Raw genomic sequence first — 82,284 nt, 5'->3', positions numbered from 1 at the left:
CAGGTCGAGGCGGGAACAGGTCTTGCCCAGCGTCATCTCGGGCACCAGGGCCGGCTCGTCCCAGTCGGGCGAATCGATCCGCAGCACGTCGGCGCCGAACCCGGCCAGGAACCGGGTCGCAACCGGCCCGGCGAGCACCCGGGTCAGGTCGAGCACCCGCAGCCCTGCCAGCGGCCGCTCCGTCCGGGGCCGCCAGCGCGACGCGCACCGGTCGGATCCCGGCGCGAACGCCACCAGGGGCTCGGCCGAGACCGCCCGGCCCTGGGGATGAGAAGCCCATTCTTCCAGCCCACGCATCTCGGCCGCGCAGCCGCCCTCCGCCAGGATCGCCGCCTCCAGCTCCGTCTTGGCCCAGCCGGCGACGGCCCGCGCCATGCCGGCCCGGTCTGCCTGGGCGCCGAGCAGCCGCTCGGCCGCCGCCCGGTGATGCGGGGCATTGGTGTGGAGCCGGATCCAGCCATCGCGGGTCCGGTAGTCGCCGGCCACCGGATCCCAGGGCGCCGGCACAAGCCAGCCATCCGGCCGCAAGGAGGTCGCGAACCAGGCGGAAGCGAGCCGGCGGTCGACCGCGACCTCTCCGTCGAGGGCCGCAACCTCCGCGAGCGCCACGCCGGCGGTTGCGATCGAGGCCGCGGCAAGCTCGGTGACCCGGAACGCGGAGGGGAGGGCGCCGGTCCCGGTGATGCGCGGGATGGGCGAACGCTGCGAAGAGCCTGCGCCGGGAAGGCGGGTCTGCGCGGCCAATTCGTCGAAGAGATCCGGCATGGCGAGTCCCCGGGCTGCTGGCGACGCGCATGATCGCGCATCCGCGGCCGGGTAGGCTAGGGTGCCGGCCGCGCTATAAGGGTGCCATGTCCGAGGCCGAAACCCCGCCGCTCCTGTCCGTCGAGGGCCTGTCCGTCGCCTTCCGCTCCCGCGAAGGCGAGACGGCGGCGGTCGATTCGATCGGCTTCACCATCCGCCGGGGCGAGACCGTCGCGCTGGTCGGCGAATCGGGCTCCGGCAAATCGGTGACCGCCCTGGCGATCCTGCGGCTGCTCGATGGCGCGGCGCGCCAGAGCGGGACAATCCTGTTCAAGGGCCAGGACTTGTCCAGCCTGCCGGAGCGCCAGATGCGCGACGTGCGCGGCGCCGACATCACCATGGTGTTCCAGGAGCCGATGACCTCACTCAACCCGCTCCACACGATCGAGCGGCAGATCGGCGAGGTGCTGGGGCTCCATCGCGGCCTCACCGGCAAGGCCGCGCGGGCGCGGATTCTCGAGCTTCTGGAACTGGTTGGCCTGCGCGACGCCGAGCGCCGCATGGGCGCCTACCCGCACGAGCTCTCCGGCGGCCAGCGCCAGCGGGTGATGATCGCCATGGCGCTCGCCTGCGAACCGGACCTGCTGGTGGCCGACGAGCCGACCACCGCCCTCGATGTGACGGTGCAGGCGCAGATCCTGGCGCTGCTCGCCGACCTGCAGAAGCGCCTCGGCATGGCGCTGCTGTTCATCACCCACGATCTCGGCATCGTCGAGCGCATCGCCGACCGGGTCTGCGTGATGCTCAAGGGCAAGATCGTCGAGACCGGCGAGACCAGGTCGGTCTTCGCCAACCCCCAGCACGAGTACACCCGCCGCCTCATCGCCTCGGAGCCGAAGGGCCGGGCCAACCCGGTCCCGGCCGACGCGCCGCCCCTGGTCGAGGCCGGCCCGCTCAAGGTCTGGTTCCCGCTGAAGTCGGGGGCGTTCCGGCGCGTCACCGGCCACGTCAAGGCGGTGGACGGGGTATCGCTCACGGTTCGGGCCGGAGAGACCGTTGGCGTCGTTGGCGAGTCCGGGTCGGGCAAGACCACGCTCGGCCTCGCCCTGCTGCGGCTCACCGGCTCGGAGGGACCGATCGTGTTCCTCGGCCAAGCCATCGACGGCTTCACCGTCAGGCAGATGCGCCCCTTGCGCCGGGATATGCAGGTGGTCTTCCAGGACCCCTACGGCTCGCTCTCGCCGCGCATGTCGGTGGCCGACATCGTGGCCGAGGGCCTGATCGTGCAGGGCGCGGCGCGCTCCCGGGCCGAGCGCCGGGCGGTGGTCGCCAAGGCGCTCACCGATGTCGGGCTCGACCCGGCCGCCATGGACCGCTACCCGCATGAATTCTCGGGCGGCCAGCGCCAGCGCATCGCCATCGCCAGGGCCATGGTGCTCAATCCCCGCTTCGTCGTGCTCGACGAGCCGACCTCGGCGCTGGACCGCTCGGTGCAGGCGCAGATCGTAACGCTGCTGCGCGACCTGCAGCGCGAGCGCGGCCTGGCCTACCTGTTCATCAGCCACGACCTGAAGGTGGTCCGGGCGCTCGCGAACTACGTGGTGGTGATGCAGAACGGTCAGGTGGTCGAGGAAGGCCCCGCCGAGACGATCTTCGCCGATCCGCAGACGCCCTATACGCGAGCGCTGTTCAAGGCGGCCTTCGCCCTCGACAGCGATGTCGCCACCGAGCTGGAGCCCGCCTGACGTGGCCCGCGCCCTCCTCATCGTCCTCGATTCCGTCGGCATCGGCGGCGCTCCGGATGCCGCCACCTACGGCGATGCCGGCTCCGATACGCTCGGGCACATTGCCGAGGCCTGCGCGGCCGGACGCGGCGACCGGGCGGGCCTGCGCGCCGGCCCGCTGCGCCTGCCTCATCTCGCCGCGCTCGGCCTCGGCCTCGCCGCCGCCGGGGCCTCCGGCCGCATCCCGCCGAACCTCGCGCCTCAGGGGGATCCGCGCGGCGCCTACGGGCATGCCGTCGAGACGGCCGCCGGCAAGGATACGCCCTCCGGCCATTGGGAGATCACCGGCCTGCCGCTGCCCGAGCCCTGGGGCCATTTCCCGGACACGCGGCCGGCCTTCCCGCCCGCGCTGGTCGAGGCGCTGATCGCCGAGGGCGGCCTGCCCGGCATCCTGGGGGACCGGCACGCGCCGGGCGTCGCCATCATCGACGCGCTCGGGGCGGAGCACGTCCGGACCGGCAAACCGATCTGCTACACCTCGGCCGACAGCGTCTTCCAGATCGCCGCCCACGAGGAGACGTTCGGGCTGGAGCGGCTCTACGCGCTGTGCCGCGTGGCGCGCCGCCTGTGCGATCCCTACCGCATCTGCCGGGTCATCGCCCGGCCGTTCGTGGGCTCGGCGGAGGCGGGCTTCCGCCGCACCGGCAACCGCAAGGATTTTGCCGTGGCGCCCCCCGGCCGCACGCTCCTCGACCGGGCCGAAGCCGAGGGCCGGGCTGTGGTCAGCGTCGGCAAGATCGGCGACATCTTTGCCCACCGCGCCACCGGCCGCGAGATCAAGCCCGGCGCCAACGCGGCCTGCCTGCAGGCCGGGCTCGACGCCCTGACCGACCTGCCCGAGGGCGGCCTGATCTTCGTCAACCTGGTGGATTTCGACACGGAGCACGGCCATCGCCGGGATGTGCCGGGCTACGCCGCGGAGCTGGAGGCGTTCGACGCCCGTGTGCCCGAGATCCTGGCGGCGCTCCAGCCCGGCGACCTCGCAGTGATCACCGCCGATCACGGCAACGATCCGACCTGGACGGGGACCGATCATACCCGCGAGCAGGTGCCGGTCCTGGCCTTCGGCCCCGGAATCGCCCCTCGTTCGATCGGCCGGCGCGACACGTTCGCCGATATCGGCGCCACCCTGGCGGCCCATCTCGGGCTGTCCTGGGACGGCGCCGGCCGCGTCTTCCTGTAGGGAGCTGCACCATGCGCAACGACGACGACAGGCCCCGCAAGGCCGTGGCCCACGAGATCGGGCAGCCGCTCGATACGCTCTCGCTCTCCGACCTCGACGCGCGCATTGCGCTGCTGCAGGCGGAGATCGCCCGGATCGAGGCGGCGCGGGCGGCCAAGCAAGCGGCGCAGGGCGCGGCCGACGCCGTCTTCAAGCGGGGCTGACGCTTTTGGGCCGAACCGAAACCCTCGCGGCCCTCCGGCGCGGCGACCTGGCGGGCACGCGGGAGCTGCGGCTGCCCGACGGGCTCTCGGAATTTCCCCGCGAGATCTTCGGCCTCGCCGACACCCTGGAGGTGCTGGATCTGGGCCGGGGCAGTCTGACCGACCTGCCGGACGATCTCGGACGGCTGAGCCGCCTGCGCGTGCTGTTCTGTTCCGGCAACCCATTCGAGCGCCTGCCGCCGGTGCTGGGCGCGTGCCCGACGCTGAGCCAGCTCGGCTTCCGGGGCTGCGGCATCCGGGAGGTTCCGGCGGAGGCATTGCCGCGCGATCTGCGCTGGCTCACCCTCACCGACAACCGGATCGAGACCCTGCCCGACGCCCTCGGGGCGCGCCCGCTTCTGCAGAAGCTGATGCTGTCAGGCAACCGGATCGCGCGCCTGCCCGAAGGCCTCGCGGGTGCGGACAACCTCGAACTGATCCGCCTGTCCTGCAACCGGCTCGACGCTCTCCCGCCCTGGCTGGCGCGCCTGCCGCGCCTGGCCTGGATCTCCTACGCGGGCAATCCCGCCGAGCCGGCGACGGAGCCCACCGTCTCGACATCCGTGCCGTGGTCGGCGCTGGAGGTCGGCGACCTGCTCGGGGAGGGGGCCTCGGGCCGGGTCCATCGGGCGGTCTGGCACGCAGCTTCGGGCATGCAGGCGGTGGCACTCAAGCTGTTCAAGGGCGCGATGACCAGCGACGGTCTGCCGGAGCGCGAGATGGAGGCCTGCCTCGCCGCCGGCACCCATCCCGCCCTCACCGGCTCTCTCGGCCGGCTCGTCGACCATCCCGACGGCGCCCAGGGGCTGCTGCTACGGCTGCTGCCGGCGCAGTGGCGCGTGCTGGCCGGTCCGCCGAGCCTGGCGAGCTGCAGCCGCGACGTCTACGATCCGACCCTGCGGCTCAGCCTGGACAAGGCTCTGCGGATCGCTCGCGCCGTCGCCGAAGCCGTGGCCCACTTGCACGGGCGCGGCCTGATCCACGGCGACGTCTATGCCCACAACACCTTGTGGGATGCCGAGACCGGTGCAGCCGTGCTCAGCGATTTCGGCGCCGCCTCGGCACTGCCCAGGGGTGCGGTCGGCGCGGCGCTGGCGCGGGTCGAGGTGCGGGCGGTTGGCATCCTGCTGGGCGAGGTGCTGGATTGCTGCGACGCGGCGCCGGACGGGCTGCGGGTTTTGGTCGAAGCTTGTCTACAGGCCGAGCCCGAGAGGCGACCGGACTTGGGGGAGGTGGTAGCTGGAATCGGACGGATGTGAGATCACGCGGCAGAGCGATTTTTAACCTGAACAACACAAAGCAAACTGCCAGCTCCAAGCTGAGCCTATTTTAAGTTGATTTTATGACTCCAGCATCATGCTGCAGATCCCGGCAATCTTTTGCCTTTTTGTTCGAATTTTGACGACGGTCAATATATCCCCGTAGAGCGATTCTAATGAGCTTCGTTGAGCATACACTATTGGGACAGCGACTTCAGCAGCTGGATGGCCTACGAGGCGTCGCGGCCATCAGCGTCGTCGCCTTCCATATCTTGTCGGCTTTCAACCCAGAGCTGGTTGCAGAACAGGAACAAAGCACCGCCTGGATCGCGTGCACGCCCATCTCCGTCTTCTGGAACGGAACGTTCGCAGTTTCGATTTTCTTCGTGTTGAGCGGGTTCGTGGTGACCCATGCCACGCTGCGGAAATCCGATCCTCTCTCGATCGATGCGGGCATTCGGTATTTGCGGCTTGCCATCCCGGCAACGGTCAGCGCGCTCATAGGCTGGTTGCTGCTCAGCTTGTACCCGACCTCGGCCACGGAAGCGTCATCCCTTGTGATGAGTTCATGGCTCCGATGGACATATCAAGGCGTCATTCCAGGGCCGATTTCCGCTGTCCACGACGGCTTGCTAAATATCTTTCTGTCCGGAGGTTCGTTCTTCAACAATGCCCTCTGGACCATGCGGCCGGAATTGCTTGGCTCGTTCGCATGCTTCGCGGTTTGCCTTTTCAAAAAAGTGCATGTCAGGTTATGTTTGACCTTTACTTTTGCCGCAGTGGTCATCATTGCTGGAAAATACGAATATGAATGCTTTGCCCTGGGCATCGTGCTACGCGAAGCTTGGGTTTCAGACCGCGTCCCGACTGCGCTTCCCATTTCCGCACTGATCGTGGGACTGATCCTCGGCTCGCAGAGTATCGAGTCGATGAGGATGCTCGGTCTCGATTGGCTGCCGACCGCCTTCACACCTCGATTCCGCGGCGGGCTACTCTACCCGATTGCGGCTTTGCTCGTTGTCTACGGCTGCATGCGCTCACGACCGATTGCCTCCGCCCTTTCCGGTCGGACCGGAAAATTTCTCGGCGCGATCTCATTCCCTCTCTATCTCATTCACGTACCACTTATATGCACCGTCATTGCCGATCTTTATCTCATCTTACATAGCAAGCCGATCTTGTTTTACTTTGTGATTTTAATATTCATCGCAATCATGATCATTTCGGCTCATGCTATCGAAAGGTGGGGGGAGCGTCCTTTCTTGATTCTCCTGAATAGGCTGAGATCAGTTCTTCGAGCGAGGAGCGGATCTGAGGCTGTGATCCGCACTTCCGCTTAAAGCGCTCGCGGACGAAGTGGATACCGCTTCGGCCGCGATCGCTTCAGCGATCCAACGGCATCATACGCGGGCGAACCGGTTGTGCCTTCACGATGACGGTGTTGGTTTCGGCTTTGTCGGCAATGCAGTCGAGTATCTCGTCGAGATCGCCGATCGTGCGAACGTGGAGCCGCGCGAAGAAGCACTTTTCGCCCGTCACCTTATCGCATTTCACAACTTCAAGCAGGTCCTTGATCAGCTGCTGAACGACGTGGAGCTTCCCGGGCAGCGGACGAATGCGCACCAGAGCCTGGAGCGGATAGCCGAGCGCGACCGGATCGATGTCCAGGGTGAAGCCAATGGCGCGGCATCGCCGCAATCCTGCTGGCCGCCGCGGGATCGACCATCGGTTGGCGGATCGGAGCCGGCAAGGCCGCGGAAGGCGTGGCCTGAGCAGGACCGGCCGCCGCCTACCGGCCCGCCGGCCCCAGATCGATCGCCGGTAATTCGTTCGCCGGCAGCCCTCCCCCGGCCTGGGCCTGGGCGCCGCCGACGCCGCGGGCGCGGTTGGCCAGCGTCACGGTCAGGCGCTCGGCCGCTTCCGGCTGCATCGCCGAGAGCACTTCGGACATCTTGCGCGGGTTCATGGCCAGGACGATCGGCACCAGGACGTCGTGCCCCAGGCGGTCGAACACCCGGGCGGCATCCTTGGGCTTCATCGTCTCGTACATCGTGACGATGTTCTTGAGCCCCTGCTTCTCGGCCTCCTCCCGGGCCTTGGCGGCCGCGTCGACCTTCTCCTCGGCCTGCTTCAGGTCGCCGAGCCCGGTCTCGAGCTTGCGCTCGGCTTCGTTGAGCATCTTCTCGCGCAACTCCAGCTCGTCGTTCCTCTGGCGCAGCGCGTCGCGGCGGGCGCCGAGCTTTTCCAGCAACGCGCGCTCGGTCGGGGAGCCCGAGCCCGCCTTCGCCGGCTCGGGGGCGGGCGGCTCCGGTGGCTTCTCGGCCGGCGCCGCGGGCGACTCGTCCTTGGCCCCGACCGAGCCGGTGGTCACGGGATCGATCGGCTCGTAGCCGGTGCGGGCGCGGGCCACCGCCCGGCTGTACTCGGGCAGGGTGCCGGCCCCCGGCAGGCCGACCTGCACCAGGGTGAGCAGCTTGAGCACCAGCAGGCCCCCGGCCGCGATCGCCACGGCATCGATCAGGCGCAACCGCATCGTCCGCGCCGGCTTCAGGCGCGAGCGGCGCAGGGCCGTGGCGGGCCGCTGCGCCGCCGTCGACGTGGGCTTGGGCGCCGGCGGGATCTTCGGCGCCGGCGGGATCTTCGGGGCCGGTACGCCGGTCATGCGGCGCGCGCCCGAACACGGGCGAGGGCGCGCTCGCTCATCGCGAGGGCGGCCGCGGCGGCGGCGCCGAGGCGTTCGCCGTTCGGGCTTGCGGGCTCCGGCCGTTGCGCCGCGGGCGCCTCGGGGACCGGCCGCGGGGCGGGCGGCGGCTCGGACCGGACCGGCGCCGCGCGCATCTGCGCCACGATCGCGCCGATGCGCATCACCACGGTCTCACCGGCCTCAACCTGGGCAGCCAGCTCGGCCGCGCGGGCGGTGGCGGCGTCGATGCGCGTGGTCAGGGTGCGGTCGCCGTCGTCGATCGCCGAGCGCAGGCCCGCGATGGCGCGCTCGGCCGTGCCGGTGGCCACCATCAGGTCGCCGATGGTCTGGCGAAGCGCCGCCTCGTCGCCCTTGAGCTGGCTGATCCGGCGGGACAGACGCAGGCACGTGACGATCGTGGCCGCCAGGAGGACGGCGACCAGGATGTCGGCGGCGAGCGTGACGAAGAGACTCATGATTCAGACCTATCGCACGCTAAACGTCAGTGTGGCTGTTCATCGAGGCCTCGTAGGCCTGGATGGTCGTGCGCGAGCGGCGCAGCGGCCGGGTGACCTGGACAGCGATGTTGCCGTCGACCTGGCCGATCCGCCCCTGGGTCAGGGCCCAGTCGCCGCAGCGCACGGCGATCAGGTCTGAGGGCTTGGCGTCGAACATCAGGGTATCGCCGACCTTGAGGCGCATCACCTGCTTGAGCGGCAGCATCATCTCGTGGAGCACCGCCGCCATGGTGACGTCGGCCTGCCAGATCTCGGTGGCGAGGTGCCCCTCCCAGACATGGTCGCGGCCGAGCTTCTCGCCCATGAAGCTCTGGGTCAGCAGCTCCCGGATCGGCTCGATGGTCGCGTAGGGGAACAGGATCTGCAGCATGCCACCGCGCCCGTCGACGTCGAGGCGCAGGCTGATCAGGATCGCGGCGTTGCCGGGTCGGGTGATGGTGGCGAAGCGCGGGTTGGTCTCGATCCGGTCGATGCCGAAGGTCACCGGCGAGAGCGGCTGGAACGACTGCTCCAGGTCGCCCAGGATGATCTCCACGAGGCGGCGCACCAGCGTCATCTCGATCGACGTGAACGGCCGCCCGTCGAGGCGGCTCGACAAGCCGCCGCGCTTGCCCCCGAGCAAGAGGTCGAAGGTCGCGTAGGCGAGATTGGAATCGACCGTGACGAGGCCGGAATTCTCCCATTGCTCGGCGCGGAACACGCCCAGCAGGGTCGGCAGCGGGATCGCGTTGAGATAATCGCCGAACCGCACCGAGGTGATGTTGTCCAGCGTCACCTCGACGTTGTCCTGGAACAGGTTGCGCAGGGAGGTCGACAGCAACCGGATCATCCGGTCGAAGACGATCTCCAGCATCGGCAGGCGTTCGTACTGGACGACACCCGAATCGACGATGGCCTGAACGCCCCCGGCCCCTGAGGCCGAGAGCTCGCGCATGGAGAAGCCGAGGACGCCGTCGATCTCGTCCTGGTTGAGCACCCGGTCGTTGCCGGCGAGCTCGGGGAGGTTGTCGCTCTCCCCGTCCTCGATCATCGTCGCCCATTCGGCGGCGACGTCTCCGGCGTTGCGGGTGGTGCCCTGCTCGGCGAGGGCCGCGCCCCATTCCTCGGCGAGCGACGAGTCGCCGCCTTCGGCGCCCTGCTCCAGAAGGGCGGCCGACCAATCGTCTTCGGGAAGTTCGTCCTCGGGTTCCATCAGGCGCGTCCGCTCAAGGCCTGGCTCTCGGTGCCCATGGGGGGCATCGGGTCGATCACTGGACGATCACGTCCTTGAACAGCACCGCCTCGACCTTGGCGGGGTAGACGGCGACGTTGACGCGCCGCAGCAGTTCCTCGCGCAGCCGGTAGAGGCCGGCTGAGCCGGTGAGGTCGCTCACGCGCAGCTCGCGCATGTAGACCTGGAGGGTATCCTCGATGCGCGGCATCAGGGGCTTCACCTCCTCTTCCACCCCGGCATCCTTCAGCTCCAGGGCGAGACGCAGCTTGGCGTATTTGGCCTTCTCCTGCGGCATGTCGGGGCTGAGGTTGAGCAGCATCTCGCGCATCTCGACGAACACGATCGGCTTCTTGCCGTCGGGACCGGCACCCTTGGCAGCCTGACCGTGACCGCCACCATGGCCACCACCTCCGGCGGACTCCTGGCCCTGGGCGCTTCCGCCTCGGCCCATCATCAGGAAGGCGCCGCCGCCAGCGCCGACCGCCAGGACCGCGGCGGCCACGATGATCATGAGCTTCTTCTTGCCCTTGGGGGCGGCGTCGGCGCCGGCCTCGCCGTCTTCGGCGGCCTTCTTGGGCTTCTTGGCCATGGGAAATAATGCTCTTTCGCGGATATCCGCGCGCCGGGTACGCTCGGATATCGAAGCATTACGGTTAACGTGTCGTTAAGCGGGCAAATCCTGCCGGGCCAGGATTGCCGCCACGCAGCTCCGGCCTGCCGGCAGCGTTACCGATCCACCGCCTAACACATTACATTTGAACGCATATTCGACGCCTGCCCCGTTGGCACAGCGGATGCTGAATGGATCGTTGCCGCCACCGCGGCACGCGAGTGTCAGAGTCCACGATGCAGAATGCCCTCTTCGTCGGCGTGTCGAGCCAAATGGCGCTCCAGCGCGAGCTGGACGTGATCTCCAACAACATGGCGAACGTGTCGACCACCGGCTTCAAGGGCCGGAGCACGCGCTTCCAGGAATACCTCATGCCGGTGGCGAGCGCGGATTCCTTCGCGCGCCCCGATCGGCGGCTCTCCTACGTCATCGACCAGGGCACCACCATCGATCTGGGGCAGGGCCCGATCGAGCAGACCGGCAACCCGCTCAACGTCGCCGTCAAGGGCGCGGCGTTCATCGCGGTCCAGTCGCCTCAGGGCGAGCGCTACACCCGCAACGGCGCCTTCGAGATCGACCCGACGGGCGCGCTCGTCACCAGCGACGGCTACAAGGTCGCCGGCGATGGCGGGCCGATCACCATCAACCCGCAGGAGACCGGGCTCACGATCGGGCTCGACGGCACCGTGTCGACCAATCTCGGCATCCGCGGCAAGATCAAGCTCGTCACCTTCGCCAACCCGCAGCGGCTGACCAACGAGGGCGGCAACCTCTACGCCTCGCCGGAGCCCGCGCGCCCGGCCGGGATCGAGGGGCGCCTGGAATCCGGCGCCCTCGAGCGCTCGAACGTCCGCCCGGTCATCGAGATGACCCGGCTGATGGACGTCAACCGCTCCTACGCGATGGTGTCGAGCATGATCACCCGCCTCGACGACCTGCGGGGCACGGCGATCCGCCGCCTCGCCGACGTCGCGTAAGGGGGCCTGACCGATGCGCGCCCTCTACTCAGCCGCCACCGGCATGGCGGCCCAGGAACTCAACGTCCAGGTCATCTCCAACAACATCGCGAACCTGCGCACCACCGGCTACAAGCGCCAGCAGGTCCATTTCCAGGATCTGCTCTACCAGAACCTGCGGCGGGCCGGCTCCTCGACCTCGGAGCAGAACACCCAACTCCCCGCCGGCCTCGCGCTCGGTTCGGGCGTGAAGACCACCTCGACCGCCCGTGTCATGTCGCAGGGCACGCTGAGCTCGACCGAAAAGGATTACGACGTCGCGGTCCGGGGCGAGGGCTTCTTCCGGGTGACGCTGCCGGACGGCCGCACCGCCTATTCCCGGGACGGGTCCTTCGACCTGTCGGCCACGGGCCAGCTCGTGACCCGCGACGGCTACCTGCTCGATCCGGCGATCACCGTCCCGCAGACGGCGACCGCCGTGACGATCAGCGCCACCGGCGCCGTCCAGGCGACGCTCCCTGGCCAGACCGCGCCGCAGGCGCTCGGCCAGTTCCAGCTCTCGCGCTTCGTCAACAAGGTCGGCCTCGAATCGATCGGCGACAACCTGTTCATCGAGACGGCGGCCTCGGGGCCGGCGATCAGCGGCCTGCCGGGGGCGGAAGGGTTCGGTAACCTTCAGCAGAGCTACCTGGAAGAGGCGAACGTGAACGCGGTCACCGAGATCTCGTCGCTGATCGCCGCGCAGCGCGCCTACGAGATGAACTCGAAGGTCGTGACCGCCGCCGACCAGATGCTCTCCACCACCTCGCAGATGTTCCGCAGCTGACCGCGCGTCCTGCCATCACTCCAGGTCTCCGCTCATGTATGCCGGTTTCCAGACCCACGGCGCCCGCGCCGACCTGCCCCTCGTCAGCACGGCTGCGGACGAGAGCAACCTCAGCCCCCTCGTCCGCCGGGGCCGCCCGCGGGTGGCGCCGCCCGGCGCCGCGGTGTTGCTGCGCGCGGCGCTGGCTTTCATGACCTTCGCGGCCATCGGCGCCCTGGCGATCCCCGCCATGGCCGAGCCCGGCCCGCAGCAGGGCGAGACTCAAAAGATGCAGCCCCGGCTGCGCGGCGACGTGACGGCGCGGGGCGACATCCTGGTCCTGGCAGACCTCGTCGAGGGCGCGCCGGACAGGCTGGCCGCGCGGCCGCTGTTCCGTGCGCCCGCTTTGGGCGCCACCGGCACGATCCAGACCCGGCGCATCGTCGAGGCCGCGGCCGCGCTCGGCATCGCCGGCCTGGAGACCGGGGGGAGGATGCAGATCGCCGTGCAGCGCGCGGCCCGGCGCCTGGGGCCGCCGGAGCTCGAAGCGGCGCTCAAGCGCGGCCTGGAATCGGGCTACGGCCTCGATCCGCGCAGCGTCGCGGTGCGCTTCGACGGCGACGGCCCGACCTTGCTGGCGCCGGTGGACCTCGCCGGCCAGGCTGCGGCCCTCGACTTGACCTACGATCCGCGCTCGCGCCGGGTCTCGGGCCTCGTCAGCCTCGGTGAGCGCCAGGCCTCGCTGCGGGTCTCCGGCGTCGTGATCGAGCTGCGCGAGGTGGCGGTGCTGACCCGGGCGCTCAACCGGGGCGATCCGGTGCGGGAGGGCGACCTCGTCGTGGAGCGCCGCCCCCGCGAGGCCGTCGCGAGCGATGCGCAGGCCGGGGCCGCCACGGTCCTGGGCGAAGTCGCCCAGCACGCGCTGCCGGCCGGAACGGTGCTGCGGGTCTCGGACACCGCCCTGCCCGAACTGGTGGCCCGGGGCGAGAGCGTGACCATCGTGTACGAGACCGCCAGCGTCAGCCTGTCGATGCGCGGCCTCGCCAACGAGGCCGGCCGGATGGGCGCCGTCGTCAACGTCGTGAACGTCGCCTCGAAGAAGGTGCTCCAGGCCACCGTGATCGGCCCCGGCCGCGTCTCGGTCGGCCCCGGCCCGGTCGCCCAGCAGGCCGCCGCGGCCCCGCAAGTCCAGGCGACGGCGTCCCTGCGCTGATCGCCCACCCGATGCGTGAACGAGTTTCCCCGATGGCCAGCCGCCTTGTCCTGAACCCACTCGCCGCCGCGTTGATCGCGGGTGCGCTCGGCGCCTGCAACACCGCCGACCGGCTGTCCCAGGTCGGCGCCACCCCGGCGCTGTCGGCGATCGAGGATCCCACCACCCAGCCCGGCTACAAGCCGGTGCGGATGCCGATGCCCGACGTGCAGCCGGTCTCCTACGCGCCGAACTCGCTCTGGCGCACCGGCTCGCGGGCGTTCTTCAAGGACCAGCGCGCCGCGCGCCTGGGCGACCTGCTGACCGTGAAGGTCAACGTCACCGACCAGGCCAACATCAGCAACGAGACCAAGCGTTCCCGGGCCAACACCGAGAGCTTCGGCCTGCCGAATGCCCTCGGGCTGGAGAACAACGCCGTCGGCAAGTCCTTCGGCGTCGGCAGCACCGCGCTCCTGTCGGCCACCTCGGCCACCGCCAACGACGGCGCCGGCTCGGTCCAGCGCGCCGAGACCGTGACCACCAACGTCGCCGCCGTGGTCACCCAGGTCCTGCCCAACGGCAACCTCGTGGTCGAGGGCAAGCAGGAGATCCGGGTGAACTTCGAGGTCCGCGAGATGGTGGTGGCCGGCGTGGTCCGGCCGGAGGACATCGAATCCGACAACACCATCGACTCGACCAAGATCGCCCAGGCCCGCATCGCCTATGGCGGCCGCGGCCAGATCACCGACGTGCAGCAGCCGCGCTACGGCCAGCAGATCGTCGATATCCTGCTGCCGTTCTGATGCGGCTCAGCTCGGCTCCTCCGGCTCCGGTCCGCGGGTCACGTCGAGGCCGGAGCCGGCACCGGCCGGTGGGCCGACCTTGACCGGAGCGCCGGTGCGGGCGGATTCGTAGATCGCCTCCATCAGGACCTGATCCTGCAGCCCCTCCTCGCCGGGGGTGCGGGGGCGCAGGTTCTCCTGGATGCAGCGGGAGAAGTGGTCGATCTCCAGCGCGAACTGGTTCTTCGGGCTCAGCACCTTCTCGTCGCGGGCGCCGGACTTGCCGTCGCGATGGGACACGAACAGGCGCTGCCCCTCGTACGCGAAGGCGTTCTGTAGATCGATCGCGGCGTTGCCGGTGTGCAGGGTCAGGCTGCGCGCCTCGTAGACGCCGTAGCTCGACGTGCATTGCGCGATCACGCCGGACGGGAAGCGCATGGTGAAGCTCACCGTCTCCTCGACCTCGCGGAACTTCGGATCGTCGGGCGGCGAGTAGATCTGAGCCTGGATCAGCTCCGGCTCCTCACCGAGCACCGCCCGGGTGGTGTTGAGGCAGTAGAGCCCGATATCCGGCAGCGACCCGCCGCCCGCCAGCGCCTTCTTGAGGCGCCACTGTTCCGGCAGCCCGGTGGTCTGGCCGTTGAACGCCTGGATCATCCGCGGGCGCCCGAACTCGCCCGAGCGGGCGAACTTGATCACCGCCCGGTTATGCGGCTCGTACTGGCAGCGATAGGCGATCATCAGCTTGACGTTGGCCTGGTTGCAGGCCGCGATCATGTCGCGGCATTCCTGCGACGCGACCGCCATCGGCTTCTCGCACAGCACCTGCTTGCCGGCCCCCGCCGCCGCCAGGACGTTGTCCCGGTGCACGCTGTTGGGCGTGACGATGTAGACCGCCTGGACCGCGGGATTGGCCTTGAGCCGATCCCACTCGTCGTAGCCGTAGACCGCGTCCTCGGGCAGTCCGTATTGCCGGGCCACGAGCTTGGCCTTGTCGGGGCTGCCCGACATCACCGCGGCCAGCCGCGAGCGCTTGGTCGCCCCGAAAGCTGGGAGGATCTCGTCGAGGCTCAGCCGGCCGAGGCCGACCACGCAATAGCCAATGCGCTGGCCCGGGGGCTGGGGCGCCGGGCTCGGGGCCGGCGGCCGATCGGCTTGACCGCGCCAGTTCGGGAACATCACGCGCCCGCCTTGGACCGCGCCGGTATCGGCCGGAATCGCCGGGCCGGGCTGGGCCGCCTGGGCGGCACCGCCGAGGCTCGCGCCCGCCAGCGCGCCTCCCGCGGCCAGGAGATTGCCTCGTGAGAGCCGGATATCGTCCGCCATGAGCCTCGCCGTGTCCCTGAATCCAGGCCGCGGCACCGAATCGCCGCGACGTCGGGCGAGCGTCCGCTATCGGCGCTGTCCCATCAGTGAACGCTAGCCGGCGCCGGGTCGTTTCCGCCGAGCAGCGCGGCGCGCAGACGCGCGACCTCGGCCTCGCTGTCGGCGCGGCGGCGGGCGAGGGCGTCCGGCTCGGACGCCGCCTGGGCCTGCGCGAAGCCGAGGCCGATCGTTGCGCCCGCGCGCCAGGCGACGAAGGCGCGCCGGGTCTCGTTCCGGCAGGGGATGAACAGCTCGAAACAATCCGGCAGCATGGCCGTGGGCGGGACGCCGATCCGGGCGCCGCCGAGCGAGACGTCCCGCACGATGTAGGCGATCTCCGGCAGGAAGGCTGCGACCCGGACGCGTCCGCCGAGGCAGACGCGGCGGCGGGCGGTTTGGCGACGCTCGATCACGATCGTGGTCCTCGGCTCCCGGTCGCTCCGACAACCGCCATCGCGCCCGGATCGTACCCGGAGGTCCGTCTTAACCTCCGGTTTACCTTAATCGCCCCGTCAGGCCGGGGGCGGCGGGTCCGGCGCCTCGACCTCGCCCCGCCGCTGGAGCTGGAGGGCGACGAACCAGCACAGCGACGCCCAGGCCGCGCCGATGCACCAGCCGGCCAGCACGTCGCTCGGCCAGTGGACGCCGAGATAGATCCGGCTGAGACCGACCAGCAGCGTCAGGCCGACCCCGAGCCCCAGGGCCAGGGCCTTCGCACCCCGATTGCGATCGACCCGGGCGACCAGGGTCGCGAGGGTCAGGTAGGCGATGGCCGACATGGTGGCATGGCCGCTCGGGAAGCTCGCCGTGAACACCTCCATGCCATGGGGCACGAGATCGGGCCGCGGCCGCTGGTAGAACAGCTTCAGCACCGTCGAGACCAGCTCGCCGCTGCCGACCGCGACGAGCATGAACAGCCCGATCCGCCGTCGTCCCGAGACCGCCAGATAGGCCGCCGCCGCGCAGGTCAGGAACAGCACCGTGAAGACGCTGCCGAGCCCCGTGATGTCGCGCATCGTCTCCTCGAGCCAGGGCGGCCCGATCGGATCGGAGAGGTCGGCCGGGTTGCGCAGGGCGAGCAGGATCTTGCGGTCCAGCGCCGCGGTCGAGCCCTCTCCGACCTCGTGGGCGAGGTAGAAGAAGCCGTAGCCGAGGATGCTGACGCCCAGCAGGGCGACCAGCGGGCCGACCTCGTTCAGCCGCAGGCGCAGCCAGACGGCCATCGCGCGCCCGGTGATGGGATTGTGCTGGAGTCGACCCGGCGCCCTCATGGCGCTCCCTCCCCGGTCAGCGTGACACCCATCAGGCATTCTCCCCGAAGACCAGCGTGGCGACGGCCTCCCAGGGGCCGCCCAGATAGCGCCACAGCCGCGTCGCGGGGGCGGTGAAGTGGAATGGCGCGAAACCCGCCGCCAGGTCGGCGTGGAGGGCGCGCGCCTTGTCCGGGGTGACCTTGTTCTGCACCGTGACGTGCGGGCGCCAGCCCTGGCGATCCTGCGCAGTGAGGTAAGGCTCGAACGTGCTGGCGAGGCGGGCCCGGAAGTTCGCCAGCGATGGGGATTCGAGGATGTAGGCGACGCCGCGGCCGGTAAAGCGCAGGCCCGTGACGGCGACGCCGGGAGCCGGCACCGTGCGCGCCAGGCTCGTCACCGCCTCGATCACGCCGCGCTCCCGATCCCCCGGCAGGTGGTGGAACAGCGTCGCGTGGGCCGGGATGAAGTTCAGGGCCTCGGGGAAGTTGCGTCGGCGCTCGCCGTCGAAGCGCGCGAAGGTCGGCTCGTCGAAGGCGAGCGTCAGGATCAGGGGGGCCGCGTCATGCATGCGAGGCGACATGGCGCCCAAACCCGCTCAGGTCCAGTACAGTACCCGCGCGGCGGGTAGATCGCGGGCCAGGCGATCGGTGAGATGCGCCCGCATCGCCTGCATCAGCGGCTTCGGGAAGACGTGCTTCACCGTGCCGAACTTGGTGCGCTTCTCGACCCGGTCGGCCTCGTCGAGCGGAAGGTCCGAGCCCGGATACCAGCCGCGCAGGACCGTCTTCGAGATGGGCGTGAACCGGTGGGTGATGAGTTCCACGGTCAAGTCCAGATCGGGGATCCCGGCGAGCGCGTCGGCAGCGTCGCGGATCAGGCCGGCATAGGCCGCCTCCCAACCCTCCACCGGGATGATCGGCGCGATGGTCAGGCCCACCGGATAACCGGCCCGCGCCATGGCGCCCATCGCGGCGAGCCGCGCGTCGAGGGGGTCGGTGCCGCCCTCGTAGCGCGAAGCGGGTCGGGCATTGACCGAGAAGCGGATGCGCGTGCGCCGGTTGTGCGGCAGGTCGAGCAGCGGCGCGACCGCGGCGAATTTCGTCGTGTAGCGCAGTTGCACCGGCGCGTCCCAGGCGCCGAAATGCCGGATCGCCGCCGAGAGCGAGCCGGTCAGGTGCTCGATGCCCAGCGGATCCGTGTAGCAGGACGCCTCGAAGGTCGTGCCCTCATGCGCGCGCTCGGCCGAGACCGAGGTGACGGCGCCCTGGCCGGCATAGGCGGCGAGATTGCCCAGGATCGCGTCGAGATTGGCGTAAGCCCGGGTCACCGGCGGCCCTTGGAGCGAGCCGGCCAGGTAGCAATACTGGCAATGGGCCGGGCAGCCTTCCGCGAGGTCGAAACGCCAATCGGCCGAGGGCGGGATCGGCTGGAGCCGGAGCTTGGTTGGCGGCGCCACCGTGATGGCGAGCGTCGCCTTGGCCGCGATATAGGCCTGGCGCGGATCGGCATCGCGCAGGCCGGTGAGGCGGTTGGCCGAGAGCCGTTCCACCGGCAACCCCATCGCCTCGGCCCGGGCCACCATGGCCCGGCCATGGGCGAAATCCAGCGCGGCCGGGGTCACCAGCACCCGGCGCGGGCGCCAGAGCCGGGCCGGACGGGGGCGGTGGTCCGGATCGGGCCGTTCGGCCGGCGGGGCGGGCATCAGGGCTGGGGACGACGACATGCTTGTCGAACGCGTGCCCTCCGCGCCGGGTCCGGCCCAGGCGCCCCAGCCCGGTGCGGCGGAAGCGCTCGCCGCCGTCTTGGAGGCAAGCGCGGTGGGGCTCAAGCCGGCGCGCGGGGCGCCGAGCCGTTCCCGATTGCAAGCCGGTCCGGAACGGCTCTAAAGCACGGCCATGGCTGCAGGCAGGGAGAGCGTACATGTCGGCCGCGACGGATGGCTGTTCCTCACCGGCGGCAGCAACCGCGTCATGGATCGCTACCGGGGCGGCCTGCGGCACTGGCTGCTGCTGCGCGGCTGGACGCGGCTGATCGCGGCCAGGGCCCGGCGGGCCGAAAGCCTCGGGATCCGCTGCCTGCACGTGATCGTGCCGGAGAAGCTCTCGGTCTACGACGACAAGGTCGAAGGGCTGCGCTACGACCCGGCCAAGGCCTCCACTCGGCGCCTGGCCCGGCGCCTCGCGCGGCACCCCGCCTATCTCGACCTGCTGGCCCCGCTCCGGGCGGGGCGCGACGGCCCGGTGCCGCTCTACCTGCGCACCGACACCCATTGGACTATCCAGGGCTGCCTGCTGGCTTATCGCGAGATCATGCGCGCCCTCGGGGCCATCCCGCCGGCCGATATCGGGGCGCGGCCGCAGGTCGTCTCGGAGGAGGTCATGGATCTCGGCGAGAAGCTCCGCGAGAAGCCCCGGGAACGGCTGGACCGCTTCATGCTGCAGCGCGACGCCAAGCGGGTCGAGGTCGGTCCGATGCTCGCCGCCTACGAAGCGCAGGGGCGGGACCGGGAGGCCCATGTCGGCGCCCATGTCGTCTACCGGAACGAGGCGGACGGCGCCGATCCGCGCCGGCTCGTCCTGTTCGGCGATTCCTGCGCGCATTTCGACCCGTTCCTGCTGACCGGGCTCCTCGCCGAAAGCTTCCGCGAGGTGCACTTCGTCTGGTCGGCGAACCTGGACTGGGCCTATATCGAGCGCGTGCGCCCGGACATCCTGCTGTTCGAGCTGGCCGAGCGCTTTCTCGCCCGGCTGCCGAAGGACGATTTCGACGTGGCGGTGGCGGGCCAGCGCGGGACCGGCGGGCGCCTCGCGCAGGTCAACGGCGAGAAGGTCGCCCCGGCTCAGTAGATCGCCGGATCCAGCCGGGCGAAATCCGTGACGCTCGCCGCCTGATATTTGGCGAACGTCTCCGGCGCGCAGGCGATGCCGATCATCAGCAGGAGCAGGGTCGCGAGGCAGGCCAGCGTCGCCGTGACCACGTCCGCGTGCCGCCGAAGGGTGTGGATGATCAGGCACCCCAGGGTGAACAGGGCCGCCTCGGCGACGGGCACCATCACGAACGACATCTCTCAGCTCCATCCAGTCTCCCGCCGGGCCGGGGTCGCTGCGGACGCGCAGCGGCGGGCGGGTGACCGGAAGATGGTCGATTATGTTGCACTGCAACAGAAGCGCGAGCGCAAGCCTGCATTGCGCACAACTCGTAAGCGGGCCGGAACCGAACCGAAGGACGTGGCGCACCCCTTCCCGCGCGCGGCCGGGCTCCCATCTCGCCACGATCCTCTTCTGGAACGGAACATCACCATGGGCCTCCTCGTCGACGGCGTCTGGCGCGACCAATGGTACGACACCGCCTCGACCGGCGGGCGATTCGAGCGGAAGGCCTCGTCCTTCCGCAATTGGGTGACCGCGGATGGCGCGCCGGGCCCGTCGGGGGAGGGCGGCTTCAAGGCGGAGCCGGGGCGCTACCACCTCTACGTCTCGCTGGCCTGCCCCTGGGCCCACCGGACCCTGATCGGGCGCGCCCTGAAGGGATTGGCGGAGGCGATCACCGTCTCGGTGGTCGATCCGCATATGGGCTCCGAGGGCTGGGTGTTCGGGGACACGCCCGGGGCGACGCCGGACCCGATCCACCACGCCAGCCGTCTCTACGAAGTCTACCGGGCAGCCGACCCGTCCTATACCGGCCGGGTCACCGTGCCGGTGCTGTGGGACCGGGAGCGCGCCACCATCGTGTCGAACGAATCCGCCGAGATCCTGCGGATGCTGAACGGCGCCTTCGGGGGCACCGGGCCGGACCTGTACCCCGAGGATTTGCGCGCCGAGATCGATGCGATCAACGAGCGCGTCTACGACCGGGTCAATAACGGCGTCTACAAGGCCGGCTTCGCCACCGCGCAGGATGCCTATGCCGCCGCCTTCGAGGCGCTGTTCGCCGAACTCGATGGGCTTGAGGAACGCCTCGACCGCGGCCGCTATCTCTGCGGCGACAGGCTGACCGAGGCCGATATCCGGCTGTTCACGACGCTGGTGCGGTTCGATGCCGTCTATGTCGGGCACTTCAAGTGCAACCGCCGCCGGATCGCCGACTATCCGAATTTGTCGAACTACCTGCGCGACCTCTACGCGCTGCCCGGTGTGGCCCCGACCGTGAACCTCACGCACATCAAGCGCCACTATTACGAGAGCCACCCGACCATCAATCCGACGCGGATCGTGCCGCTGGGGCCGGATCTCGACTTTTCCGCGCCCAACGACCGCGCCCTGCGATTCGGCTAGGGTGCCGTCCGGCCCGGGCCGATCGGCGCGCCTCCCTCGACAGGCGGACCCAGACGCCTAGTTCGACGGAAAACGGAGGAGACCCGGCCCGCCATGACCATACGCCTGCGCCTCGCGCTGCTCTGCGCCCTGTTCACCGTGCCGAGCGCGGCGCATGCCCAGGCGGCGCTCCGGCTGGAAGGGACCTGCGAGAAGCTGGTCGTCGACGGGCGCGATCTCACCGCCACCTGCAGCACCGTGCTGGTCAACGCGGTGAGCCGCAACCGGACGAGCTTCGACTTCAGCGCGGCGGATGGCCAGACGCTGAGCTTCAGCGGCAACGGCGCCCAGCAGGAGGCCACCGAGGAGACCGACCCGCTGCAGCCGATCAACCTCGTGATGGTCGGCAAGGACGGGGCCCCGACGCTGGCGATCGGCGCCTGCCGGTTCTCCACGCCGGAGCCCGGCCGCACCGCGATCACCTGCGAGGCCAGCACTGCGGATGGCCATGCCTATGCGGGGACCTTCGTCACCGCCGCCAAACCTGCGGAGAAGGCGCCCCCGGGGGCACCGGCGCGGTGAGTTTGGGCTGGTCAGACACGGTCCGAAGCCCCATCTAAGGCGCTCCACGTAAAAAGTTCCGAAGCCAGGCCAATGCTGAATGACACCCTCGCCGGCGGCGCCGCCCCGGGCGGCGACGCCGATGCCCTGATCAAGGACACGACCACCGCGGGCTTCCGTCAGGATGTCATCGCCGAGTCGATGCATCGGCCGGTCCTGGTCGATTTCTGGGCGCCGTGGTGCGGCCCCTGCAAGCAGCTCACCCCCGTTCTGGAAAAGGTGGTCAAGGCGTCGAAGGGCGCGGTCGCCCTGGTCAAGATGAACATCGACGACCATCCCTCGATCGCCGGCCAGCTCGGCATCCAGTCGATCCCCGCCGTGATCGTCTTCCAGAAGGGTCAGCCCGTCGACGGCTTCATGGGCGCGGTGCCCGAGAGCCAGATCAAGGAGCTGATCGATCGCGTCGCCGGCCCGGCCCAGGATCCGGTCGAGGCGGCGCTCGCCGACGCCGCCGCCCTGATCGAGGAGGGCGACCTTGCGGGCGCCTCCGAGATCTACGCGGCCGTGCTCGAGCAGCAGCCCGACAACGTGACGGCGCTCGCCGGACTGGCGAAGATGCAGCTCGATGCCGGCGAGATCGAGAACGCCAAGCGCGTGCTGGCCATGGTGCCGGAGGCGAAAGCCGCCGACCCGGCGCTCGCGGGCATCCGCGCGGCCCTCGAACTTGCCGAGCAGGCAGCGTCCCTCGGCGACCTGTCGGGCCTGCAGCGGGAGGTCGAGGCCAACCCGGACGCGCATCAGGCGCGGTTCGACCTTGCCCTCGGGCTCGCGGCCGCCGGCGAACGCAGCCAAGCGGTCGATCACCTGATCGAGCTGCGCAAGCGCGACAAGGATTGGAACGACGACGCGGCGCGCAAGCAGCTGCTGCAGTTCTTCGAGGCGTGGGGCGTGATGGATCCCGACACGATCCGGGGACGGCGCAAGCTCTCGGCGCTCCTGTTCTCGTGATGCCTCAGCTCGCCCTGGGGCGGAGCTTCCGGCCCAGCTTTAGGCCCATCCGGGAGGCGCCATGAGCACCCATGCGAGCTACAAGGGCCCGGCGGATTGCCCCGCCGTCATCCCGGTCTTTCCGCTGCCCGGCGCCTTGCTGCTGCCGCGCGGCCAGATGCCCCTCAACATCTTCGAGCCGCGTTACCTGTCGATGATCGACGACGCGATGCGCACGGACCGGATCATCGGGATGATCCAGCCCGATCCGGACGGGTCGGGCGCGGCGAATCCGAAGCTCTACCGGGTCGGCTGCGCCGGACGGATCACGCAATACGCCGAGACCGGCGACGGCCGTTATCTGATCTCCTTGACCGGGGTCAGCCGCTTCCGGGTCGAGAGCGAGCTCGCCTCGACCGGTGCCTACCGCCGCTGCCACGTCTCCTACGACGCGTTCGCGGTGGACTTCGAGCCGCGGGCGGGCGAGGAACAGGTGGACCGCGACGGCGTGCTCAAGGCGCTGCGCGACTTCGTGGAATCGAACGATCTGAAGGTGGATTGGGCCGGGATCGACGAGGCGCCCGACGAGGCGCTGGTCAACGCCCTCTGCATGATGAGCCCGTTCGGCGTCCGCGAGAAGCAGGCGATGCTGGAGGCGCCCGACCTCAAAACGAGAGCGGAGATCCTGATCGCGGTCACGCAGATGGAATTGGTTCGCGGCTCCGGGCCCGAGCCGACGATGCAATAGGTTCGCACGACCGATGACCAACGACCTGACACAGACCATCGAGGCGACGCGCGTGGATCCCAAGCTCCTGGAAATCTTGGTCTGCCCGCTGACCAAGGGCACTTTGGAATACGATTCCGCCCGGCAGGAGCTGATCAGCCGCTCCGCCAAGCTAGCCTACCCGATCCGCGACGGCATCCCGATCATGCTGCCGGAAGAGGCGCGCCCGCTGACGGATTGAGGGGCCGAGGGGGTCGCGAGAGGTTGAAAGGTGGGCTTTAAACGCCTGCCGTAGGGGCGCTTGGCTTCGCACGACAGTTTTCGCATCGTCCGTAGAGCGCCGACACAAAGCCCGCTCCAACGATGGCGCGCCTCTCCCTCGCCCTCTGCGGGAGGGGAGGCGCATGGGTCTGGCGGCCATGCTCATCCAGCGACGATCCGAAATACGATCTTCGAGCGAACGCCCGCCCCAACCGCCAAGCAATCGCAAAACGCAGCGTGGCTATTGCCGTCTCTGTCGCACGCGTATCCTGATCTCATCGCGAAAACCGCGCGGCCATACTCTTGCCGCTTCCTGCGTTCAGCATGGAGTCATCCTCCATCGACGAGTGTGACCCGGCGCGCCATCACGGGCGGCGCGTGCTTTGCTGAAAGAGATTCCTGCATGATCAAGCTGGTCGCCGCCGCGGCGCTCGCCGCCGGCCTGTCCTCCGCCGTGTCGCTGTCGGCGCATGCCGAGCCGGGCGCCAATAACGGGACGTGGTCGGTGGAGCTCGTGACGGAGAGCGGCCTGTGCAGCGCCCGCTACTCCTACGCGCTGGCGATCCGCCAGGGTCAGGTCCAGCTGATCTCGGGCGAGGCGGGCGCCCGGGTGAGCGGCCATGTCGGTGCCGACGGCAGCGTCGGGCTCGCCGTCAGCAACGGCACGGCGAGCGGTACCGGGACCGGGCGGCTCCAGGCCGGCACCGGCTCGGGCACCTGGAAGGTCGCCTCCCTGTGCTCCGGCCGCTGGACGGCGCGGCGCAGGAACGACCGCACCGCGCAGGCCGATTGAGCGGCGCCTTAGGCGGCGCCGGCGAGCCAGGTCCGCGCCTCGGCGAGGCGGGCGCGCTCGAACACCTTGATCTGGGTCGGCGAGACGAAGTTGAAGGTCTCGGCCAGCGCCTTCAGCCAGGGCGCATCGGTCACCAGGGCGACGTGGCTGACGCTCTTCATCATCGAGATGCCGAAGCGGGGATCCTTGAAGAAGGCCGCCGGCTCCATGCCCTCGAAGGCGCGGATATCCTCGAGCAGCTTGAGCTTGCCGCCCTTGTCGAGGTCCGCCTTCATGGCGGTCATGGCGGCGTTCATCTCCTCGTCGGAGATCTTGCCGTCGACCACGATCTCGGCGACGTTCGAATCCGGCGTCTTGGTATAGGTCAGCACTGATCGCTCCTCCGGGAACCGCACGCGTCCCGCCGCCGGTCTCCGGCCGCGGGTCCGCCGCCCGTGCCCCAGTGTCTTACAAAAAGCTCTGCGGGTCGACATCGATCGCGACCTTGACGTTGCCGCGCACCTTCGGGCCGCGGGCGATCCAGGCACGTAGATAGGCCTGCATGTCGACGTTGCGCTCGGTCTTCACCAGCAGCCGGAACCGGTAGCGGCCCCGGACCAGGGCAAGCGGCGCCTCGGCGGGTCCCAGCACCATCACGCCCTCCGGCGGGTCGGCGGCGCGGGCGAGCGCCTGGCCGTGGGCCTCGGCAACCTCGCGCTCGGCGGCTGAGACGATCAGCGCGGCGAGCCGTCCGAACGGCGGCAGCCCGGCCGCCTCGCGGGCCTGGATCTCCTCCTGGTAGAAGCGCTCGGCATCCCCGGACAGCAGGGAGGCGATCACCGGATGCTCGGGCTGGTAGGTCTGGACCAGCGCCCGACCGGGCTTGTCGCCGCGCCCGGCCCGGCCGGTGACCTGCTGGAGCAGCTGGAAGGTGCGCTCCGCCGCCCGGGGGTCGCCCGAGGTCAGGCCGATATCGGCGTCCAGCACCCCGACCAGGGTCAGGCTCGGGAAGTTGTGGCCCTTGGCCACCAGCTGCGTGCCGATCACGAGATCGCACTCGCCGGCTGCCACCGCCTCCAGCTCCTGGCGCAGCCGGTCGGCGCCGCCGGGAAAGTCGCTCGACAGGACGACGATGCGCCGGTCGGGAAACAGCCCGGCGGCCTCCTCGGCGATCCGCTCGACACCGGGGCCGCAGGCCGTGAGGTTGTCGAAAGTGCCGCACTCGGTGCAGGCGTCGGGCCGCCGCTCGGTATAGCCGCATTGGTGGCAGACGAGCGCCCGCCGGAACCGGTGCTCCACGAGCCAGGTCGAGCAGTTCTTGCACTGGTAGCGGTGGCCACAGGCCCGGCACAGGGTGAGCGGCGCGTAGCCCCGGCGGTTGAGGAACAGCAGAGCCTGCTCGCCGCGCTCCAGGGTGTGCTTCACGGCGTTGACCAGCGGCGGGCTGAGGAAGCGGCCGCGCTCGGGCTGGTCCTTGCGCATGTCGATGGCGGCGATGTCGGGCAAGCGGCGGCCGCCGAAGCGCTCCGGCAGCAGGACGTGGCGATAGCGGCCCCGCGCGGCGTTCACCCGCGTCTCGATCGAGGGCGTCGCCGATGCCAGGACCACCGGGCAGCCCTCCAGACGCCCGCGCACCACCGCCATGTCGCGGGCGTGGTAATGGACGCCGTCCTCCTGCTTGTAGGCGGCCTCGTGCTCCTCATCGACCACGATCAGGCCTAGGCGGGCAAAGGGCAGGAACAGGGCCGAGCGGGCGCCGACCACCACCAGGGCCTCGCCGGCCGCCACGGCCGCCCGCAGGCGCTCCCGCCGCTTGCCGCCGACGCCGGAATGCCAGGCCGCGGGACGGACCCCGAAGCGCTGGGCGAAGCGGTCGAGGAACTGGGCCGTCAGGGCGATCTCGGGCATCAGGATCAGCGCCTGCCGCCCGGTGCGGATGCAGGCCGCCACCGCCTCGAAATAGACCTCGGTCTTGCCCGATCCGGTGACGCCCTCGAGCAGGATCGGCCGGTTATCGGCGGCCTCGGCCTCGGGATGCAGCCAGGGGAACGGCTCGACCAGTTCGGCCACCGCCTCGGCCTGAGCGGGGGAGAGCGGTGTCCGCGGGAAATCGGGGTCGGGCGGCGGGGCGACCGGCTCGGGCTCGACCGCGACGGCCTCCAGGACGCCGTCGTCGATCAGGCCGTCCACCACCGAGAGCGAGACCCCGGCCTCCTTGGCGAGCGCGCTCTTGCCGCGCAGCGCGCGGTCGGCCGCCGCGGCCAGGACCTTGGCCCGCGCCGCGGTCGGCCGGGTCGGCTGCTTGTCGGTGAGGCGCACCGCCACCCGGGCGGTCTCGGCGGCGGCGGCCTCGTCGGGCAGGCGCAGGACCATGGCGAGCGCCGAGCCCTTCGGGGCCAGGGTGTAGCGGGCGATCCAGTCGACCAGGCTGCGCAGGGGCTCGGAGAGCGGCGCGTAGGGCAGGCGTCCGGTGACCGGGCGCAGGTTCGAGCCGCCGGCGGTCTCGGCCAGGCCCCAGACCACGCCGACGATCTCCCGGGGGCCGAGCGGGACCTGCACCACGTCGCCGACCGAAAGGTCGAGGGTGCCGGGCACGACGTAGCTGTAGGGCGCATCGAGCGCCAGCGGGATCAGGATCTCGGCGACAAAGGGCATGCGGGGCGTATCGGGCGGGTCCGTTCCGGGTCCGTACCACAGGGCCGGGAAAAGAACCCGCGGCTTCAGCGGTCACGCAGGCCCGGCACCAGGGGCAGGGCGGCGAGGCTGAGCGCCGCCATCGCCCAGAAGGCCGAAGCGCCGAACGCCCCGTAGAGCGCGCCGGAGGCCAGGGTGGCGAGCACGCCGGACAGGCCCAGTGCCACGGTGCCGTAGAGCGCCAGGGCGGTCGCCCGGAGCTCCGAGGGCGTGCTGGCCTCGATCAGGCCGAGGCAGGCGAGGTGCAGCAGCGCGAAGCTCAATCCGTGCAAGGCCTCAGCGGCCGCGAGAAGCGGGATCGCGGTGGTGGAGGCGAGCACCGCCCAGCGCAGGGCGCCGGCGCAGGCCGCGACCGCGATCCCGGCGGGCAGGCCGATCCGCGCCAGAAGCGGGGGACCGGCGAGGAGGAAGACCAGCACCTCGGCGGCCACCGATCCCGACCACAGCAATCCGGCGGTCCCGGCCCCGATCCCCGCGTCGCGCCACAGGATCATCGCGAAGGCGTCGTGCAGCGCATGGGCGCCGATCACCAGCGACGCCGCGACGAGGGTGCGACGAAAATGCGCCAGCCGCAGCAACGCGGCGAAGTTTTCGTCGAGCCGCGGGCCGGTCTTCGCCAAGCCGCCCCGGACCGGCAGGGCCAGGGCCGCCCCGGACGCCGCGATGAAGAGGAGGCCGCTCGCCACCAGGGCGGCGGCCAGGCCGTACGATCCGATCAGCCAGCCGGCGGCGCCGGTGGCGGCGATGAAGGCGGCCGAGCCGGCAGCCCGGACCCAGCCGTACTGGAACACCGCGCCACCCCGGGCGGCGGCGAGCGCCAGTGCGTCGGCAAGGGGCGGCGGGGCCGCGGTGCCGGCGGCGTACAGGAGGGCCGGCCCGAGGAGCTGCCAGAACCCCGCGCCGGGCAGGTGCGCCAGGACCGCGAGACCGGCCAGCGCGACGCTCCCCGCAAGGACGGGGCGGGCGGCCCGGCGCCGATCGGCGAAGGCCCCGGCCAGGGGGCCGACCCCGAGCCGCAGGGCGCCGGCGGCGGCGAGGACGGCGCCGATCTGGCCGGGGCTCAGGCCCCGCGCCGCCAGGAAGCCAGGCAGGATCGGCGACAGGAGGCCGTAGGCGCCGTAGAGGGCGGCGTACAGGACGAGGAAGCGGGTGAGACCGCCCCGCCACCCTTCGCTGCGCGCGCCCGAATCCATCGCGGCGCCGGATCAGGAGGCCGGCGGAGGGCAGGTGGGCATCGGGATCCGATCGGTCGGGCAGCGCCGGCCCAGACAAGCGTATTCGAATTGACGAATCAAATCACAAGATCGGATGCATGACAGAGCCGGCCGTCGCAGCGGCCAAAACGGGGGTCTGGCGCATGTATGCACCGAAGCTCATCCGGTCGCGGACCATCCGCCGGCATGACCTCGGCCCAGACCATGTCGGGGTGTTGATGACCGATATCCTCGCCGAAGGCTCGATCCAATACGCGTATCTGCTCGCGATCCTGCGGCGGGGTATCGACGCACCGATCGCCTATGTCAGCTCGGAAGCGAAACCGCGCCGACGATATGTCCCGCTCGGGTTCGAGGACAGGACCGGCAGCCATTTCCTGTGCAGCTTCACGCCGTGCGGGCACATGAACTACGGCGCAAGCGACGACTGGGGCGACGAGGCCACGTTCGAGGCGCGGGCCCTGGAGATGGCGAAAACCCTGATCTGACGCGGCGGCTCACCCACACCGCCCATCCCACAGCGCCCTGTCATAACGTGCCGCGTCGCGGCCTCGGCGGGTTCCAGATGCCTCAGTGGTCTCCGGAGGCCTCCGCTGCACCCCGCCGCCTCAGGATGAGGGCGTGTCTCGGAGGGAGCGTCGGATTGCGAGCCGCGTCCCCCTCATCACGAATGCCGGCGCACCGCGTAGCGGTAGCGGCGGCCTTCCGCGTCCAAAAGCTCGCTGTCCGAGCCCTCCTGCCAGACGACCTCGTCCTCCGGGCCCTTGGCGTTGGTGAGCGTCGCGCCGCGGACAATGTCGAGGTTGAGGCCGAAGCCGTAATTGGTCGCGGTGGCGTCCGTGATCGCGGCCGAGATGTCGGCGTCGTCGGGCAGGCAGGCGAACAGGACGCCGTCGGCGATGGCCAGGGTGTAGGTTTGCACGGATGGGCTCCGGAGATCGAGGCGAGTGGGGGCCGGCATGCGAGCGACCCAAGCTAGGAGGCCCATTCGGGAAGTGAAGCGCGTTCTCCGAAATGCTGCATTGCAACATGGGGAGAACGCGCCCCATCACAAGGTGTCGAGCCCTGGCCTCTCAGCGGGCCAGATGCGCGTCCAGGAACCGGGCCATCTCGCCGAACACCTCCTTGGTCTCCGGCGCGTTCGGCGCGCCGAGATACTGGGCATGCGACATTGCCTCGAACACCTGGAGATCGGCTTCGATTCCGGCCGCGCGCAACTTCCGGTGGGTGCGCACCGTGTTCGACAGGAACAGGTCGCGGGTCCCGCTGATCAGAATCGCGGGCGGCAGGCCAGCGAAGTCGCCGTTGATCGGCGAGAGCTGCGGATCCTTCAGGTCGCGCCCGCCCGCGTAGAGCTTGGCGGCGGGGGTCAGGTAGCCGGAATAGCTCACCAGCACGTTGTCGAGCCATTCGTTGGTCCGGTAGGTGTCGCCGGTCTCGGTCATGTCCGACCAGGGGGTGCCCAGCCCGATCGCGGCCGGCAGGGCCAGGCCCTCCTGCTTGGCGCGCAGCATCAGCGCCAGCGTCATGCCGCCGCCCGTCGAGGTGCCGAACACGCCCATCGTCTGCGGCTTCTGCATGGCCAGCATCGCCTTCCAGACCGCGGTCGCGTCGTCCATGGCGGCCGGGTAGGGGGCATCGGGCGGCATGCGGTAATCGACCGAGATCACCTTGTAGCCGCCGATCCCGGCCATCAGGATCGCCTCCAGGGTGCCGGCCTCGCCCGGATTGTAGACGTAGCCGCCGCCGTGGATGTGCAGCAGCAGCCGGTTGCGGTTGGCCTCCGGGATCGTCTTCGGCTGAACCACGAACACCTTCACGCCACCGATCACGCTGGCCTCGCTGGTGACGCCGAGCTTGTCGCGGAGCGCCGGCAGGGTCGCGGCGCCGGCCGCCGCCAGACGGTCGATTAGCGCCTTCCAGCCGGCGGCATCCGGCGGGTTGGCGTTCCAGGCCGGCACCCGATAGGGCGCCGCGACGGCGTTGCGGAGCTCGGGGCTGATCGTCGCGGGCACGGGGATCACCCGGCCCGGCACCGTGCGGGGACCGGGCGCGGCGTTGGCCGCCCCCATCTCGGCTTCCAGGCGCTGGAACCCGGCCTCGGGGGTCGCCTGCCCGAAGGCGGCCTGCGTGCCGAACGCGATCATCAGCAGGGCGGAAAGGCTCAAGCGCATCGGGTTTCCTCCAGCGAACGGCCCTTCGCGACAACCCGTCATTGCGGACAGGGGCGTTCGGCCGTCAGGGATACAGGGGTGCGGGCGGGATGGGACCTGTTTTTCATCCTGGGGTTCTGGCGTTGCACGAACCTTTGAACGCAGGACCGTCATTGCGAGCGCAGCGAAGCAACCCAGTGATGCGCAACGTTCCGAGATCGCGCGTTGCCCTGGGTTGCTTCGCTGCGCTCGCAATGACGGTGTGGGGGACAGCTCGCTCCCCCAAGAGAATCACCCGGCCACCCGGGGCAGGGCGGCCGGGTGTTCCGGCTCGACCACCACGGTGGCGGGCACGGTTCCATCGCCGACCAGAGCGTCCGCGACGGCGTCGGGGGAGATCGTGGCCTCGGTGGCGGCCTCGCCCGGGGCTTGGGGCTCGGCGGTGATGCGGGCGGTCTCGCGGCGGGGGGCGGCCTCGGCGCCGGCATGCTCGTCGGCGACGCGGGCGACGGCCTCCGAGGTGATCAGCCCGATCCCGGCGGCGTGCTCGGCCATGGCGACGCTGTCGGCGGCCAGCACCAGGCTGGAGCCAGCCCGGGCGACCGCTCCGGCGAGCCGGACAATCTCTTCGACCCGGGCGGAATCGTTGGAGACGTTGCGGATATAGACCGCCAGCACCCGCCCGGGATGCTCCTCGACGATCTGCGCGTAGACCTCCGGGTCGTGCTGGCCGCTGTCGCCGATCAGCACGAAGGGCAGGTCGCGGTAGAGGGCCAGCATGTTGCGGATCAGCGCCTGCTTGTGGTCGCTGGCCCGGCGCGGCAGCGGATGCGTCCAGGACAGGCCCCATTCCCTCAGGAACAGCACCGGCCCGACGGGGATGCCGTGCCGCTGGAAGAACTCGGACAACATCTCGTAGAGGCCCCAGGGAGCCCGGGAGACGTAGAGCATCGGGTTGCCCTCGGCACCGCCGGCGCCTTCGTGCAGGGCGCGGTACAGGGCGGCGACGCCCGGGAAGGCGACGCGGCTGTCGGCATCCTCGACGAATAGCCGCCAGAGCATCTTCAGCTTGTTGGCGACGCCGGTATGCATCACCGTGTCGTCGATATCGCTGATGACCACGCAGCGGCAGCCCTCGGGCGGGATGAACACCGCGCCCTCGGCGGAGATCGGCGGCTCGTCCTCCAGGACCAGCTCCACCGTCTGCCAGGCGCCGGGGCGTCCGGGCAGGTCCCGCGGCTGAAGGCGCAGGCGGAAATAGCCGTCGCGATCGGTCTCGGCCCGGGCCGCGTCCCCGCCGAACCGGGCCGTGATGCCGGCACCCGCCACCGTGCGTCGGGCGATGCGCCGGCGCAGGTCCCGCCACTGCGCCCGCAGGGAATCCGGATCCTCCCCGGGAATGCCGGGGGATTGCCGGAACACGCGGCCGATCAGGAAGATCTCGTCGCGCGAGCCGTAGCCGCGATAGGGCTCGACCACGAGCCCGCCCGGGCCCGTGCCACCATGCCCCTGAGCCCGGCGGACCGGGCGGGTGAGGACCCGCACCGCCTTGTTGACGGCTCGGCGAACTCGGGAAGCCATGCCGCCGGTCTCCGGTTCGGGGCTCAGGCCTGCGGCAATTCGGGGCTGAGCCCCATCGCATCGAGGCCCTCCTCCAGCAGGTCGCCGGCATCCGGCGCGCTCAGCAACTCCTTCACGGCGCCCTCGCCGACGGATTCACGCTCCCGGGCGAAGCGCACCGCCTCGCCCCACTCCTCCGGCTCCATGTCGCCGCGGCCGATATAGAACAGCGCCAGGAGCTCGGCCCGGGCGTCGTCGTCCAGCCCGGCGATGGCGCCGCGCACCTCGGATTCCGTGGCGTCGTCGGTGCCCGAGATGAGGACGTCGGTGGAGCCGTCGTCGATCGGGTTCGAGCCGGAATCCGGATCGGTGTTGCCTTCCTTCACCTCGATGGCGCGCAGCCGCAGAACGATGTCGGTGACGGTCTCGACGGCGATATCCATGCGTTGGTCTCCGGACGCTGACTGGGTCGGGCGTTTCGCCCCCTCAAGCCGCGACAACGGGCGAGCGGGCGCCGGGTTCGCCTCGCCGAACGCGGCGGTGGCGCGGGCGCGCCGAACGTGCGTGGTCCGCGCCACTTCCCGGTAGCCGGACCATCGGCTAGAGGCTGCCGGACATTCCGAACAACCGGATCGACAGCGGCGATAGAAGTGACATCTTTGAACGCCGCCGCGACGATATCTGCTGATAGCGTCGAACTGCAGTCTAACAGAACCGACAAGCCCCGATGCCCGGCCGTACGGGCCGCGGCCGTGCTGGCGATGTCCGCCCTCGCGCTCGGCCTAGCCGCGGCTCCGGTCGAGGCCCGGCCCGCCGGCGCCGAGACCAGCGCGCCGAGCTGCTACGTCACCGGCGGGGGCGGCCTGGAGATCTGCCGCGACGGCGCCGAGGCCGAGGGCGTGCTGATCGCGCCGGCGCCCTGCGCGTTCGTGCGCGGCGTCCAGATCCTGCGGCTGCCGCGGGCGGAAGCGCCGGGACCCCTGCAGATGATCTTCCAGGGCCAGAGCCCGCTGCCGTCGCGCCGCCGGGACGAGCCCTGCCCGGAGCGGCGCGCCACCGACAGCCGCGACGGCGGCTCGCTGCGCACCGGCCGCAGCCCGGAGGCGCTGGCGACGACGCTGCCACCCTCGGCCGACCGGTTCTGGGTCGATCTCCCGGAGGAGCGTGCGGCCAGGCGCGGCTGGTCCGAGCCGGTCCCCACCCTCGAGGGTATCGGCCCCCGCGACCCGATCGCGGTCTCGGGCCGCGACTGGGCCGGGGAAGCCTACAGCTACGTCTTCCTGCTCGGCCAGGAGCGCGTCGGCGGCAATACCGATCAGGACGAGGAGCCCGCCGGGCGGCGGCGCGGCCGCCGGGCCGAGCGGGACGAGCCGGCGGCGCAGCCCGCCGACATACGGCGCCGGGTGCAGATCGCGGCAAGGACTCTCGACTTCCAGACCTTCGAGATCCGCACCCGCACCCCGGACGGCTACGGGCTCGCCTGGACGCCGTTCGTGCCCGGCGGCCGCGGCACGCCGCCGACCCCGGCCCCGGTGGCCGACGAGGCCGGCAAGCCGATCGCCTCCGCGTGCCCGGCCCCGGCCTTCGAGACCCACGGGCTTTCCGGCTCGATCAGCATCGTCGACCGCACGTATCACTACGTCTACACCGACGTCCTGCCCGAGGATTGCGGCCTCGCCCCCGAGAAGCGGCGCACCGCGCTCTACCTGCGCACCGCGAAGGACCTCTCGGCCGCGAAGGTCTGGTCGGCGGCGAAGAAACTCGCCGGGCCGCTACCGCCGGGGAGCGTCGTCCGGGTGGCGCGGGCCAAGGGCATGCAGCGCTGGGCGGTGTCCTATACCTGTCAGCGCCCGGCCAACGCCCCGGGCGGCCCGGTGGCCGATATCTGCCTGCAATACACGCCGGACCTCAACCTCGACGGGATCGGGGCGCTCACCCTCTACGCCGACCCGGTGGAGGCCGGCCGCTCGCCGTCCTATCTCGGGCTGCGCTCGGGGGGCGACGGCAGCGGCCGCTTCGACCGGAGCGCGCATTTCTGGATGACCGACGCGCAGGGCAACCTCGACACCCCGGCGGTCTATCCGGGCAAGGCCGGGTTCCTGACCTGGCTCGACCGGCTCGCCCCCTCGGCAGCCGGGCGGGACGCCTCGACCCTCTACGGAAGGCCGGTCTACTGGGCGACGTGGACGGTGCGTCGGATCGGCGCGCAATAACCGGCGCCAGGCGCTATATGGGCGGCCTCCCCGCCGCACGAGTCGTGCCTCTTGGAAACGATGGACACCCATATCGACCTGTGGTTCGCCGCGAGCATCGTGGTGATCTCACTGCTGCTCTCGGCCTTCTTCGCGGGCGCCGAGACCGCCTTCACCGCCGCCTCCCGGGCGCGGATGCACGCCCTCGAACAGGCGGGCGACCCGCGCGCGGCGATCGTCAACCGGATCTTGGCGATCCGCGAGCGCTTCATCGGCGCGATGCTGATCGGCTACAACATCGTGGCGATCGGCGCCTCGGCGTTCACCACCAGCGTGCTCACCGCCCTGTTCGGCAAGAACGGCGTGATCTACGCGACCGTCGGCATGTCGGTGCTGGTCATCGTCTTCGCCGAGGTGCTGCCGAAGACGCTCGCCATCTCCAAGCCCGACAAGGCGGCTCTGCTGATGGCCCGGCCGGTGGCCTTCGCGGTCGCCATCATGGGCCCGGCGGCGATCTCCATCGAGCATCTCGTGCGGCTGATGCTGAAACCGTTCGGCATCACCATCGGCGAGCACCAATCGATCCTCACCGCCTCCGAGGAGTTGCGCGGGCAAGTGGCGCTGATGCACCGGGAGGGCGGCGTCGCCAAGGCCGAGCGCGACATGCTGGGCGGCCTGCTCGACCTGTCGAACCTGTCGGTCTCGGACGTGATGGTCCACCGCACCAAGATGCGGGCGATCGACGCCGACCAGCCGTCCGAGGACATCGTCCGGGCGGTGCTGGCCTCGCCCTATACCCGCATGCCCCTGTGGCGCGGGACGCCTGAGAACATCGTCGGCGTGCTCCACGCCAAGGACCTGCTGCGGGCGCTCGACGCCGCGGGCGGGGACGCCTCGGGGCTGAAAGTCGAGGCCCTGGCGCTGGAGACCTGGTTCGTGCCGGGCACGACCTCGCTGCGCGCCCAGCTCAAGGCGTTCCTCACCAAGAAGACCCATTTCGCCTTGGTGGTCGACGAGTACGGCGAGGTGATGGGCCTCGTGACCCTGGAGGACATCCTCGAGGAGATCGTCGGCGAGATCGCGGACGAGCACGACGTTACCGTCTCGGGCGTGCGCCCGCAGGGCGACGGCTCGGTCAATGTCGACGGCGGCGTGCCGATCCGCGACCTCAACCGCGCCATGGACTGGAACCTGCCCGACGACGAGGCCACCACCATCGCAGGCCTCGTCATCCACGAGGCCCGGACCATCCCCGATCAGGGCACGGCCTTCAACTTCCACGGCTTCCGCTTCCAGGTAATCCGCAAGGCCAAGAACCGGATCACCACCCTGCGGATCACGCCGCTGACCGCGACGGGCATCCAGACCACCGCGCAGGTGGAGGCGCAGCGCGACCCGGTGTGAGGCGGGCCACGCCGGCTCTCCTCACCCCGGCATCGCCTCCAGCCCCTCGGCGCGGATCCAGTCGCGGGTGCGGTCGAGCGCACGGCCGAGCCGGTCGAACAGCGCGTCGATCTCGTCCGGGCTGATGATCAGCGGCGGGCAGAGGGCGACCCGGTCGCCGGTGAGCGCGCGCACGATCAGGCCCTCGGCCTGCGCGAAGGCGACGCAGCGGGCGGCCACGCCCGCCTTCGGCTCGTACTGGCGCTTGCTGCCCTTGTCGGCGACGATCTCCAGCCCGCCGATCAACCCGATGCCCCCGGCCTCGCCGACGATGTCGTGCTGGGCCAGCGCCGCGAGCCGGCGCTGGAAGTGCGGCGCCTTCTCGGCCGCGCCCTCGATCACCCGGTCGCGCCGGTAGATCTCGATCGCCTTCAGCGCCACCGCGGCCGCCACCGGGTGACCGGAATAGGTGGTGCCATGGCCGAACGTGCCGAGCTTCTCGCTCTGGCCGATCATCGCCTCGTAGAGCGGCTCGTCGATGCTGACGCCGCCGAGTGGCATGTAGGCCGAGGTCAGGGCCTTGGCGAAGGAGATCGAATCCGGCCGGATCCCCAGGGCCTCGCTGCCGAACCAGGTGCCGAGCCGGCCGAAGCCGCAGATCACCTCGTCGGCGATCATCCGGACGTCGTATTTCGTCAGCACCGCCTGGATCGCCGCGAAGTAGCCCCGCGGCGGCACGATCGCCCCGCCGGCGCCCATCACCGGCTCGGCGATGAAGGCCGCGACGGTCTCGGGCCCCTCGCGCAGGATCGTCTGCTCCAAATCGGCGGCGAGGCGGGCCGAATAGGCCTCCTCGGTCTCGCCCGGCTCGGCGCCCCGATAGAAATGCGGGCAGGCGACGTGCAGGAAGCCCGGCAGCGGCAGGTCCCAGTCGGCATGGTTCGCGGTCAGCCCGGTCATCGAGGCGCTGGCCACCGTGACGCCGTGATAGCCCTTCTGCCGCGCGATGATCTTTTTCTTCTGCGGCCGGCCCAGCGCGTTGTTGTAGTACCAGGTCAACTTGACTTGCGTATCGTTGGCTTCCGACCCGGAAGACGTGAAGAAGATCTTCGAGGTCGGGACCGGCATCAGCTCCTTGAGGGTCTCGGCCAGTTCGATCCCGGGATCGTGGCTGCGGCCGGAGAACAGATGGGTGAAGGGCAGCCTTCCCATCTGGACCCGGGCGGCCTCGACCAGTTCCGCGTTCGAGTAGCCGAGCGCCGTGCACCACAGGCCCGACATGCCCTCGATATAGGACCGGCCCTCCGTGTCGTAGACGTGGACTCCCTCGCCGCGCTCCAGCACCAGCGGGCCGGTATGCCGGTGGGTCGACAGGTTGGTGTAGGGGTGGAGCAGGGTTTCGACGTCGCGGGTCGCGAGATTCGAGAGCATCGTTCGCACCGTCCTCATGCCCAGGGGATCCGCCACACTACCGACCCGATGCCCGTGCAGGTAGTCCCGCGGCCCTGCGCCCGGCTCATCCCGGATGCATGCCCCCGTGTTTGACCCGCGCGACGCACGATTCATGCTCACTTCCGGTCCCTCGCCCGTCCTGGCGCCCGAAACCTTCGTGGCGCTGCCGGCCCCCGGGCGCGCCTGCGGCGCCTGCACCCTGTGCTGCAAGGTCTACGACGTGCCGGCGGTGGAGAGCGTGGCGGGCCAGTGGTGCCGCCACACCAAGGCCGGCCAGGGCTGCGCGATCCACGCGACGCGCCCCGACCATTGCCGGGCTTTCCACTGTCTCTGGATGACCGAGAGCTGGCTCGGGCCGGAATGGAAGCCCGACCGCGCCAAGATGGTGCTCACTCTCGACCCGCTGTCGCGCAACATGAACGTGCAGGTCGATCCCGGCCAGGCGAATGTCTGGCGCCGCGAGCCTTATTACGGCCAGCTCAAGCGCTGGGCGGCGGCCTCTGTGCCCCTGCGCCGCCACGTGCTCGTGCACGTCAACAAGACCACCACGGTGGTCCTGCCGGACCGGGACGTCAGCCTCGGGGTGGTCGCACCGGACGAGCGGATCGTCTCGCATGACCGGATGACCCCGCAGGGTCCGAGCTTCGACGTGCAGAAGGTCAAAGCCGCGTAACACCCTTGCGGCGATCGCTTGTTTGCCCGAGTGATCGCGCATGACGACGATCCACGATTTCACCGTTCCCGCAGCCGACGGGAGCCCATACCCCCTCGCGCAGCATCGCGGCGAGGTGCTGCTCATCGTGAACACGGCCTCGCGCTGCGGCTTCACCCCGCAATATGCCGGGCTGGAGACGCTGTGGCGGTCGCATCGCGACGCGGGCCTGACGGTCCTGGGCTTCCCCTGCAACCAGTTCGGCGCGCAGGAGCCGGGGGATGCCGCCGAGATCGCCAAGTTCTGCTCGCTGACCTACGATGTCAGCTTCCCGGTGCTCGGCAAGGTGGCAGTGAACGGCCCGGAGGCCGAACCGCTGTTCGACCACCTGAAACAGGCCCGCTCGGGCCTGTTCGGGACGAAAGCGATCAAGTGGAACTTCACCAAGTTCCTGGTCGGCCGGAACGGACAGGTGATCGCCCGGTTCGCGCCCTCGGCAAAGCCGGCCTCGCTGGAGGGGAAGGTGCGGGCGGCACTGGCCCAGCCAGCGGGTTGAGGCGTCGGCGCGACTATCGCCACCGTCCTCGTGAACGGCCGGCAGGATTTGTCCACCGCCGCCCGGAGCTTGTTTGACCCGAGTATCCCATCCTCCACCTCATCCTGAGGTGTGAGCGAAGCGGAGGCCTCAGGATGAGGGGAGAGATCGGGATACCCGGTGCTCGGAACGGTCTGCCGAGCGAGATCACGACAGTGATCGGGCGCTCAGACCGGCTCGCCCTCCGCCACACAGCGCGGCTCCGCTGCCAGCCGCAGCAGGCTGCGCAGCGGTGCGATCCGCGACGGGCGCATCGAGTCGCGCAGGATCCCGATTAGGAACCGGGCCTCGGCGATCTTCTCCAGGGTCGAATCCGCGGCGCCGGCGATCAGCGCCTGACGTTCCAGCCGCGACAGGGCCGCGAACAAAGCCTCGCGCGCCGCCTCGTCGTCGGAAGACTGCTTGCTGGCAAGAAGCGCGGCCAATTCGCCGGTGAAACGACTGTCATGGCAAGGATCGGCGCGCATGGATGATCCGACGACTGGAATAGCCCGACCCTAAGTCAATCCTCGCGGCATGTCAGCCGGCTACGCGGTCTCGCGACAGCGAGTCCGGGCATGTTGCGCAAGCGCATCTGCGCAATCCACCCTGCCAGGCGGGCACAGCCGAATGGTCAGACGCTGGCGATCAGCTCGGCCGCGGCCTCGAACTCCGTCCGGCGGATCGCCAGCCGTGCCTCGGCCTCGGCATCCCGGCCCCAGATTGCCGCCTGGTAGGTCTCGTCGACATGGGCCGCGTCCCAGGCCTCGGCCGGGCTGAGGCGGCCGCGCAGGACCGCGAGCGCGATCAGCAGCGAGCCGGTCAGCGTGGTCAGGGTGTGCAGGCCGGCCAGCCGGAACGGGCTCTCGACCGCGGCGACCGCCTCGGACAAAGCCCGCACGGTATCGGGCGGCTGCTCCACATGCATCACGCCCTCGCTGAGGATCACCCGGGCGCCAAAAGTCTCCCGGGCCCAGTCGAGGATCGGGTCCCAGGACGCGGCCTGGGCCGAGACGAGGCGCTCTGGATCCCCGGCGCGATAGGCGAGCAGATCGGTGCCGGCATAGGCGCAGAGATCCTCCACCACGGCGGCGTGCCGGGGGGCGACGCCGTCGATGCTGGTATTGGCCAGCCGGGTCAGCGGCATCCTGGCCGGATCGATCACCGTGTCCTGGGCCGCCCATTCGGCCGCAACCTTCTCGGCGAGCGCCCGGGTCGGCAGGCTCAGCGGGTTGCGGGCGGGGGTGTTCGCCGGACGGCCATCGAGGGTCAGCCGGAACCCGTCCGGGCCCTCGACGAAGCCGGCCTCCTGGTAGAACCGCCGGGGCAGGGCGGGCTTGGCATGGCCGCGGGCCGCCCGCACCGGATCGGGTCGCTCCCCATCGCCCGGTTCGCCGAGCCACTCGTTCGTCACATCGCTCATGGATGCCAGATAGGCGCTTTCGGGTCCGTCGGCGAGCCTCGTCGGAAGTCGCACCGTCATCGCGCGCGCGGAGCGACACAGGATGGGTCGCGTTCTCCGAGCGGTGCGATTCCATGGGTCGCTGCGCTACGCCCGCGATGCCGGCGAAGCGGGCGGGCCCGGAGGCTCCCCCCCGGACAACAGCCCTTCCAGCGCCCCTGCGCTCGACACCACCGTGACCGCCCCCGCCCCGTAGAGGGCCCCGGCCGGGTGATAGCCCCAGCCTACCCCCACGGCGACGGCCCCGGCCGACACACCCATGCCGATGTCGAAGGTGGTGTCGCCGACCATGATGGTCGCCTCGGGGGCGCAGCCGGCCTCGGCCATCGCCTGGAGCAGCATGGTCGGATCGGGCTTCGACGGCGCGTCGTCCGCGCTCTGCGTGGTCACGAACCAGTCGGCCCAGCCGTGATGCGCGATCAGGCGGTCGACGCCGCGCCGGGACTTGCCGGTGGCGAGACCGATCAGCACGTCCTCGCGGGCATGCAGCCGCGCCAGCAGCTCACCCATACCCGGGAACAGCGGCTCCTCGTAGGCGGGATCGACCCGCAGGCGGTTGTAGGCCTGCTTGTAGCTTTCCGAGAGTTCGACGATCGGCCCGTCCTCGCCCACGAGGCGGCGGAACGCCTGCGGCAGCGATAGGCCCACCACCGAGAGCGCCTCGCGCCGGCCCGGGGCCGGCAGGCCGTTCTCCGCGAAGGCGAGCCCCTGGGCCGCCACGATCAGGTGCTGGCTGTCGACCAGCGTGCCATCGACGTCGAAGACAATCAGCTTCATCGCCCGGGCGCGCCCGGCGCGGCGCGGCCGGTCACGGCTTGCGGCCCGGCTGCACCGGCTGGCCGGCGCTCGGCTGCGCCGGCTGGCCGTGCGTGCGCTCGTAGCCGAGTCGGCAGCGGATCAGGAACCGCCGGCGCTTGCCACCGCGCAGCCCGCGCTGGTGCGAGGCGCGGTTGCAGGCCGCGTAGGACCGCCGCCGGCGCTCGGCCCGGGCGCTCGAGGCCGGCCGTTGGGCGGCTTGAGGCTGGGCGGTCGACGGCGCGGGGGAGGGGGCGGGCTGCTGGGACGCCTCGGCGGCGGGGGCGGTCTGGGCCGGGGCGGGCGTGGCCGGTGCCGGTTGGGTCTGCCGGGGCGCGTTGGATGGCGGCGCCGGATTCGCCGGCGCGGCCGGCTTGGCGGCCTCGCCCGGCGCGGCGTAGGCCGCCGGCCCGACGAGGCAGAGGGCGGCGAGGCAGGCCAACGTCGCGAGCTTCATGCGTCAGGGTCTCGAACCGCGGGAAATCGGCCCCGCGGCGGAACGGCGGGTCACGGATCAGCATATGAGGCGAGTCGGCCGATTGCCAAGGCGTGGCGGACGCGAGACCAATGGGCCGCGGGCGGCGCTGCACCGGGATATCGCGGCCCGGCACGCGTGAGAGCCCCATGACCCTCGTCCTGCTCCCCGGCTTCATGACCGATCCCGACCTCTGGGCGGACATGCTCCCGCGCCTCGCGCCGCTCGGCCCAGTCTTGCACGGCGACCTCACCCGCGACCCCGGCATCGACGCCATGGCACGGCGCGTCGCCGCGGGGGCGCCCGAGCGATTCGCGCTGATCGGCTTCTCGATGGGCGGCTACGTGGCGCGGGAGATCGCCCGGCTCGCGCCGGAGCGGGTCCGGGCGCTCGTGCTGATCGCCACCTCGGCCCGGGCCGACACCCCGGCCCAGGCGAGGCGGAAGGCGGCGGCCGTGGAGAACGTCCGTCGCCAGGGATTTTCGGGGCTCAGCCGGGCCGCGATCCTCGGCTCGGTCCATCCGGACCGGGCCGGCGACGCGGTGCTGATCGCCCGCATTCGCGCGATGGGCGACCGGCTCGGCGGCGAGGTGTTCCTGCGCCAGGCCGGTCAGGCCCGGACCAGCGACCTGGACCGGCTCGGCGCGATCGCCTGCCCGACCCGGGTGGTGGCCGCCGCCCAGGACAGCCTGCGCAGCCCCGACGAGGCGCGGGAACTTCAGGCCGGCATTCCGGGCGCCACCCTGACGGTGATCGACGGCTCCGGCCACATGCTGCCGATGGAGGCCCCCGATGCTCTGGCGGAGGCCATCGTGCCGTGGCTCCGGGCTCAGCTCTCCGGCGCCTCGACGATCGGGTCGTAGCGGGAGGCGTCGAAGCCCAGGAGGTTCCAGCTCTGGGCCATGTGCGGCGGCAGCGGGGCGCTGACATCCACGGGCCGACCGGTGCGCGGATGCGGGATCACGATCCGGCGGGCGAGCAGGTGCAGCCGGTTCTGGATGCCGCCGGGCAGCTCCCAGTTCTCCACCGAGAAGTATTTCGGGTCGCCGACGATCGGGTGGCCGATATGGGCCGCGTGGGCGCGCAGCTGGTGGGTCCGCCCCGTGACCGGCTTGAACGACAGCCAGGACAGCTTCTGGGCGGCCTGATCGACCATGGCGTAATAGGTGAGTGCGTGGCTCGCGCCCTCGTCGCCGTGTTTGGCGACCCGCATGCGCGCGTCGGCATCGGTCGGCTCGTCCTTGGCGAGGTAGGTCGAGACCCGCCCCTGCCGCACCCGCGGCACGCCCGCGGTGAGCGCCCAGTAGATCTTTCGCGCCGCTCGCGAGCGGAAGCTCTTGGCGAGCGTCGCAGCCGCCAGCCGTGTCTTGGCGATGATCAGGCAGCCGGCCGTATCCTTGTCGAGCCGGTGGACGAGACGGGGCTTCTGGCCGTCCGGCCCGGTCAGCGCCGCAAGCAGCCCGTCGACGTGGCGGACCGTGCCCGACCCGCCCTGGACCGCGAGGCCGAAGGGCTTGTTGAGGATCATCATGTCGGCGTCCTCGTAGAGGATCAGCGAGCGGATGAACTCGGCATCGTCCTGCTCCCGGGCGGCGCTGCGCGGGCGTTCGGTCGGCTGGTCGAGGCGCAGCGGCGGGACGCGCACGCTCATGCCCGGCTCGAGCCGGTCGTTGGGCTTGGCGCGCTTGCCATCGACCCGCAGCTCGCCCTTGCGGACGATGCTCTGGACCCGCGTGAAGGGCAGCAACGGGAAGCGCGCGGTGAGGAAGCGGTCGATGCGCATGCCCGCCTCGTCCGGCTCGACCGTCAGGGTCTGCACCCCGGAGGCGAGGGTCGCGGAGGCGGCCGCGCGCTGCTCGCGCCGGGTCTGGCCGGCCGGCGGGGCCGACGGCTCGGGCCGCGGCTCGGCAGATTTGGGCTGCGCCTTCGCGGCTGGCCTGACGCTGGGCCGCGGCGGCGCCTTGCGCGGGGGCGGCGCATCCTTGCGCTCGTCCCGGGCCGGCCGGGGCTTCGGCTTCGCGGCAGCCGCCGCGGCTGCGGCGACGGCGTGAGGCGTGCCCGCCGCGGTCCAGGGATCGCGCGCGCCGGCATCGTCGCCGCGGTTGCGGGCGGCGCGCTCGGCGGCGTCGCGGGCACTGGTGCGCGGGCCGGTGCGGGCGCGCTCGCCATACGGCTGAAACTTACCGGCCGGGGGCTTGCGCCCCTTCGGGCCGCCGCGTGGGGGTGGTCGTGTCGTCATGATTCCGCCAGCACCCGTCTCCGCTTCGGACGGAACGTCCGGGCGCATCGGCCGCGGCGTCGCGGAGGACCCGGACCGATGGGGTCGCCCGGCTCTAGCATCGCGGGGGCGCAGCGGCAAAGGCGGTGGTGGCCGGCGCCACAACCGTCAGTACTTGAGACCGGTGTCGCACAGCACCGTGACGGCGACGGCGTCCGCCGGCAGGCGGCCCGAGGCGAGCAGGGATGCGGCGGCGCAGACATTGGCGGCCGCCGAGTAGCCGACATGCAGGCCCTCCCGCGTCGCCAGCAATCGGCGCCAGTGCGCGGCCTCGTCGTCGGACACCGCGAGGGCCAGATCCATGAGCCCGGGCTCCCAATGGGGCGGCACGCTGCCGTAGCCCGTCCCCTGTAGGAGATGGCGCGGCTCGACGACGGGCTCGCCCGCCAGCGGCCGGCAGCCCTCGGGCTCCACCGCCGCACAGACGATGCGCGGATCACGCGCCCGCAGCGCCGCCGCGACCCCGAGGAAGGTCGCGCCCGTTCCCACCGACGCAACCCAGGCCTCGATCCGCCCGCCGCATTGCGCCCAGATCTCCGGGCCGGTCGTATCCCGGTGGATCGCGACGCCTTCCGGGGCGTGAAACTGGTCGACGTAGAAACCGCCGCGCTCCCGGGCGACCTGCCGCGCCGCCTCGGCGGCGGCCGCGACATCGGCCCCGGTCACCTGTCCCGGCACCCCGTCGACCTGCGGGACCAGCACGACCTCCGCCCCGAGCGCTTCCAGCATCCGCGCCCGCTGCGGGCTGTTCCCGGCCGAGAGGGTGACGACCAGCGGGTGCCCCAGCGTGGCGCAGGCCACGGCCAGGCCGGCCCCCATATTGCCGCTCGACATCTCCACGACCGGGGCGGCCGGGGCGAGCCGCCCATCCGCCCGGGCGGCGCGCAGGATCGCGCAGGCCGCCCTGTCCTTGACGCTTCCGCCGGGCTGCATGAACTCGGCTTTCGCCAGGATGCGACCCGGTCCGGGATGGACGCGGTCGAGGGCGATCAGGGGCGTGCGGCCGATGAGATCGAGGGCGGACGCGGCGATGGTCGATGGCACGGACGCGGACTCGGCGCGGGTGATCACACCGCACAGCCTAGCAGCGGCTCCAAGGCCCCGACAGGGCCGGGAACGAGGACGCGCGATCGCGGCTACGGCCGCCCCTCGGCAAGAAGCCGCGCCTTGAGCCCGACCGGGTACAGATCCGGCCCACCCGCGCGATCCAGTTCCTCCAGATCGCACCAGCGGGCGATGCAGGGCGTGCCGCAATCCTCGTGGAAGACCACCCGCTCCTGCCTATCGAGCGCGCTCGGCGGCAGCGCGACCGGGAACAGGAACAGCACCTCGTGCCCCGGGCTGCCCTCGTGTGTGTACAGGTTCTCCATCACGAACGGGGCACCGAGAACCCGCACGGTGAGGCCGAGCTCTTCCCGGAACTCCCGCACGAGCGCCGCCTCCGCCGGCTCGCCGAACCCGACGCTGCCCCCGAGGGGGCGCACGCCCTTGAGGCCCCCGTCATCGGTATAGACCTCGGCAACGAGCAGCCGGCTTCCCCGCCAGGGCAGGCCGAGCGCCTTCACGCGAATCTCCGAAGGGGGACGCCAGACATGCATGGGGCTCGGTATTCCGCGTCGCCGAGGGGCGCAACGGCCTGCACTGGCCTCCAGAGCGCCAAGCTGCGCCTGTGCCGTGTCGGACATGTCCGACACGGCACAGGCGAGGCTTTCATGGAGTGGCGCGTTTCGACGTTCCGGCCGGCGCGCACCGTGCCCGCCGTCGAACCTGGGATCGTCCCAGCGGCTCAGGACGCGTTATCCGCGCCGCTGATGACGAATCTCACCCGATCGCGTAAGCGCGCTTGACGATCGGTTCGGGCCGATCGACCGGCTCCTGGACCCGCGGCGCGGCCGCGAGTTCGCTCTGGATCTCGGCCTGGTGCTTGCGCGCCTTGGCGATCTCGAAGCGCGTCTGCAGCTCCATCAGCGTTTCCATGCTGCACCCGAACACCGCCTCGATGCGCAGGGCCAGCTCCGCCGTGAGTGCCGTCTTCTCGTTGAGGAAGTCTGACAGCGCCTGACGGGTCACGCCGAGCAAGCTGGCCGCGGCCATGACGGTCAGGTTGCGCGCCTCCAAAATGTTGCGCCGCACGAACCCGCCCGGATGACCCGGATTTTCCAGTTGATACGTGATACTCATCGCGTCCCCCTTGTATATCTCAGCACTAGACCATCGGTCATAAAAACGTCTCGCACGTACTTTGAGATGACCCTACCTCATTTCTCTACGATCTTTGCCGATATACGCAGCAGACTACCAGTGGTTCCACCGTCAACGATTCTATGTAATCCGTGATGATGTTCGTCATCACGCAAATTATTCTGAGATTAATTGTTTCATTTTGACAATAAATAGCAACAGTATCCGATGATATCCGCCAGAAATACACTGCTGAATTTCAAAAGAATTTTCATCCTGACCCGCGCCTAGCAAGCCCGCCAAGGCCCCCGACGTCCAGCCGGTCGTCCAGGCCGGTGCGGAAGGGACCTGCACACAACCGAAGATATCCAGACGCTTGACGTCCCGGCAGCACACGGCCAAGCTGATCCCCGACGGTTCCCCTCGGGGATCAAAAGGGAACGCGGTGAGGGGTCTTCCCCGATGCCGCGGCTGTCCCCGCAACTGTAAGCGGTGAGCCCTTCACCACCACGTCACTGGGTTTCGGCCCGGGAAGACGGTGCGAGGGCGGCGACCCGCGAGCCAGGAGACCTGCCGTCAGCCGTGGTCACACGCGAAACGCGCCGGGCGGGGTGTCCTGGCGGGTGTCGAGACGGCCTCGCGCCAGCGGGGTCGGCGAGACCTTGTTCGCGGTGACGTGCCACAGCAAGCGCGCCCGCGTTCCGGTTCCCGATGTCCTCCCTTGTCGTGCCGATCTCGGCCGCGTTTTCGCGCGGCCCGATCCTCAGCCCCTGCGCTCGAAGCGCGCAAGACCCGGCCGACACGGATAGCAATGTTATAACATTGCTTATAGGACATCCGGGCCGGCGGCCGCCGCGCATGGATCCACGCACGCCATGTCCCGACCAAAAAATCCTCTCCGCAGCCGGCGCGCGCCGCTCTGCGGAGCCCTCCTCACCCTCTTGGCGAGCCCGGCCGCGTCCCAGGAGAGCGTCGCCCTCGATCAGCTCTCCGTCGAGGGGGAGGGCGGCGTCAGCCTGACCCGGGCCGCCCCGACCGGGCTGAACCTGCGCACCCCCGACCGGACCGCGAGCCGGCTCGGCCTGACACCGCTGGAGACGCCCGCGAGCGTCGACATCGTGTCCGGCGAGACCGCGCGGCTGCGCGGCCAGGACACGATCGCCGAGGCGGTGACGCAGGACGCGACCGGCATCACCACGATCGCGGCGCCGGGCAACGGCAACGGCGCGTTCACCGCCCGCGGCTTCGCGGGGCCGAACTCGATCCAGCAGCTCTACGACGGCACCCGCTTCTATGTCGGCGCCAACACGGTCACGTTCCCGTTCGACACCTGGAACGTCGAGCGCATCGAGGTGCTGCGCGGGCCGTCCTCGGTGCTCTACGGCGACGGCGCCATCGGCGGCGTCATCAACGTCGTGCCCAAGAAGCCGGTCTTCGTGCCGATCAACGTGGCCCGCGCGGTGATCGGCACCGACGGCGTTGCGCGGCTCGCGCTGGATTCGGGTGGGGCGCTCGGCCGGGAGGAATTCGGCGAGACCTTCGCGTATCGCCTGAACGTCAGCGGCAACCGTGCGGACGGCTGGATCCGGCCCGAGGGCGATTTCCGCAACCTCGCGGTCTCGGCCGCCCTGCTGTTCCAGCCGAGCCCGGACCTCGCCTTCACGGTGAGCCACGATCTCGGCTACCAGGAGCCGGCGCGCTACTGGGGCACGCCCCTGGTCGAAGGCAGAATCCCGGACCTGATCCGGTTCAACAACTACAACGTCCGCGACGCGAAGATCACCTGGGCGGATAACTGGACCCAGTTCAAGACCGAGTGGACGCCCTCGGCCGACATCATCGTGCGCAACACCGCCTATCGGCTCACCAGCCGGCGGCACTGGCTCGATACCGAGCAATACAGCTACAATCGCGGGACGGGACTGGTCGATCGCGGCGATTACCTCGAGATCTATCACAGCCAGGAACAGGTCGGGAATCGCCTCGACGCCAGCGTCAAGGGCAGCCTGTTCGGCCTGCCGAACGCGTTCGCGGTCGGGTTCGACGTGAACCACATCGACTTCCGCCACACGAACAATTTCTACTTCGACCAGATTACCAGCGTGCCGCTGACCGGTTACGATCCGGGCTACTTCCCGCAGAACGGGCGGGCGCGGCCGGCCTACGCCACGCAGACCAGCCAGGCCTCGGTCTTCGCCGAGGACCGGGTGATCCTGTCCGACAAGCTCTCGTTCCTCACCGGCATGCGCCTCGATGTGCCGACGCTCCAGCGCGAGGATTTGCAGAGTGGATCGCAGTTCGAAAAAACCTACCGCGCCCTCGGTTACCGGTTCGGCCTGGTCTACAACCCGACGCCGGACAGCGCCCTCTACGCGCAGTACAGCTTCGCCACCGACCCGGTGAACAGCCTCATCACGCTCAACCAGTCGCTGGCGGGATTCCAGCTCGCCACCGGCACGCAGGTCGAGATCGGCGCCAAGGGGCTGGCCTTCGACGGCGCCCTCGAATGGACGGTGGCCGGCTACCGGATCGTCAAGGACAACCTGATCTCCGCCGTGCCGGGCCAGCCGACCCTGTCGACCCAGGTCGGGAGCCAATCCTCGCAGGGCTTCGAGCTGGCGCTGGGCTGGCACTTCGCCCCGGGCTGGCGGCTCGACGGCAACCTCGCGCTGCTGCACGCGCAATACGACGCTTTCGACCAGAGCGTGAACGGCGCCACCGTCTCGTATGCCGGCAACCAGCCGATCGACGTGCCCGAGCGCGTCGCCAATTTATGGCTGACCTGGGACGTCTCCCGGGACTGGACCGCCCGGGTCGGGCTCCAGAACGTCGGCCAGGTCTACAGCGACTTCGCGAACACGGCCCGACGACCGGCCTACAACCTGGTCAACCTCGTGCTCGACCATCAGGTCACGGTGGATTCGCGCCTGAGCCTGCGGGTCTACAACCTGTTCGACAAGGTCTACGCGATCAGCGGCAACGCCGTGAACGGCGTCGGCACCAACTGGCTGCTGGGCCGGCCGCGCTCGGTGGAGCTCGCCTACACGGTGGCTTGGTGAGGCGCTGGATCGGACAGGCGGTCCGACGCTGGCTGCTGCTGTTCCACCGCTGGGCCGGGATCGCGACGGCCCTGTTCTTCGCGCTCTGGATCGGCTCCGGGCTGGTGATGCTCTACGTGCCGTTCCCGGTGCTCACGCCGCCTGAGCGCCTCGCACGCCTCGCGCCGATCGCCTGGGGCGAGGTCGCGGTCGCGCCGGATGCGGCGCTCGCGGCCGGCGGCATCGCGGGCGTGCCGGCGGCGTTTTCCCTGGAGATGCGCGGCGCCGAGCCGGTCTACCGGATCACCGGCCGCGACGGGGCGCGAGCGACGGTCTCGGGTCGGACTGGCACGCGGCTCGGCCCGGTCGACGCGGAGGCGGCCCTGCGGCTCGCCGCCGGGGACCGGCCGGGCGCCCGCGTCGAGCCGGTGGAGCGGGACCAGTGGACCGTCACCGCCCGCTACGACCCGCTCCGGCCGTTCCACAAGATCGCGCTCGGCGATCCCGCAGGGATCGAGCTCTACGTCTCGCAGGTCACCGGCGAGATCGCCCTCGACACGACCCGGTTCGAGCGCGCCTGGAACTGGCTCGGCTCGGTGCCGCACTGGATCTACCTGACACCTTTGCGCGCCCGGGCAGAGCTGTGGCGCACGGTCCTGCTCTGGCTCTCGGGGCTCGCCGCCCTGAGCGCGCTCAGCGGCCTCGCCATCGGGATCTGGCGCTTGCGCCTGCGCCGCCGCTACGCCAGGGGCGCCGTGACGCCCTATCGCGGGCTGGCGCGCTGGCACCACCTGTTCGGCCTCGCGGGCGGGCTCGGGCTCGGGGCGTTCATCGTGAGCGGCTGGATCTCCATGAACCCGAACCGCTGGTTCGCGTCGAGCATTCCGCCCGCGGGGCTGAGCGCCGCCTATGCCGGGACGCCCGGCGCCATCGGCGTCGATGCCGGTCGGCTCCCCGATCTCGCCGGACTGGACGCCCGGTCCCTGCACTTCACCGCCCTCGGCGGCCGCTGGTGGCTGGTCGCCGAGACGCCGGTCAACCTGCACGTCCGCTCCCCCGACGGTGCCCCCGGTCCCGACACCGCTACCCTGGCGAAGGCCGCCGGCGCGGCGATTCCCGACGGGCACCTCCGGGCGGCCCGGGAACTCGCCGATTACGACGCCTACTGGTACCCGCACGGGGCGGACCCGCGGCCCCTGCCGGTTCTGCGCCTGCGCTTCGACGACCGGGCCGCCACCTGGCTCTACATCGACCCGCGCGACGGCACGATCCTCCAGCGCCTCGACCGCTCGGGCCGCATCAACCGCTGGCTGTTCGACGCCCTCCACCGCCTCGACCTGCCGATTCTGACCGGCCGTCCCGCTCTGCGTGACGCCGCGCAATGGCTCCTGAACCTGCTCGCCGCCGGGATCGCGCTTACCGGCCTCGCCGCGGGCTGGAGAAGGCTGGGCCGGCGTTTCTCGACGCGGGTTCGGTGAGCGGAGGCGCGTGATAGCTCAGCAACCCCCACCGCCATTCTAGGCCCGCGACGCGGAGTTCGGACTGAACAGCCATAGATTTGTTGCCGCCCGCCCTGTACGGGCGGCATGGCTAGCCTTGTGACATGGACCTCCCGTCAGCTCACCAAGCTGCTCGCAGATGAGCGGAAAAACCCTGGGCGCTTGCGCCGGGGCGGACATCATGAGTGCGGCGCGGACAGCCCCCGGCGGCGACCGTAATGCTGGCGCGCCGACCCAACGCCAGAATATGCGTCGCTTCAAGCCGGGGCGAAGACGTGGAATGATGGATTTCGAGGGCTGTTTTCACCCGCCATTTTTGCCGAGCACAGTTCGATGACCGAAAAAGACGCCGCCGCGATCCGCTGGCTGGAAGGACAGGAGGGCGCGATGCTGGCCCTGCTCGAGGAGCTGGTGAACATCGATTCCGGCTCCTACGACAAGGCCGGGGTCGATGCGGTGGGCGCCCGCATCGCGTTCTTCCTGGCCGAGCACGGCGTCTCGGTCACCACCATCCCGGTGGAGGATTACGGCGACGCGCTCAAGGCCCAGGTCGCCGGGTCCGGGGGGGCCAACCGGCCGATCGTGCTGATGGGCCACCGCGACACCGTCTTCCCGAAGGGCGAGGTCGCCCACCGGCCGTTCCGGATCGCGGAGGGCCGCGCCTACGGGCCGGGTGTCGCCGACATGAAGGCCGGGCTAGTGATGAACGCCTTCGTGCTGGCGGCCTTCCACAGAGCCGGCGGCGCGCCAGTGCCCCTGGTCGGCCTGTTCACCAGCGACGAGGAGATCGGCTCGCCGGCTTGCCGGCCGATCATCGAGGAGACTGCCCGCGGCGCCCGCGCGGTGCTGAACGCAGAGCCCGGCCGCCCGACCGGCAACGTCGTCACCGGCCGCAAGGGCGGCGTATTCATGCATCTGGAGGTCCTGGGCAGGGCCGCCCATTCCGGCGGCAACTACGCCGAGGGGCGCAGCGCCATCGGGGCGCTCGCCCACAAGATCATCGCGCTCCACGCGATCACCGATCTCGACCGCGGCATCACGGTGAATGTCGGGCTGATCTCGGGCGGCCAGTCGGTCAACACCGTGGCGCCCCGGGCGATCTGCGAAATCGACCTGCGCTACGTCGCCCCGCCCGACCGTGACGACGCCATGAACCGGATCGCCGCGATCGTGGCCGACACGCATGGGCCCGAGACCCGCGCGCAGCTGACCATCAAGGGCGAGTTCCTGCCCCTGGTGCAGGACGAGGGCTCGCGGGCGCTGTTCGAGACCTACGCGCGGGTCAGCGCGCAGCATGGCGCCCAAATCACGGGCGAGTTCGCCGGCGGCTGCGCCGATTCCGGCTTCACCGCAAGCGTCGGGTGCCCGACGCTCTGCGCGGTCGGCCCGGTCGGCGGCAAGGCCCACTCGCCCGAGGAATATCTCGAGGTCGCGAGCCTCGTCCCGCGGGCGCGGGCCATCGCCGAGACCGTCGCGGCGGCCGCGACGGCTTGAGGCGCCGGCTTTCCGGACCGCGTTCAGCCGTCCACCAGCGCCAGGGCGGCGTCGGTGTAGCGGCGGCCGCTGACCGCCTCGGGCGGCATCGCGGCATCGATCGCGGCGAGGTCGTCCGCACTCAGCGCGATCTCCGCGGCGGCGGCGTTCTCCTCGAGGTGCCGGATCTTGCGGGCGCCCGGGATCGGCACGATGCCGTCGCCCCGGTGTAGCACCCAGGCTAAAGCGAGCTGCGCGGGCGTGACGCCCTTGTCGGCCGCCAAGGTCGCCAGCGCGTCGATCAGCCTTTGATTGGCCGCGAGGTTCTCCGCCTCGAAGCGCGGCAGGGTCCGGCGGAAATCGTCGACCGCGAGGCTGCCGCGGTCGCGGATCGCCCCGGTGAGCAGGCCGCGCCCGAGGGGGCTGTAGGGGACGAAGCCGATGCCGAGCTCGACGCAGGTCGGCAGCACCGCGGCCTCCGGATCGCGGCTCCACAGGGAATACTCGCTCTGCACCACGGCGATGGGATGGACCGCGTGGGCGCGCCGGATCGTGGCGGCGCCGGCCTCGGACAGGCCGAGCGCCCGCACCTTGCCGGCGCGCACGAGATCCGCCATCGCGCCGACCGTGTCCTCGATCGGCACCGCCGGATCGACCCGGTGCTGGTAGAACAGGTCGATGACCGCGACGCCAAGGCGCCGCAGCGAGGCGTCGCAGACGGCGCGGACATGCTCGGGGCGGCTGTCGACGCCGACGATCCGGTCCCGGCCCTGGCCGGTCTCGGTGATCTTGAAGCCGAACTTGGTGGCGATGACGACCCGATCGCGGAACGGCGCCAACGCCTTCCCGACCAACTTCTCGTTCTCGAACGGGCCGTACATCTCGGCGGTGTCGAAGAAGGTGATGCCACGCTCGACCGCCCAGTGCAGCGTGGCGATGGCCTCCGCCTCCGGCTGGCCGCCATAGGCGTAGCTCATGCCCATGCAGCCGAGGCCGATGGCGGAGACGGAGAGTTCGGAACCGAGTCGACGCTGCTGCATGTGATTCCCCCGTGAGTCCCCAGGCCGAAGCCGCCGGGACTCTGCGCAGAGGGCCGCGATAGGATAATACGTATTTGACGGCGCAACCTGTCCTATCCGGTTCAACAGTGAGACGCACCGACCTTCCCGCCCTGGCGATCTTCGCCGCCGTCGCGGCGCGCCGCAGCTTTCGCGGGGCGGCCCGCGATCTCGGCCTGTCCGTGTCGGCGGTGAGCCACGCGATCAACGGCCTGGAAGCGAGCCTGGGCATCCGGATCCTGGCTCGGACCACGCGCAGCGTCGCGCCGACCGAGGCCGGCCGGCGGCTGCTCGCGGGGCTCGAACCGGCGCTGGCGGCGATCGACGAGGCGGTCGAGGCCGCCACCGCCTCGCAGAAGCGGCTCTCGGGGACCCTGCGCTTCTCGGTTCCGCACTCGGCCGCCGAGATGCTGATGCTGCCGCTCGCGGCGTCGTTCACCCGCGCGCATCCCGATGTCGCGATCGAGATCCGGGCTCAGGACGACCTGCGCGACATCGTGGCCGAGGGGTTCGACGCCGGCGTCCGCTTCGAGGAGAGCCTGGAGCGGGACATGATCGCGGTGCCGCTCGGCCCCGCCCAATGCGCGGCCATCGTGGCGGCGCCGTCCTATCTCGCACAGCGTCCACGGCCGCTCACGCCGCAGGATTTGCACGAACACATCTGTATCAACCGGCGTTTCGCCGGCGGCGCCCTGTTCCGCTGGGAACTCGAGAAGGACGGCGCGGCCGTGGCCGTCTCGGTCTCGGGAAACCTGATCCTCGACGATATGCGGCTGGTCGCCGAGGCGGCCCGGATGGGCGCCGGCCTCGCCTACCTGTTCGAGGCGCAGGTGAGTGACGACCTCGCCTCCGGCCGCCTGGTCCGCATGCTGGAGGATTGGTGCCCGCGCTTCCCCGGCTTCTTCCTCTACTACCCGAGCCGCCGGCTGATGCGGCCGGTGCTGCGGGCCTTCCTCGATGCCGTGCGGGCCGAGGGGTGGGCGCCCGGGCGCCAGGGGCGGTTGTGTGAGCGCACCGCCCCCGAGCCACCTCACGCGGCGGTGCGGTAGCGCTCCGCCGGCTGGACCTGGCCAAGATTGGGGATCATCGCGGTCCGCGCCCGATCATAGGCGTCCCACTGCGCAGCATCGGGCAGGGGCGGGATGGTGACGGTCTCACGTCGGTCGAAGCCGGCGAGCGCGGCGTCGACCAGAGCGCCGGTCTCCATGACCGCCGGCAGGGCGTTCACGTCGATGCCGGCGCGCTGCCAGATCTCCGTCCGGGTCGCGGCCGGCAGGACCGCCTGCACGTAGACGCCCTTCGGCCCGAGCTCGATGTGGAGCGCCTGGCTGAGATACTGCACGAAGGCCTTGGTGGCACCGTAGACCGCCATGCCGAATTCCGGGGCGAAGCCGACCACCGAGCCAATATTGACGATGGTGCCGGTGCCTTCAGCCGCAAAGCGCGGGGCGACCGCGGCGGCGAGGCGGGTCAGGGCCGTGACGTTGAGGGCGATCAGGTTGCTGATTTGATCCGGGCCTTGGCCGACGAAGCTGCCGTTCAACGCGGCGCCGGCATTGTTCACCAGCACGCCGATCCGGGCATCCGCGCGCAGGCGCGTCTCGACCGCGGCGAGGTCAGCCGGCTGGGTCAGGTCGGCCTGGACGATGTCGACCGCGACGCCGGCCTCCCGGCGCAGGCGCTCGGCCAGGGCCTCGAGGCGGTTGGCGTCCCGGGCGACGAGGACGAGGTCATGGCCGCGCCGGGCGAAGCGGTCGGCGTAGACCGCGCCGATGCCCGAGGAGGCGCCGGTGATCAGGATGGCAGGCTTGCTGGACATGGGGGAGATCCCTATCTCTAAACATGATCGCTATCATGTAATGCAAACATGATGGCGATCATGAATGGGGTCAAGCCGACCCTGTCCCAGAGGCGTGAGATTGCGCACATGAAGGTCAGCCGCGAGCAGATGGGCGAGAACCGGCGTCGGATCCTCGACGCGGCCGGGCGGCTGTTCCGCGACCGCGGCTTCGAAGCCGTGACGGTCGCGGAGGTAATGCGAGAGGCCGGCCTCACCCATGGCGGGTTCTACGGCCATTTCCGGTCGAAGGACGATCTGATCGCCGCCGCGCTGGCCGAACTCGTGGTGGCGTCGGAGCCGGGGCCCCTGGTGCTGCGGGCTTTCGCGGCGCGCTATCTCAGTCCCGCCCATCGCGACGATCCGGCGAGCGGCTGCCCGGTGGCGGCGCTCGCCAGCGACACGATCCGGCAGGCGCCGGAGGCTCGGGCGGCGATGACCGAGGGCCTGCGCCGGCAGATCGCCCGGCTCGCCGACGGTGCCGCGGGGGCCGAGGGCGCCCGCCAGGCCGCGATCGGGAGCTGGGCCGCCATGGTCGGGGCGATGATCCTGGCCCGGATGAGCGACGATCCGGCGCTCTCCGACGAGGTCCTGGCGCAGACCCGTGCCTGGATCGACCGGGCCTTACCCTCCACGTCGGCCGAGTGAGCCGGCGCGTGCAGGGGCCCGGATGGGGCACAGGGGCGGCAAGTTCAGCACCCGCTTGCGCAGCGGGGCCGCATCGATCAGTTTTCAGGCATCCAGCGGGCCTCGAAGCTGGATCTCGAGCAAGAAACCGCCCCGTCCGTGCATCTCCTGATCGTCGACGACCACCCGCTGTTCCGTGATGCCATGGCGGCCACGATCCGCCTGGCCCATCCGGACGCCGTCCTGCACGAGGCCGACGGGATCGAGCCCGCCTGCGCGGTGCTGGCCGAGAACCGCAGCATCGACCTCACGCTGCTCGACCTGTCCATGCGGGGCGTCACCGGCTTCGACGGGTTGATCACGATCCGCGCCCGCTTCCCGCGCATCCCGATCCTGATCGTGTCCGGCCACGAGGATCCGCGCATCGTCCGCGAGGCCCTGCAGCACGGGGCTGCCGGCTTCGTGCCCAAGGCGATGGACAAGACCACCCTGACCCGGGCGATCACCGAGGTGATGAGCGGCGCCCTGTTCCTGCCTCCCGGCCTCGCCGACGCGAGCGCGCCGGCGCCGCAGGCCAAGAAGAAGCCCCTGGCCGAGCGCCTCGCCCGGCTCACGCCGCAGCAATTGCGCGTGCTGATGATGATCCGCCAGGGCAAGCTGAACAAGCAGATCGCCCACGAGTTGCAGGTCGGCGATTCGACCGTGAAGGCCCATGTCTCGGAGATCCTGCGCAAGCTCGAGGTGATTAGCCGGACGCAGATCGTGATCGACACGGCGGCCCTGGATTTCGACCAGATCCACAACACCCATCCGGCCTGACGGACGGGATTCCGCCGCCAGGACAGTTTCCCGTCAGCCGTCATCCCCGGCGAGACGCCCGACCAGCGCCCGGATTTCGGCGCGGTCCATCGGCGCGACATCCACCGAACGGTGGATCGACAGGCCCTCGATCATGGCATCCAGCACCCTGGCGGTGTCGGCCGAGAAATGCTGCCGCAGGGCCGCGCGGCTCTTCTCCATCCAGGCCTGCATCACCAGGCGCAGCGGCGGATTGCGGGCCGCGAAGGCGTAGAGTTCGTAGCTCAACAGCATGGTCCGGGGCGTCGCCCAGCTGTCGTCGACGACGAGGTCGACCACGGCCTCGCAGGCCTCCGCGCGGTTCGCGGCGGCGGCCAGCCGCTCCGTGAAACGCGCCGAGACCGTGTCTGCCAGCAGGGTGAAGGCCTCGGTCAGCAGCTCGACCAGGCCGGTGAAATGGTAGGTCATCGAACCGAGCGGCACGTCAGCCGCCGCCGCGACCCGGCGATGCGTCGTTCCGGCGACACCGTGCTCGGCGATCACGTCGAGGGTCGCCTGGACGATGCGGGCGCGGCGGTCCGGGTCGTAGCGGCGCTGGGACGGGGGCACACGGAACTCCTGGAAACGATCATCGCCGCCGGGCGACGGTTGGCATCCGCATCCGATGCGTACATATGTACGCATCGCCGGGAGCGCTTGAAAGCGCCGCACCGGCGCCGATGCACGCCAACCGGTACCGGCCCCGCATCGATGCAGCGCGAAGACCGGGAGGATGCCGATGCGGACCGAGCGTGAGAAGATGCTGGCGGGCGAGCTTTACGATGCGCTCGACCCAGAGCTGGTCGCGGCCCGTGCCCGGATCCGGGATCTCTGCCAGGCGCTCAACGCCACGCGCGATACCGAGGAGGAACGCCGCCGCGACCTGTGCAAGCAGATCTTCGGGACGGGTGGCGACACGGTCTGGATGCAGCCGCCGTTCTTCTGCGACTACGGGTCGAATATCGAGCTCGGCGAGCGGGTCTATTTCAATTTCAACTGCGTGGTCCTCGATGTCTGCCGGGTTCGGATCGGCAGCTTCACGCTGTTCGGCCCGGCCGTTCAGATCCTGACACCGCTCCACCCGTCCAACGCCGCGCTGCGGCGGGTGCAGGAATACGGTAAGCCGATCGAGATCGGCTCGGACGTCTGGGTCGGCGGCGGCGCGCTGATCCTGCCCGGCGTGACCATCGGCTCCCGCACCGTCGTCGGCGCGGGCAGCGTCGTCACCCGCGACATCCCGGACGGGGTGCTGGCCGCCGGGAATCCCTGCCGGGTCATCCGCCCGATCAGCGACGACGAGCGGCAATCCTATGGCTCCGCGCCCTGAAGCGTGACGCCCGCCGGTCTTCCGGACGCCTGAAGCGCTGAAGGGATACGGGTACGGCGCGACCGGGTTGGAGCGACCCCAGCCGCGCAATCAGCCCGGTGCCAAGGAGCAGTCGCACTCGCCGAAGCGTAACGGAGCGCTTTCGGGCGATTCCCGGCGGTGACCGGACCCGGCATGCAGGCACCGCAACCCAGAACTCGCCAAACTCGTTCACGTGCAAATCGATGTTGTGCTATCTATAAGCTTGTGAGCTTAACCGCTCGCGATCGCCTTATCGCGGCGGGAGACCCGGCCCCATGCCGAACGCGGATGATCCCGAGGCGCTGATGCGCCTGCGGCAAGCCTATACCCACGCCCTGCAGACCGGTGCCCGCACCTGGCGGCGCGCCGCCAACGCGGTCGCGGAGGTTCACGGCCTGTCGGACGCCACCGCGTATCCGCTGGTGATGATCGGCCGGCTGGCCGGCGAGCCGCGCCAGAACGTTCTGGCGGAGGCGGTGGGCATTGAGGGGCCGTCGCTGGTGCGGCTCCTCGACCAGTTGGCCGCCGCCGGGCTGGTGGTGCGCCGCGAGGATCCATCCGACCGGCGCGCGAAGGTGATCGCACTGACGGCGAGCGGGCGCGCGATGGTCGCGCGGATCGAGACCGAGCTCGCCACCCTGCGGGCGCGCCTCTTTGCCGAGATCAGCGCTGCGGATCTGGAGGCGAGCCTCCGGGTCTTCGCGGCGCTCCAGGCCCCCATCCGCGATCCGGGCGAGACGACGCGGGAGTCGGCGGCGTGACCCTTCCCGGATGGCGTGACTGGGCCTTTGCCCTCAAGACCTGCGCGGCGGCTCTGCTCGCCCTGTTCCTGGCTCTCTGGATCGACCTGCCGCGCCCCTATTGGGCGGTGGGCACGGTCTACATCACCAGCCAGGTCCTGTCGGGAGCGACGCGGTCGAAAGCGATCTACCGGGTCTGCGGCACCGTGCTCGGCGCCGCGATGAGCGTAGTCCTGGTGCCGAACCTGGTGAACGCCCCGGTCCTGCTCAGCCTCGCCATCGCGCTCTGGGTGGCGCTCTGCCTCTACGTCGCGATCCTCGACCGGACGCCGGCGAGCTACCTGCCGATGCTGGCCGGCTACACCGCGGCCCTGATCGGCTTTCCCGCGGTCGACGACCCGGGGACGATCTTCGACACCGCCGTGGCCCGCGCGGAGGAAATCTCCCTGGGCATCCTCTGCGCCGGTCTCGCGGCCACGCTGGTCCTGCCGCAATCGGCCGCGCCGGTCATCGCCGGCCGCCTCGACCTCTGGCTAGCGGAGGCGCGGGAATGGACGCTCGCCGCGCTGAACGGCGCCCGCGCCCCGCAGGGCGGCGACGACAGCCGGGCCCGGCGCCTGCGCCTCGCCTCGGACGCCATCGCCCTGGACGGGCTCGGGCTCGCCTTACGGAACGAGGCCAGCGGCGCCGAGCGCGCCGCCGCCGCCTTCGCGCCCTTGCGCCAGCACATGCTGATGGTCCTGCCGATCGTCGCCGCGTTGGCTGACCGCGTCTGCGCCCTCGACCGGGCCGGCGCCCTGCCGGCACGGGTCCGGGCACTCCTGTCGGACATCGCGCTCTGGCTGGCGGGGGAGGGGGATTGTGCCGTCCAGGCCGCTCGGCTGCGCGAGCGGGTCGACGCGGTCGAGCCGTCGCTGGGCCGTGCTCCGGACTGGAACACGTTGCTGCTCGCGAGCCTGACGGCGCGGCTGCGCGACGTGATCGACCTGCGGCTTGATCTCCGGGCACTGCGCGGTCACCTCATGGCCGGAACGCCGCCGACGCCGCTGGCCTTCACCTACACGGCGCAGGTCCATCGCGTCCGGCATCGGGATCACGGGCTGGCGGCGCTCTCGGCCTTCGGAGCCTTCGCCAGCATCCTGGTCTGCTGCGCGGTCTGGATCGGCACCGGCTGGCCCGACGGGTCCGCGGCCCCGATGATGGCGGCGGTGACCTGCTGCCTGTTCGCCGCCCTGGACGATCCGGCCCAGCCAATCCTCGGCTTCGCCAACTCGGCCATCGTCGGCGCGATCGTCGCCGGCTGCTACCTGTTCGCGGTCCTGCCGGTGGTGACCACCTACGAGATGCTCGCCCTGGCGCTCGCCCCGCCACTCATCCTGTGCGGGCTGATGATGACCCAGCCCCGGACGATGCCCATGGGGATGGGCGCGGCGGTGAACGGGGCGACGCTGATCGCGCTCCAGAACGGCTACACCGGCGATTTCGCGCCCTTCGCCAATTCGGTGCTCGCCTCGGTGGCCGGGATGTGGATCGCCGCCGTGGTGATCCGTCTGGTCCGGTCCCTCGGGGCGGGCCGGATCGCCCGCCGGCTGCTGCGGATCAACCGGCGCAGCCTGGCCACGGCCGCCGAGGGCGGCGGCGCGGGGCACGGCCTCGAACTCGCCGCGCTGATGCTCGACCGAGTCGGCCTGATCGCCCCGCGTCTGGCCGCGATCCCGGCGGACGATGCCGCGGCGGCCGGCGACCTGCTGGCGGATGTCCGGGTGGGCATCAACCTGGTCGAGGTCCGGCGGGTCCGGCGGCGCCTCGCCAGCGGCGCGCGGCGCGGCATCGACGAGGTCCTCGCCCTGGTCGCGCGGCAGACCCGCAGCCGCGCGGCCGTACCCGGTCCCGAACTGCTCTCCGCCCTCGATGCCGGCCTTGACGCCGTCGCGGCAGCCACGGACTCGCCCGAGCGCAAGGCCGCGCTCATCGGCCTGACCGGTCTGCGCCGGGGCCTCTTCCCGGATGCGCCGGCCTATCGGGCCCCGGCCCCACAGGAGATCGCGGCATGAGGGGCGAATTCGATCTCTACGGCGTGTTCGTGCCGACCCTGGCCCTGTGGATGGTCGCGGCCTTCCTGCTCAGCGTGCCCGTGCGCCGCCTGCTCGCGGCGACCGGCTTCCACCGCCTGGTCTGGCACCGGCCGCTCTTCGACCTCGCCCTCTACGTCCTGCTTCTCGGGGGCGTGATCGTCCTCGCCCATCGGATCCTGTCATGACCCGCCTGCTCTCCCTCGTCGGCCGCCTGGCGGTCACGCTCGGCATGGTCGCCGCGGCGGCGATCGTCGGCCTCGCCCTGTGGGATTATTACATGAACGCCCCCTGGACCCGGGATGGGCGGGTGCGGGCCGACGTGGTCGCGGTGGCGCCCGACGTGTCCGGCCTCGTCACCGAGGTGCTGGTCGAGGACAACCAGAACGTCCGCAAGGGCGACGTGCTGTTCCGGATCGACCCGGACCGGTTCCGTCTCGGCCTGCGACAGGCCGAGGCCCTGGTGGAGGGCCGCAAGGCCATGGCCGAGCAGGCCGCGGCCGACTACGCCCGGTACAACAAGCTCAGCGACGCGGCCGTCTCGCAGCAGAAGGTCGAGGCCGCCCGGGCCACCGACCTTAACGCCAAGGCCGCCTACGAGCAGGCCGTGGCCGACCGCGACCTCGCCAAGCTCAACCTGGAGCGGTCGGCGGTGCGCGCCTCGGTCAACGGCCGGATCGCCAACATGGAGTTGCGCCCCGGCGCCTACGTCACCACCGGCCGGGGCGTGATGGCGCTGATCGACCGCGACACCCTGCGGGTCGAGGGCTATTTCGAGGAGACCAAGCTGCCGCGCATCCGCGTCGGCGCCCCGGTGACGATCCAGCTCATGGGCGAGGGCGACCCGCTGCGCGGCCATGTCGAGAGCATCGCCGGGGGCATCGCCGAGACCGGCCGGACCGACGGCTCGAACCTGCTGGCCAGCGTCAACCCGACCTTCGCCTGGGTGCGGCTCGCCCAGCGCATCCCGGTGCGGATCGCGCTAGACGGCGCGGCGAGCGACCCACGCCTCGTCAGCGGCCGGACCGCCACCGTGGCGATCACCCCCGCGGACGGCAAACCCGACCCGAGCCTGCGCTGGCCCTGGACCGGGTGGCGCGCGGCGCTGGCCCGCTGAACCATTCCGGCGGCGCCGGGGTTTGCCTGCCACGGGATCCGAGCGATCCAGCCAGAGGACCACCCATGCCGAAGACCACACTCGCCCTCGCCGCCGCCCTGACGCTGGCGCTCTCCGGAGCGGCGCTGGCCCAGGCCCCGACCACCGGCGGCGCCGGGCAGGGCAACGTGAACAAGTCCGGCGCCGTGGGCGGCACCGGGCAGGGTTCGCTGGAGCAGACCGCCCCGGCCCGTCCGGGCGCGACGACCGGTTCCACCACCGCCCCGCGGACCGGCACGCCCGGCGCGCCCGCCGGCGGTGGCACGGCGCCGAGCGCCCGCTAAGCCGGCCCAGGCCGATCCCGGGCGGGCCCGGGATCGGCGTTCCGGCTCAGGCGCCGAGGCCGCCGACGCAGAGGTACTTGGTGTTCAGGTAATCCTCGATGCCCTGGTAGGAGCCCTCGCGGCCGAGGCCTGATTCCTTCACGCCGCCGAAGGGCGCCACCTCGGTGGTGATGATGCCCTCGTTGATCCCGACCATGCCATATTCCAGCGCCTCGGCGACCCGGAAGGTTCGGCCGAGGTCGCGGGTGTAGAAGTAGCAGGCCAGGCCGAACTCGGTGTCGTTGGCCATGCGGATCGCCTCCGCCTCGTCGCGGAACCGGAACAGCGGCGCCAGCGGCCCGAAGGTCTCCTCCCGGGCCACCGCCATGTCAGGGGTCGCACCGGTGATCACGGTCGGCTCGAAGAACTGGCCCCCCAGCGCGTGGCGATGGCCGCCGGCGACCACCCGGCCGCCCTTCTCGACGGCGTCGCGGATATGGGCCTCGGTCTTCTCCACGGCTGCCATGTCGATCAGCGGCCCCTGGGCGACGCCGTCCTCGATGCCGTTGCCGACCTTCAGGCGGTTGGCCGCCTCGGCCATCTTGTCCGCGAAGGCGTCGTAGATCCTGTCCTGCACCAGGAAGCGGTTGGTGCAGATGCAGGTCTGGCCGGAATTGCGGTACTTCGCGAGCATCGCGCCAGCCACCGCGCGGTCGAGGTCGGCATCGTCGAACACGATGAACGGCGCGTTGCCGCCCAATTCCATCGAGACCTTCTTCACCGTGTGCGAGGCCTGCTCGAGCAGCACCTTGCCGACCTCGGTGGAGCCGGTGAACGTGATCTTCTTGACCAACGGGTTGCCGGTCATCTCGCCGCCGATGGCCCGGGCCGAGCCGGTGAGAATGCTGACCGTCCCGGCCGGGAAGCCGGCCTTCTCGCACAGCACGCCCCAGGCGAGGCCGGATAGCGGGGTCTGCGAGGCCGGCTTGATCACGATCGGGCAGCCGGCCGCGAGCGCCGGGGCGATCTTGCGGGCGATCATCGAGGACGGAAAGTTCCACGGGGTGATCGCTGCGACCACGCCCACGGGCTCCTTGGTCACGAGGATCTTGCGGTCGCCCCAGGGGGAGGGGATCACGTCGCCGTAGACGCGCCGCGCTTCTTCCGCGAACCACAGCACGTAGGAAGCCGACATCGCGACTTCGCCGCGGGATTCGGTCAGCGACTTGCCCTGCTCGGCGGTGAGGATCTGGGCCAGATCCTCCTGATTCTCGGTGACCAGGGCGGCGAGCTTGCGCAGCAGCACGGCGCGCTCGTTGGCCGTCTTGGCGCGCCAGGCCGGGTAGGCGTCGTGGGCGGCCTGGATCGCCCGGCGGGTCTCGTCGGCACCGGCATTCGGCACCCGGGCGATCAGCGCGCCGGTGGCCGGGTTGGTCACGTCGATCGTGCCGGACCCGGCCTTCGACCATTCCCCGCCGATCAGGCAGGATTCGACCAGGAGGCTGCGGTCCTTCAGGGTGAGTGTGTCGGACTCAGGCATTCAACGGTTCCTTCGGCGGCTGCGGCCTGTCCGGCTGAGACAGTTCCGTCCGCGACTTGAGGGGCGCGCTCTGGGCCGTATTCCTCGCCTGCGCCTCGGCTTTTGTCTCGAAAACATGGGGAGCCAGATCGCGGCTCGCCAACGAGGCGCCGAGTTTCAATCGCAAGAACGCGCTCGTCGTGTAGCGCGAGGCCGTCTCGTAGTATCGGTTCTCCAAATAAGCGATCGCCGAGAAATAGGCATCGCTCACCGTCGGGTCGATCTCGAACCCGTCGTAATTGGCGATCAGGTGGACCCTGCGGCCGATCTCCTGGCAGGCGCGCTCGTATTCGCGCCGCACCAGCTCGACGTCGTTGATGGTCCGGACCTGGAAGCCCTCGAGGTTCGAGAACAGGATGTTGCGCTCCCGGTCGTAGGTGATCCGCTCCGACAGGGAGAGCCCCAGGAGCCAGGGCTCCAGCCCCATCACAGCATCGCGGAACAGCCGCGGATCCATGGGCTTGGGATCCTGCACGATCGGCACGAACCCCATCTGCCCGAGGATGTCCCGCTCGATGTCGATCCCGGGGGCGACCTCGGCCAGTTCCATGCCGGCCTTGGTCCGGCGGAACACGCAGCGCTCGGTCACGTAGAGCACTGGCTGGCCGCGCTCGGCCGCGTAGGCGCCCGAGAACGTCACCTGCTCCACCGCGGCGATGAACTTCCGGGAGCGCCCCTCGGCGACGATCCGGATACCGTCGCCCTCGACCACCACCTCCAACCCGTCGGCCGTGAAGGTGCCGGCGAAGACCAGGCTCTTGGCGTTCTGCGAGATGTTGATGAAGCCGCCCGCGCCGGCGAGCCGCTTGCCGAACCGGCTGACATTGACGTTGCCCTCGGCGTCGCATTGCGCGAGCCCCAGGCAGGCGAGGTCGAGGCCGCCGCCGTCGTAGAAGTCGAATTGCTGGTTCTGGTGGAGCACCGCCGCCGGGTTCAGCGCGGCACCGAAATCGAGCCCGCCCTGCGGCAGGCCGCCGATCACGCCGGGCTCGGCGGTGAGCGTCAGGTAGCGCAGCACCCGCTCCTCGGCGGCCACGGCGGCGACCCCTTCGGGCATGCCGATGCCGAGATTGACCACGCCGCCCGGGGGCAGCTCGAAGGCGCAGCGCCGGGCGATGACTTTGCGGGCATCGAGCGGGATCGGCGGGATCCGGTCGAGGGGCACGCGCTGGCGCCCCGTGAAGGCGTGGTTGTAGGCGGTGCCGTAGGTCTGGCGGTGGTTTTCCGGCTGGCTCAGCACCACGCAATCGACCAGCACCCCGGGCACCTGCACCTCGCGGGGGGCCAGCGAGCCGGCCTCGGCCAGCCGCTCGACCTGGGCGATGACGAAGCCGCCCGAGTTCTTGGCCGCCATGGCGGCGGCGAGATTGTCGAGGGTGAGCGCCTCGCGCTCCATGGTGATGTTGCCGGCCGGATCCGCCGTGGTGCCGCGGATCAGCGCGATATTCACCGGGAACGCCTTGTAGTGCAGCCAGGACTCGCCGCCGAGCTCGACCACGCTGACGAGATCCTCCTGGGTGACGGCATTGAGCTTGCCGCCTTCGAGCCGCGGATCGACGAAGGTGCGCAGGCCCACCTTGGTGATGTGGCCCGGCGTGTGGGCCGCGATCTCCCGGTAGAGATGCGACACGACGCCGAGCGGCAGGTTGTAGGCCTCGATCTGGCCGTCGATCGCCATCTTGGCGAGCTTGGGCACGAGCGCCCAATGGCCGCCGACGACGCGACGCACCAGCCCCGGGATCGCCAGCCGGTTGAGGCCGCGCTCCTTGCCGTCGCCCGGCGCCGCCGCGAACATCAGCCCGAGCCCGTGCGGCCCCTGGCCGGCCTCGAACCGCCGGGCAAGCGCCAGGATCAGCTCGTCCGGTGTGCCGATGCCGACGAAGCCCGAGACCGCGACCATATCGCCGTCCTGCAGGATGGCGAGCGCCTCGTCGGCGCTGACGATCTTGTTCTTCAGGCTGCCCATGCCGTCACCCTCGGAGCCTGGACGTTGAGATCGCCGTCATCGAAGTAGCAGTTGAGCAACCGCCCGATTCCACCCATCCCCCTCATCCTGAGGTGCCGGGCGATCGCAGATCGTTCGGCCTCGAAGGAGCCCTCCAGGGATCGCGGCGGCCTCTGGAGGGCTCCTTCGAGGGCAGCGCTGCGCGCCGCCACCTCAGGATGAGGGGGAGATTTGGATCGGCCACAGGCAGCGAGCCCGCGTCTCGGCGAGCCTCGGACCGCGCCGATCCGATCCGTGGACCATGACACACAGCTACCCACGCGCACCCAGCCAATCGGCGATGCCGGAGCCCAGCAACTTCTGCGCCTTGCCGCCGACGAAGACGCCGACATGGCCGCCCGGCAGGCCGAGCTCGGTGTAGTCGTCGGTGCCGATCCTGTCCTTGAGCGCCTGGGAGGTGGCGGGCGGGATGATGTGGTCGTCCTGGGCGAAGACGTTCAGCACCGGGCAGGCGATACGCTTCAGGTCGACCGTGCGGCCGCCGAGCACGAAGGTGCTCTGGACCAGCTTGTTGTCCTGGTAGAGGTCCTTGAGCCACTGCTTGGCCGCCTCGCCCGGATGGTCCGGGCGGTCGGCGATCCACTTCTCCATGCGCAGGAAGTTCAGGAACTTCTTCTTGTCGTCGAGGGCATCGAGCAAGTCGAGGTTGTACTTCGTCATGGTGCGCATCGGCGTCATCATCGAGAACACCGAGCCCATGAACGCCCCGGGCAGCGAGCCCTGGGCGTCGATCAGGCGGTCGACATCCTCGGGCGACAAGGACCGGGTCCAGACATTGATGAAGCCGTGGCCCGCCCGGGTCTCGCGCGTATCGGCGTGGAAGTCGATCGGCGTGATCGTCAGCACCATCGCGTTGACCCGCTCCGGGTAGAGCGCCGCGTAGCAAGTGGTGAAGACGCCGCCCTCGCAGATCCCGAGGAGGTTGATCTTTTCGCGGCCAGCGGCCGCACCGATGAAGGCGACGCATTCGGCAAGGTAATCGTCGACGTAGTCGTCGATGGTGACGTAGCGGTCGGCCCGGCCGGGATTGCCCCAATCGACCACGTAGAGGTCGAGGCCGAGATTGAGCAGGTTGCGGACCAGCGAGCGGTCCTCCTGCAGGTCGGCCATCGTGTAGCGGCCGATCAGCCCGTAGACGATCAGCACCGGCGGCAGGCCCTTGCTCTCGGCGAGCGGCCGGTAGCGGTAGAGCGAGACCTTGTCCTGGCTCCAGACCAGGTCTTTCGGCGTAGTGGCGATCTGCACGTCGGCGTCGCGCACATCCGAGAACAGCTTGGCCCCCGCGCTGATCCGGCGGCCGAGCTCGGCGACCTCGGCCAGCATCTCCGCGGGGTTGAGCGGAAGCGGCGCGGTCGGAGCCTTCGACGCGTCCCGGCCGGCGGCCCCCTTATCGGTGGTGCCCTTGTCAGCCATGCGCATCCTCCGTTGCCGGCGCGGCGGTGCCGTTCGTCTTGGAGACCCGGGCGGCCTCCCGGCGTTCCCGGCGCAGGGCCCGGACCTCACGGCGCAGCTCGGTCAGGCTCTTGTGCACGTCATCGAGCTCGGCCCGGGTCGGCTGCCCGTAGAAATCCGACAGGAAGGCCGAGAGATCCTGCTGGGCGAGCCGCAGGTCGGTGGATGCCTTCAGCACCACCCGTTGCGAGGCCAGGAACGCCTCGCAACGCTGGACCTCCAGCAGCACGGCGTTGGCGGTCTCGGTCCAGCGGGTCATCATCTCGCGGGCGGAGCTGAAACCCTCGCCGCGCTCGGCGCGGTCGTTGGCCTCCTTGGCGAAGGTGCCGGCTGCCCGGGTCCAGGCGTTGAGCATCACCGCCTGGTGCTCGGCCTGCGCCCGCCGCAGCGCCGCCCAGGCGGTGAACAGCGCGCCGTAGCGCCGCTCGGTTTGCCACAGGTCGGCGAGCTGCGGGCCCTCGGCCATCCGGGTCAGCGCGGCGTCGAACTCGGCCGAGCCGCCGAGCCAGGCCTGCGGGTCGAAGATCCGGGTCAGCACCGCCCCGGCTGTCGGGTCCGGCGCGCCGGCGCCACCCTGCAGCGACGCGGTCAGGGTCTGCGACAGGGCGGTCGCAGAGGCCCAGGCCTGGGCGAGGTGACTCTGCGCCGTGGCGAGGCCGGAGAGATCGGTCTGCGGCGGGTTCGGCCAGGAGAAGCCCGGCGCAGTCCCGGGGGCGAAGAACCCCGCGCCGGCGCGGGTCCAGAACTCGCCCATCGCCTTGAACGCGTCGAACTGGTCCATGACGGCGTCTCTCCCGGCCGGTCCGGCTTCGCGATGCCGGTATGAGCGTTCAAGTCCAGCATATGCCGGTCGGACTCCACCGAGTCCCGATCCGCCCCTCAGCCTTCGGTTCCGGACGATCGGAGATCGTTCGGCCTCAAGGGAGGAGGTCGCGGGTCGGCGGCCCTCCCGGGATCAGGCCGCCGGGCGCACCTCGCCGAGCGCCTCGGCGTAGATCGCGTAGGCGTCGTCGTAGGTGACCTCGCGCGGATTGTTCACGAGGAGCCGCGTCTGCTTCATCGCGTCGGTGGCCATCCGCTCCAGATCCTTCTGGGCCACGCCGACCTCGGCGAGCGAGGCCGGGACCTTGCAGTCGCGGCAGATGGCGTCGAGGCATTCGACGAACCGGGCGGCGGCCTCGGCCGGCGGCAGGTCGGCGGCGGCCGGGTCCAGGATCGGCGCCAGCTCGGCGTAGAGCGGCTCGGCCTGGGACAGGTTGAAGCGCATCACCCCCATCAGCACCAGGGCGTTGGAGAGTCCGTGCGGCACGTGGAAGATCGCGCCGACGGGATAGGCCAGCGCGTGCACCGCCGCCACCGGGGCGTTGGCGAAGGCCATGCCGGCGAGCATCGAGCCGAGCAGCATGCCGGAACGCGCCTCAAGGTTGCGGCCATCCGAGCAGGCGGTGCGGATATTGGCCGAGAGCAGGGCCAGGGCCTGCTTGGCGAGCTGATCCGAGATCGGGTTCTTCTTGTTCTTGCTGGTGAACGCCTCGATGGCGTGGACCATGGCGTCGATGCCGGTGGCCGCGGTGACGGCGGCCGGCAGGCCGAGCGTCAGCTCGGGATCGAGCACCGCCCAGTCGGGCAGGAGTTTCGGCGCGACGACGCCCTTCTTCTCGGTGGTCGGCGTCGTGACGATGGAGATCGGCGTCACCTCGGAGCCGGTGCCCGCGGTGGTCGGCACCAGGATCAGCGGCAGCCGGTCGCCCTTGGCCAGGCCGACGCCGTAGATCGAATCCAGCGCCTCGTCGGACTTCGCAAGGTAGGCGACCAGCTTGGCGGTATCGAGCGCCGAGCCGCCGCCGATCGACAGGACGAGATCCGTACCCAGCTCTCGGGCGCGCTTGGCCGCCGCCTCGATCACCGTGGAGGGCGGGTCGGCGACCACGTCCTCGTAGACGTCAATGGCGATGCCGGCGGCCGCCAGCGCCGTTTCGGCCGCCTCGGTCAGGCCGGCCTTGCGCACGCCCTTGTCGGTGACCAGCAGGACCCGCTTGGCCCCGAAGGTACCGACGATCTCCGGCAGCTTCTTGGACGCGCCGGCCTCGAACAGGACGTTCGGGGTGGTCTGGAAGGTGAACGGGTTCATCGCGCTGCCCTGTTGTCGTGCCGGGATCACTTCGTCGACGGGATCACTCGGCCGGCTCGAAATCCTTCACCTTCTCGCGCAGCTCTTCGACGAGAACGCGCGTGTTCTCCGAATAATCGATCGGCACGGCGACGAGATGAACGCCGCCTTCGGCGAAGGCGCGATCGAGCGTCGGCACCAGATCGTTCACCGCTTCGACCCGGTGGCCCTTGGCACCGTAGGATTGCGCGTAGAGCACGAAATCCGGGTTGCCGAATGTCATCCCGTAATCGGCGAACTTGTCGACCGCCTGCTTCCAGCGGATCATGCCGTAGGCCGAGTCGTCGAGGATCAGCACCACGAGGTTGAGCTTAAGCCGCACCGCGGTCTCGAGCTCCTGGCTGTTCATCATGAAGCCGCCGTCGCCGCACACCGCCATGACTCGGCGGCGTGGATAGAGCATCGCCGCCATCATGGCCGAGGGAAGGCCCGCACCCATCGTGGCGAGCGCGTTGTCGAGGAGCAGCGTGTTGGCGACGTAGGTGCGGTAGTTCCGGGCGAACCAGATCTTGTACATGCCGTTGTCGAGGCACACGATCCCGTCTTCCGGGATCACCCGGCGGACGTCGCGCACGAGACGCTGCGGCGTCACCGGGAAGCGGTCCTCGCCGGCCCGGTCGGCGATGTGGCCGAGGATGTGCTCGCGCAGGTGCAGCAGGGCGCCGGCGTTGGGCAACTTGCCCTCCAGCTTGTCGGCGAGCAGCTTCAAGGTCGGCCCGAGATCGCCGACCACCTCGGCGTCGGGGTAGTAGACCTGTTCCACGTTGGCCGGCATGTAGCCGATATGCAGGACCTTCTGGTCGGCCTGGCCCATGAAGAAGGGCGGCTTCTCGATCGTGTCGTGGCCGATCGCGATGATCAGGTCGGCCTTGTCGATCGCCTCGTGGACGTAGTCGCGCTCGGAGAGCGCGGCGGTGCCCATGTAGAGGTCGGTGCCGCTGGCGACCGTGCCCTTGCCCATCTGGGTGGTGAAGAACGGGATCTGGGTGCGGTGGACGAAGCCGCCGAGGTCGCCCGTGGCGCGGGGCCGGCTGGCGGCGGCGCCGAGCATGACCAGCGGCCGCTTGGCCTTGAGGATCATGGCGGCGGCCCGCTCGATCGCAGCCGGATGGGCGACCGGGATGTCGATCGGGTGCGGCGGCACGACGTTGGCCTCGGCCTCCTCGGCGGCGATGTCCTCGGGCAGCTCCAGCAGCACCGGCCCGGGCCGCTCCTCGGTGGCGACCCGGAAGGCATCGCGCACGATGGTGGGGATCGACGAGGCCGAGACGATCTGCCGGGCCATCTTGGTGATCGGCTTCATCGAGCTGATCACGTCGACGATCTGGAACTTGGCCTGGCGGGAGGACAGGATGCCCTTCTGGCCGGTGATGATGATCATCGGCATCGCGCCGAGATGGGCGTAGGCGGCGCCGGTGGAGAAGTTGAGCGCGCCCGGGCCCAGTGTCGAGAGGCACACGCCCGGCCGGCCGGTGAGCCGGCCATGGGTCGCCGCCATGAAGCTCGCCGCCTGCTCGTGGCGGGTCAGCACCAGCTCGATCTTGGAGGTTCGCAGCGATTCGACCACATCGAGGTTCTCCTCGCCGGGAATGCCGAAGATGCGGTCGACGCCCTCGTTCTCGAGGGCCGCAACGAGAAGATCTGAGCCCTTGGGCATGTGATGTCCCACCTGATGCGACGCCTGGCAGCGCCGTCCGGTCCATCCCCGATCCGTCCATCGCCGACGCGGTCTGATCCGCACGGCGCGGACCGGGAAGGACTCTGTTCGAATACGCGACCGGTTAGATGGCGGCCCTGTAGAGGGGTCAAGACCCGCCGGGGGCTGAATGGTCACAGAGCCCGGCCAATCCTATCGTGCACGGGGATGGGTCCGTTTCGGAACGACTGAGTACGGTCAAGGTTGTCAGGCACACGGTTCGGCGGGAGATCATGGACCAGGTGCGAAGCGACGACACGCGCGCTGCGGCGCCGCTCCCGGCCTCCGACGCCCCGGCCGACGATGTGGTTCTGGCGCCGCTGGCGGACTTTCCACGGATCGATCTCCGCGCCGGTGTCGAGCCCTGGGACAAGCGCCGGCAGGCCGGCAAGGCCCTGCGGGCGACCGTTCCGCATCACGCGCACGCGTCCTTGGATTCGCAGCCGGATCGCCCCGATCCGATCAGCCTGATCGAGGCGGCCCATGACGGCCGGCAGGCCCATCTGATCCCGCTCCGGGTCGCCCGGATGGCGACGAGCCCGTTCGCGTTCCTCCGGGGCGCCGCCCACGTCATGGCTTGGGACCTGTCGCGCGGCCCGCGCAGCGGCATCGACGTCGTGTTGAACGGCGACGCGCATATCGACAATTTCGGCCTGTTCGGCACGCCGCAGCGGGAGATCGTGCTCGACCTCAACGATTTCGACGAGGTCACGGTTGGCCCGTGGGAATGGGACCTGAAGCGGCTCTGCGCCGGCATCGCGGTCGCCACGGCTGATGCCGGCACACCGCCGGAATCCTGTCGCGCGGCCGTGATGACGGCGATTTCGGGATACCAGCACACGATGCGGCGGCTGGCCCCGCAAGGCTCCCTGGAGGTGTGGTACCAGACTACCCCGGCGGATACGGCCCATCTCGGCGGGATCCGCATGGATTCGGAGGCCCGCGCCGTGGTCCGCCGCGCCGTCGACAAGGCGCGGCGCAAGAACAACCGCAGCCTCCTCGCCCAGGTCGCCGAGCGGCGCATCGACGGCGGCTGGCGGTTCCGGACCGACCCGCCGATCCTCACCCCGGTCGACGCCGCCACACGACAGAGGATCGTCACCGGGCTCGAGCGCTACGCCGAGACGCTGCCGCGCGAGCGGCGGTTCATGCTGAACCGTTACCAGGTCATCGACGTCGCCCACCGGGTGGTCGGGGTCGGCAGCGTCGGGACGCGGGCCTACGTGGCGCTGCTCTGCGGGAATTCCGACCGGGACGCGCTGTTCCTCCAGGTCAAGGAGGCGGTTCGCCCGGCCCACGCGCCGTACCTGCCCGGCATGCCCGAGCCCTATGCCGGCCACGAGGGCGAACGCGTGATCTACGGCCAGCGCCTGCTCCAGGCGGTCGGCGATCCGCTGCTCGGTTGGACCAGCATCGATGGCCGACCGTACTACGTACGCCAGATGAAGAACCTGAAGGGCGCGATCCCCCTTGCCGAGATGTCCGGCCCACCGCTCCTGACCTTCTCGTATGCCTACGGGGCACTCCTGGCCCGGGCGCATGCCCGGACCGGGGACGCGGCCGCCATCGCCGGTTATTGCGGCAGCGGCAAGAGCCCGGACCTGCGCGAAGCCCTGGCCGATTGGGCCGCGGCCTATGCCGAGTGCAACGCCGCCGATTTCGCCCTGTTTCGCGAGGCGATCGCCCACGGCCGGCTCGAGGCGGCGAACGATCCCTGCTTGTGAAGCTGTGGGCCGGTCACCCGGCTCTCTCCGTCATTGCGAGCGCAGCGAAGCAACCGTCACGGCATCCCGAAGGTTGGGGCCTCGTTGGCGAGCCGCACCAGCAGATCGCGCAGCCAGCGATGGGCGGGGTCGCGGTCGTAGGAAGCGTGCCACAGCATCGACACCGCCACGTCGTCGAGCGGCACCGGCACCGGACTGACCGCGAGGGACAGGGCGCTGCCGAAGGCGGTGGCGAGCCGCGCATGCATGGTGGCGATCACCGGGGCGGCGCGGACCATGAACGGCACTACGAGGAAGCGCGGCGTCGTCACCGCGAGGATTCGCGAGCGCCCGATCAGGGCCAGGGCGTCGTCGACCACCCCGTGGGCGGTCTCCCGCAGGGAGGTCAGCACATGCGGGAACCGGAGGTAATCGTCGAGCCCGATCGGCGGCTGGACCCCGATCAGATCGGCGTTGAACAGGACGACGTAGCTGTCCCGGTAGAGCAGCCGCTGCTTGTGGTGGATCTGTCCCTCCGAGAACAACCCGATGGCGAGGTCGACCCGGTCGGCATCGAGTTCGTCGAGGATGCGGGTGCGGTCGACCGAGCGCAGGAGCAACCGGATCCCGGGAGCCTCCCGGCGCAGCTGCGCGATCAGACGCGGCCCGAGCAGGACCTCGACGCTGTCGGGCAGGCTTACGGTGAAGCTGCGTTCCACGGTGGCCGGGTCGAAGCGCTCCTCGCGATGGACCAGGGCCTGCACCTGCCGCAAAGTCGCCCGCAGGGGCTCGGCGAGCTTCAGGGCCCGGGGCGTCGGCCGCATCCCGTCCGGGGCCCGGGTGAGGAGCTCGTCATCGAACAGGCGGCGCAGCCGGGCCAGGCTCGAGCTCATCGCCGACTGGCCGACGCCGATCCGGGCGGCCGCCCGGGTGACGCTGCGCTCGTCGAGCAGCGCGTCCAGGGCAACCAGCAGGTTCAGGTCGATCCGGCTGAGATCGATGTGGTCAATGGCCAAGTGCGGGGCGATCGGTTCGAGGGCGATTGCCGACCTTAGTGCATCGTTCCGGGCATTGGTGCCAGGACGACGCGATCGGCTTCTGGTTTCGCATCATCTTTGCCCCGGAAGCCAGCAACCAACGTTCGGGATGATGCCTCTGCAGAGGCTCATCCTTCACCCTGCAGGCTGCACAAATTTTGAGGTGCCGGCGTTGTTGCAGACCGCGACGTGCCCCCTCACCCGTGCGGGAGAGGGGGCACGCGACTTCCGCGCCCACGGCCCGACTGCGGTTACAGGCGAAACCTATGTCAGCCGTAGCCCTTACGCCGGAACGGGCTCCCGCGGCTCGGTGTGGTCGAAGAGGCGCGGCGGCGCGATCTCGTCCTTGGCGCCCATCCGGTCGATCAGGTGATCGGCCACGCGCAGGGCGTTGGCGATGATCGTCAGGGTCGGATTCACCGCGCCGATCGACGGGAAGAAGCTCGCATCGGTGACGTAGAGGTTGTCGAGCTCATGCGCCTTGCAGTTCCGATCCAGCACGGCGGTGTCGGGATCCTCCCCGAACCGCAGGGTGCCGGCCTGGTGGGCGGTGCCGCCGATCGGGATGTTCTTGCCGAGATAGAGCGAGCGGTCGAACAGGTGCGGGTGCATGTCGGTGAAGCTGCAGATCTCCTGGAGCTTGCGCCGCAGCCGCTTATGCGCCTCGACATTGGTCTCGGTGAGGTCGAGATGGACCTTGCGGTCTTTATAATAAACCCGATTCTGGGCGAGCGGGATATCCTCCGAGGTCAGCCAGAAATCGACCGAGTGCTTCGCGATCCAGTCGAACGGCTTGTTGGGGAACCATTGCAGGAAGCCCGGCAGTCCCTCGCCATGGATCTGGGCGCCGTCGGACTTGCCGACCATCTGGATGTGACCGAGCGGGAAGTCCCAGCGGTCCTTCGGATCGGGGTCGCCGAAGTAGAAGTCGTTGAGCCCGAGGGTCTTCTGAAAGCGGGTCGGGTTCGGGATCTTGGAGATCGCCAGCACCGTCGAGTTGTTGTGGCGCATGTAGTTGCGCCCGACCTGGCCCGAGCCGTTGGCGAGGCCGTCCGGGTGACGCGCGTTTGCCGAGCGGAGCAGCAGCAGCGCCGAGGACAGCGCCCCGCAGGCCACCACCACGAGGTCGGCCGAAGCCTCGAACGGCGCGTCGTCGCGCGTGCCGACCACGCCGGTGACGGTGCGGCCGCTCGGGTCTGTGACCAGCCGCTCGATATAGGTGCGGGTCAGCAGCGTCAGGTTCGGGCAGTCGCGCAAAGCCGGATCGACCACCATGGTCTGTGCGTCGGACTTGCCGTTGGTCGGACAGGGGAAGCCGTCGAAGGATTCGCACTTGATGCAGGGCGAGGTCGAGACGGCGCGCCCGTCTTTCTCCACCAGCCGCACCCCGACCGGAAGGTGGAACGGTTGGTGGCCGGCGCTCTTCAGGTTGTCGAAGAGCTGCTGGATCCGCGGCTCGTGCGAGACCGGCGGATGCGCGTAGGGCTTGCGCGACCACGGCTCGGTCGGGTCCTCGCCGCGCTGGCCATGGACGTGGAACAGCTCCTCGGCGGCCTGGTAATGCGGCTCGAACTCGTCGTAGCCGACCGGCCAGGCCGGGGCGATGCCGTCCTCGTGCCGGATCGCGCCGAAATCCTTCTCGCGCAGGCGAAACAGGACCGAGCCGTAGAATTTCGAATTGCCGCCCACGTAGTAGTGCAGGCCCGGCTGGAAGGTGCTGCCGTCGGAGGAGTGCCAGGTCTCCTTGGTCTGGTAGTAGCCGTCGACGATCACCGCCTGGCTGTCCCAATTGCGCGGCTCGCGCAGGAGGTAGTCGCCGCGCTCGATCAGCAGGATGCGCTTGCCCGTCTGGGCCAGGCGCCACGCCATCGTCCCGCCGCCGGGGCCAGATCCGACGATGATCACGTCGTAATGCTCACCCGGCATAGGCTCTATCTCCGTCCGGACCGATTGTCCTGGCAGGCAACTCGCGAGCCGGATTTCGGATCGCGCTGCGGCGACGTTTAGCATTCCGTGCCGACGATCCGTGCAACAGGCGGTTAAGGGCTTTTCCCAACGCGGCCTTCAGCTTCGCCTGCGATCCTGCACCGAGCCGGCCTGCAGCCGGGGAGGCAGCCATGGTCGTCAACGATATCGCGCTCGTGCTGGCGCTGCTGATCGCGGCGGCGCTCGCGCTCAGCCACTGGCGCGCCCGGCGCTCCGTCGCGGACGAGGCCGAAGCCGAGCGGCTGCAGGATCGCATCTGGCGGATCAGCGAGAGCGAGGACCGCTATCGCGCCCTGGTGGCGGCCACCACCGAGGTGATCGTGCAGCGCGACGCCCGCGGGCGCATCACCTACGCCAACGACGATTACGCCCGGCTGCTCGGCCGCCCGGCCATCGACCTGCTCGGCGCCCAGATCGATCTCGAGATCCTGGAGCGGAGCGAGATCGAGGTCGGCGAGGACGGCGTCCGACGCATGGAGGCGCAGATCCGTTCGGTAGACGGCCAGGTGCGCTGGTTCGCCTTCGTGGAGATGCCGGTCGCGCATGGCGACGCGATGCACTGGCTGCGCGCCGGCCGCGACGTGACCGCCCGGGTCGAGGCGCTGCGCAGCCGCGACGCGGCGCTCGAACGCGCCGAGGCCGCCAGCGTGGCGAAGTCGCGCTTCCTCGCCACGGTCAGCCACGAGATGCGGACGCCGCTCAACGGCATTCTGGGCATGGCCGATCTGGTGCTCGGCACGAACCTCGACCTGGAGCAGCGGACCTATGTCGAGGCCGTGCGCACCAGCGGACAGGCCCTGCTGGGGCTGATCGACGGCGTCCTCGATTTCTCGCGGATCGAGGCCGGGCGCCTCGACCTTGCGGCCGAGCCCTTCGATCTGCCGGCCCTGGCCGAGAGCGTGGTGGAGCTTTTGGCCCCGCGGGCGCAGGACAAGGGCATCGAGATCGCCCTCGACGTGACGGAAAGCTTCCCCCGGGGGCTCGTCGGCGACGCCGACCGCGTCCGGCAGATCCTGATCAATCTCGCGGGCAACGCGATCAAGTTCACCGAGCGCGGCGGTGTCGGCGTCAGCCTTGGCTTCACGCCCATCCAGGACGGGGGAGGGGAGGTGACGCTGGCGGTCTCGGATACCGGCTCCGGCATCCCCGAGGACCGTCTGCCGATCCTGTTCGAGGAGTTCGAACAGGGCGACGGCAGCGCCAGCCGCAGCCACGAGGGCACCGGCCTCGGCCTCGCCATCACCCGACGCCTGGTCACCCGCATGGGCGGCCGGATCGAGGCGGATTCCCGCGTCGGCCGCGGCTCGACCTTCCGGGTCGTCCTGCCTCTGCCGGAAGCCGAGGGCGCCCAAACCGGTCCGGTCCCTCTGCCCCGGCTCGAAGGGCGCCGCTGCCTGATCGTGGCGGATTCGCCATACCAGGCGCCCTACCTGGCGCGCAGCCTGTCCCGGGCCGGCGCGGCCACCGTGATCGTCGGCACCCTGGAGGACGGGCTCGACGCGCTCTCGGGCGCTGCCTTCGACGCGGTCCTGGCCGACCGGGCGCTGGGCGACGCGGCGGTGCGCCAGATCGCCGATGCCGCGCGCGGCTGCGGGGTCCGATCGAGCCTCGTGCTGCTCTCGCCATTCGACCGCCGCGGCTTCGGGGCGCCGGGGGCAGCCGGCTTCGACGGCTACCTGATCAAGCCGGTGCGCGGCCGGTCGCTGTTCGAGCGGCTGCTCGCCCCACCGGTGGCGGTCGAATCCGCAACCATCCCGGCACCCGCCCCGGCCCGGACGGGAACGGGCCTGCGGGTCCTGCTCGCGGAGGACAACCCGATCAACGCGCTGCTCGCGACCCGCGCCCTGGAGCGTCTCGGCGCCGAGGTCGTCCACGCGGTCGACGGGGTCGAGGCGCTGGAGCGCCTGCAATCGAGCGGCCCGTTCGACCTCGCTTTGATCGACGTGCGGATGCCCCGGCTCGACGGCCACGAGACCGCCCGCCACATCCGCGCCGCGGAAGCGGCCGGAGAGGGGACCCGGCTGCACCTCGTGGCGCTCACCGCCAATGCCGGCCGCGAGGACGAGATCGCTGCCCGCGCCGCCGGGTTCGACGGGTTCCTGGCCAAGCCGCTCAATCTGAAGCTGCTCCCGGCCCTGCTGGAGCGCCGAACCGCGCAGGCCGCCTAGCGCGTCGTAGGAGGCACCGGAACCGGCACGACGCGCCGGCTTTCTGTTTCGCATCGTCTTTCCGACCTCAGGCGCTCACCTTTCGAGGCGATGCGCTCGCCCAGCCGAACCCGCGTTGACAGCCGGCCGCTCCCCGCGCCAACAGAAAGCCCATGTCGACAGCCGCCACCACGCCGCCTGCACCGCGCTCCGCGACCGGCGCCCTCGCCGCCTGGGGCATCGCGATTCTCGTGATCGCGACGGTGCTGCTCGGCGCGCTGCTGCCGGCCCGGCACCCGGCTCCGGCGCGCTCGGTCGCCGACGATCCGGCCTGCCTGGAATGGACCGACGGCTGCCGCGTCTGCCAGCGCTTGGCCGAGGGTCCGGCCTGCTCGCTGCCCGGCATCGCCTGCCAGCCCGGCACGCCGCACTGCCTGCGCCACCGCGACGGGTGAGGCCGGGCGCACCAATCCTGCGGTTCGCGCCGAGCCCGAACGGGCGGCTCCATCTCGGCCACGCCTATTCGGCTCTGCTCAACGCCGACCTCGCGCGGCGGATGGGCGGCCTCTGCCGCCTCCGGATCGAGGATATCGATCCGGTCCGATCGAGGCCGGACCTGATCGGGGCGATCGTCACCGACCTGGCCTGGCTCGGCCTGACCTACCCCGAGCCTTTGCGGCATCAGTCCCGCCACCTCGATTCGTACCGGGCAACGCTCCAAGGCCTGATCGCGAGAGGGCTGGCCTATCCGTGCTTCTGCTCGCGCGGGCAGATCCGGGCGCGGGCGACCGCCCTTGCGGGCAACCCGCACGATCCGGACGGCGCACCGCTCTATCCCGGCACCTGCCGCGGGCTCGATCCCGGGATCACGGCCGAACGCCTCGCCCGGGGCGAACCGCATACCTGGCGCCTCGACATGGCGGGTGCCCTGCATTGCGCCGCCGCCGCGCTCGGTTACGAAGCTTTCGACGGGGCCGAGACGCGCCGGGTCGTGGCCGATCCGGCCAGATGGGGCGATGCGGTCATCGCCCGCCGCGACGTACCGACCAGCTATCACCTCGCCGTGGTTCACGACGACGCGGAGGAGGGGATCACCCACGTGGTCCGTGGCCGCGACCTCGAAGCGGCCACCGATCTTCACGTGCTGCTGCAGCGCCTGCTCGGCCTCCCAACGCCGCGCTACCATCACCACGCCCTGATCCTCGACCAAGACGGCGAAAAGCTCGCGAAGTCCCGGGGCTCGCAGAGCCTAGCCGATCTGAGGGCGGCGGGCGTCACGCCCGAGCAGATCCGCGCGCGTCTCGGCTTCGCCTGAGCGGATGGCCGTTGCAGATCCGGGCATCGGCCAACACCGTGGCAGGCGAACTGGGGGATTCGCATCCCAAACGACGCGACGCGGCGCATGCCGCACTCGGCCGAGTAGTTCGGCGCCGAGCGCGCCTTTTTTTGGAACGCCGATTATCTCGATCTGCTCTTCGGGCGGCTTGGCCCGCCGCAGCCGGCCGCGATCCTCGACGTCGGCTGCGGCGAAGGCCATTGGGCGCGGCTGATCGCCAGACGGCTGCCGCCCGACTCATCCGTGATCGGTGTCGATCGGGAGGCCGTGCATCTCGCCGCGTTCGAGCGCGCGCTCGCGACGACCGAAACGGCTGGCCTCGCCATCAGCACGCTGCAGGCGAGCGCGTACGATATCCCGGCCCCGTCCGCCACGTTCGACCTCGTCACCTGCCAGACACTGCTGCTGCATCTCCGGGAGCTCGCGAAAGCGCTTGGCGCGATGAAGCGCCTGGTGAAGCCCGGCGGTCAGATCCTGTGCGTCGAGCCGAACAACCTCGTCGGGCGCTTGCCGATATCCAGCCTCACGTCGGTGATGCCGGTCGACACGGCCGTCCGCCTCGCCGAGTTCGCTCTCCGCTACGTCATCGGCCGGGCACGCTGGGGCCTGAGTGATGAAACCATCGGCGAGTCGCTGCCCGGCCTTCTCACCGAAGCCGGCCTCCAGGACATTCGCGTCTGGTTCTGTGACCGGGCGGCGGCCGTCTTTCCAACCGACGACACGGCCGAACAGGTAGCCCTTCTCGACGCCGGGAGGCGCTGGCGACGGGAAGGGCTCGGCCCCTTCGACAAGGCGGAGATGCGCAGCTGCGTCCTTGCCGGCGAGGGATGCGAGGCGTTCTTCGAGCGCACCTGGGCCGATTACCTCCGCTTCGATGATCGCGTCGCGGAAGCTGCGGCAAACGGCCGATGGCACACGGCGGGCGGCACATTGTTCTTCGTCGCCGCCGGGAGAAAGCGCCCGTGATCCGGCTCTCGGCCGGACCGCTCATGCCGTGCCGTCCTCACCGGTGCCGCGCGGCGACCTTCAGCAGCACGATCTCCGAACGCTGCACCGGCCGTCACCTCAGCGGACGGCCGCATCCCGCTGCGCCAATGCCGTGGCGCTCTTCGACTTCAGCATGGTCGCGTCGACCTGCTCGCGCTGGCGCTTGAACTCGGCGAGAAGCCGACCGTCGAGCTCGCGGCCGCGCGGCACGCGGATCTTCATCGGATCGACGAAGTGGCCGTTGATGATCACCTCGTAATGGAGGTGCGGCCCGGTCGAGAGGCCGGTCGAGCCAAGATAACCGATGATCTGCCCCTGCCGGACCCGGACGCCCTCCTTCACGCCCCGGCCGAACCGCGACATGTGGTTGTAGGTGGTCACGTAGCCGTTGACGTGCTGGATCTCGACCCGGTTGCCGTAGCCCGAGGTCATCTCGGCCCGGATCACCACGCCGTTGCCGGCCGCGGCGATCGGGGTGCCGATCGGGTTCGCCCAATCGACGCCGGTATGCAGCTTGGCGTAGCCCAGAACCGGGTGACGCCGGTAGCCGAAGCCGGAGCGCATGATCCCGTCCGGGATCGGCTTACGCAGCAGGAACTTCTTCAGGGAGCGCCCCTGCTCGTCGAGATAGTCGATCGTGCCGTCATCCGGGGACTGGAAGCGGTAGACCTTGCGGGTCTCGCCGCCCAGGGTCAGGGCGGCGTAGAGCAGGTCCGGGCGATCGGCCCCGGCCTCGTCGTCGTAGGTGTAGAACACGTCCAGGCCGTCGCCGCTGCTGATCCGGCGCTGGAAATCGAGGTCGTAGCTGAACACCCGGACGATGTCCTCGACGGTCGCGCGCGGCAGGTCGTGGCGCGCGGCCGTCTCGTAGAGGCTCTGGTACAGCCGGGGGCCTGAGCCCGAATCCTCATCCTCGTCTTCACCCGCCTCCGCCTGTGGCTGCGGCTTGGAGGAGGGCGCCTCCTCGGTGGGCGGGGCCACCGAGACGAAGGCGCTCCGGTCGTTGAGCGCGGCGATACCCTCGATGCCGTTCTCGCCGTAGAGTACCACGCGGGTGACCTGGCGCGGATCGCCGGGGCGAGGCCCGGGGGCGATCTGCACCCGCATCTGCTGGCCCTCCGCGAGCGCGCCGGTGCGGGCTTTGCCGCCCAGGGCCGCGACGATGCCGCGGATCTGCTCGTCCCCGGCCAGGCCGGTGGCCTTCAGGATGCCCTCCAGGGTCTCACCGCGCTTGAGCGCGATGTCGCGCTCGTCCACGAGCGGCGCCTCGTTGGGCTTGAGCTCGACCTTCACGACCTTGGTGACGTTCTCGGGGACGACCAGCACCTCGATCGATTTGAACGGGTTGGCGTCCTTGGCGACCGCACCGTCCGCATCACCGCCGCCCGCGCCCTGTTGGAGGGTGCGCGACAGCAGGATCTGCGGGGCGATCGGGATGGCCGCGCGGCGCCCGGCCTCGGCGGCGATCCGGCGCTCCTCTTCCACCTGCGCGGTGACGTCGTCGTCGGTGAGCGCCGGGGCGTTGACGTCGACCGGGGCGTCGGCGAGGTCGCGCTTGACCACCGTCACCTCAGCCCCCGGGGCATCGGCTGCGGCATCGGGCGCGCGCTCAAGCGGCTCATCGGAGACGAACTTCATCGGGTCGAACCGGGGCAGATCGCCGGCATAGACGCCCGTCGTCATCGACAGGGGCGTGGTGATCCGCACGAAGGCCTTGGCCTTGATGATCTCGCGGTCGCCCAGGCGGACGGTCACCGGCGCGCGGAAGCTCTGCTTGGCCGAAGCGATCATCAGGTTGCGCACCAGCCGGTCGCCCTTGCGGGCGATGTTGGCGCCGCTCTCGCTCGGCTGCGGCCGGGCCATGAGGGTGGCCTTCTCGGGGATCGCCGCAAAGGACACGTCACCCTGGAGAGAGACGTGCAACGCCGCCGCGATCAGGCCGGCGCCGGTCAGGCCGGTCAGCGTGCTGGCGCAGAGCCAGCGCAGGTTGACCGCGCGCCGGTCGATCTGGGTCGCATCCGCGCCGAGGAGATCGAGGGGGGCCTGGACCCCGCGCCCGACGCCGGGGGCGAGGGCGGCCACGTCGCCGATCTTGAGTCGCTCGCGCTTCACTCGAAGGTCCCGGAAAGACGACGGCGCACAAGCGCTCCCGCCAGCCTGACTGATCCGCGGCCGGTCAGGCTCAGGCCGCCCGCCCCGTAGTAGGTACGAAAGGTTCATCTCGGAGCCCAGCATGTCGAGATTGAGGCGCAGACCGCCGCAGCCGAGCATTCCGCAGGGGGATTCGCGGTGCCGCGAGAGGGGAGGGGGCCCGATCCGGGGCGTCGCTGGAAAATCTGCGAATCGGTGTTGACGGCGGGGAACCGGCTGCGTATACACCGCTCATCGGCGCCGGCCGCGGAAGTGGCCCGGGCGCTGAGGCATCTTCTGACAGATTGGCGGGGTTAGCCGGCGGGAACGCCGGGTGATCGGCTGTCTGTCTCTGGTGGATGGGCCTGAGGGCCTGATCGACCGGTCTTTGACATTGTTGGATTTGAGGAAGGGAGACGCGGACGGCGTTTGTCCTTGCGGCTGGGGCTTCGTGCCCTGGCAAGTGAGAGACTCGTGCCGATCGTCGGATCTCTTTTTGAGCTCACCGATTTTGCTGCGCTGTGAAGCGCTGCGGGATCGATTGTGAGGCTCCGTCTGAGAATTACGTGATCAGCTTTGATCAATCTCTTCAACGTGAGAGTTTGATCCTGGCTCAGAGCGAACGCTGGCGGCAGGCTTAACACATGCAAGTCGAGCGGGCACTTTCGGGTGTCAGCGGCGGACGGGTGAGTAACGCGTGGGAACGTGCCCTCTGGTTCGGAATAACTCAGGGAAACTTGAGCTAATACCGGATACGCCCTTTTGGGGAAAGGCTTGCTGCCGGAGGATCGGCCCGCGTCTGATTAGCTAGTTGGTGAGGTAACGGCTCACCAAGGCGACGATCAGTAGCTGGTCTGAGAGGATGATCAGCCACACTGGGACTGAGACACGGC

At 70.3% G+C, this 82,284-nt stretch carries 79 protein-coding genes, 1 rRNA gene and 1 riboswitch; of the genes, 40 read left to right on the top strand and 40 right to left on the bottom strand.

Features of this window, described 5'->3' with window-relative positions; all coding sequences use genetic code 11:
• A partial coding sequence (locus AKJ13_RS21695; RefSeq protein ID WP_200905679.1) for a CoA transferase occupies positions 1-765 on the bottom strand: 765 nt, incomplete at its 3' end.
• 86 nt (positions 766-851) lie between these two features.
• On the opposite strand from AKJ13_RS21695, the gene AKJ13_RS21690 reads away from it, so the two are divergent.
• The 5 genes from AKJ13_RS21690 (at position 852) to AKJ13_RS21670 (ending at position 6,552) form a co-directional block, all read left to right on the top strand.
• Positions 852-2,489 carry an ABC transporter ATP-binding protein gene (locus tag AKJ13_RS21690; protein WP_050735227.1) on the top strand — a complete coding sequence of 546 codons (1,638 nt, stop codon included), beginning with the start codon at positions 852-854 and terminating at the stop codon, positions 2,487-2,489.
• A gap of 1 nt (position 2,490) precedes the next feature.
• Complete coding sequence (locus AKJ13_RS21685; RefSeq protein ID WP_050735226.1) at positions 2,491-3,711, top strand: phosphopentomutase; 1,221 nt, start codon at positions 2,491-2,493, stop codon at positions 3,709-3,711.
• An 11-nt stretch (positions 3,712-3,722) separates the two neighbouring features.
• Positions 3,723-3,914: a DUF1192 domain-containing protein gene (locus AKJ13_RS21680; RefSeq protein WP_050735225.1), complete on the top strand. Its 192-nt coding sequence runs from the start codon at positions 3,723-3,725 to the stop codon at positions 3,912-3,914.
• Between the two features lie 5 nt (positions 3,915-3,919).
• A complete protein-coding gene (locus AKJ13_RS21675; protein WP_050735224.1) occupies positions 3,920-5,212 on the top strand; it encodes a leucine-rich repeat-containing protein kinase family protein in 1,293 nt (430 codons plus the stop codon).
• A gap of 176 nt (positions 5,213-5,388) precedes the next feature.
• On the top strand, positions 5,389-6,552 hold the full coding sequence (locus AKJ13_RS21670) for an acyltransferase (protein WP_050735223.1): 1,164 nt from the start codon (positions 5,389-5,391) through the stop codon (positions 6,550-6,552).
• Between the two features lie 43 nt (positions 6,553-6,595).
• On the opposite strand, the gene AKJ13_RS21665 is transcribed toward AKJ13_RS21670, so the two are convergent.
• From AKJ13_RS21665 to fliL, 5 genes are all read right to left on the bottom strand, one after another.
• On the bottom strand, positions 6,596-6,910 hold the full coding sequence (locus AKJ13_RS21665; protein ID WP_348270960.1) for an Lrp/AsnC family transcriptional regulator: 315 nt from the start codon (positions 6,908-6,910) through the stop codon (positions 6,596-6,598).
• Positions 6,911-7,001: 91 nt separating this feature from the next.
• Entirely contained in the window at positions 7,002-7,874 is an 873-nt protein-coding gene (locus AKJ13_RS21660) for a hypothetical protein (RefSeq protein ID WP_200905678.1), read from the bottom strand.
• Entirely contained in the window at positions 7,871-8,371 is a 501-nt protein-coding gene (locus AKJ13_RS21655; protein WP_050735222.1) for a DUF6468 domain-containing protein, read from the bottom strand. The genes AKJ13_RS21660 and AKJ13_RS21655 overlap by 4 nt, the downstream gene beginning before the upstream one ends.
• A gap of 19 nt (positions 8,372-8,390) precedes the next feature.
• Positions 8,391-9,608 carry a flagellar motor switch protein FliM gene (gene fliM / locus AKJ13_RS21650; RefSeq protein WP_144426330.1) on the bottom strand — a complete coding sequence of 406 codons (1,218 nt, stop codon included), beginning with the start codon at positions 9,606-9,608 and terminating at the stop codon, positions 8,391-8,393.
• A 52-nt stretch (positions 9,609-9,660) separates the two neighbouring features.
• On the bottom strand, positions 9,661-10,215 hold the full coding sequence (gene fliL, locus AKJ13_RS21645) for a flagellar basal body-associated protein FliL (RefSeq protein WP_050735220.1): 555 nt from the start codon (positions 10,213-10,215) through the stop codon (positions 9,661-9,663).
• A gap of 257 nt (positions 10,216-10,472) precedes the next feature.
• Between fliL and flgF the strand changes: the two genes are divergently transcribed.
• The 4 genes from flgF to flgH are packed head-to-tail and all read left to right on the top strand — an operon-like array spanning position 10,473 to position 13,992.
• Complete coding sequence (gene flgF, locus AKJ13_RS21640; protein ID WP_007564700.1) at positions 10,473-11,213, top strand: flagellar basal-body rod protein FlgF; 741 nt, start codon at positions 10,473-10,475, stop codon at positions 11,211-11,213.
• A 13-nt stretch (positions 11,214-11,226) separates the two neighbouring features.
• Complete coding sequence (gene flgG / locus AKJ13_RS21635) at positions 11,227-12,018, top strand: flagellar basal-body rod protein FlgG (protein WP_007564701.1); 792 nt, start codon at positions 11,227-11,229, stop codon at positions 12,016-12,018.
• 34 nt (positions 12,019-12,052) lie between these two features.
• Positions 12,053-13,210, top strand: coding sequence for a flagellar basal body P-ring formation chaperone FlgA (gene flgA, locus AKJ13_RS21630; RefSeq protein WP_050735219.1), 1,158 nt, complete (start codon positions 12,053-12,055; stop codon positions 13,208-13,210).
• A gap of 32 nt (positions 13,211-13,242) precedes the next feature.
• Positions 13,243-13,992, top strand: coding sequence for a flagellar basal body L-ring protein FlgH (gene flgH, locus AKJ13_RS21625; RefSeq protein WP_050735218.1), 750 nt, complete (start codon positions 13,243-13,245; stop codon positions 13,990-13,992).
• A 6-nt stretch (positions 13,993-13,998) separates the two neighbouring features.
• On the opposite strand, the gene AKJ13_RS21620 is transcribed toward flgH, so the two are convergent.
• From AKJ13_RS21620 to AKJ13_RS21600, 5 genes are all read right to left on the bottom strand, one after another.
• The gene (locus tag AKJ13_RS21620) at positions 13,999-15,297 is read right to left on the bottom strand and encodes a Gfo/Idh/MocA family oxidoreductase (protein WP_050735217.1); all 1,299 of its coding nucleotides are present in this window, start codon (positions 15,295-15,297) and stop codon (positions 13,999-14,001) included.
• 83 nt (positions 15,298-15,380) lie between these two features.
• The gene (locus tag AKJ13_RS21615; protein WP_050735216.1) at positions 15,381-15,749 is read right to left on the bottom strand and encodes a hypothetical protein; all 369 of its coding nucleotides are present in this window, start codon (positions 15,747-15,749) and stop codon (positions 15,381-15,383) included.
• A 99-nt stretch (positions 15,750-15,848) separates the two neighbouring features.
• Positions 15,849-16,607, bottom strand: coding sequence for a phosphatase PAP2 family protein (locus tag AKJ13_RS21610; RefSeq protein ID WP_050735215.1), 759 nt, complete (start codon positions 16,605-16,607; stop codon positions 15,849-15,851).
• A gap of 31 nt (positions 16,608-16,638) precedes the next feature.
• Positions 16,639-17,157, bottom strand: coding sequence for a 2'-5' RNA ligase family protein (locus tag AKJ13_RS21605; RefSeq protein WP_050735214.1), 519 nt, complete (start codon positions 17,155-17,157; stop codon positions 16,639-16,641).
• 27 nt (positions 17,158-17,184) lie between these two features.
• Positions 17,185-18,291, bottom strand: a complete 1,107-nt coding sequence (locus AKJ13_RS21600) for a spore photoproduct lyase family protein (protein WP_050735213.1) — start codon at positions 18,289-18,291, stop codon at positions 17,185-17,187.
• A gap of 193 nt (positions 18,292-18,484) precedes the next feature.
• Here AKJ13_RS21600 and AKJ13_RS21595 point away from each other — a divergent pair, with 193 nt between their 5' ends.
• Positions 18,485-19,435: a hypothetical protein gene (locus AKJ13_RS21595; protein WP_050735212.1), complete on the top strand. Its 951-nt coding sequence runs from the start codon at positions 18,485-18,487 to the stop codon at positions 19,433-19,435.
• On the opposite strand, the gene AKJ13_RS21590 is transcribed toward AKJ13_RS21595, so the two are convergent.
• Complete coding sequence (locus tag AKJ13_RS21590; protein ID WP_050735211.1) at positions 19,429-19,653, bottom strand: hypothetical protein; 225 nt, start codon at positions 19,651-19,653, stop codon at positions 19,429-19,431. The genes AKJ13_RS21595 and AKJ13_RS21590 overlap by 7 nt on opposite strands.
• A 235-nt stretch (positions 19,654-19,888) precedes the next feature.
• On the opposite strand from AKJ13_RS21590, the gene AKJ13_RS21585 reads away from it, so the two are divergent.
• The 6 genes from AKJ13_RS21585 (at position 19,889) to AKJ13_RS21560 (ending at position 24,171) form a co-directional block, all read left to right on the top strand.
• Positions 19,889-20,863 carry a glutathione S-transferase family protein gene (locus AKJ13_RS21585; protein ID WP_050735210.1) on the top strand — a complete coding sequence of 325 codons (975 nt, stop codon included), beginning with the start codon at positions 19,889-19,891 and terminating at the stop codon, positions 20,861-20,863.
• A 93-nt stretch (positions 20,864-20,956) separates the two neighbouring features.
• Positions 20,957-21,424 carry a hypothetical protein gene (locus AKJ13_RS21580; RefSeq protein WP_050735209.1) on the top strand — a complete coding sequence of 156 codons (468 nt, stop codon included), beginning with the start codon at positions 20,957-20,959 and terminating at the stop codon, positions 21,422-21,424.
• Between the two features lie 72 nt (positions 21,425-21,496).
• Positions 21,497-22,411, top strand: a complete 915-nt coding sequence (gene trxA / locus AKJ13_RS21575; RefSeq protein WP_050735208.1) for a thioredoxin — start codon at positions 21,497-21,499, stop codon at positions 22,409-22,411.
• A gap of 61 nt (positions 22,412-22,472) precedes the next feature.
• Positions 22,473-23,138, top strand: a complete 666-nt coding sequence (locus AKJ13_RS21570) for an LON peptidase substrate-binding domain-containing protein (protein WP_050735207.1) — start codon at positions 22,473-22,475, stop codon at positions 23,136-23,138.
• A 13-nt stretch (positions 23,139-23,151) separates the two neighbouring features.
• Positions 23,152-23,358 (top strand): Trm112 family protein, encoded by a 207-nt coding sequence (locus AKJ13_RS21565; protein ID WP_050735206.1) that lies wholly within the window; start codon positions 23,152-23,154, stop codon positions 23,356-23,358.
• A gap of 423 nt (positions 23,359-23,781) precedes the next feature.
• The gene (locus tag AKJ13_RS21560) at positions 23,782-24,171 is read left to right on the top strand and encodes a hypothetical protein (protein WP_050735205.1); all 390 of its coding nucleotides are present in this window, start codon (positions 23,782-23,784) and stop codon (positions 24,169-24,171) included.
• 8 nt (positions 24,172-24,179) lie between these two features.
• Here AKJ13_RS21560 and AKJ13_RS21555 read toward each other — a convergent pair whose 3' ends face one another.
• The 3 genes from AKJ13_RS21555 to AKJ13_RS21545 all read right to left on the bottom strand — a co-directional run bounded on the left by AKJ13_RS21555 (position 24,180) and on the right by AKJ13_RS21545 (position 28,037).
• Positions 24,180-24,542 (bottom strand): STAS/SEC14 domain-containing protein, encoded by a 363-nt coding sequence (locus AKJ13_RS21555; protein WP_007564720.1) that lies wholly within the window; start codon positions 24,540-24,542, stop codon positions 24,180-24,182.
• Between the two features lie 76 nt (positions 24,543-24,618).
• Positions 24,619-26,805 (bottom strand): primosomal protein N', encoded by a 2,187-nt coding sequence (locus AKJ13_RS21550; protein ID WP_050735204.1) that lies wholly within the window; start codon positions 26,803-26,805, stop codon positions 24,619-24,621.
• Between the two features lie 65 nt (positions 26,806-26,870).
• Positions 26,871-28,037 (bottom strand): MFS transporter, encoded by a 1,167-nt coding sequence (locus AKJ13_RS21545; RefSeq protein WP_050735203.1) that lies wholly within the window; start codon positions 28,035-28,037, stop codon positions 26,871-26,873.
• A gap of 119 nt (positions 28,038-28,156) precedes the next feature.
• On the opposite strand from AKJ13_RS21545, the gene AKJ13_RS21540 reads away from it, so the two are divergent.
• Positions 28,157-28,546 carry a hypothetical protein gene (locus AKJ13_RS21540; protein WP_050735202.1) on the top strand — a complete coding sequence of 130 codons (390 nt, stop codon included), beginning with the start codon at positions 28,157-28,159 and terminating at the stop codon, positions 28,544-28,546.
• A gap of 176 nt (positions 28,547-28,722) precedes the next feature.
• On the opposite strand, the gene AKJ13_RS21535 is transcribed toward AKJ13_RS21540, so the two are convergent.
• The 4 genes from AKJ13_RS21535 to AKJ13_RS21520 all read right to left on the bottom strand — a co-directional run bounded on the left by AKJ13_RS21535 (position 28,723) and on the right by AKJ13_RS21520 (position 32,214).
• Positions 28,723-28,980 carry a hypothetical protein gene (locus AKJ13_RS21535; protein ID WP_050735201.1) on the bottom strand — a complete coding sequence of 86 codons (258 nt, stop codon included), beginning with the start codon at positions 28,978-28,980 and terminating at the stop codon, positions 28,723-28,725.
• Positions 28,981-29,131: 151 nt separating this feature from the next.
• Entirely contained in the window at positions 29,132-30,232 is a 1,101-nt protein-coding gene (locus AKJ13_RS21530; RefSeq protein ID WP_050735200.1) for an alpha/beta hydrolase, read from the bottom strand.
• Between the two features lie 270 nt (positions 30,233-30,502).
• Positions 30,503-31,792, bottom strand: a complete 1,290-nt coding sequence (locus AKJ13_RS21525) for a phosphatase domain-containing protein (RefSeq protein ID WP_050735199.1) — start codon at positions 31,790-31,792, stop codon at positions 30,503-30,505.
• A 23-nt stretch (positions 31,793-31,815) separates the two neighbouring features.
• Positions 31,816-32,214: a DUF3775 domain-containing protein gene (locus AKJ13_RS21520; protein WP_007564729.1), complete on the bottom strand. Its 399-nt coding sequence runs from the start codon at positions 32,212-32,214 to the stop codon at positions 31,816-31,818.
• Positions 32,215-32,532: 318 nt separating this feature from the next.
• On the opposite strand from AKJ13_RS21520, the gene AKJ13_RS21515 reads away from it, so the two are divergent.
• Together AKJ13_RS21515 and AKJ13_RS21510 are read left to right on the top strand one after the other, a co-directional pair.
• Entirely contained in the window at positions 32,533-33,984 is a 1,452-nt protein-coding gene (locus AKJ13_RS21515; protein WP_064774653.1) for a hypothetical protein, read from the top strand.
• 60 nt (positions 33,985-34,044) lie between these two features.
• Positions 34,045-35,367 carry an HlyC/CorC family transporter gene (locus tag AKJ13_RS21510; protein WP_007564732.1) on the top strand — a complete coding sequence of 441 codons (1,323 nt, stop codon included), beginning with the start codon at positions 34,045-34,047 and terminating at the stop codon, positions 35,365-35,367.
• Between the two features lie 21 nt (positions 35,368-35,388).
• On the opposite strand, the gene AKJ13_RS21505 is transcribed toward AKJ13_RS21510, so the two are convergent.
• A complete protein-coding gene (locus AKJ13_RS21505) occupies positions 35,389-36,777 on the bottom strand; it encodes an aminotransferase (RefSeq protein WP_050735197.1) in 1,389 nt (462 codons plus the stop codon).
• Positions 36,778-36,910: 133 nt separating this feature from the next.
• Here AKJ13_RS21505 and AKJ13_RS21500 point away from each other — a divergent pair, with 133 nt between their 5' ends.
• The gene (locus AKJ13_RS21500; RefSeq protein WP_050735196.1) at positions 36,911-37,471 is read left to right on the top strand and encodes a hypothetical protein; all 561 of its coding nucleotides are present in this window, start codon (positions 36,911-36,913) and stop codon (positions 37,469-37,471) included.
• A 40-nt stretch (positions 37,472-37,511) separates the two neighbouring features.
• On the top strand, positions 37,512-38,006 hold the full coding sequence (locus AKJ13_RS21495; RefSeq protein ID WP_050735195.1) for a glutathione peroxidase: 495 nt from the start codon (positions 37,512-37,514) through the stop codon (positions 38,004-38,006).
• A gap of 206 nt (positions 38,007-38,212) precedes the next feature.
• Here the strand turns inward: AKJ13_RS21495 and AKJ13_RS21490 are convergent, their stop codons facing one another.
• The 4 genes from AKJ13_RS21490 to AKJ13_RS21475 all read right to left on the bottom strand — a co-directional run bounded on the left by AKJ13_RS21490 (position 38,213) and on the right by AKJ13_RS21475 (position 40,738).
• Positions 38,213-38,512 (bottom strand): hypothetical protein, encoded by a 300-nt coding sequence (locus AKJ13_RS21490; RefSeq protein WP_050735194.1) that lies wholly within the window; start codon positions 38,510-38,512, stop codon positions 38,213-38,215.
• Between the two features lie 146 nt (positions 38,513-38,658).
• The gene (locus AKJ13_RS21485; RefSeq protein WP_050735234.1) at positions 38,659-39,447 is read right to left on the bottom strand and encodes an ATP12 family protein; all 789 of its coding nucleotides are present in this window, start codon (positions 39,445-39,447) and stop codon (positions 38,659-38,661) included.
• A 126-nt stretch (positions 39,448-39,573) separates the two neighbouring features.
• Positions 39,574-40,263: an HAD-IA family hydrolase gene (locus tag AKJ13_RS21480; RefSeq protein ID WP_050735193.1), complete on the bottom strand. Its 690-nt coding sequence runs from the start codon at positions 40,261-40,263 to the stop codon at positions 39,574-39,576.
• 31 nt (positions 40,264-40,294) lie between these two features.
• Positions 40,295-40,738 carry a hypothetical protein gene (locus tag AKJ13_RS21475; RefSeq protein WP_050735192.1) on the bottom strand — a complete coding sequence of 148 codons (444 nt, stop codon included), beginning with the start codon at positions 40,736-40,738 and terminating at the stop codon, positions 40,295-40,297.
• A gap of 167 nt (positions 40,739-40,905) precedes the next feature.
• Here AKJ13_RS21475 and AKJ13_RS21470 point away from each other — a divergent pair, with 167 nt between their 5' ends.
• Positions 40,906-41,619, top strand: a complete 714-nt coding sequence (locus tag AKJ13_RS21470) for an alpha/beta hydrolase (protein WP_050735191.1) — start codon at positions 40,906-40,908, stop codon at positions 41,617-41,619.
• Here the strand turns inward: AKJ13_RS21470 and AKJ13_RS21465 are convergent.
• From AKJ13_RS21465 to AKJ13_RS21450, 4 genes are all read right to left on the bottom strand, one after another.
• Positions 41,586-42,995 (bottom strand): RluA family pseudouridine synthase, encoded by a 1,410-nt coding sequence (locus AKJ13_RS21465; RefSeq protein ID WP_050735190.1) that lies wholly within the window; start codon positions 42,993-42,995, stop codon positions 41,586-41,588. The two genes, AKJ13_RS21470 and AKJ13_RS21465, sit on opposite strands and share 34 nt — an antisense overlap.
• A 147-nt stretch (positions 42,996-43,142) precedes the next feature.
• Positions 43,143-44,078: a cysteine synthase family protein gene (locus tag AKJ13_RS21460; RefSeq protein ID WP_050735233.1), complete on the bottom strand. Its 936-nt coding sequence runs from the start codon at positions 44,076-44,078 to the stop codon at positions 43,143-43,145.
• A 92-nt stretch (positions 44,079-44,170) separates the two neighbouring features.
• Positions 44,171-44,632 (bottom strand): NUDIX domain-containing protein, encoded by a 462-nt coding sequence (locus AKJ13_RS21455; RefSeq protein WP_050735189.1) that lies wholly within the window; start codon positions 44,630-44,632, stop codon positions 44,171-44,173.
• Positions 44,633-44,855: 223 nt separating this feature from the next.
• Positions 44,856-45,215, bottom strand: a complete 360-nt coding sequence (locus AKJ13_RS21450; RefSeq protein ID WP_050735188.1) for a HigA family addiction module antitoxin — start codon at positions 45,213-45,215, stop codon at positions 44,856-44,858.
• Between the two features lie 397 nt (positions 45,216-45,612).
• A riboswitch (cobalamin riboswitch) is annotated at positions 45,613-45,808 on the top strand.
• A gap of 282 nt (positions 45,809-46,090) precedes the next feature.
• Here AKJ13_RS21450 and AKJ13_RS21445 point away from each other — a divergent pair.
• The 3 genes from AKJ13_RS21445 (at position 46,091) to AKJ13_RS21435 (ending at position 51,246) form a co-directional block, all read left to right on the top strand.
• The gene (locus AKJ13_RS21445; RefSeq protein WP_050735187.1) at positions 46,091-48,274 is read left to right on the top strand and encodes a TonB-dependent siderophore receptor; all 2,184 of its coding nucleotides are present in this window, start codon (positions 46,091-46,093) and stop codon (positions 48,272-48,274) included.
• A complete protein-coding gene (locus AKJ13_RS21440) occupies positions 48,271-49,731 on the top strand; it encodes a peptidase (protein WP_064774652.1) in 1,461 nt (486 codons plus the stop codon). The genes AKJ13_RS21445 and AKJ13_RS21440 overlap by 4 nt, the downstream gene beginning before the upstream one ends.
• Positions 49,732-50,085: 354 nt before the next feature.
• Positions 50,086-51,246, top strand: a complete 1,161-nt coding sequence (locus AKJ13_RS21435; protein WP_050735185.1) for a M20 family metallopeptidase — start codon at positions 50,086-50,088, stop codon at positions 51,244-51,246.
• Between the two features lie 23 nt (positions 51,247-51,269).
• On the opposite strand, the gene AKJ13_RS21430 is transcribed toward AKJ13_RS21435, so the two are convergent.
• Positions 51,270-52,265 carry an aldo/keto reductase gene (locus AKJ13_RS21430; protein WP_050735184.1) on the bottom strand — a complete coding sequence of 332 codons (996 nt, stop codon included), beginning with the start codon at positions 52,263-52,265 and terminating at the stop codon, positions 51,270-51,272.
• Between the two features lie 107 nt (positions 52,266-52,372).
• On the opposite strand from AKJ13_RS21430, the gene AKJ13_RS21425 reads away from it, so the two are divergent.
• A complete protein-coding gene (locus AKJ13_RS21425) occupies positions 52,373-53,332 on the top strand; it encodes a LysR family transcriptional regulator (RefSeq protein ID WP_082317054.1) in 960 nt (319 codons plus the stop codon).
• On the opposite strand, the gene AKJ13_RS21420 is transcribed toward AKJ13_RS21425, so the two are convergent.
• Positions 53,314-54,102, bottom strand: coding sequence for an SDR family oxidoreductase (locus AKJ13_RS21420; protein WP_050735183.1), 789 nt, complete (start codon positions 54,100-54,102; stop codon positions 53,314-53,316). The genes AKJ13_RS21425 and AKJ13_RS21420 overlap by 19 nt on opposite strands.
• Before the next feature lie 108 nt (positions 54,103-54,210).
• Between AKJ13_RS21420 and AKJ13_RS21415 the strand changes: the two genes are divergently transcribed.
• Positions 54,211-54,768 carry a TetR/AcrR family transcriptional regulator gene (locus AKJ13_RS21415; RefSeq protein WP_050735232.1) on the top strand — a complete coding sequence of 186 codons (558 nt, stop codon included), beginning with the start codon at positions 54,211-54,213 and terminating at the stop codon, positions 54,766-54,768.
• A gap of 138 nt (positions 54,769-54,906) precedes the next feature.
• Positions 54,907-55,566, top strand: a complete 660-nt coding sequence (locus tag AKJ13_RS21410) for a response regulator transcription factor (protein WP_050735182.1) — start codon at positions 54,907-54,909, stop codon at positions 55,564-55,566.
• A gap of 33 nt (positions 55,567-55,599) precedes the next feature.
• On the opposite strand, the gene AKJ13_RS21405 is transcribed toward AKJ13_RS21410, so the two are convergent.
• Positions 55,600-56,154 carry a TetR family transcriptional regulator gene (locus AKJ13_RS21405; protein WP_050735181.1) on the bottom strand — a complete coding sequence of 185 codons (555 nt, stop codon included), beginning with the start codon at positions 56,152-56,154 and terminating at the stop codon, positions 55,600-55,602.
• A 169-nt stretch (positions 56,155-56,323) separates the two neighbouring features.
• Between AKJ13_RS21405 and AKJ13_RS21400 the strand changes: the two genes are divergently transcribed.
• From AKJ13_RS21400 to AKJ13_RS21375, 6 genes are all read left to right on the top strand, one after another.
• Positions 56,324-56,911, top strand: coding sequence for a sugar O-acetyltransferase (locus tag AKJ13_RS21400; protein WP_050735231.1), 588 nt, complete (start codon positions 56,324-56,326; stop codon positions 56,909-56,911).
• Between the two features lie 296 nt (positions 56,912-57,207).
• Positions 57,208-57,693, top strand: coding sequence for a MarR family transcriptional regulator (locus AKJ13_RS21395; RefSeq protein WP_200905677.1), 486 nt, complete (start codon positions 57,208-57,210; stop codon positions 57,691-57,693).
• Complete coding sequence (locus AKJ13_RS21390; protein WP_050735180.1) at positions 57,690-59,726, top strand: FUSC family protein; 2,037 nt, start codon at positions 57,690-57,692, stop codon at positions 59,724-59,726. Before AKJ13_RS21395 ends, AKJ13_RS21390 begins: the two co-directional genes overlap by 4 nt.
• Positions 59,723-59,932 carry a DUF1656 domain-containing protein gene (locus AKJ13_RS21385; protein ID WP_050735179.1) on the top strand — a complete coding sequence of 70 codons (210 nt, stop codon included), beginning with the start codon at positions 59,723-59,725 and terminating at the stop codon, positions 59,930-59,932. The genes AKJ13_RS21390 and AKJ13_RS21385 overlap by 4 nt, the downstream gene beginning before the upstream one ends.
• The gene (locus AKJ13_RS21380) at positions 59,929-60,861 is read left to right on the top strand and encodes an HlyD family secretion protein (protein WP_050735178.1); all 933 of its coding nucleotides are present in this window, start codon (positions 59,929-59,931) and stop codon (positions 60,859-60,861) included. Before AKJ13_RS21385 ends, AKJ13_RS21380 begins: the two co-directional genes overlap by 4 nt.
• A 65-nt stretch (positions 60,862-60,926) precedes the next feature.
• Complete coding sequence (locus tag AKJ13_RS21375; protein WP_050735177.1) at positions 60,927-61,184, top strand: hypothetical protein; 258 nt, start codon at positions 60,927-60,929, stop codon at positions 61,182-61,184.
• Between the two features lie 46 nt (positions 61,185-61,230).
• On the opposite strand, the gene AKJ13_RS21370 is transcribed toward AKJ13_RS21375, so the two are convergent.
• From AKJ13_RS21370 to AKJ13_RS21340, 6 genes are all read right to left on the bottom strand, one after another.
• Entirely contained in the window at positions 61,231-62,703 is a 1,473-nt protein-coding gene (locus AKJ13_RS21370) for an NAD-dependent succinate-semialdehyde dehydrogenase (protein ID WP_050735176.1), read from the bottom strand.
• On the bottom strand, positions 62,696-64,708 hold the full coding sequence (locus AKJ13_RS21365; protein WP_050735175.1) for an acyl CoA:acetate/3-ketoacid CoA transferase: 2,013 nt from the start codon (positions 64,706-64,708) through the stop codon (positions 62,696-62,698). Before AKJ13_RS21365 ends, AKJ13_RS21370 begins: the two co-directional genes overlap by 8 nt.
• Before the next feature lie 291 nt (positions 64,709-64,999).
• Entirely contained in the window at positions 65,000-66,160 is a 1,161-nt protein-coding gene (phaC, locus tag AKJ13_RS21355; RefSeq protein ID WP_200905676.1) for a class III poly(R)-hydroxyalkanoic acid synthase subunit PhaC, read from the bottom strand.
• Positions 66,153-66,980: a poly(R)-hydroxyalkanoic acid synthase subunit PhaE gene (locus AKJ13_RS21350; protein ID WP_050735173.1), complete on the bottom strand. Its 828-nt coding sequence runs from the start codon at positions 66,978-66,980 to the stop codon at positions 66,153-66,155. The genes phaC and AKJ13_RS21350 overlap by 8 nt, the downstream gene beginning before the upstream one ends.
• A gap of 174 nt (positions 66,981-67,154) precedes the next feature.
• Entirely contained in the window at positions 67,155-68,330 is a 1,176-nt protein-coding gene (locus AKJ13_RS21345; protein WP_050735172.1) for an iron-containing alcohol dehydrogenase, read from the bottom strand.
• Positions 68,331-68,373: 43 nt separating this feature from the next.
• Positions 68,374-70,026 (bottom strand): acetolactate synthase large subunit, encoded by a 1,653-nt coding sequence (locus AKJ13_RS21340; protein ID WP_050735171.1) that lies wholly within the window; start codon positions 70,024-70,026, stop codon positions 68,374-68,376.
• A 272-nt stretch (positions 70,027-70,298) separates the two neighbouring features.
• Between AKJ13_RS21340 and AKJ13_RS21335 the strand changes: the two genes are divergently transcribed.
• A complete protein-coding gene (locus AKJ13_RS21335; RefSeq protein ID WP_200905675.1) occupies positions 70,299-71,789 on the top strand; it encodes a DUF2252 domain-containing protein in 1,491 nt (496 codons plus the stop codon).
• 56 nt (positions 71,790-71,845) lie between these two features.
• Here AKJ13_RS21335 and AKJ13_RS21330 read toward each other — a convergent pair whose 3' ends face one another.
• Together AKJ13_RS21330 and AKJ13_RS21325 are read right to left on the bottom strand one after the other, a co-directional pair.
• Positions 71,846-72,784, bottom strand: coding sequence for a LysR family transcriptional regulator (locus AKJ13_RS21330; protein WP_050735170.1), 939 nt, complete (start codon positions 72,782-72,784; stop codon positions 71,846-71,848).
• 303 nt (positions 72,785-73,087) lie between these two features.
• A complete protein-coding gene (locus tag AKJ13_RS21325) occupies positions 73,088-74,731 on the bottom strand; it encodes a GMC family oxidoreductase (RefSeq protein WP_050735169.1) in 1,644 nt (547 codons plus the stop codon).
• Positions 74,732-74,922: 191 nt separating this feature from the next.
• On the opposite strand from AKJ13_RS21325, the gene AKJ13_RS21320 reads away from it, so the two are divergent.
• The 4 genes from AKJ13_RS21320 to AKJ13_RS21305 all read left to right on the top strand — a co-directional run bounded on the left by AKJ13_RS21320 (position 74,923) and on the right by AKJ13_RS21305 (position 79,240).
• Positions 74,923-76,959 (top strand): ATP-binding protein, encoded by a 2,037-nt coding sequence (locus AKJ13_RS21320; protein WP_050735168.1) that lies wholly within the window; start codon positions 74,923-74,925, stop codon positions 76,957-76,959.
• A 152-nt stretch (positions 76,960-77,111) separates the two neighbouring features.
• Complete coding sequence (locus AKJ13_RS21315; RefSeq protein ID WP_050735167.1) at positions 77,112-77,393, top strand: hypothetical protein; 282 nt, start codon at positions 77,112-77,114, stop codon at positions 77,391-77,393.
• Positions 77,390-78,253: a tRNA glutamyl-Q(34) synthetase GluQRS gene (gene gluQRS, locus AKJ13_RS21310; RefSeq protein WP_050735166.1), complete on the top strand. Its 864-nt coding sequence runs from the start codon at positions 77,390-77,392 to the stop codon at positions 78,251-78,253. Before AKJ13_RS21315 ends, gluQRS begins: the two co-directional genes overlap by 4 nt.
• Positions 78,254-78,406: 153 nt before the next feature.
• Entirely contained in the window at positions 78,407-79,240 is an 834-nt protein-coding gene (locus tag AKJ13_RS21305; protein WP_082317053.1) for a class I SAM-dependent methyltransferase, read from the top strand.
• A 99-nt stretch (positions 79,241-79,339) separates the two neighbouring features.
• On the opposite strand, the gene AKJ13_RS21300 is transcribed toward AKJ13_RS21305, so the two are convergent.
• Positions 79,340-81,373: a M23 family metallopeptidase gene (locus AKJ13_RS21300; RefSeq protein WP_050735164.1), complete on the bottom strand. Its 2,034-nt coding sequence runs from the start codon at positions 81,371-81,373 to the stop codon at positions 79,340-79,342.
• A gap of 608 nt (positions 81,374-81,981) precedes the next feature.
• Here AKJ13_RS21300 and AKJ13_RS21295 point away from each other — a divergent pair.
• Positions 81,982-82,284, top strand: a 16S ribosomal RNA gene (locus AKJ13_RS21295); the annotation flags it as partial.

It is taken from the genome of Methylobacterium sp. ARG-1, assembly GCF_001262595.1.
Classification (GTDB): Bacteria; Pseudomonadota; Alphaproteobacteria; order Rhizobiales; family Beijerinckiaceae; genus Methylobacterium; species Methylobacterium brachiatum.
This window is presented reverse-complemented; position numbering and strand designations above follow the sequence as displayed.

Excerpts from the sequence above, each read along its gene's own strand:
- flgA (WP_050735219.1), top strand. The coding sequence starts at position 12,053 with ATGTATGCCGGTTTCCAGACCCACGGCGCCCGCGCCGACCTGCCCCTC.
- AKJ13_RS21545 (WP_050735203.1), bottom strand. The coding sequence starts at position 28,037 with ATGGATTCGGGCGCGCGCAGCGAAGGGTGGCGGGGCGGTCTCACCCGC.
- AKJ13_RS21450 (WP_050735188.1), bottom strand. The coding sequence starts at position 45,215 with ATGAGTATCACGTATCAACTGGAAAATCCGGGTCATCCGGGCGGGTTC.
- fliL (WP_050735220.1), bottom strand. The coding sequence starts at position 10,215 with ATGGCCAAGAAGCCCAAGAAGGCCGCCGAAGACGGCGAGGCCGGCGCC.
- AKJ13_RS21500 (WP_050735196.1), top strand. The coding sequence starts at position 36,911 with ATGCTCACTTCCGGTCCCTCGCCCGTCCTGGCGCCCGAAACCTTCGTG.
- AKJ13_RS21690 (WP_050735227.1), top strand. The coding sequence starts at position 852 with ATGTCCGAGGCCGAAACCCCGCCGCTCCTGTCCGTCGAGGGCCTGTCC.
- AKJ13_RS21610 (WP_050735215.1), bottom strand. The coding sequence starts at position 16,607 with ATGAGGGCGCCGGGTCGACTCCAGCACAATCCCATCACCGGGCGCGCG.
- AKJ13_RS21445 (WP_050735187.1), top strand. The coding sequence starts at position 46,091 with ATGTCCCGACCAAAAAATCCTCTCCGCAGCCGGCGCGCGCCGCTCTGC.
- AKJ13_RS21420 (WP_050735183.1), bottom strand. The coding sequence starts at position 54,102 with ATGTCCAGCAAGCCTGCCATCCTGATCACCGGCGCCTCCTCGGGCATC.
- AKJ13_RS21345 (WP_050735172.1), bottom strand. The coding sequence starts at position 68,330 with ATGAACCCGTTCACCTTCCAGACCACCCCGAACGTCCTGTTCGAGGCC.
- AKJ13_RS21430 (WP_050735184.1), bottom strand. The coding sequence starts at position 52,265 with ATGCAGCAGCGTCGACTCGGTTCCGAACTCTCCGTCTCCGCCATCGGC.
- AKJ13_RS21510 (WP_007564732.1), top strand. The coding sequence starts at position 34,045 with ATGGACACCCATATCGACCTGTGGTTCGCCGCGAGCATCGTGGTGATC.
- AKJ13_RS21580 (WP_050735209.1), top strand. The coding sequence starts at position 20,957 with ATGACCATACGCCTGCGCCTCGCGCTGCTCTGCGCCCTGTTCACCGTG.
- AKJ13_RS21455 (WP_050735189.1), bottom strand. The coding sequence starts at position 44,632 with ATGCATGTCTGGCGTCCCCCTTCGGAGATTCGCGTGAAGGCGCTCGGC.
- AKJ13_RS21465 (WP_050735190.1), bottom strand. The coding sequence starts at position 42,995 with ATGACGACACGACCACCCCCACGCGGCGGCCCGAAGGGGCGCAAGCCC.
- AKJ13_RS21325 (WP_050735169.1), bottom strand. The coding sequence starts at position 74,731 with ATGCCGGGTGAGCATTACGACGTGATCATCGTCGGATCTGGCCCCGGC.
- AKJ13_RS21395 (WP_200905677.1), top strand. The coding sequence starts at position 57,208 with ATGCCGAACGCGGATGATCCCGAGGCGCTGATGCGCCTGCGGCAAGCC.
- AKJ13_RS21605 (WP_050735214.1), bottom strand. The coding sequence starts at position 17,157 with ATGCATGACGCGGCCCCCCTGATCCTGACGCTCGCCTTCGACGAGCCG.
- AKJ13_RS21550 (WP_050735204.1), bottom strand. The coding sequence starts at position 26,805 with ATGCCCTTTGTCGCCGAGATCCTGATCCCGCTGGCGCTCGATGCGCCC.
- trxA (WP_050735208.1), top strand. The coding sequence starts at position 21,497 with ATGCTGAATGACACCCTCGCCGGCGGCGCCGCCCCGGGCGGCGACGCC.
- AKJ13_RS21490 (WP_050735194.1), bottom strand. The coding sequence starts at position 38,512 with ATGCGCGCCGATCCTTGCCATGACAGTCGTTTCACCGGCGAATTGGCC.
- flgG (WP_007564701.1), top strand. The coding sequence starts at position 11,227 with ATGCGCGCCCTCTACTCAGCCGCCACCGGCATGGCGGCCCAGGAACTC.
- phaC (WP_200905676.1), bottom strand. The coding sequence starts at position 66,160 with ATGGCTGACAAGGGCACCACCGATAAGGGGGCCGCCGGCCGGGACGCG.
- AKJ13_RS21540 (WP_050735202.1), top strand. The coding sequence starts at position 28,157 with ATGACAGAGCCGGCCGTCGCAGCGGCCAAAACGGGGGTCTGGCGCATG.
- AKJ13_RS21590 (WP_050735211.1), bottom strand. The coding sequence starts at position 19,653 with ATGTCGTTCGTGATGGTGCCCGTCGCCGAGGCGGCCCTGTTCACCCTG.
- AKJ13_RS21600 (WP_050735213.1), bottom strand. The coding sequence starts at position 18,291 with ATGCCCGCCCCGCCGGCCGAACGGCCCGATCCGGACCACCGCCCCCGT.
- AKJ13_RS21560 (WP_050735205.1), top strand. The coding sequence starts at position 23,782 with ATGATCAAGCTGGTCGCCGCCGCGGCGCTCGCCGCCGGCCTGTCCTCC.
- AKJ13_RS21375 (WP_050735177.1), top strand. The coding sequence starts at position 60,927 with ATGCCGAAGACCACACTCGCCCTCGCCGCCGCCCTGACGCTGGCGCTC.
- AKJ13_RS21680 (WP_050735225.1), top strand. The coding sequence starts at position 3,723 with ATGCGCAACGACGACGACAGGCCCCGCAAGGCCGTGGCCCACGAGATC.
- AKJ13_RS21525 (WP_050735199.1), bottom strand. The coding sequence starts at position 31,792 with ATGGCTTCCCGAGTTCGCCGAGCCGTCAACAAGGCGGTGCGGGTCCTC.
- AKJ13_RS21320 (WP_050735168.1), top strand. The coding sequence starts at position 74,923 with ATGGTCGTCAACGATATCGCGCTCGTGCTGGCGCTGCTGATCGCGGCG.
- AKJ13_RS21470 (WP_050735191.1), top strand. The coding sequence starts at position 40,906 with ATGACCCTCGTCCTGCTCCCCGGCTTCATGACCGATCCCGACCTCTGG.
- AKJ13_RS21415 (WP_050735232.1), top strand. The coding sequence starts at position 54,211 with ATGAAGGTCAGCCGCGAGCAGATGGGCGAGAACCGGCGTCGGATCCTC.
- AKJ13_RS21515 (WP_064774653.1), top strand. The coding sequence starts at position 32,533 with ATGTCCGCCCTCGCGCTCGGCCTAGCCGCGGCTCCGGTCGAGGCCCGG.
- AKJ13_RS21485 (WP_050735234.1), bottom strand. The coding sequence starts at position 39,447 with ATGAGCGATGTGACGAACGAGTGGCTCGGCGAACCGGGCGATGGGGAG.
- AKJ13_RS21385 (WP_050735179.1), top strand. The coding sequence starts at position 59,723 with ATGAGGGGCGAATTCGATCTCTACGGCGTGTTCGTGCCGACCCTGGCC.
- AKJ13_RS21620 (WP_050735217.1), bottom strand. The coding sequence starts at position 15,297 with ATGGCGGACGATATCCGGCTCTCACGAGGCAATCTCCTGGCCGCGGGA.
- AKJ13_RS21655 (WP_050735222.1), bottom strand. The coding sequence starts at position 8,371 with ATGAGTCTCTTCGTCACGCTCGCCGCCGACATCCTGGTCGCCGTCCTC.
- AKJ13_RS21335 (WP_200905675.1), top strand. The coding sequence starts at position 70,299 with ATGGACCAGGTGCGAAGCGACGACACGCGCGCTGCGGCGCCGCTCCCG.
- AKJ13_RS21480 (WP_050735193.1), bottom strand. The coding sequence starts at position 40,263 with ATGAAGCTGATTGTCTTCGACGTCGATGGCACGCTGGTCGACAGCCAG.
- AKJ13_RS21520 (WP_007564729.1), bottom strand. The coding sequence starts at position 32,214 with ATGGATATCGCCGTCGAGACCGTCACCGACATCGTTCTGCGGCTGCGC.
- AKJ13_RS21530 (WP_050735200.1), bottom strand. The coding sequence starts at position 30,232 with ATGCGCTTGAGCCTTTCCGCCCTGCTGATGATCGCGTTCGGCACGCAG.
- AKJ13_RS21670 (WP_050735223.1), top strand. The coding sequence starts at position 5,389 with ATGAGCTTCGTTGAGCATACACTATTGGGACAGCGACTTCAGCAGCTG.
- AKJ13_RS21585 (WP_050735210.1), top strand. The coding sequence starts at position 19,889 with ATGGGCCTCCTCGTCGACGGCGTCTGGCGCGACCAATGGTACGACACC.
- AKJ13_RS21315 (WP_050735167.1), top strand. The coding sequence starts at position 77,112 with ATGTCGACAGCCGCCACCACGCCGCCTGCACCGCGCTCCGCGACCGGC.
- AKJ13_RS21495 (WP_050735195.1), top strand. The coding sequence starts at position 37,512 with ATGACGACGATCCACGATTTCACCGTTCCCGCAGCCGACGGGAGCCCA.
- AKJ13_RS21340 (WP_050735171.1), bottom strand. The coding sequence starts at position 70,026 with ATGCCCAAGGGCTCAGATCTTCTCGTTGCGGCCCTCGAGAACGAGGGC.
- flgH (WP_050735218.1), top strand. The coding sequence starts at position 13,243 with ATGGCCAGCCGCCTTGTCCTGAACCCACTCGCCGCCGCGTTGATCGCG.
- flgF (WP_007564700.1), top strand. The coding sequence starts at position 10,473 with ATGCAGAATGCCCTCTTCGTCGGCGTGTCGAGCCAAATGGCGCTCCAG.
- AKJ13_RS21595 (WP_050735212.1), top strand. The coding sequence starts at position 18,485 with ATGGCTGCAGGCAGGGAGAGCGTACATGTCGGCCGCGACGGATGGCTG.
- AKJ13_RS21400 (WP_050735231.1), top strand. The coding sequence starts at position 56,324 with ATGCGGACCGAGCGTGAGAAGATGCTGGCGGGCGAGCTTTACGATGCG.
- AKJ13_RS21380 (WP_050735178.1), top strand. The coding sequence starts at position 59,929 with ATGACCCGCCTGCTCTCCCTCGTCGGCCGCCTGGCGGTCACGCTCGGC.
- AKJ13_RS21570 (WP_050735207.1), top strand. The coding sequence starts at position 22,473 with ATGAGCACCCATGCGAGCTACAAGGGCCCGGCGGATTGCCCCGCCGTC.
- AKJ13_RS21660 (WP_200905678.1), bottom strand. The coding sequence starts at position 7,874 with ATGACCGGCGTACCGGCCCCGAAGATCCCGCCGGCGCCGAAGATCCCG.
- AKJ13_RS21475 (WP_050735192.1), bottom strand. The coding sequence starts at position 40,738 with ATGAAGCTCGCGACGTTGGCCTGCCTCGCCGCCCTCTGCCTCGTCGGG.
- AKJ13_RS21565 (WP_050735206.1), top strand. The coding sequence starts at position 23,152 with ATGACCAACGACCTGACACAGACCATCGAGGCGACGCGCGTGGATCCC.
- AKJ13_RS21435 (WP_050735185.1), top strand. The coding sequence starts at position 50,086 with ATGACCGAAAAAGACGCCGCCGCGATCCGCTGGCTGGAAGGACAGGAG.
- AKJ13_RS21365 (WP_050735175.1), bottom strand. The coding sequence starts at position 64,708 with ATGGGCAGCCTGAAGAACAAGATCGTCAGCGCCGACGAGGCGCTCGCC.
- AKJ13_RS21350 (WP_050735173.1), bottom strand. The coding sequence starts at position 66,980 with ATGGACCAGTTCGACGCGTTCAAGGCGATGGGCGAGTTCTGGACCCGC.
- AKJ13_RS21370 (WP_050735176.1), bottom strand. The coding sequence starts at position 62,703 with ATGCCTGAGTCCGACACACTCACCCTGAAGGACCGCAGCCTCCTGGTC.
- AKJ13_RS21505 (WP_050735197.1), bottom strand. The coding sequence starts at position 36,777 with ATGCTCTCGAATCTCGCGACCCGCGACGTCGAAACCCTGCTCCACCCC.